Consider the following 93,770-nt stretch of genomic DNA (forward strand, 5'->3'; position numbering starts at 1 on the left):
GTACTGGCCCTGCCCGGGCTGGAGTCCATGCGCCTGCGCGCCGGCGCGGTCGGCCTCGGCAATCCGGTGCGCTGGCCCTATGTCGCGGAGAACAGCGGGATTGCCGAGTGGGTGCTCGGGGGCGAACTGGTGTTCGTCACCGGCATCAACCACCCACGGGATCAAGCCAACCTGTTGCAATTGCTGGACGAAGCCGTCGAGCGCCAGGTCGCCGGCCTGGTGATACTGACTGGCGCGGCCTATATCCAGGCGATCCCCGAGCGCCTGCTGGCCGCCGCCGACGCCGCCGGCATGCCGCTGATCGAGCAGCCCTACTCGTTGAAAATGGTGCTGGTGACCCAGGCCATCGGCTCGGCGCTAGTCCAGGCAGAGCAGGTCGGACGCTCGCGGCATGACGTGCTGGAGCGCCTGTTGAGCGGCGAGTACCAATCCCTGGAGCTGCTGCTGCATCGCGCGCGACAGCTGAGCATGCCCATGGACGGCCAGTGGCAGGTGGCCCAGTTGCAACTGGAAGGCGGCGAGCCGCTGTTTGCCCTGGGCCATGCGGAACAGGCCGAGGCCCAACTGGCGCAGCACCGCGACCGTATCGCCCTGGGCCTGCGCCAATTCGCCCGGGAGCATCCACCGGCCCTGCCGGTGCTGGGCCGTGCCGGACAATGGAGCCTGCTGCTGCCTGCCGTCGACGCAGCGGCAGCTCAGCTCAACCGGCAACGGCTGGCGACCTGGCTGAAAAACTTCAGCCCCAGCCTGCTGCCGCTGAAACTGTTTATCGGCCTCAGCGCTGCCGCCCACCCGCCGGCGCGCCTGGCCCGGGCCCAGGATGAGGCGCTTCAGGCCCTGGGCGCCGCGCGGCGTTTCAGCGAACGGGCCGGGCTCTGCGTTTATGACGAGCTGGGAGTGCTCAAACTGCTCAGCGGCGTGCGCGACCAGGCGTTGCTCGACCAGTTTCTGCATGAACGGCTCGGCCCCTTGCTGCACCATGACCAGCACCACGGTGCGTGCCTGATGCCGACCCTGGAGGCGTGGTTCCATGAAAATGCCAACCTGGTGGCCGCGGCCCAGCGCCTGGCGGTACACCGCAATACCCTGACCCATCGTGTGCAGCGCATCGAGGCCCTGTCCGGCCTGGCGCTGGACAACCCCAATGACCGTCTGGACATCGGCGTCGCGCTGATGATCTGGCGGCTGTCAGCCTGACTGCCTGATGAACCTGAACAAGGAAACTGCCCCCATGCTTATTACCAATGCCCGTCTGCGCCACCGTGAAGGCCTGCACGCACTGCACCTGGAAAACGGCCGCATCGCCCGCATCACCCCCCAAGCCGAAGCCCAGGGCCAGCCGGCCGGGCCGGATGACCTGGACGCCGGCGGCAACCTGGTGGTGCCGCCCTTTGTCGAACCGCACATTCACCTGGACGCCACCCTGACCGCCGGCGAGCCGCGCTGGAACATGAGCGGCACGCTGTTCGAAGGCATCGAATGCTGGGGCGAACGCAAGGCCACCATCACCCAGGAAGACACCAAGACCCGGGCCAAAAAAACCATCCGCACCCTGGCCGCCCACGGTATCCAGCATGTGCGGACCCACGTCGATGTCACCGACCCGGACCTCACTGCCCTCAAGGCACTGCTGGAAGTGCGTGCCGAAACCGCGCACCTGATCGACCTGCAGATCGTCGCCTTCCCCCAGGAAGGCATCGAAAGCTACCGCAACGGCCGCGAACTGATGACCGAGGCCATCGCCCTGGGCGCCGATGTGGTGGGCGGGATTCCGCATTTCGAGTACACCCGCGACCAGGGGGTGAGTTCGGTGAAGTTCCTGATGGACCTGGCCGAACGCACCGGTTGCCTGGTGGATGTGCACTGCGACGAAACCGACGACCCGCATTCGCGCTTTCTCGAAGTGCTGGCCGAAGAAGCCCGCAGCCGTGACATGGGCTCGCGGGTCACCGCCAGCCACACCACGGCCATGGGCTCTTATGACAATGCCTATTGCGCCAAGCTGTTCCGCCTGCTCGGGCATTCCGGGATCAGCTTTGTCTCCTGCCCCACCGAGAGCATCCACCTGCAAGGACGCTTTGACAGCTTCCCGAAACGCCGCGGCGTGACCCGGGTCAACGAGTTGCTGGAGGCCGGGATGAACGTGTGCTTTGGCCAGGACTCGATCGTCGACCCCTGGTACCCCCTGGGCAACGGCAACATCCTGCGCGTACTCGAAGCCGGCCTGCACATCTGCCACATGCTCGGTTACCGCAACCTGCAAAACGCCCTCGACCTGGTCACCGACAACAGCGCCAAGGCCCTGGCCCTCGGCGAGCGCTACGGCCTCGAACCCGGGCGCCCGGCCAACCTGCTGATCCTCTCCGCCGACAGCGACTACGAAATGATCCGCAGCCAGGGCCTGCCGCTGTACTCGATCCGCCACGGCCAGGTGCTGATGCAACGGCAAATGGCCCAGGTGCAGTTGGTGGGTGAATAACCCTAGCCGCTGCCGAGAGACGAGGCTGCGCTGGGCCTAAGCCGCGCCGTGCAAACACCTGACACCCCACGGCGCCTGTCCCGGCCAGCGTCCGAAGGCGGCCCGAGCCTAGCGGCAGCGGCTACAACGGGGCTTGCACTACTGCGGTGCCGAACAGGCTGACGCGGGTCAGTTCGCCGGCGGTTTCTTCCAGCAGCAGGGGCGCGGTGCCACCGGGCATGCTGACTTCGACGCGCCCGGCCTGGACCCAGCCGACCCGCCAGGCCGCGCTGGCCACGGCGCTGGCGCTGGTACCGGAAGACGCGGTGGGGCCTTCGCCGCGCTCGAAGACCCGGGCCGCAATGCGCCCTTCACCTTCGCGCGTGGCCCATTGCAGGTTGACCCCCGCCGGGCACGGCTCGCCGCTGCCGACGGGTGGGGCGAACGCGGTGCGGGTCAGGCCCTCGAACAGCGGCGGCTCAAGCATCTGCAAGTTGCTCGGCAAGGCGCTGGCGTCCTCCACCAGGGTCACGCAGTGGGGGTTGCCGATCCGCACAAACTGGCTATGCCCCCACAACGGGTTCAACCCGACCAGCGCCGGCACCCGGCTCAGTGGCCGCCCATTGATCTGCGTGCCTTCCACCCCCTGGGCCGCCACTACCTGGGGCCCGAACTCCGGTTGCCCCAGGTCCAGCCAAAAGCCCTGGACCCCATCGACCACCGCCGGCAGCACCGCCGTCGCCACTGGCGACACCCCGCCCTGATCGTGATGCACCCGCAGCACCGTCTCGCCCGCGCCAGGCAACAGACCTTGCTGGCTCAAGGCCTGGGAAAAAATCGTCAGGCCATTGCCGCTGCGCTCGGCCAGGGTGCCGTCGGTATTGACGATCAGCACATCAAACGGCGGCGCCGCCTGAAACGGCCCCACCAGCAAACCGTCGCTGCGATGCTCCTTGGCCCCCGTCGGACGCTGGCCCGGCGCCCAACTGCACAAGGCCTCGATGGCCGCGCCCGCCCACTCCTGGCGTGCCAGGGCGGCATCGGCCGCAGTGGCGGGCAAGGCAATGCCCCATTCAGCCAGGGCGGCGGGAGCCACCACGCCGTAGATATTGCCGCGCGCATCGAAGAAACAGGCCATCACAGGGATTCCAGAAAAAACCGGGGCGCTGACATTACTGTGAATGCAGCGCCCCGGCCAAGCGCTGTCGGCAGTCGCTCACGTGCTGCCGGGCAACGCCCAGTGCTCACTGATGCACGCAGCCCTTCAGTTCGCGAGGACCGCCGTCGCCTCGATCTCGAACAACATGCCGTCCAGGGCCAGGCGCGGCACCGGGATCAAGGTGCAGGCCGGCTTCGGCGCATCGCCCCACAGCCGATGCAAGGCCGCGCCGAAGATCTCCAGGCGCTCATGGCTGTGATCGACGATCAATACCGTGAGCTTGGCCACCTGGCTGACTTCGGCACCGCCCGCGCGCAGAGCGATCTGCAGATTCTCCAGGGCCTGGTTCACCTGCTCGGCGAAGTCGCTCGAGAGCTGACTGTCGGCGTTTTCGCCACCCTGCCCGGCGATGAACAGCAAGCGCGCGCCTGCAGCGACCCGGGCCACGTGGGAATAGCCATTGGCGGTGGGGTCGTACAGGCCGGCGGGGTTGGACAGTTCGAGCAAGGGTTGTTTCGCGGACATGGGGCGCTCCAGACAAGCCATCAAGGGGCGAGCAGTTGAGCACACAACAGCGAAGAGTTGCAGCGCCACGATGGACATGCCCATGGCATTGAGTGGTTTTTCAGGGATAATCGCGCCCTTGATTGCTCGATATTCAACCAGGGAGAAACAATATGGATGTGTTGGCAGCCATGCGTACCTTTCGCCGGGTGGTGCAGCGAGGCAGCTTCAACCTCGCCGCAGTCGACCTGCAACAGTCCACCGCCGCCGTGAGCAAGCAGGTGCGACAACTGGAAGAGCGCCTGGGCAACCTGCTGATCATCCGCACCACCCGCAGCATGAGCCTGTCGGAAGCCGGCCAGGCGTACTTTGTTGAATGCTGTCACCTACTCGATGAATTCGACGCCCTGGAACGCGCCACCCAGGTCGGGGCCAACGCCCCCAGCGGCCGCCTGCGGATCAATGCGCCGCTGTCGTTCGGGCTCAAGGTGCTGTCGCCGATCCTTGCCGGTTTTATGCAGCACTACCCGCAGTTGCAGGTTGAGCTGAGCCTGGGCGACCGGGTGCAGGAGGGGGTGGGCGAAGGCTTCGATGTGTCGCTGCGCATTCGCAGCCAGTGGGCCGACTCGGCGTTGATCGCCCGTCGCCTGGGGGAAGTCGGGCAGGTGATCTGCGCCGCCCCGGCCTACCTCCAGGCCCACGGCACCCCGCAAACCGTCGACGACCTGCGCCAACACGCCTGCCTGGCCTATCGCCAGGCCGAACACCCAGGCATCTGGCCACTTGAGGGCCAGGACGGCGCCACCCGCCTGGAACTGCCGGTACGCCTGGCGGTGGACAACAGCCTGCTGCTCGCCGACATGCTGCTGGCCGGCCTGGGCATCGGCGCCCTGCCCTCGTTTGTGGCCAAGCCCCTGCTGCACAGCGGGCAGTTGCTGCAAGTGCTGCCGGAACAGGCACTGGCCCGCACCCAGATCTACGCCCTGTTTGCCAGCAACCGCCATGTGCCGCAGAAAATCCGAGTCTTTGTCGACTACCTGGCCCAGGCGCTGGGCGGGGAAACGCAGGGGGAACTTCAAGTCGCAAGCGGCAAGCTTCAAGCTCAAGACTTGCTTGCCGGTGGCGAGGGAGTCTCCTCCCACTCGGTAACGAAGCGGCCGTAAACCTCAATCCGCATTGCAACAGCCTGCCCCTGCGCCGGCTTCTGCGCTTGCAACCTTCGGCGGCCTGTCGGGTCACAACTGCCATGCCCCTTCCTGGTGCTCGCCTGCCGGATGCGGTGTCGCCGCCCTCGCGGCAGCGCGTTCGATGTGCAAGGATGTGGCGGCTTTTCGGCGTGGGCCTGTTGCGCGCACGCTTTTTTCTGTTAACCCGCATCACAGGTGTATCGGCAATGGGTCGTGAATTCGGCGCATCGGCTAACCCGGCAGCAACGGCATCAGGTGCTGCCCCGGGTCACCGCCAAGGACTTTTATGACAGCCAGCAACCCCCATACCCAGGCCGCTCCCGGCCGCCTCGAACAGATGTCGACGCGCATCGCCTTTTTTATCGCCGGTTTCGGCATCGCCGCCTGGGCGCCGCTGGTGCCTTACGCCAAGGCCCGCGCCGGGCTGGATGAGGGCACGCTGGGCCTGTTGCTGCTGTGCCTGGGGGTAGGCTCGATCATTTCGATGCCAATCGCCGGCGCCCTGGCCTCGCGCTTCGGCTGCCGCCGAGTCATGGCCGGCGGCACGCTGTTGATCTGCCTGGCCCTGCCGCTGCTGGCCACGGTGACCTCGATCCCGCTGCTGGTGGGAGCGTTGTTTATGTTTGGCGCCGGCCTGGGCTGCGTCGATTCCACGGTCAACCTGCAAGCGGTGATCGTCGAGCGGGCCAGCGGCAAGACCATGATGTCGGGCTTCCACGGCCTGTTCAGCCTCGGCGGGATCGTCGGCGCCGCCGGGGTCAGCGCCTTGCTCGGCCTGGGCCTGGCGCCGCTGGGCGCCACCCTGGTGGTGGTGCTGTTGATGCTGGTCGCACTGTTCAAGGCCGCGCCGCACATGCTGCCCTACGGCAGCCAGAGCAGCGGCCCGGCCTTTGCCATCCCCCATGGCGTGGTGCTGTTTATCGGTTGCCTGTGCTTTATCGTGTTTCTCGCCGAGGGCGCGGTGCTGGACTGGAGCGCGGTGTTCCTCACCGCCGAGCGCAACCTCGATGCTGCCTATGCCGGCCTCGGTTATGCCGCCTTCGCCCTGACCATGACGGTCGGCCGCCTGACCGGCGACGCCATCGTGCACAAGCTGGGGGCCAGGCGGGTGATTGTGTTCGGCGGCCTGACCGCCGCGGCCGGCCTGCTGCTGGCCACCCTGGCCCCGGCCTGGGAAGCGGCGCTGGTGGGCTATGCCCTGGTCGGCGCCGGTTGCTCGAACATCGTGCCGGTGCTGTATACCGCCGTGGGCAAACAAACCGTCATGCCCGAAAGCATCGCGGTCCCGGCCATCACCACCCTGGGTTATGCCGGGATTCTCGCCGGCCCGGCCGTGATCGGTTTTATCGCCCACGGCAGCAGCCTCAGCATTGCCTTCGCCCTGATCGCGGTGATGCTGCTGGGGGTGGCGGCCAGCGGCAAAGTGCTGAAAGTGTGAACACCCCAACCGCTTGCCCTGCGGCGTGGCGCTGACCATGAAGCTCAACTTCGAGCTCGACACCCTGAAGATGCGCATCGCCGACCCCGCGTTGCACACCCTGGAGTTGCGCGTGCGGGTACAGCGCGCCTTGCGCCAGCTGATCCTGGACGGGGTGCTGCCTCCCGGCTGCCGCCTGCCCGCCACCCGCAGCCTGTCCAGCTCGCTGAACCTGTCCCGCGATACCGTGGAAATGGCCTACGTCCAATTGCAACTGGACGGCTACATCTGCCGGCGTCCGGGGTCGGGCAGTTACGTTTCGAGCAAGATCGGCCCCGACCTGCACGGCCAGCCACAGAAAAAACGCCACGCCGGCGCGCCTCGATCGACCCCGGCGGCGGTGGCCCCGGCACTCAGCCAGCGCGGCGCACAGATCCTCGCCAGCGGCGGCGTGACCGACCAGCAGAGGGTCCAGGCCTTTGTCACCGGGCTACCGGAAACCCGCAGCTTCCCGATGGCGCTCTGGGAGCGCCTGCAACGCCAGGCCCAGAAGGATTGCCGGCACAGCGGCATGCTGCATGGCGACCCCCAGGGCGCCGAGCCCCTGCGCCAGGCCATCGCCGGCTACCTGAACCTGGAACGCGGGGCGCGGGTCAGTGCCGACCAGGTGCTGGTGCTGAGCAGCACCCGCCAGGCCCTGTATCTCTGCGCCCAGGTGCTGGTGGATGCCGGGCAACCGATCCTGATGGAAGACCCGGGCTATTTCGGCGCGCGCAAGGCCTTCGAGATGGCCCAGCTCAAGGTGGTGCCGATTGCCGTGGATCGCCACGGCCTGAACACCGAGCAGTTGCAGGCTGATCGCAGCGGCGCCAACACCCTGTATGTGACGCCTTCGCACCAATACCCCACGGGCGTCACCCTGGCCCTGGAACGGCGCCTGGAACTCACCGCCTGGGCCGCCGAGCGCCAGGGCTGGATCATCGAAGACGACTACGACAGCCAGTTCCACTACGAAGGCCTGCCCACGGCCTGCGTCCAGGGCCTGGACCGCCACCAGCGCACCCTGTACGTGGGCACTTTCAGCAAGTCGCTGTACCCCGGCCTGCGCATGGGGTTCGTGGTATTGCCCCGGGAGCTGGTGGCGCCCATGACCTACGCCCGCAGCATCCTCGATGGCCACACGCCGCAGATCGCCCAGTTGACCCTGGCCCGGTTTATCGACGGCGGCCATTTCGGCGCCCATGTGCGGGCCATGCGCAAGATCTACGCCGTGCGCCGCGAGGCCATGGCCGCAGCCGTTGGCCGGCATCTGGCGGGTATCGTCCAGGCCCAGTTGCCCCCCGGCGGCCTGCAGATGCCCTGCCTGCTGGCCGAAGGCTGGAACGAGGCCGAGACCCTCACCCTGGCCGCCCGCGCCGGCCTCCAACTGCCCGGGCTGAGCCGCCTGTATGCCCGTCCGCCGGCCAATGGCGGCTGGCTGCTGGGGTTTTCCGCACTGACGCCCCACGAGATCGACAGCGCCATGCAGCGCCTGGCCAAGGCCCTGCAACGCTAGGGCCTAGCCCCGGCAAAGTGGTCTGCTGCACTTGGCGAAACCGGACTGATTGAAACCACCATTGCCCACCTAAGCTAGCGCTCTTCAACGCCAGGGCCGCAGCCGCCTGCTCACGCAAGCCCGCGGCCCCCTCAGCCAGGAACGAGCCCATGCCCCACACCGCCCTACGCCCCAGCGACTTGCTGGCCCCCATCCTTGCCGCGCTGATTTCCGTCATCGTCAATTACGGCGGAACCTTTGTCCTGGTGTTCCAGGCCGCGCAATTGGGCCACCTGAGCCCGGCCCAGACCGCCTCCTGGGTCTGGTCGGTGAGCATCGGCGTCGGCCTTACCGGCGCCTGGCTGAGCTACCGCTACCGCGAGCCGATCATCACCGCCTGGTCGACCCCGGGGGTGGCCTTCCTGGCGACGATCATGCCCTTTACCCCCTACGGCGAAGTCATCGGCGCCTACGTGATCAGCGCCATCGGCTTTATTCTGCTGGGCCTGTCGGGGGCCTTCGAGCGCCTGGTACGGCTGATCCCCAGGGGCATCGCCGCCGGGCTGCTGGCGGGGATCCTGCTGCAATTCGGGATCAATGCCTTTGGCGGCGCGAGCGCCGACCCGTTGCTGGTGATTGTGCTGGTTGTGGCCTACGCGCTGTTGCGGCGCTTCACCTCACGTTTTGCGGTGGTCGGGATCCTGGCGATCGGCATGGCCCTGTTGCTGCTTCAGGAGCGCGTCGACCTGCACAGCGTCCACCTGAGCCTGGCAGCGCCGGTGTTTGAACGGCCGCAGTTCTCCATGGGCGCATTCCTCGGGGTGGCCCTGCCGCTGTTCATCATCACCCTGACCGGCCAGTACATGCCCGGCATGCTGGTGCTGCGCAACGATGGCTTCAAGACCAGCGCCAACCCGATCCTCGGCATCACCGGCCTGGGGTCGCTGCTGATGGCGCCTTTCGGGGCCCATGCCTTCAACGTCGCCGCCATCACCGCTGCCATCTGCACCGGCCCGGACGCCCACCCGCAACCCGCCAAGCGTTACATCGCCGGCCTGGCCTGCGGCCTGTTCTATGTGCTGGTGGGGGTGTTCGGAGTGACCCTGGCGAGCCTGTTCATGATCCTGCCACGCACTTTTGTCACGACCCTGGCCGGCCTGGCACTGCTCGGCGCCATCGGTGGCAGCCTGGCCAACGCCATGGCCGAGGTGCGGACCCGGGAAACCGCGCTGATCACGTTCCTGGCCACCGCGGCCAATGTGACCTTGCTCGGTGTCGGCGGCGCCTTCTGGGGGTTGGTGGCCGGCCTGGTGGCGCACCTGCTGATGCACGGTGGGCGCCAGGCAGCGACGCCCGGCACTGCCACCCGCTGACAGAACAGCCCGGCACCCACCCGGGTGCCGGGCACGGGCATCAGAAGCCGACGCTGGCCTGGACGAAGAAGGTCCGTGGGGCGCCGACATAGAGCCCGGAGTTGTTGTCGCTGGAGCGGGTGTAGTACTGGCGGTCGAAGATGTTTTTCACCCCGGCGCCAAGCTTGAGGTTCGACAACTGCGAACCGAAGTCATAGCCGCCCCGCAGGTTCCAGGTCACGTAGCCGGGGATATCACCGTACCGCCCGTCCGCCGTGCCTTCGGTGATGTAGTTGCTGTTGAAGCTGCCATTGGTGTTGACCATGCTCCCCGGCGAACGCTGCCTGGACTGGGCGAACGCATCGACGTTATAGGTCCAGCGGTTGATGTCGTAGCGCAGGCCCAGGGTCGCCACCTGGCGCGAATAGAACGGCAGGTCGCGGTCCTTGAAGGCGTCGCTGCCGCCCTGGTACGTGGCCCGGGTGTAGGTGAAGCCGGCATTCGCGGTCAGGCCGTCCAGCCGTGGGTCGAGCGTCCCCAGCTCGTAATGCACCGAGGCTTCGAGGCCTTGGTGCTTGGTGGCCCCGAGGTTGGTCCAGCCCACGTCGTTGCTGATGTATTGCAGCTCGTCGGAGAAGTCGATGTAGAACGCCGTCAGCTCCCCGCCCCACACGTCATCGTTGTAGCGCGTACCGATTTCGTAGGTCTTGGCCTTCTCCGGGTTCAGGCCGTTGGCGGTCTGGTCGCCGACGCCGCCCTGGCCCAGCTGGAAATACTGCAGGCTGCCGAACGAGGTCTCGTAGTTGGCGAACAGCTTCCAGGCATCGGACAGGTGATACATCACGCTCAGGGCCGGCAGCGGCTCGTTGCTGTTGATCTCGCGGCGCTTCTCCGGCACTCGCGTGCCCGTGGTGCCCTGGTCGCCCAGGACCGGGCGGTCGTGCCATTCGGTACGGATGCTCTCGAAGCGAATGCCCGGGGTGACGGTCCAGTTGCCGACATCGATCTTGTCGTCGAGGTAGAACGCATTGGCCTCGGTGCCGCCGGTGCGGTCCTGGTACACATGGCCGTCAGCCTTGGCGGTGGCCACCGGCTGGTTGTTGATCAGCTCCAGGGCACTGGCCTGCTCATGCATGCCTTCCTTGAGGTAGCGATAACCGACGCTGGCTTCCTGGGTGGTCGGCCCCAGGTCGAACACATGGGACAGCCGTGGCTCGACGCCGAAGGTGTAGTAGGTGCGCGGGTAGGACACCAGGGTCTTCTGGTCGCGCGCGGCGATGTTGCTGCCACGGAAACTGTCGGAGTAGTAGGTCAGCACTTCGAACTGGGTGCGGTCGTCGATCTGGCGCAGGTACTTGAACGACACATCCTTGCGCCGGCCGCTGAAGGTGTCCCAGTCGCGGTCGGACTGGTAGGGATCGGCGTCGTACTGCTTCTGGGTCAGGCCCCCGGGCATGTCGGCGGTGGCGTCGTAGTAGTGGAAATTCAGCGAGAAATCGTCCTGATCGGTCGGCGCCCAGTGGGTCTTGAGGATCACATCGTCGATGTCGTTATCGTTATTGCTGCGCCGGTAGCCATTGCCGTTGACCCCGGAATACAGCAGCGCCACCCCCATGCCGTTGTCGGCGGTGCCGCCCAGGAAGGCGCTGTCGATGTGCTTCCAGCCACCACTGCGAGAGGTTTCCAGGGTGGTGCCGATTTCTCCGGTGGCGTGCTCGGGAATGGCGCGGGTCACGAAGTTGATCACCCCGCCGACGTTCTGCGGCCCATAGCGCACGGAACCGGCGCCCCGCACCACGTCGATGCTGTCGAGGTTGCCGGTCGAAATCGGCGCCATGGACAACTGCGGCTGGCCATAGGGCGCGAACGCTGCGGGCACGCCATCGATCAGCACCGTGGAGCGCGGCGACAGGCGCGAGGTCAGGCCGCGCACCCCGACGTTCAGGGAAATATCACTGCCGCCGGTGCCGTTGGCGTCCTGCACCTGGACCCCGGGCACCCGGCGCAACACATCGCCGACATTCATCGCCCCCTGCTCGACCATGGCTTCGCGGCGGATCACCGTGCGCGCCCCCGGGTGGTTTTGCACCACGGCGGCGTTGGCATCCCCCAGCCAGTCCCCCACCACCTTGATGTCGGTGACGCCCAGCTCCAGCGGAGCATTGGCCACAGGTGCCGGCCTCAGGGTCACCGAACTGCCGTCGACCTGGTAATCCAGGCCGCTGCCCTGGAGCAACTGGCGCAGGGCCTGCTCCGGCGACAGGCTGCCCTGCACCGCCGGGGCCTGTTTGCCGGCCACCAACTCGGGGCTGAAAAACACCTGCAGCGAAGTCTGCAAGCCCAACTGACTCAGGGCCTGGGCCAGGGGCTGGGCCTGGATGTGAATCGCACTCGGTGCCTGCTCGGCATGGGCCTGGGACAGCCCGGCGCTGACCGCCAGGGCCAGAGCCAGCGGCAGCCAGCGTGACGTCGGCAGGGCACGGTTGGGGTTCTTGAGATCGAGGTTATTCACGTCGCAGCTTGTCCTGTTGAGCGCAAAGAAGTGCGGCTGTTAATGCAAACCAGTTGCAGTTGGACAAGAAGACGAAGAACTCGAAAAAAACCTGAATCTAACGCGCAATTATTTCCTGGCTGCCATCGGCATGGGTCTGCACCGCCACTGGCAGGATGCTGGGCAAGGCCTTGAGCAGGGCGTCGGTGTCGTCACAGCGGAACACACTGGTCAAACGCAGATTGGCCACCGCCGGGTTGTCGACGCGCAGCGGTTGCTGGCGATAACGCGACACTTCAGCCGCCACGTCAGCCAGGCTCGCGTTGTTGAACACCAGCTTGCCGTTGCGCCAGGCCGTGAGTGCCTCGGGGTCGACCGCATGGGCCGCAGCCACCGTGCCGTTGCTGTCGATCCGCGTGCCGAGGCCGGCGGTGAGGCTGACAAAATCACCTTCGGCAGCGTCGCGGCCCTGCACCTTGACCGTGCCCTGCTCCACTGCAACCCGGGTCTGGCCGGCGTCGCGGCGCACATCGAAGCGGGTCCCGGTGACCGTGACCTTGCCCGGCCCGGCGGCCACCACAAAGGGCCGGCTGCTGTCGTGTTCGACGCTGAACATGGCCTCGCCTTCGCTCAATTCGATATGGCGCTGGCCTTTTTCGTAGCGCACCTGCAACCGGCTGCGGCTGTTGAGGTCGATCTGCGAACCGTCCGGCAGCGCCACATGGCGGCGCTCGCCCAGGGCGGTGGCAAACTCCGCGCTGTAGGAGGCCGGCTGGTTCAGGCCACTGAACAACCCCAACCCCACGGCCACCGCCAGCACGCTGGCCGCCAGGGCGTAATGCAACATCGGACGGCGCCGGGCAGGTGGCGCCGGGTCCTTGCACAAGGCCTGCAAACGTTCCCGTGGCAACAGGTCGGTGGCGCTCCACAGGGTCTGCAGCAGTTGAAATTCATCCCGGTGCTGCGGGTGCTCGGCCAGCCAGGCGTCGAACCCCTGCCGCTCTTCAGCGCTCAGCGCGGGCTCTTGCAGACGCACGAACCATAGCGCCGCCTCATCGCGCACCGTCACCGGTCCGCACGCGCAATCACGGCTATCCATCATGGAAGTTCCTGTTTGGCAGAGGGTGAAAAGTCTCGGCGGCTCATGGCATCGGCCCGTCCAGGCGGTCACGCAGATGCCGCAGGGTGCGGATCATATACTTTTCCACCATGTTTTTTGACAGGCCCAGGCGCTCGGCGATTTCCGCCTGGGTCAGGCCTTCAATCTTCTGCCAGACAAACGCCTTGCGGCAGTTCAGCGGCAACTCGGCAAGGGCCTGTTCAATGGAGTCAGCAAGCTGGATCGCGTGCATGAAATGCTCCGGGTCGCCGGTCGGCGGCGTGCTGTGATGAATCGCTTCCAGTTCCATGGCCCCGCGCCGGTCTTCGCGACGATAGCCGTCCACCGCAATGTTGCGTGCGGTCTGGTGCAGATAGGCCCGTGGCTGCTCGACCTTGTCCGGGTCCGACTCCAGCACCCGGACAAAGGTGTCGTGGGCCAGGTCTTCAGCCTGCTGACGGTTTTGCAGCCGACGCGTCCAGGTGCCGATCAACTCTTCGTAGTACTCGAAAAAGCCTGGTCTGCGGGGCGGCTGGGGAGTCATCGCGGTGTGCTGGGGGACTGGGGGCGTGAATAGTAATGCTTCTTATTAAACCCGGCAATTGATTAGAAGGGCGCCCATGCTGGAAGTACTGGCCAGCCCTCGGAACATCATCGATTTCGACGGACGCTGGATCACCGGGCACACCGCAGCAGATGAGGTGTTCGGCCTGCCAGGGAGTGCCGGCCATGCACGTCCGTCGCAAAGTCGTCTAAATCGCGGGACGAGGCCTAATCTAGAGCGTGATACATCTCGTTTCCGGGATGAGTCATTCCACTCGGCAGCAGGGACACTCGACCGCCGAGCTACGACCCCTTCAAGTACACAAGGAACAGGGAGTAAGGAATAACCCGGCAAGGCCGCAGGCTTTGCTATCGGAGCGCGTCACCATGAACAGCACCCGAGACAGCATGGTTCTCACCCTCAAGATCATTGCGATCTTTGTCATTCTGATCAGCAGCGCCCACCTGGTTCTGATCCCGCTGTTGGCCCCAGGCATGAGGAGCGGCTGCATCCTTATCGCCGGCGCCGCAGCCGCAGCCCTGTTCGGGGCCTCCATCGGCTATAGGGCGGTCGATGACATGCTGCTGGTCAAGCTCGGCTTGAGTGCCTGCTACGCCGCCATCACCACCCTGCTGGTGCTTTTACTGTCGGTATTTATAATGCGCCACGGCGTAACGGTCTGAGGGTTGCCAGGCGCGTTCAGCCAACCCGGGACTTGCCCCCATCACCGACTGTTCAAGCTCGATTTTCTACAAGGAACGTACCTGCATGCAGCGCATCCCTGGTCTGTGCGCCCTGCTCGGCCTGCTGCTGGCCAGCGCCAGCGTCGTGGCCGACAACGCCGCCGACGAACACCTGTATTACTCCATGGTTCCCGGCCATTACGCGCTGATCGGCCAGGCGCCCGACGGCGGCGCCGCCTACTCCGGCAGCGCTGAAATCACCTTCAGCAACGGCGCCCTGACCCTGGTCAAAACTATCAATGGCCAGACCACCACCGCCATTGGCAAGGTGGCGCGGGCGACCATGGCCGAGACCGATGTGCTGGCCTTCAGTTGGCCGGGGCACGGCGCAACGTGCCTGGTGCGCGGCGACCTGGATAACTACAGCCGCCTGAGCTGCTACTGGACCCGCAACGGCGTGGACCACCAGCAACCGGGCCTGGAGGCCTACTTCCCGACCGCGACCTGGCCCGCCAATCGCGACCGCTAGCCACTCGCGCTTTTTTGACCCACAACCCGAGCCCGCCCCATGAAAATCGAACTGCTGGACCAGCACATGATCGGCCACTGGGACGTCAGCCCGAGCATCACCCAGTGCGAGTTCCAGTTCGCCACCACCCTGATCTACGTCGAGCACGCCAAGGGCCAGTCGCCCGCTGCACGCATCGCCCTGGCCCAGCAAACGGTCCAGGCCACCTGGGATGACCTGCCCGCCGCCCTGACGTTTGCCGAGCAGGTCAGCCGGCCGCAGATGAGCGAGTTCTGGACGCTGTATGCCCACAACCAACTCCAGGGCTCACCGCTGATGGTGTATTCGATCCACTACACCCTCGCCAGCCCATCCCCCGAGTACAGCCTGTCGTACAACCCGGATTTCCCCTGGGAGCTTGAAGTATTCGCCCCGGACGACCTGTTGCACGAGCGGCCGATCCCCCTGGAGCGCTACGCCCCGGCGGATGATGTGTGGTTTTCGGTATGGCGCCTGGGAGCGGGGCATTTTTGCAGCCAGGCCTGAACCCGACGCCCCTTGCCTTCGACCGGCGAGCGCCGGTGGATAATCGGCGCTGGAAAAAAACCGCCACAAGGCCCATCCTCCGCGACTTTTTCAAACACGGCGTCGCCCTGGCGCCCCGACTTGCCAAGGATCATTGCCATGCCAGACCAACCCTTGAACGCCGCTGACTTCGACGTGATCGAGAACACCCTGCTGCAATACGGTGACGATCACTCGGTGCTCAACCCTTCGGAACTCGACGGCTACTTCACCGCCCTGGTTTCCAGCCCTGCTCGGGTCGACATCGCCGAGTGGTTCCCGGCCATCTGGGGTGGGCAGAACCCGGACTGGGACAGCCCGGAACAAGGCAAGCAGTTCATCGAACTCTGCGTGAGCCACATGAACACCCTGGCCAGCCAGCTGGCACTGGACGCCTCGGCCTTCAAGGCACGTTTTGAAACCACCGAACACCAGGGCCAGCCCCTGACCCTGGCCGAAGAATGGTGCTTCGGTTACCTGCGCGGCGTCGCCGTGGGCAACTGGCCGCAAATGCCGGCGCCCCAGGCCGCCCTGCTGCAATCGATCATCGAGTGCGCCGAACAGGACAACTTCGAACTGCCGGCCGACCTCAACGTGGCCCTGCACAATCAGCGCGTGGCAGCCATCGAACCGGCGGCGCGCAGCCTGCACAACTACTGGCTGGATCGGCGCTAAAAGCCTGTCCACGATCTAGCGAGCGACGCTCAGGCAAGGCAAACGTGGCTGAGAAAGCAGAGTTTAGGGCCCTAAATGAGCATTTCGAAGCTACTTTTGACGCGGCATGAGCTAAGCGCAGCAGACCGTGAACAGGCGCTAAGGCGCGTCCAGTGATGAGTGCCGGGTAAAATCAGCTCACCTGTGCGGTGATTTGCCCTGCACTTTCCCTATAGAATTCGACGTCCTCTTACAGCGAGTCATGAAATGGATGTTCACTCGGTTTTGACCTACACCCTGGTCGCGGCAATCTCCATCGCCAGCCCTGGCCCGGCCACCCTGGTGGCCTTGCACAACAGCGTGGCCTACGGCGCGAAATCGACCCTGTGGTCGTCGCTGGGCAATGTCAGCGGCCTGTTTTGCATGTCCGCGGCGGCGATGCTGGGCCTTGGGGCATTGATCGCCAGCTCCGAAATCATCTTCAACGCGGTGAAAATCGCCGGCGCCGGCTACCTGTTTTACCTGGGCGCCAAGCACCTGTTGAAGAAGGAACCGGTGCTTTCGGCCAGCAGCGACGGGAGCCCCGAGGGCCAGATGCCGCCGCGCTCGAAGCTGTTCAAGTCGGCGTTCCTGACCGCCGCCACCAACCCCAAGGCGACGATTTTCTTCACCGCGCTGTTCCCGCAATTCATCGATCAAAACGCAGCGCTGGTGCCGCAGTTTTTCATCCTGACCCTGATCTTCATGGCCTTGTCGCTGATCTCCCTCAGCATCTACGCGCTGCTGGCCTCGCGGGCCAAGGGCGTACTGACCCGGCCGGCGTTTTCCAAGTGGGTCAACCGCGTGGTGGGCTCCACGTTCATCTTCTTCGGCAGCGCCATCCTGACCATGCGCCGGCAAACGGCGTAATCCGTTCAAGGGCGGCCTGCCGTGCGCTCGTGGCGAGGGACCAAGCTCCTTCGCCACAGCTGAGCGAACATTGCCCCCTCCCAGACCGACCGTGTGTAGACCCCGCCCATGACTTTCTCCCTCGTCGCCAACGGCCACCTTATCCCTCCCACGCAACCCGACGCCGTCATTCCCTGGTGGAGTTTTACCAAGACCGTGCTCGCGGCGACCGCCCTGTCCCTGGTGCGTGACGGGTTGCTGACCCTCGACGAACCGCTGGCCGAAGGACCGTTCAGCCTGCGCCAATTGCTCCGCCACGAAGCCGGGTTGGCCGATTACAGCGAGCTGGCGGATTACCACGCCGCCGTGGCCCGGCATGACACGCCGTGGTCGGCCGAGGAGATGCTGCAACGCCTGGATGCCGGGCGCCTGCGCTATCCACCGGGCAGTGGCTGGCGGTACTCCAACGTCGGTTACCTGTGGCTCACCCGGGTGATCGAACGGGTCAGCGGCCTGGCGTTGCACCAGGCCCTGAGCCAGCGGGTACTGGCGCCCCTGAAGGTGTCGGATGTGCGCCTGGCCCGTACTCGCGCCGACCTGGCAACAGTAGCGATGGGCGACTGCCCGGACTACGACCCAGGCTGGGTGTATCACGGGCTGCTGGTCGGTCCCTTGGCGCAGGCGGCGCTGCTGCTGGAACGCCTGCTGAGCGGGGATCTGCTGCCCCCGGCGCTGTTGCAAGCGATGCAGACGCCACGCCTGCTCGGCGGGCCGATTGCCGGGCGCCCCTGGACCGCGCCGGGCTACGGCCTGGGTCTGATGTGCGGCGCGGTGGCCGGCGGCTTGAGCTTGAGCGGCCACACCGGCTCCGGTCCCGGCAGCGTGCTGGCGGTGTATCACGCGGTGCATGGCAGCCACAGCGCCAGTTGCGCGGTATGGCAGGCCGGGGGCGATCAGGGCGCAGTGGAGGCCGAAGTGGTCGCCCGTTTGCAGGCTGAGCTGGGGCTGATTTCAGGTTGATTCGGCAAACGCGCCAACACTCATCTGCTTGACAACAGAAATTCCAAACGTCTATTGTCTGACAACCTGACTACCAAGGTTGTCTTATGCTTGAGCTCCAGCGCCCCGACTCTCTCGTGATGCGTGTTGTCAGCGTTATCCGCGCCGAGATCGAATCCGGGAACCTCGCTCCCGAGTCGCGCCTGCCCACCGAACAGCAATTGGCCGAACAGCTGAGCGTCAGCCGTTCGGTGATTCGCGAGGCCATTGCCCAGCTCAAGGCCGACGGGGTATTGATCGCCCGTCGCGGCCTCGGTTCGTTCATTTCCCAGACCCCAGCCGGGACGGTGTTTCGCTTCCCGACCCAGAACACTCGCCGGCCACAGCTGACGCAGATGTTCGAGATGCGCCTGTGGATCGAAACCCAGGCCGCCTCGATTGCCGCCCAGCGCCGTGACGAGCAGGACCTGCAACGCATGCAGCAGGCCTTGCAGGAAATGCACGACAAACGCAGCGATTTCGAAGCCGCCGCCCTGGCCGACGTGGCCTTCCACCGCGCCATTGCCGAAGCCAGTAAAAACGAATACTTCGTGGCCTTTCATGACTTCCTCAGAAGCCAGTTGGCCACCGCACGCAAAACCGCCTGGGAAAACTCGGCGTCGCGCTTTGTCGGCGGTTCGGCCGATGCGACCCAGGAACACCAGGCCATGTACCAGGCCATCGCCGCTGGCGACCGACAAGCCGCAGCCGCCTGCGCCGATGCGCACTTGCGCGCCTCCGCCAAGCGCCTGCAACTTGAGTTGCCAGCCACCGACTGAGCCCATGAACCCCTGAATATTGAGCGCGTGCTGCGGCACGCCGACTTTTGCCAGATGCATTAGTCTGACAACCTGATAACTAGACCTGCTGATCCAAGGTAACCCCCACAATGATTTATGATTTTTGCATCATCGGCGGCGGCATCGTCGGCCTGGCCACCGCGATGGAACTGCTCAAGCGCCAGCCCGGCGCCTCCCTGGTGATCCTGGAAAAAGAAGGCACCCTGGCCAAACACCAGACCGGGCACAACAGCGGCGTGATCCATGCCGGCATCTACTACGCACCGGGCAGCCTCAAGGCCGACCTGTGCAAGCGCGGCGCCGAGGCCACCAAGCAGTTCTGCACCGAGCACGGGATCAAGTTCGAGGTCTGCGGCAAGCTGCTGGTGGCCTCCACGCCACTGGAGGTGGAGCGCATGCAGGCGCTGTACGCCCGCTCCCAACTCAATGGCATGAAGGTCGAACGCCTCGATGCCGATGAACTGCGCCAGCGCGAGCCGAATATCGTCGGCCTGGGCGGGTTGTTTCTCGACGCCACCGGCATCGTCGACTACCGCGAAGTCTGCCAGACCATGGCCCGGGTGATCCGTGCCGGCGGCGGGGAAATCTGTCTCGACCGCACCGTGACCGCCATCCAGGAAAGCCCCGACCACGTCAGTGTCAGCACCCATGACGGCACCTGGCAGGCGAAGAAACTGGTGGTCTGCGCCGGTTTGCAATCCGACCGCCTGGCGACAATGTCCGGGATCAGGATCGAGCACCAGATCATCCCGTTTCGCGGCGAATACTTCCGCCTGCCGGCGTCGAAAAACAACATCGTCAACCACCTGATCTACCCCATTCCCGACCCGGAGCTGCCGTTCCTCGGGGTGCACCTGACACGGATGATCGACGGCAGCGTCACGGTCGGGCCCAACGCGGTACTGGGCCTGGGCCGCGAGAACTACAAGAAGTTCTCGATCAACTGGCGCGATGTGGCGCAGTACGCGAGCTTCCCCGGGTTCTGGAAAACCATCTGGCAAAACCTCGGTTCCGGCAGCGTCGAGATGAAGAACTCGCTGTTCAAGTCCGGCTACCTGGAGCAATGCCGCAAGTATTGCCCGTCGCTGAACATCGACGACCTGCTGCCCTACGAAGCCGGTATCCGGGCCCAGGCGGTGATGCGTGACGGCAGCCTGGTGCATGATTTCCTGTTCGCCCAGACCTCGCGCATGCTCCATGTGTGCAATGCGCCCTCACCGGCCGCGACTTCGGCCATTCCCATCGGCGAGATGATTGCCGACCGCATGTTCCAGCACCCCTGATCCGCCCACGGCACTGCCCGAGTCACCACCCGGGCGGCCGCGTCGTGCTCGCACCACGGCTTCGGCCAGGTGCACGTACCCAGCCTGCGGGCCCGAACAGGGCCTGCGGAGCGCAATAAGTGTCCATTTGAAAATAAATATAATGATTCATGAGGAAGTCCGGAATGACCGCAGTTACCCCCCCAAGCCCTGCAGCGGAAACCCCGCAACAAACCAAAAAGCGCCTGCGCAAAGTCGCCGCTGCCACCATCTTCGGTTCGATGCTGGAGTGGTACGACTTTTACCTGTACGCGACCATGGCCGCGATCGTGTTTTCGAAAATCTTCTTCGATAACAGCGACCCGAAAACCGCGACCCTGATGGCTTTCTCGACCTTTGCCATCGGTTTTATCGCGCGCCCGTTCGGCGGCATCCTGTTCGGTTACCTGGGCGACAAGTTCGGCCGCAAGCAAGTGCTGGTGGTGACCTTCTGCATGATGGGCGTGTGCACCACGCTGATCGGCCTGATCCCCAGCTACGCCTCGATCGGCATCTGGGCCCCCATCGTGCTGGTAGCGGTGCGGATCATCCAGGGCCTGGGTGCCGGTGCCGAATTGTCCGGCGCGGCCGTGACTTCCTACGAACACGCCAGCGAAGGCAAGCGCGGCAGCCAGGGAGCCTGGCCGGCGCTGGGCCTGAATCTGGGCCTGCTGCTGTCGTCGCTGACCGTGTACTTGCTGACCATCAACGGCAACGAGTTCCTGCTGCAAGGCGGCTGGCGCATCCCGTTTATCTGCAGCATCGCCCTGGTCGGCGTCGGCCTGTGGGTGCGCAACAGCATCCCGGAAACCCCGGAATTCAACCAACTGAGCCAGGAGCCGGCAAAAGCCAAGGCGTCGCCGCTGAAGGCCCTGTTCAAAAACGACCTCAAAGGCCTGGCGGTGGTGTTCTTCGTCGCGGTTGGCTACAACGCCCTGAGCTACATCTTCAAGACCTTTTCCCTGGCCTACCTCACTCAGTTCAAGGGCGTGGACGTACACGTCACCTCGTTGTCGGTGACCATCGCCAGCCTGGTGGCCATCGTCGCCGTGCCGTTCTTCGGCTGGCTGTGCGACCGCTGGAGCAGTAAAACCGTGCTGATGCTCGGCGGGGTGTTCTCGCTGCTGTTCGCCTACCCGTTCCTGGCCCTGCTCAACACCGGTGAAAGCCTGATGATCTACATCGCCATCGGCGTCGGCACCGGGATCCTCGCGCCGATGATGTTCGCCCCCCAGGGTTCGTTCCTCAGCCGCCAGTTCCCGACCCAGACCCGCTCCTCGGGCTTCGGCACCGGCCGTGAAATCGGCACCGCCATCGCCGGCGGCCTGGCCCCGCTTGGCGCCCTGTCCCTGGTCTCGGCCTCGGCCACCCACTCCACCGACGGCGTGGTGATCATCCTCGGCATCGCCTCGCTGCTGGTGGTGGTGTTCGCCCTGCTCGACCAGGGGCGCAAGCACTCGACGTTCAAGAACTGAGGCCTGGCTCAGAGACTGATGAGGGTTGTGATGCGCCCCCATCAGTCTCTGCTGAACCTGCCTTCTGCAACAGCTAGCGGTCAGCTATTGGCCCTGAACCTCTGGGTCCCCATCCCTTCGTTGGCGCATATTGCTCGATTAATTTCCACAGCAGGCGCCCCATGGGCAGGCGATAGATATCACTGTGGGCACCACCGCCCGAGCCTGGAGAATTGAACTCCGTTATCCCGTCTGAGGCATTGATGTAAGCAACTTTTTTCACTGCCGGCTGGGTAGCAAACGGGTCGGTACACTCCTCCTGCCCGTTTTTGCAAATGGCGAACTTGCCGCAAGGAACCGCGGAAGTGTCGGAAGCTTTCATACAGTCGAAGATCCCCTTGTAATCCGGATTGGCACTATCACATGCCTTACGGTATGAACTCATGGCACCTGCGGGTGCGGTCCAGAGAATAAACGGCGAACCCGCCGCCTCATCATTGGACGATGCTGTCAGCACCAACTGGGTATTTTTCAACTTGGCATAGTCGCGGTAAGGCGCCCCTTCACTGCCCACCCCGGGCGCAAAGCGATTGATGCTGAAAGCCCCTTGAAGTCCCACGGCCAAGTCAACCGAACTGGTCACCATGGTCTGGTCTGGAAACTGACTTTCAAGAGGGGTCAAGACCGGTGCACTAAACACCGCACGGGTCATCGCCCGGGCACCAAAACTATGCCCAAGTGCAACCACCCGCGCCTGGCTACCGGAAGCCTTCAAACTGCGGGGAATGGTTTCATTGACAATCTTGTTAAGCCAGGACAGGCCTATTTCATCAGCATCATTGGCCTTGTTCGAGTAACTCAAAACGTTACCAAACGAGTTGGACCAATAAGAAGGCCATGTAATACCCACGACCAAAGGTCGGAAATTGCTACTGCGATTACTCAATGGCTGTATAGCGGCCGTTCTGTTGATCGGCTCCTCCTGTTGGCCTTTGACAGACTCCAGGGATGCAGCCATCAGGCTCCCGGTCAAATCATTAAAGTTGCGGATTGCCTCCTCCTGAGCGGTGTTCCAGCCCATGACAATAACCAGCACATGGGTATAACTGCCGGCCTTGAGGTCTTTGGTCAGATTTTCTTCCAATGAAACAAGTGCATATTTTCCGTAGTCATATAACTGATATGACTTGGCATCGACCTTATCCAGGTTGGTCGATATCTTGCAGGCGTGCCAATCACTGATTTTCGCCAAATCATAGTTCTGCTTAATCAGCGATACCGGTCTGGCGGCGTAGGCGTTATAAACAAAGCAATGGCTTTTTGAGTAATAAGGGGCGTCCCGAACTGAGTCATCTCCGACTATTGTATTTTTGATGATATGCGACACAAACATTGCCTTTGAATCACTGTTTTGAAAGCGCTCGATCTGATTGGCTGTTCGCCATGAACCGGCTTCTTCGGCATCGGTATAACTTCCACTTTTTACAAAGCTGACTTGTGGGTACGCCTTGGGACCACCAACGGTCGATTGCGGACTCTTTTCCAGGGCAACGACATAACCCGGATAGTGCAGCGCAGTACCAGATGGGAAATACAACATTGAGTGGAATTTTTTAGCGTTGGAACTGCCCAGATTCAAAGCTGATTCGTAAGGTTCCATAACCGAATCCGGAGTCGAACAGCCGAGTAGGCTCAAACAAAAAGCCAACGTGCTTGATCCCTTGAGTACCCGCATCGCGCGCTCCCTGGGCCGTTCATGGCCCTGCATATTGCTAGGTCGTACCTGCCAGCATTGCAAAAACAAGCGCAGACCAGACAGCTCCCGCGCCGACAATTTCACTATAGCCAGGAGATACCAAACTGCTATCACGCAAGGCTGCTTTCACCCTAAAAAACCGGCCCTTGCAGTAGTGCCTACGCTGTTAAGATCCCCCGCTTACTCAAGAGCCACAGGCCCACCCCCATGCCCTCTCGCCAACCGGACGGCGTCGATGCGGACGGTTTTATTCCGGCCGCTCCCAGCCAGCCTTTGCCTGCGCCTTTCCAGCCGTTGCTGGATGATCTGTGCCGCACCCTGACGGCCGAGGCCGGCGCCTTGCTCGATGGCATTTACCTGTATGGCAGCGTGGCCCGGGGCAGCGCCAAACCTGGCGTTTCGGACCTGGACGTGACCCTGGTCCTGCACCAGCCGCCGGATGCAGCAGCCCTCGCCACCCTTGAAGCCCTGCGCCTGGCTCTGGCCGCGCGGCACCCGGAGGTGGTGAAGATCGACTTCGATATCGGCAGCCGCCAGCAAGTGCTGGATCCGCAGCACCTGTACAGCTGGGGCTACTGGCTCAAGCACCACTGCCGCTGCCTATGGGGCACTGACCTGGCAGCACACTTCGCCCCGTTCAGGCCATCGCGCGCCATCGCCCTGGCACTCAATGGGGATTTCTACCCGGTGCTCAGCCGCTATGCCGATCAGATCGATCAGCCTGCGCAGCCGAGCGAGGTCAAACGCCTGCAACGCGAGGCCTCGCGCAAGCTGATCCGTGCGACCAACATCCTGCGCTCGGATCAGGCCCCTGGCTGGCCCCATACCCTGGAGGAGCACGTGGCGCAGTTCGTCCAGCGCTATCCGGCGCAACAGGCGCAGATCGAATTCTTCCTGCGTCATAGCCAGCAGCCCACGGCCTCGGCCGAGGAATTCACGGCGCGGCTACGGGATTTTTGCGAGTGGTGTCGGCAGGCATCCGGACAGTGATCCAGGGACGTTGAGGCGGATCTTGCACCAGCGAAGGAGGTCGCCATCACGACGCGTGCCGGCCACATATTCATCCATTCGAATAGGTGAATGTGTCGCCTTTGCTCATCTCCCCCGAGGCACCCTGACTGCTTCAAGCCTGTTCCAACCCCTGCCCCTTGGCGGCCTGGCGCTTAAAAACCGGAGCGCCCTGCCGTCCCTGACTCGCTCGCGCAGCTCGCGATCGGGCAATATCCCCAACGAGCTGATGGCCACCTATTACGGCAGCGGGCCGGTGCCGGGTTGCTGGCGGACCTGGATTGTGGAGTGCTGAGGGCCTGCATGCCCCTGGAACAACGCCATGACCCCGGTCGCCTGAATTTGAAATACCCGGCATTGCCCGCCACAATCGCGCCCCGATCTGGCCAACGCTGCCGGACGCTCGTGCTGAAAAGGGGTTGCCGTTGAACCAACAGACATTGTCCAAGCGCCTTGAGCGCGTGGCGGCGCATGTGCCCGCCGGAGCGCGCCTGGCCGATATCGGCTCGGATCACGGCTACCTGCCGGTGGCCTTGATGCGCCGTGGCGCGATCTCGGCGGCGGTGGCCGGCGAGGTGGCATTGACTCCCTTCCATGCTGCCGAACGTACGGTACGCGAGAACGATCTGACATCGCTCATCACTGTGCGCCTGGCCAACGGCCTGGCGGCGATCGAGGCGCGGGACGGGATCACCGCCATCAGCATCTGTGGCATGGGCGGCGAGACCATCCGCGACATCCTCGACTGCGGCAAGGCCCACCTCAACGGCCAGGAACGGCTGATCCTGCAACCCAACGGCGGCGAGCCGCCACTGCGCCAATGGCTGATGGACAATGGCTACTGCATCCTCGCTGAGGAGGTGCTGCAGGAAAACCGCTTCGACTACGAAATCATCGTCGCCGAGCGCGACAAGCCGGTGCGCTACAGCGCCCGGGAACTGTACTTCGGCCCGCTGCACATGCAGGCCCGCAGCCCGGCGTTCCTGCTCAAGTGGCAGCGCAGGTTGCGCCAGAAGCACAAGACCCTGGCCGACTTTGCCCGGGCGCAGCAGGCGGTGCCCGAGGAAAAGGTCCGGGACGTCGCCCGCCAGGCGCAGTGGATCACCGAACTGCTGGCGTGACATCTCTGGGGGTTGCGCGCAAGCGCGTCAGCAAGGTGAAGCCCTGCTCCATCTACACAGACTCGCTGTCGGCGGCCAGGTTTGCATCCTGATCGGCTTCAGCCGCCAGCTTCAGGCGGTCCGCCTTGCTGATGTATTTCGACTTGCTGGCAGGCGCCAATTTGGCACTGGCCTTTTTCGCGTGAGCTTTTAACAGCTGCTGGATTTTTTTACGACGATTCATAGGCTTCTACTCGGTCTTACAATTTTTGAATGAAATGGCCGCCCCGGCCTGGTCGCTCAAGCCGTGGGCACTGGCACCCAGTCAGCCGCTGGCGCCTGCCAGGGAAAATCCCCAGGCTCAAAGCGCTCACTCGTGTCCATCTGGATACTGCGCAGGCTCGCGGTCTGCTGATGTGAAGCGTAAAGCGACTGCGAAAAATAGCTGATCAACAGCGTACGGCGACGGGCACCGCTGATGTTCAGGCTGCCCGCATGCACCAGGTCGACGTCGAACAGCAGGACATCACCCGCGGAACCTGCAAGCTGCACCGAGCGGGACTCGTCATTGAAGTCAAAAGGCGGCGCTCCCGGCTCAGGCCGATGGCTGCCGGGGACAATCCGCGTTGCACCGTTGGCGGGCCCATAGTCGTCGAAATACACCAGGGCATTGGCAATGTCCCCTGGTCGTTGCGCCGACAGGTCGCGGTGCAGCAGCTGATGCCCGCCCCCTTTCAACGGCTCTCGCCCCTCCACCTGGGACAGGAAAAACCGCTCTCCAATCAACTCCCCCGCCACCGCCAGCATCGACGGCAGACGACACAGCGCCTGCACGCAGGCATCGGTGTCCAGCTGCGAATGGCGCCAGTCCCTGCCCCTGGGCACCGGCCATTGTTCCGAGGGCTTTACGCCCGCGTCGAACACGGCACGCAGCTGATCCAGCCACTGCGCCGGGATCGCTCGGCGAAGCAGCACATAACCTTCTCGGTGCAATTGCTCGCGGTCAGTCATCGCGTGCTCGACTCCCTTGCCGTAACCCGTCCTGCACAACGGCCCGGAGCACGGCAGGCGCCGCGGGCAATAGGCGCAGGATGATAAAGCAAAGGTTTTACCCGTGCACATAAGCACCGCGATTGATGGGGGTAATAACAACCGCCGGGGCGGCACGCAGAAAAGAGCCGCCCCGCTCACGGCCCTGGCTACTGGCAGTCGCTGATAAATGTTTGAATAGCGCCCCGACATTCAATGATCGACCAGAGGTCCTGCTATGGAGTGGCATGTATTTTCAGAAGCCCATGAACCCTTGACCGATGAGTTGGTTGACGGCATCGAAAAGGTCCTGCGCTTCACCCTGCCCCGCGACTACGTTGAATGCGTCAAGCGCTTTCACGGCGGGCAACCCAAGGACCGAACCCTGTCGATCAACGTCAACGGCGAGCCCTGGGGCATCGGCTTCGGCATGCTGCTGACCCTGGATCCGCTACAGAGCTCGGAAAACATCATCAACGCGCTGGTGGCATTGCGAACCCATCATCAGCTTCCCGAGCACTACCTGCCGATCGTGGTGGGCGGTGGTGGTGACTACCTGTGCCTTGATTATTCCGAGAACCCGCTGCTCCCCAAGGTGGTGTTCTATTTTCATGAACTGGGCCTGCCGGACGGCCTGTTTGAGGTGGCAGATTCATTCAGCAGCTTGCTGGGCATGCTGCAAGAGGAGCGCTGAAACCGAAGGTCACGCTGACGAAGAACTTGCCGCTTGAGGGAGGCTTGCTAGAGTCAAAAGCACTGCCCCCAAGCCTTTGGCGTTTTCAAGGATCGATCATGCCCCCCACTCTTCAGTTATTTGCGCCTGATGTATTCCCCTCTGCCCCTGCCGAGGTTCGCGCCTACACTGTCGCCGCCTTTCGAATTGCCCAGCGAAGTGATCAGCTCTCACTGATTGCCATGTCAAAACCCCTCTTGGAGTTTTTGCTGAAAAAGCGTGCGCTGGGCTACTGGATCCAGAAAAGCAGGCTGATCGAGGTGGATCTAGGCTATCGCCTCACTGACCAGGGGCTTGTCATTTGCCAATCGGCTTTGGCAGACCAACTCGCCACCCACAACACGACTGCGGACCGGGTGGCCTACTGGGAGAACGAGTTCCGCCGCAACAGCCAACTCCCGCGCGCGGAAACCTTTCGGATCTGAGGTGGTTGTTCCCCCGAGCGGACGGACCGCCCCGGTGCGCTTCCGCTCATGGCCAAACCCGCCTTATTGCTGCTGAAAAGCCACTTTCACCCCGAGCCCGACAAACAGCGTACCGATGATTTTGCCTTCCCAGCGACGCAGCCTTGAAAGGCCCTTGAGGCACTGGCTCAAGGGGCGAATGGCGATTGAAAGCAGGCTGGTATAAACCGCACTGAGCCCCGAAAAGATCAAGCCCAGCACCGCGAATTGACTCAGGGACGAACCCGATTCCGGGTGAATGAACTGCGGCAGGAATGCGAGGAAGAAAATCGCGGTTTTCGGGTTCAGGACCTCCGCGCCCACCGCCTGGAAAAAGGCCTGGCGCGAGGCCACATCCGCCAATGGCATGCTCCCAGTAGTGCTCGATCGAGCAAAAAAAGCACGCGCCCCCAGGTAGATCAGGTAACAGGCACCCGCCGTTTTCACCACATTGAACGCGAGCGCAGACGTCATCAGAATCGCCGACAGCCCCAGCGCAGCGCTCAGCGTATGGATCAGATCCCCCGTCGCGACGCCCAGCCCGGTGGCAATACCAACCTTGCGTCCGCCCTGCAAGGTGCGTGTGATCACCAACAGCACGGCGGGGCCGGGGATCAGGAAAAGACCGATAACGACGGCTACGTACGTCACGATAGAGGCCAGGTCAAACATCACGAGTCACCTAAAGGCAGGGCGGGACCACAGTTATCCTGAAGTGCAGTTCGAAAGCAAACGCTGTGTCCAGGTCAGAGGTGGGTCGGATGCGGTCATTGGTCAAAGGCCGTTAGCGGACAAAAGCGGTCATGCAGGTTTAAGGCTGTTGCGCGCCATCGTTCCAAAACAGAAGTTGCGGGGCGTGATTTTCCACCCGTCAAAAGGCAACCTCGCACCGTGCTTCAGCGGCTTGTACTCGTAGGGTCAGACCAGACTCGAAGCGCAGGACAAGATGATGATCTGGATGAATGGTATCGGTGAGGTAGCAGGTTTTTGTCTCTGCACCGGACTCCACCACGCCAATCGACTGAATAACTCGACTGTCGTCGCCCACCTGACTTTCATCTGCCCCACTCGCTGAAAAGTAGTCAACCTCATGGAAGCTGATGGTGATTTTCCGCGCTTCTTCCGTCGGCACCCAGGCTTCAGTTCGTCGAGTAAAGCCAAGTACAGCCAAACGATTCACGATGTCGTAATGGATGGCAGTGGCTTGGTAGAAGTTATGTAAATCGTACGCACGGCCGTGAATCTCGATCTCGATATGCCCGAACACGAAACCATGGAATTGCATGGATTAACCCTGATGATCTGCCGGTAGGCATGCATCGTACGGTATCACCGCAATGGTCGCCTCTGGCGGACAACAGCCGCTGCCGCCCGCCCCTGCTACCTCTCTGCGCTAAAACCCCTACTCCACCCCGTCTCCTTTAATCCCCTGCGCGAACTTGCTCATCAGCCGCACCAGATTCTCCACGTCCTGCTCCTCCCAGGTGGAGAAAATCGCCAGGCCGATCCGCTCCCGCGCCTCATCGACGCGGTCGGTCATGGCTTTGCCTTTGGCGGTGATGACGGACTCGCGCACGCGGCGGTCGGCGGCGCTGGCCTGGCGGTCGATCAGGCCCAGGCTTTCGAGCTTGGCGACCTGGCGGCTGACGGTGGTGTAGTCACGGCCTACGCGGTCGGCCAGTTCGACCACGCCAATCGGCCCCAGGCGCTCCACCAGCACCAGCAGCGGGAACAGCGCTCGGTCCAGGGAGATCCCGGCTTCGCGGACCATGGCCTCGTCGCGCTGGGGGCGGTTCATGACGCCGACGATTTCCACCAACGCGCCGTGAAGCTCGCGGAGCTGAGCACTAATATGTGTATTTTGCACTTTATTTGTTGACACGCTTTTGCCCTCGCTCAAATATGTGCATCTTGCACGCTTTGGAGCGGATTATGAAACAACCACTCGCTGTTCAGGTGTTGATTTGCGGCGCGGGCGCTGCCGGTTTGACGTTGGCGATTGATCTGGCGCGAAGGGGCATTTCCCTGCGCCTGATCGAAAAAGCCCCGCAGCCGTTCCATGGGTCACGCGGCAAGGGGTTGCAGCCCAGGACCCTGGAGGTCTTCGAGGATATCGGCATCCTCGAGCGGATTTGCGCCATCGCGGGCGCTTATCCGCCTGAGCGCCGCTATCACGACGATGGCCGCCATACCGATGCCGAGGTCATCCAGCACCAGGCCCCTACCCCTGCCGAACCCTATCAACAGCCGCTGATGTTGCCGCAATTCCTGACCGAACAGCTGCTGCGCGAGCGCCTGCTTGAACTGGGGCAGCAGCCGCAGTGGGGCTGCGAGTTGCTGGGTTTCGAGCAGGATGCCGACGGGGTCAGCGTGCGCCTGGCTGGCAAAAACGGTGAGGAGACCCTGCGCGTGGGTTGGCTGGTGGGCGCCGATGGCGGGCGCAGCCTGGTGCGCCATGAGCTGGGGATCGGCTTTCCGGGCAAGACCCTTGGCGTGCGCGCCGTGGTGGCCGATGTGCAGGTGTCGGGGCTGTCTCGCGACTACTGGCACCGTTTCGGCGATGGCGATATGACGCGGCAGATCTCGCTCTGCCCGCTGGCCGGGACCGATCAGTTGCAGATCCAGGGCCCGATCCCCCTGGAAGGCGAGATCGACCTCAGCGCCGACGGCCTGACGGCACTGGTGGCGCAGCGCACCGGGCGCGACGATATTCACGTGCACGCGGTGTCCTGGGCCTCGGCCTACACCATGCATGCGCGGCTGGCCGATCAGTACCGTGTGGGCCGGGTGTTTCTGGTGGGAGATGCGGCGCATATTCATCCGCCCACCGGTGGCCAGGGCCTGAATACCAGCGTGCAGGACGCCTACAACCTGGGCTGGAAACTGGCCGCGGTGATCCATGGCGCGCCGCAGTCGCTGCTGGATACTTATGAGGAAGAACGGCGCCCCATCGCCGCCTCGATGCTCGGCCTGGCGACCCACCTGCTGGAGGCCCAGAAGCGTGGCGATATACGGCGCGGCCGCGACGTGCAGCAGCTTGATATCGGTTACCCGCAGTCCACCCTCGCGCTGCAGCAGCCCAGTCGCACCCTGGGCGTGGCAGCCGGCGACCGCGCCCCCGATGCACCGATACGCAGCGCCTCCGGGCACCGCTCGCGGCTGTTCAACCTGTTCCAGGGCCCGCACTGGACCTTGCTTGGCCATGGCCTGGAGCGCAGCGCCGTGCGACCTCGGCCCGGGTTGCGTATCCACAGCGTCGGTCCGCGCGGCGACGTGCTGGACGATCAGGGGCACTGGCAACAGGCCTACGCCCCGGCCCTCGGCGACTGGCTACTGATACGTCCGGACGGCTACATCGGTGCAATCATCAACCACAACGCGGTCGAGGCCCTGGAAAACTACCTGCAGCAGGTCGGCCTCGGAGCGGCCACGGCCGGCAATGGCGAGGAGACCCAGGCCACAGACTGAGGACCGCGCAAGGCGATCCTGTGCTGCTAAAGGTCGAGCAGGCAGGAACGCAGGCCGCTGAATCGCTCCTAGCGCCTGATTTATTACATATGTATATTCGCATATACGTAAAAACGCATATTAGGTGACACACCCATGAACCTGCTGCCTCCCGCTGTCTTCAAGTGCCTCGGCGATGAAACCCGCTGCCGGATCATGCTGATGCTCTGCGCCCAGGGTGAGCTTTGTGTCTGTGAACTCATCTGGGCACTGGATGACAGCCAGCCGAAAGTCTCCCGCCATCTCGCGCAACTGCGTACATGCGGGCTGCTGGAAGACCGCCGTCAGGGCCAGTGGATTTACTACCGCCTGCACCCGCAGTTGCCGCAGTGGGTCAACGACGTGCTCAGCCTCACCCTCGAGGCCCATCGAGCCTGGGCCGACGGCGACAGCGAGCGCCTGGCGTCCATGCCCGGCCGCCCTGTGCGCGCAGCAACCTGTTGCTGACCCTTCGATCCGGGACTGTCCGATGTTGATCGCGGCTTCAATTTTCGCTCTCACGCTGCTACTCGGGCTGTTTGCCCTTGAGCCCCTGGGCATCCCCATCAGCGCGGTCGCGGCGGCTTGTGCACTGATCCTGTTGGTGATCGCGGGCCAAGGCCGGATCATCTCCATCCGCAGGGTGATCAAGCACGCGCCCTGGCAGATTGTGGTGGTTTCCCTCGCCATGTACCTGGTCGTCTACGGGCTGCGCAATGCGGGCCTGACCCATACGTTCGCGGCGCTTCTGGACAGCTTCGCCGCCCACGGCCTGTGGGCCGCCACCCTGGGCGCCGGGGTCACCGCGGCGCTGCTCTCCTCCATCATGAACAATATGCCCAGCGTGCTGATCGGCGCGCTGTACATCCAGGGCAGCGAGGCCGGCGGCCTGATCCGGCAGGCCATGATCTACGCCAACATTATCGGCGCTGACCTGGGGCCTAAGATCACGTCCATCGGCAGCATCCTCACCCTTCCCGTCCTGCTCGTGACCCTGGCCGCACTGGCCTTGCGCCTGAGCCTCCACGCCTAGGAAACGCTGATGAAAGTCCTGTTCATGTGTACCGCCAATAGCTGCCGCAGCGTGCTGTGCGAAGGCTTGTTCAACCTTATGGCCCCCCAAGGCCTGAGCGCCGCAAGCGCCGGCAGCATGCCGAGCGGGCGCCTCAACCCGCGCGCAGTGAGCACCTTGCAGGCCCTGGGCGCAGATACCTCGGCCCTCTTCAGCAAGGGTTCCGACAGCTTCGCCGAACACCCGCCCGAGGTGGTGATCACCGTGTGCGACCAGGCTGCCGGCGAACCCTGCCCGGTGTACTTCGGGCCCGCCCTGAAAAGCCATTGGGGCTTGGCCGACCCGTCCGAGGTTACGGGTAGCCCCGAGCAAATCCAGGCCGCTTTTGACGCCACCGTCATCCACATTCGCCAGCGCCTGACGGCGTTTTTTGCCCTCGATCTCAACGCCCTCGGCCCAGCGGAGCTGAAACTGGCGTTGAACCGCATCGGAGACCTGTAATGAAAGCGTTCACCCACGACACCCCAGACGACTGCCCCAGCCTGGACCTCGCGCTGCTCGACGTGCCCGGCCCTGAAAAGTTGGTGCCGCCCGAGCAGCCCCAGCACAAGCCGCGCATTCTTCTGCTGTACGGGTCGACTCGCGAGCGCTCCTTCAGTCGGCTGCTGACCCAGGAAGCGGCGCGCATTCTGCAATGGATGGGCGCAGAGACCGTGATCTTCGACCCCTCCGGCCTGCCACTGCCCGATGACGCCCCCGAGGATCACCCCAAGGTCCGGGAATTGCGCGACCTGGTGCTGTGGTCCGAAGGCCAGGTGTGGTGCTCTCCGGAACGCCACGGCTCGATATCGGCGGTGTTCAAGGCGCAAATCGACTGGATTCCCCTGACGCAGGGAGCCGTTCGCCCCTCACAGGGCAAGACCCTGGCCGTGATGCAGGTGTGCGGTGGCTCGCAGTCCTTCAACACGGTCAACCAGCTGCGGGTGCTCGGGCGCTGGATGCGCATGGTCACCATCCCCAACCAATCGTCGGTGCCCAAAGCCTTTCTGGAATTCGACGAGAGCGGGCGGATGAAGCCATCGCCCTACTACGACCGGGTGGTGGACGTGATGGAGGAGTTGATGAAGTTCACCTGGCTGGTGCGTGGCAAAGCCGCGTACCTGGTGGATCGTTACTCCGAACGCAAGGAAAGCGCCGAAGCGCTCTCCACGCGGGTCAACCAACGCGTCCTCTAAACCTGCCGGGCCGATTCAAGCCCTGCACTCAGCGCCCGCGCACCGCGTAAGATAGCCAGCGCCCTAATGCCGATCAGTTAAGCGATAGAGCGAGCACAAAATAACCTGTGGCGAGGGAGCTTGCTCCCGCTGGACTGCGTAGCAGTCCCATTTTTTGGGCCGCTTCGCGACCCAGCGGGAGCAAGCTCCCTCGCCACGAGTACAGCGATCGTCCTTAACTGACTGGCATTAGCCAGCCCCCCCTCTTTCAGGAGCCCTGAATGCATTGCCCTACCTGCGGTGAATACGGAGACCTGGTGCTGCTCAAGGTCAAACGCACCGGCGCCCAAGTCATCGCCTGCACCGAGTGCGATTCGCTGTGGAAAACCGTGGATGTGACCACCCTCGGCGAGCCGCTGCTGGATGTGGCCGACTATCTGCGCGAGCACCACCTGCCCCCGAAATGGAGCGAGCTGGAGCTGTTGCGCAGGGTCTGAGCCGTCCCCGGCTCCCTGCGCAACAGCCCACCCGGGCTAAGGCATAAAGCGCCAGTACACGCCATTGGCATCACTAACCTGCGCCAGCTTGCGCCGCTGCCCTGGGCGCTTGCCGGTGTTGATGATGTTGTAGATGTCGTAAATCAGCGTGGTCGAATCACCGTAGTACGAGTGGCTGAGAAAGTCGGTCGTGATCAGGCTGGCGTCGACCGTATCGATGCCCGGCACCACCAGCAGGTTGTCCGAGACAAAACCCGCACGCGGGTATTTGTGAAAGGTCTTGGAGGCCAGCAAGGCCAGGTCCTTGTCCGAGACGTACATGGTTACCGGCCATTTGGCAGGGCTGATGCCGGGGACGATTTCATCGGCAAACACATCGGAATCGATATCCGGCGCCGCCAGGATCACTTCCTTGATCTTGCTCCGCAGCTTGGGGTGCTTCAGGTTCAGCGTCACCAGGCTGCTGGCCACGGCGCGATTGCCCATGCTGTGGGCGATCAGGTAGACCTTTTTCACATGGGGCTGTTTCAGGTAGTCGACCAGGAAGCTGTAGAACTTGGTCTTGGCCGCCTCCACCGCGGCTTCGTCGGGCACGTACTCTTCGGTCCTGCCGGCCGAGGGCCAGCTGTAGAAGGCCGGCACACCTTTGAAGTCCAGGTCGTAGGCCATCTGCGCGGTGCGTTTCGCGGCGTCTTCAAATGCCACGTTGTAGCCGTGCACGTAGATGAAGCTGGAGCCGTTTTCCTTGAGGCGATGACTGATCAGTTGCTCAAACTCGGCCTTGGGCACAATGCCGCCGCCGAGGATCGAGACATGCTTATCCGGATTTTCCGACCACTCGAGCTTGAACCAGGACGGGGTCTCGACCACTCCGGTCTTGTGGTCGAACGGGATCTTCACATGACAGTAGCCGTAGACCAGGGCCTTGCCGCGCTTGGTGCCCAAGGCATCGACGCAACCGGTGGCGGACAGCACATTGCGGTTGCTGGCAAAAAACACGGTGACGATGCCGGTCATCTTGTCGACGAACTGATTGCGCGCCGGGTCCGCGTCCTTGGGCAAGGTGCCAGTGGCCGCCCCATCGACAGGGGGCTGCCGGTACGGATCATAAGTGCCCTCGCCGTCCTGCAGGCCTCTGCCCCCGCTGCCGCAGGCACTCAAAACAGCCAGCGCGGCCAGCAACAACATGCGCACGATCGCATCCATTCGTATCGGTTCCCGGGGTGTGGGCTGAGGAAAAACAGCCCGCGGATTTAATAGAAATACGCCACGGGTGTCCAATCAAGATCGTGTGGCAGCCGGACCTGCGGGCAATAAAAAACGCCGCTGGCCCGGACCCGGCCCAGCGGCGTTGCAGTTGCATCGATGCTCCGTATGCGTCGCCTACAACAGGCGGCGTTGCACGGCTTCTTCCAGGGTGCTGCGGGCCAGTTCCTGGACCACCTCACGGGTGTCCTGCTGGAACGGAATGGTCACGATCAGCAGCAAGTGCATCCAGGTGCGCACCGATTCGCTTTTGCGGATACGCCCCACTTCCTTGCCGTCCTTGTCCTTGAACACGGTTTCCAGGGTGAAGGTGTTTTTCGCCGTGCTCGGAATGATAAAGAAGGTCGCGCCGGTGATGATGGCCGAGGCCATGTTGAACTGCTCGTTGTTGTACAGGGTGGCTTCGGCATACAGGTCCGAATCGACCTTGTCGGTGCTGACCCGGCTAAAGCGCCCGGACTGGCGGAACGCATCGGCCACTGCTGCTTCCCAAGCCACGGCCGGGGTACCGCCAGCGGCATTGGCCGGTCCGCTGTTGACCTGATTCATGGCAGTGGTGCGGACAAAGGCGCTGGGCTTTTGCGCTGGCGCTTCAGCGGTCGGTGGCCAGGCCTTGACCGGGGTCAGTTCGTGTTGCGAATAGGATACGCAGCCGCTCAGTAAAACGGCCGCCAGCACCAGGACGTGCTTGATGGAACCCAACATAGGTTGCTCCTTGAACTTACTGTTTCGGCAAACGGGCGGTGGCGGTGTCGAGCAACTGCGAGACCAGTTCGGTCAGTTGCTTGGCGCCCATGGTCGGGGCCCAGTATTCACGCCCGTACAGGCCGACATTGCGCTCCAGCTTGAGCTGCTGCTTGCTGCTGGCCAACTCCTTGCCGTCGCGGTCGACCACGACCAGGTCGCCGGCTAGGTCGAAGCTGTCGACGTAGATCGGCCCGTTGACCCAAATCCAGATGGTCAGGGTCAGCAACGCCCCGGGGAAGTAACCCGGATGCGGCCCGCGGTGGCCCTTGAGGGAAGTCATGTTGAATTTCAGCACCACGTCGTTTTCACCAAGGCGCGTCGGGTATTCGCTGACCTGATTGAAATAGGCGCCGGCCTTCACGTACTGGTTGAGCTGGCTGGTGAGCGAGCGGCTGATGGCGGTGCGGGTGGCTTCATCGATACCGGGGGCGGATACCACCACATCGGCCAGTTGCGCGGTGCGCGGGCTGGTGACCGGGGCCTGGTGCGGCGGTGCGCCAACCGGCCCGGTGACGTTGTACGAAACACAGCCGGTCATCGACAACGTGGCGATAAGGGCCGCGGCCTTGAGCAAGGTTTTCAACACAAAACTTCCTTATTAATGGGCAAACAACATCAACGTCTCGACCCGGAGGCCGCGAACTTTAGGAAAAAACTCGGGAGAACGTGGCGCGGCCGGGCTGCGGCCGCATCGTTAATGGGTTGGGGCCTTGAACGGCGGCGCACCCAGGCGCGCCGCGTCGATGCCGCAAGCCATATTGCGCAATTCGCCCAGCAACGATTGACGGGGGAAGCCGGCCCATTGCGGGACCTCCTCCTTGCGCATGACCTCGACGCCCTGGGCAAAGGGCTCGGAAAAATACACCCGGCCAAACTGCGCCGTCTCGTCGCGCTCACAGTTGATCACCCGGATTGCGCGGGAACTGTTGATCGGCGGTTTACCACTGAGTTGCGCCGGCTTGGCGTAATTATTGACCAGATAGAACTGCCGCAACTGCGGGTTGTTCTGATACAGGCCCAAGGAATTGGCCGCAAAGTAAGTGGCCAGCTCCGGGCTCTCCACCACCTTGAACATGCCCAAAGGCGCAGCCGGCGGCGCTTGCGGTACCGGCGCCTGCTGCACACCGCCATGGCTGCAACCGCCCAGCAGCAGCACCGCGCTCAGGCACCAAAGCCGGTTCATTGGCCAGCCCCTTTCGCCATATCCGGTCGCTCCTGCTGCAGCAATCGTGCATCCACATTGCCCTGCAACGAGCAGAGCAACCGGGTCTTGCCCTCTTCAACGCTGAGCATCAGGATCTTCTCCGCCGAACCCGGTGCCGGGGCAATGCCCGAAGCCGCTGCCGGGTTGTCCTGCCATGGTGCATCGGCACTGAGCTTGATCTGCGGCCGAGAAATAAAGTACTCCCCCGCCTCCTGCCAACCCGCTTGGGGCAACGCGGCCATGATCGCCTCACGGCTGGCATCGACCTCAAAACCCCAGAAGTAGTAAGTGCCCATCTCCCCCAGATCAAACACCCGATCGTAATAGCCGGTCAGGCGCAGGCCCTGATCGTCGAGGGGCTTGGAGAACGACTGAAGCGCAGTTTGCGTCTCACGCCGGTCAGCCACCGGCACCCAGGCCAGGCCGCGCTTGTCGTCCTGGGCCAGTTTCACTACCCGCGCCAGTTCGCCGCGCTGGCTGTACAGCGTTTTGAAGAATGCAGACTGGCACTGGGTCAGGCTTTCAGTGAGGTTGGCGGCCATTGAGCTGTTGGCACAGAGGCCGAGCAGCAGCGCCAGCAATGGCTTGGCGGTGGCACGGGGAAAAAGGCGCGGCAGATCCATTGGGTGGAGGCTTCCTGATGGGGCGGAAAAATAGGCGACTTTAAACCGGTGATGGCGGCGGGACAAATTTGTGTGGGGGTGGGGGCTGTTTGCTGTACTACGAGGCTGATAACGGCAAGCGATGGATGTCCGAGCGAGGGGCTGCTTGACCAGCTCGGCCCTGCGGTTTTCGCGTTACCCGCTTCGGTGGCGTGTCGCCCATCGGGTCTGCATCACCAAAGCCGGCAGCAGATCACCTGGCCACAATGCTGTATTTCCCATGAGCAACAGCAATACCTGCTCGATCTTTGGCTGTGAATCAGTAAGTTCGCGGGCCAGGTCAGTAGCAACGTATCCATGCAATTCAACTTGACCGGTTTTAACTATCGGTGCTTTCAGTTCTCTGGCCAAAAACAGCGTCGTCGTAATTTGAAGCGATTTGATTTCGGCAATAAGCAGGCCGCAGACAGAGTATCCGCACAAATGAATCCGGACTTCGCGCTCAGCGCGATGTACAAACACCTGCGCCGCGTAGTTCCTCAAGATAACGCATTAGTACATCTGCCCTATTGCCTGGTGCTTTACATTGGGATCACATCTGCTCAGCTGTCACCCCGTCCTCGACGCCCAGCTTCTACGTTATTTAAACCCCTTGATGGAACTTGAAAAGGATCTGTTTTTTGAAAAGTTCAACCACTAGAAAAATGGTTTTAAGCTCGTTGATTGTTGCGGGCTCTACATGGACCGCCGCAGCGGTTGGCGCGACAGGTTCCTCGGCCCCGTGCACCAACGAAGCGGATTTCCAAACAGGCACCGTAGTGGAATATGAAAGTCGCGATAACGTGTCGCCGGTGACCAGTCGCAACAAGTCTGAAACCTTGGGTCGAAAAGACTTTGCAGGAACCAATCCGGTGGCGGTATCACACACCACGTTCATGAACAGTGCACCGGTGTTTCTCACCACTACTTTTTCGCAAATCAAGGACGGCAAGTTGATTCGTTATGGTGATCGGCACGGCGTCGGCGATTCATTGACCACGACACGTTACAACCCTCCCGCCGCCACCCCGGTAGATTTTCAACCTGGGCAGACAGTCACTATCAATTACAAGAACCAGGTCGTCAGCAGCGCCGCAACGATTGATTTCGACGTGACAGAAAAGCTGACATACAACGGGCGTGAAACGATCAAGACGCCGCTCGGGACCTTTGAGACCTGTCGCTTCACTAATGAAGTTTCCACAGGACCAATGTCCGGCGATCAACCGATACAGAAGGTCATCGTCCAAAACTGGTTTGCTGCCGAGGGGCCGTATCGCGGGCAGTCAATCAAGTCAGCCAGTCGCTCTGGCACCGATGGGCAGGAGCGGATCGTTGAAGTGATCAAAATGAGCTATGAGACTCGCGCCAACTAAACATCTCTCGTCCTGAAGCACGGAGAACAAGGACAATTCAGTTCTTCTGGATTACGGACGCACTGACGCTGTGTTTGCCACCGATACAGTGCCTGGTTGTTTGGGCAATGTCGGCAAGGGGACGCATCACTGGATGCCGTCCCCCTTGATATCGACAAGCGAACCGCTTGGTGTGCGTTGGCGTGTTCAGGCGTCAACCTACACCGCGTGTCTTATCTGAAGTGGGATGCATCAATAAAGTTTGTAGTTATCCACCACGTCATTCACGAAGTAAATAATCAACCTAGATCCCTTCGCCTGGCCTTGACCGTTTTGAGCGCTGGCCACACTGCCGACATCATTGGCGACACCCTGGGCTTTAGACACTTGCGCCGAAGCGTCGTACAACTTCGCCCTTGCATCGTTCGAGACATATTTGTTGGCCAAGGCCATATATTTATCCAGACCTTCTTCGCTTTTATTGTAGGTCCAATTGGAGCCGTTGCTGCGACTCGCCGAATCAAGTTGCTCTTCTGCCGGAGCCCCGAACAATTGCTGCACCTGAGTCTTGGTAGTTTTACCCGAAACAATGGTTTTCTTCAGGTAAACGGCGTCGTACTTTTGTGCCCCCGGGTTCAAGGAACTCATCAAGTCGCCGGTATTTGCACAGCCTCCCAATACCCCAGTCAGCAAACAGAGTGCGAATCCGACTCTGAGTTTATTCATATATTTTAAGCGCATAGACTCACCTTGAGGTGTGTTCAGAATTGTTCAAGTCCGACCGAGTTCACGGAAGCTCACCAGCAGAGTGCAATCAATCGACTTAATGGTTTTCACTACAGACAGACACGCAGGCGCACTTCAAATCTGACATTGGAGTATATTCCGCGTGCGTACTGGCTACTGTGTTGGGCTTATACAGCTTATGTGGGCGGGATGAATCGATGCTATAGCACAGATGTGCTATAGGCGGCCAATATCGAACTACCTAGTATGGCGCGGCATATAATGGAGACGTGTATAACTCAAAAACTTACTTGCGCCACTGTTTACAGTGGCATTATCGAATCAGCATAAACAAAATCAAAAACATGAAGTATGAGTCACCGTTTTATCTGTTGCGATACGGCATTGAGGCCCTGAAACCCCTAGTGAAGCATCGCCTTCATCAGCCCTGGCGCCGGAAGGAGAACACGCTACCGCTGCAGCCGTTGTCGTCCCGCAGGTAGACATCGAAGGTCTTGCCGACGACGGCGTAGCTGACCGTCACGACGCCCACTTCATTGGACAGATAATTGCCCGACATCGCCGGCGCGAAATCGATCGCGTCGCGGGCGAGCAGGTAGAGATGCTCGTTATAGACGGTTGTGGCGGGCGACAGCGTCTTCAGGTGATCCTCCATTACGCTGTTGGGGGGCTGGCTGATTTGGTACGCAATGCCAGCGTTGTGGGGCTGGCTGATCTCGTACTGCATGCCCGCGTCGCGGTACGGGATCGACAGCAGCACCTTGCCCTCGACGCTCAGGCGCGTGGCGAGCGAGGTGTCCAAAGTGACCGTCATGCTGTTGAGCCGGTGCAGGTCCTCGCGTGTCAGGCTCACGTCTGAGACCTCGATGTGCCCATCCTCAACCACCGAGAAGTTCGATTTCCATCGGCCCTTGTCTCGCCACGACTGCCACACGCCGCTGGGGCAGCCCGCGCCGCTGACGCTGTCGAGCACATAAGTGCCGATCGCCTGCGTGAGCATCTCGCGCTTCGAGCCCATGATGATTTCCGAGGTCTGATGCGCGTCAACGGGCAAGGGCCGGTCGCCATCGGCCGAGGCCCAGTTGCCGTCGAGCGTGTCACTGACCAGCTTGCCGGTGAAGGTGCCGGTGCGTTGGCCCGCACTCCCGAACGCGTTCATCGTCAAGGTCCCTGATGGGTCGATCTCGCCGCTCAGGTAGAGATCATTGCGCTTGCCGGCAGGGCGATAGCTTCCCGTCAGCCTGCCGTCGACATTCTTGAGATTCATCGTAAACCCATGGCGATCGCCGATGCGGCCGGCGAGGGTCTTGTGGAAGTACTGAGGGTCGGCCAGCGCCGCGGTGGCGGTCATCCAGGACACAAGCACGGCGACGATCTGCAGGGCTGGACGAAACATGGAGAGCGCTCGGAATTGAAGGGGGCGCAATTGTGACACTCCGTGCCAACCGGTGACACGCGACCACGCGCGGAAATCGCTTGGCTGGAAGAAATTCTCAGCCTAGTGATCGTCAGCATGTTCGGACCAGGCTGCCACGGACCGCTCCTGGCCGGAGCTGCCGTAGGGTGAACGTCAGCCAGTGGCCGAATGAAGCCAGTTAGATGCGCTCATGAAACAAGGGCACTTCAGTGTTCAGCAGCACTAAACAGAACCTGATTTAACCGCCACACCAAAGCTGACCATTACCAATAGCAGCCCAATCACGCTCCAGTGCACCACTGCCAGCTTGCGTTTAAGGGACGCTGGAAAGTGGGCTAAATCTTCGGAACTTAGCTCGCCCCTTTTCAAATAAAACGCAGGGAAGGTCACTATTCCCGCAATGCCACCTACGAGCAGAAGTTTTCCCCAAGGCCCAGCATGTCGAAGCGGAGCACGCGTCATGATGGCTGAGCAATTTTTCAGGTGTTCCAACATCAAATCCATCTTCGTATAAGCCAGGTACAAACAGCCCCCAATCCAAAGAAAAATCCCTGCCAGATCAATGAGGGCAACGGACAGGAGTAGCTTGTCGACAACGTTCAAACTCATTTGCCCGCCTCATGGATCTTCTCACCGGCCCATTCGCCTGTAGCCCTCAGGCTCTCCAGCGTAGGAGCCTGCACAGCGGGAACTGCGTGTTCCCGTATCTCTTCAGTGTCTCCGGCCCGAGCGCCAAGTGTTCAGCGATGGCGCCAGGGTAGTGTCGAGCCCCAAACCCAACAACCGACCAACCGTCGCAGCTTGTTTCCTTATCCCCCCTCATCGCCCACTGCCTGAGCGATGGGGCTGGGTACGCAACCCGGCTTACCAGCGCAACGATGGGCTTGCGTCCTTGCGTGTCTCGGCCAGGAACAGTGCTGGCAGAAACGCCGCAAGATAGCTGAACTCCGAGTAGCAATGTTGAAGCAGCCCCAGGCCCAGTTCATCCGGTACTTCGGCTCGCGGATCGCGGCAGGAGCGGCCAAGGATGAAGCGGCTGCGCAGCACACATCCGGTATCGGTATCGCGGACGAGGTGGATCATCTCGCCATCGGTCGGGTCGCCGTTCGGGTCAAGCTCCACATCCGCGCCAAAACCGATTCTGGCGCAGATGATTGCGGACACATGCTCGCGCCGGAAGGCCTCGCGCAGCGCCGGGTCGGCAAAGACATCACGGGGGTCATGGAACTTGAGGGTGGCCTCCACGGGCGGGATATCCCCCAGGGACTCCACGGCGCGAATGGTCGCCCCGATGTAATTGACCCCTCGGACCCACTGCTCGTCCCAGCCCTTGTGCTCGATATGGTCGTAGGGGTGCCACCATTTGATGTGCTCGGTGGTTTCAAAAAAGGTGAACCACCAATCGAGCATTTTGCCTTTGCAGCCGCGCAACTCATTGTGCACGCAGACCATCAGGCAGCCGTCGGGCAGCCGGGTAATGCCCATTTCAAGGTGCAGGGGCGTCGGCGACAGCATGGCCGAATGGTCGCTCCAGGGTGTCGCCAAGGTGGAAGATTTCATGCCGTGCTCCTTTTAGGTCAGGTCGCATTATTATAGAAACGCTTAGCGTTTCGCAATTACCCGGTGATAAAGTCCGCCCGCCACTTCAGGAGCCTTTATGAGCAATGACATCCAGCCGGCAAAACGCGGGCGGCCGGCCCGCTCACAGGAACAGACAGTCGAGCTAATCGTGAGCGGGGCAACGCGCCTGCTGCTGAGCCAGGGTTACAGCGCGACCACCATGGAAGCTGTCGCGGCTCACTGCGGCCTGGCGAAAAAAACCCTGTACCGCTTCGCGTCCAACCGAAGTGAGCTGGTGGGCTTGGTGATTGGGTCCTGGACCCAGGGGTTTGCCGATCTGTTCGACGAAGACCCGCTCGCGGCGGACGATTTGCTTGCCGTGTTGGGCCGACTGCTGGGCGCGGTGGCGGACAGGGCGCTCAGCGACGATGCGGTCGGGCTGTTCAAGCTGCTGACCCAGGACTTTGCGGAGCGTAGCTTGGCCCTCGAGGCCTACCAGGCCAATGGCATCGAGCATGCGACCCTGCTCCTCGCCAACTGGCTGAGCAGGCAGGCGGCCAGGGGCCTGGTGACAATCGCCCAACCCCAGATGCTGGCGCGCATGATTTTATCGCTGGTGATCGCCGAACCCTTGCGCAGAAGGGCCTTGGGCCTGGAGCTGGCGGATGACAGGGCTACCGTGGCCAGCCAGATCGAGGGCTGCATGCAGTTGCTGTCGGGGCAGGCGTTCAGCCTGAAAGCGGCGTGCCGCTAGCGCTGTTCAGCCACGGCCGATGCAGGTTCCAGCAATCAGGTAACGATCGATACCGTCACTGGCCGACTGCAATTGCGAATACGGCCGGCCAAAACGCTGGCTGAATCACAGATGGACCCGAGCCTGATCCCTGACCTCGAGAGTGGCATCCAGATCTTGCGGAGCTGTTGAGCCGAGTGGATGACTTCGTTTTCGACCTCCCATGACAGGTCGTCATCGAAGTAGAAGGTGATAGGCGCCGAGCGTTCCTGGCGAGTGAGGCCATACCGAGCAGATGCCTGCCTAGCCCCGGGGCTGGGCTTTACTTGGCTGTCTATGGCTTTTGGAAGCCACCTGTTGGTACTCGCCGCTGTCGGCGGTTTTCTCTGGGCGCAAGGTCACAGGCTTGTCGCGAAAGCGGTTATGCACTGACGTTTTTTTGGGCTTGGGCCGAATGCTTTCGGGATGAGCGGCCTTTCCCGAGGCGGCCGACAGGAAAGCCCCGGGTTCCATCGAAAACCGCTCTGCCAGCGCGTACGCCATCTTGTGACTGATGGGCCGCGCCCCAGCGAGCACCTTGGACACCGCTGTTTTATCGCCAATTTCAGGGAGGTCCGAGCCGGTGAGCCCGAGGCTTTCCATCAGGTCCTTGATCAACTGCACCGGGGTGCAAGTCGCCGCAAACGCGGCGTTCGATTCGCGAAACTGCTCGGCGTCGCGCTGGTAGGCCAGGATTTCGTCCTCAAGCTCGACCAGGATTTTTTCTTCGACTTTGCTCAGTTCACGCCCGTCGGTGAGTTCATCGAGCAGGTGAGTCGCCCGCTCATAGTCAGCGGGGGTCTTGATGCCGTGCACAAACTCACTGCGCAGGCGTTCCAGCACCGCGTGCAGCTCGCCCAGGGTTGCGATCACGGTTTGAAGGTCATTGCGGGCTGCGCTCATCGTTTTACCCCTTTGTTTCTGGCATACCAGGCGCTGGCAACGTCGTAGTCGGCATGCGTGTAGATGTGTTTGACGTAGAACTTCTGCCGGGTGTAGTTGACCCCGCCCAGCACCCTGAGGTTATTGCCGCCTACGTCGATCACGACCCAATTCATGGCCGCTCTTGGCTTGAACAGGTCGACCCCTTGCGGACCGAAAAGCGCTTGCAGGTCCGCGAATTCTTTCGGGCGTGCCATTCGTAAAAGGCGAAGGCAACGATCAAGCCCGGCTTTGTCGTTCGGATACAAAATCGCTGCATCGTCGAAGCGTGATGGTATGAGAATGTCCATAGGCTTCCCTGTCTATAAACCCAGGCTACACTGGTTGTGTTTTTTAACAACTGCTGTTCGTCGACTGCCTAAAGCGTAAAGGGCTTGTCCTGCGCGTGGGCCACTCGGGCTGTCGCCAGCTTTGACAAGCGTCAACAGCTGCGGTGGCGGCAGCGTAAGTGCCGTGGCTGGAGTGTACAACCGGCAAACCGTCGCAGCTTATTTCCTTATCGCCCCCTTCCCCTGCGGCACATCCCCACAGGCAATTGCACAGCCCCGGCCCTTTCATGCATCATCCACAAATGTTAAGCATTCTCATTTAAGCATCTGCCCACCATGACTCCTCATCTGCTGCTGGTCGAAGACGACGCCCGCCTGCGCAACGACCTGCACCTGCACTTTTGCCAGCGCGGTTTTTCCGTGACCGCCTGCGACAGCGGCACCCAGGGCCTGGCGGCGGCGCGTGCCGGGCATTTTGATCTGGTGTTGCTGGATATCATGCTGCCCGGCATGGACGGCCTGGCCTTGCTTGAAACCCTGCGCAGCGACCAGGACTTGCCGGTGATGCTGATGTCGGCCCTGGGGGCCGAGCAGGATCGGATCAGCGGGTTTACCCGGGGCGCCGACGATTACCTGCCCAAGCCCTTCAGCCTGGCCGAGCTGGATGCGCGGGCCGATGCCTTGTTGCGCCGCGCCGCGCGGTCCCAGCCCCAGGCGGCGCAGGCGCTGCCCCAGGCGCTGGGCAGCCTGGATTTTGACGAACTGGCGCGCGATGTGAGCCAGCAGGGCCAATACGCCGGGCTGACCGACTCCGAATACCGCTTGCTGGTGACCTTGCACGAGCACCCCGGCGAGGCGCTGAGCAAGGCCTTTCTGTACCAGAGCGTGCTGCACCGCATCTATACCCGGCTCGACCGGGGGCTGGACGTGCACGTGTGCAACCTGCGGCGCAAGTTGGCGGCGATTGGCGCCCAGCATTTGCAGATCCAGGCCGTGCGCGGCCAGGGTTATATCCTGGTGGACACGGAGCGCAGTTGATGCGGCGTCATCCGCTGTTATGGAAACTGGCGCTGCTGCAAATCAGCTTTTGCCTGCTGCTGACCTGGATTATCTGGATCTGGGGCCTGTCGGCGGAGCGTCGCACTTACTTCCTGGAGCCCGCAGACCGCCTGTACCTGGCGCAGTATGCGCAGCAGGCCGAGGCAATCTGGCGCGCCCAGGGCAGCGCCGGCGTCGAGGCGTTTCGCCAGCAGCTGGCGGACCGCGAGCACACCTGGGTCGCCGTGCTCGGCCCACGCCTGGAGAGCCTCGGCACCACGCCGCTGGACACCGAGGATTACCGCCACCTGACCTTTATGCGCAAGCTCGATTGGCCGATGAGCCGGCGCCTGCAGGATGAATTGCCCTACGTCAGCATCGCCTTCCCCGAGCAGCCGGCGCAGGGCCAACTGGTGCTGCAATTGCCGGAGCGCCTGCTGCCCCGTGGCCTTACGCCCTGGACCCACGTGCTGAGCCACGGGGTGATGCCGACCCTGCTCGCGGCCCTGCTCGGCCTGTTGCTGTACCGGCAGTTGGTGCTGCCGCTGAATCGCCTGCGGGACCGGGCCGACGCGCTGCGCGCCGATGACCTGGAGAGCGAGGGCCTGGGCACGCCGCTGGTCAATCGCCATGACGAGCTGGGCGAACTGGCCCAGGCCCTGGAGCATATGGCCGAGCGTCTGCGCCAGAGCCTGGGCCAGCAGCGCCTGCTGCTGCGTACCCTGTCCCATGAACTGCGCACGCCCCTGGCGCGGCTGCGGATTGCCCATGACAGCCCGCTGCCGCCGGAGCACCTGCGTCAGCGCCTGGACCGGGAAATCAACGACATGCAGCGCCTGCTGGAAGACACCCTGGACCTGGCCTGGCTCGACACCGAACGCCCGCAACGCCCCAGCGAACCGGTGCTGATGCTCTCGGTGTGGGAGGCCCTGCGCGAGGATGCCTGCTTTGAGAGCGGCTGGGCGCCGCAGCGTCTGCGCTGCCTGCTGGGCACCGACTGCTGCGTGCAGGTGCACCTGGACAGCGTGGCCCAGGCCCTGGAAAACCTGCTGCGCAACGCCATTCGCTATTCCCCCGAGGGCGGCCAGATCACCCTGCGGGGCTGGCGTGAAGGCGCGTATTGGCACCTGTGCCTGGAAGACCAGGGCCCGGGGGTCGCCGAAGCCGACTTGCAGCGTATGTTCCTGCCCTATCAGCGCCTGGAGTCGGCCAGCGGCGACGGTTTCGGCCTGGGACTGGCCATCGCCCGCCGCGCCATCGAGCTGCAACAGGGGCGCTTGTGGGCCAGCAATGGCACGCCGGGATTGTGCATGCACCTGCTGTTGCCGGCGGCGCCGGAGCCGAAGTGTTTAGAAAGTTAATGCGCTTTACTCTCAAATAGCAGTCATTATCATTCGTGACCTTCCTGTTTCAGGCTGACTTCCGGAGATCACCGATGTCGTTCCCTTCGCTGCGTCCTTTCGCCCCTTTCCTGCTGTCCAGTTGCTGCCTGCTGCCCTTGGCCGTGCACGCCGCGGTGGAGGCCGAGAACGTCCCGCAGCCGGGGCTGGAACTGCCGGTTCAGAGCATCGTCGCCACCGCCAAGGAGGAGACCAAGCAGGCACCCGGGGTGTCGGTGATTACCGCCGAAGACATCAAGAAGCGCCCGCCGGCCAACGACTTGTCGCAGATCATCCGCACCATGCCCGGGGTCAATCTGACCGGTAACTCCACCAGCGGCCAGCGCGGCAATAACCGACAGATCGACATTCGCGGCATGGGCCCGGAAAACACCCTGATCCTGGTCGACGGCAAGCCGGTGGGCAGCCGCAATTCGGTGCGCTACGGCTGGCGCGGCGAGCGTGACAGCCGGGGCGACACCAACTGGGTGCCGGCCGACCAGGTGGAGCGCATCGAGGTGATCCGTGGCCCGGCGGCGGCGCGTTATGGCAACGGCGCGGCAGGCGGGGTGATCAATATCGTGACCAAGCAGGCCGGTACCCAGACCCACGGCAATGCCACGGTCTACACCTCCTTTCCCCAGCACGGCAGCGAAGGCGCGACCAAGCGCATGAGCTTTGGCCTCAATGGCCCGCTGACCGACACCCTGAGCTACCGGGTCTACGGCAATGTGGCGAAGACCGATGAGGACGACACCGACATCAACGCCGGCCATGAGTCGGCGCGCACCGGCAACCAGGCCGGCACCCTGCCCGCCGGCCGCGAAGGGGTGCGCAACAAGGACCTCAACGGCCTGCTCAGCTGGCACCTGACTCCGGAGCAGACCCTGGACTTCGAAGCCGGCTTCAGCCGCCAGGGCAACCTCTACACCGGCGACACCCAGAACACCAACAGCAACGCCACGGTGAAGAGCCTGCTGGGCCACGAAACCAACCGCAGCTACCGCGAAAACTACTCGCTGACCCATCGCGGCGAGTGGGATTTCGGCAGCTCCATGGCCTACCTGCAATACGAAAAGACCCGCAACAGCCGGATCAACGAAGGCCTGGCCGGCGGCACCGAAGGCATCTTCAGCAACAGCGGTTTCTACACCGCGGTGCTGCGTGACCTGACCGCCCACGGCGAGGTCAACCTGCCGCTGCACGCGGGTGTCGACCAGACCCTGACTCTGGGCAGCGAGTGGGTCCAGCAAAAGCTCGACGACCCCAGCGCCAACACCCAGAGCACCAGCGAAGGCGGCAGCGTCAGCGGCCTGACCAGCAGCGGCCGCAGCACCGATTCCTCGGCGCAGATTTTCTCGCTGTTCGCCGAGGACAATATCGAGCTGCTGCCCGGCACCATGCTCACCCCGGGGCTGCGCTTCGATCACCACAGCGTGGTCGGCGACAACTGGAGCCCATCGCTGAACCTGTCCCACGCCCTGAGCGACAGCGTGACCCTCAAGGCCGGCATTGCCCGCGCCTACAAGGCGCCCAACCTCTACCAGTTGAACCCCGACTACCTGCTCTACAGCCGCGGCCAGGGCTGCTACGGGCAGACCACCAGTTGCTACCTGCAAGGCAACGCCAACCTCAAGGCCGAAACCAGCGTCAACAAAGAGCTGGGCCTGGAGTACAAGGCCGACGGCGTGGTGGCGGGCCTGACCTACTTCCGCAATGACTACAAGAACAAGGTGGAGTCGGGCCTGGGTTCCGTGGGCAGCGCCAGCGGTGGCACCGGGGCCTATGCCAACGCCGCGGTCTACCAGTGGGAAAACGTGCCCAAGGCCCTGGTCGAAGGCCTGGAAGGCACCCTGACCCTGCCCCTGGCCGAGCAACTGACCTGGAACAACAACTTCACCTACATGCTGCAATCGAAAAACAAGCAGACCGGCGACTACCTCTCGGTGACCCCGCGCTACACCCTGAATTCGATGCTCGACTGGCAGGCGACCCAGGACCTGTCGCTGCAATTGAGCGTGGCCTGGTATGGCAAGCAAACCCCGAAAAAATACGACTACCACGGCAACCCCGTGACCGGCACCTCGAGCAATCAGCTCTCGCCCTATGCCATCGCCGGCCTGAGCGGCACCTACGCCCTGACCCGCAACCTGAGCCTGACCGCCGGAGTCGACAACCTGCTGGACAAACGCCTGTACCGCGAAGGCAACGCCCAGGGCGTGACCAATATCGCCGGGGCCGGCGCCGCGACGTACAACGAACCGGGGCGCACGCTCTACACCAGCCTCACCGCGTCGTTCTGACCCGCTTGCGAGATCGCCTGATGAAACACTTTGCCCTTTGCCTCGCGCTGGCTTTGGCCCTGGCGGGCCCCACCGCCCAGGCGCAACCGGCGCCGGAACAGCCGATGGACACCCGGCTCTTGCAGCAACCAGGCCTGGCCTACAGCTTCAGCAGCCTGCTGCTGGATTCCGCCGACGGCCAGCGCCACTACCAGGTCTGGATCGGCCGCCCGCACCAGGCCGCGCCCAAGGATGGCTACCCGGTGCTGTGGATGCTCGATGGCAACGCCGCCCTCGGCGCGCTGGACGCCGGGCAGCTGCAAAAGCTCGCCGCCGGCCAGGCGCCGCTGCTGGTGGCCGTGGGTTACCAGACCCCGCTGCGCATCGAACGCACCGCACGCACCCGGGACTACACGCCCCAGTTGCCCGGAGCCGAGCAGAAAGACCCATTGACCGGCCAGCCCAGCGGTGGCGCCGAGGCTTTTCTTGAACTGCTGCGCCAACGCCTGCGCCCGGCGGTGGCGGCCCAGGCGCCCATCGACCTCCATCGGCAAACCCTGTGGGGCCACTCCTACGGCGGGCTGCTGGTGCTGCACGCGCTGTTCACCCGCCCCGGTGAATTCGCCCATTACGCGGCCGCCAGCCCGTCGTTGTGGTGGGGTGATGGCGCGATCCTCGGGCAACTCCCGGGCCTGGCCCAACGCCTGGACGGCCATCCCACGCAGTTGCTGCTGATGCGCGGCAGTGCCGAGCCCGCCACCCCCCGCGGCCCGTCGACCGAACCGGCGGATGCACGGGCCCGGCAGTTGGCCGGGGAGCTGCGCCAGATCCCGGGCCTGAGCCTGGACTACCACAGCTTCGACGGCCTGAGCCACGGCGAAACCCTGGGCGCGTCGCTGGCCTATGTGATGGAGCAGTTGTACCTGCGCTGATCGTTCAGACTGCGCGCCGGCAGCGACCTCGCTTTCGCCAGCCGGCGCCGCAGCCCCCCCCGTCAAGGCCGAAAAAAAAACCGTCGCCAATTTGCGTGCAGACCGCCTCCCTCCTGCAGGACTAGACTTTTCTCACACCCCACCCCGAGGAAGTCAGCATGTCCAAACCCACTCCGGCGAAATCCCGCCAGCAGCACAATGACCGCGCCAATACCCTGAACCCCAATCGTGGGACTTCCGGCAACAACCCGGAAAACGCCAAGTCCCACGGCAATCGCGGCAAGCAACTGAACCCCAACCAGGCCTGACGCGAACTGCGTATCAGCCTCCCACGACAAGGGACTGTCATGACCACGACTATCCGTTTTGCCGCACAAGGTGAACTGATCAGCCTGATGTTTGCCGCCTTTGGCATCCTGCCCCGTAGAGCAGCGCAGCGCAGCGAGGGCCTGGATGAGACCTGGAAAAAGTCTGTGCAAAAACAGCTGCAACGCTTGAATCGGGAAGAAGGCGCATTGACCTCGAACCTGGCCAGCGCCATCGACCTGTTCAGCCGCGAGCTGTACACCTACCTGCCTACCGATACCCGGGTGGTGGGCTGTACTGGCGAAGTCTTGAGCGACTTGTATGAGACCTACAACGAGCTGATCAAAAACGAGGGCACCTTTCTCGATCAGGCCCAGACCCTGCGCTACTTCATCACGGTCGAGGCGATTCCGGCCCTGGCCTTGTCCCTGACCAAGCACGGCATGACGTACCGCCTCGGCGACCTGAAGCTGTGCACCCCGGATGACGAGTGGTGGTATTTGCCGTCATGGAATGCCGAGGGCCAGATTTGCCTGCCCCTGGAAAAGGTCATGCGCTGGGCCTATCGCCTGTGTCGGCTGTCCCAGACGCGCTTTCATAACCCGCCCCAGCCACAGTTGGATAAACCTGCCGAGCAGCGCCTGAAAAGCGCCGTTCGCTGGGTACGGGGCGAGAACGTGCCGTCGCTGCCGGAGCTGCACAAGAACTTCAACGACTCATTCAACGAACTGGCACGCCACGGCCACGTCATCAGCCCGGCGGTACAACGCAGCATCCTCACGGCCCTGGTCTTCGCCCGTAGCAGCAGCTTCTTGACCAAGGCCCTGGTCGAGCAGTACGGCACGGAGTATGTGCAGCAGAGCTGTCATCAATACCAGTGCCACGTCACGCGGCTGGCCGAAGACCTCCAGGGTTTCAAGGCCCAGGCGAACGCCATGCTGGAGCAGGCGCCGGCGCCTTATGACCGGCGCCGGTTATGGGACGACGCCTGCGTCAACTATTGGCACGACGCCTACCAGAGGCTCAAAGGTGCCCAGCACGCCATCGGCCAGCGCCAGGAACAAGGCGGCCACGGTGCGCTGGCCGATGCCGAGTTGCAGGCCCTGGCCCGGGATTACGGAAAATTCAACGTCGGCATGGTCCTCGATCGCCTCGAACACCTGCGGCACTACTCGGCACCGGAACACTTCGCGCACATGCTGCATGCGGGGTTTGACCTCAAGCGCGCGCCGGACACCCGCTGGGCCGACATCGATGCCTACGCCAGCGAACTGCAGCGCCACGGTCTGAGCCGGCACCTGTGCTGGATGGAGCCCTGGCTGCGGGCCGCCTACCACTACCGGCGAGAGGACTACGCCGCCGCCCTGGGCTATTACCAGACAGCGTTCGACCTGGCCAAGTACCGCGCCGGCAAAAACCAGTACCCGCTGGTCAATCAATACATCGAGGTCGCGGCCAAACAGGACGCCGCCGTCAAGTTCAGGCAGGGCATCGAATGGGCCCAGTACCTGGGGCTCCAGGTCAGATGGCTGCGGGACGATGAACCGACCCCCGAAAAGCTGGAGTTCGTGCGCTACATGCACAAGATCGCCCGCTACGCCCAGCTGTAACCCATCCGCTGTATCGACCAAACCGGAGTTTGCCCATGGCTTATTACCTCTACCAATGCGCCCAGTGCTACACCACCCTGTATGGCGACGCCCTGCCCGCCGGCGCGGCCTATGCCTCCGTCGTCAATGGCGAGCTGTGCTCCAGTTGCCAGGCACAGCAGGATCAGGATGAATATGACGACGACTAAGGTCCGAGCGGCATTTGTGTTTAAAATGCCGCCCCCTGCCCTTTGCCGACCCCACCCGATGACCCCAGACGCCCTCGCCACCCTGCACGCCCATTTGCTCGACGCCTTGGCCACCCCGCCGACCGAGACCCGCCGCCTGTTCCATGGCCGCGGGCGCTGCTGGCCGGGGCTGGAGCAGGTGACGGTGGACTGGATGCAAGGGCTGGTGCTGGTGTCGCTGTTCAAGGAGCCCGAGCCTGGGCAACTGGACGCGCTGATTCAGTTGCTGCTGGGTATCAGCACCTCGCCGACGTGGCAGGCCTCGGGCGCCAGCCATCTGCTGCTGCAACATCGATACCTGCCGGACAGCAGCGCGCAATGGTTGCTGGGCGAGGCGCTGGATGAGCTGACACTGGAAGAAGAAGGCCTGCGCTATCGGGTGGACCTGGGGCGCAAGCAGAACAACGGGTTGTTCCTGGACATGCGCTACGGGCGCAACTGGGTCCGGGAAAACACCCAAGGCAAGCGCGTGCTCAACCTGTTCGCCTACACCTGCGGCTTTTCCGTGGCCGCCATCGAGGGCGGTGCCAGCCACGTGGTCAACCTCGACATGTCGCGCCCGGCCCTGAGCCGTGGCCGCGACAACCATCGGCTCAATGGCCACGACCTGAGCCGGGTGAGCTTTCTGGGGCATGACTTGTTCAAGTCCTGGGCCAAGGTCAAGAACGGCGGGCCCTATGACCTGGTGATCATCGACCCGCCGTCGTTTCAAAAAGGCAGCTTTCTGTTGAGCAAGGATTACCCAAGGGTGCTGCGACGGCTGCCGGAACTGCTGACAAGCCAGGGCACCCTGCTCGCGTGCATGAACGACCCGGCCTTCGGCCCTGAGTTCTTGATCGACGGCGTGACCCGCGAGGCGCCGGGACTGCATTTTCAACGGCGCCTGGACAACCCGCCGGAGTTCCCGGATATCGAGGCCGAAGCCGGCCTCAAGGCGCTGCTCTTTACCCTCGGGGATTAAACCCGACCGGCTTCAGCGGGCATCGCCGTCACGGGGTTTGTAGAAGCTGAATTTGCCGATCTTGGCCGTCTTCACGTATTCCCTGGCCCAGGCCGGCGAAGAGCTGCTGTCATGGAAGTACATGGCGCCGTGGGTGTGATCCGGCAGTTGCTGGTTCAGGGCCTTGCGCGCGATTTCCTTGGCGACGGCGTATGGCGCGTCTTCTTCGACCTGGTCCGAACGCCCGTCGCACCACCAGGAAAACTGGCAGGCGTGCTGCTCCGAACCCTGCTTGACCACCTCGCACACGGTGTCCGGAAAACCCTTGTGCCCCAGGCGATTGACCACCACATTGGCCACCGCTTCCATGTCGTCCGAGGTGCCGCCCTTGGCTTCCCAATAGATGCTGCGGGCGAGGCAGGTCAGGGCGTCGTCCAGCGGCGCCGCACCGGCCGGGTCCACCGCCTGGGCCTCACTCTGACTGATGGCCTCGACCTTGGCCGGTGGCGGTTCGCTGCCCTTGGCGGCGGCTTTCTGTTCCAGGACTTCGGCTTTGTCGACCGCGACCTGGGCGGCGGGTGCCTGATCGGCGGCAAAGACCTGGCTCGCGCAAAGCGTGAGGGCCAGGCAGGTGGCGACTAATAAGGGCTGCATGATCGAACCTTCCGGCTGCTATACAAGGGCCGCCGCGGCGGCGCAGTCTGCAGGCTGGTGGCCGTGGGTGGGCGGGCAATCGCCCGATGCTCGACCGGGCTCATAGAATCGACACTGGCGGCGCACGATCATTCCACCCTGCCCGAAAAAACCTTGGCCATCCGGTGCCGCAAACGCCCGGGAGCCGGGGGCTCAGGGCGCGCCGAACAGCGCGGTCCAGTAGATCCCCGCGTCGCTTTTCGGGTCCACGGCGTAGGCCGCGCCCAATTCGCGAAAGGCCGGGTTCATCAGGTTGGCGCAGTGCCCGGGGCTGGTCAGCCAGCCGTCGAGCACCTTGCGCGCCGAATCCTGGCCGGCGGCGATGTTCTCGCCGATCTGCCCGCCGGCATACCCGGCCAGCTCGGCCCGATCCCCCGGGGTGCGGCCGTCGCGGTCCTTATGATCAAAAAAGTTCTGGTTGGCCATGGCCCGGCTATGACCTTCGGCAGCAGCCCCCAGTTGCGCGTTCCAGGCCAGCGGCGCGCTGGCGGCAAAGGCCTGGGCCCCGCATTGGCGAGGCTGGGCGCGGGCCGCGTTGAGCAACTGCAACAGCTGTTGCCCTTCTGCCTGCCAGTCTCCGAGGCGCGCCGCCAGCAATGGCCGGGCAAGGACGATGCGCCATTCGCGGCCTTCGCGGCTGACGCCGATGTCGACAAACTGCGGGTCGAGCACCACCTGGCAGAAGCTTTCCTGCACCGCCTGCATCGCCGCGGCGGCATCCCGTGGCCCGGACAAGCTGATGGCCTGCACATTGACCATGGGGTACGCGGCCCGGGTCAGGGCCTGCTGCAAATCACCGACACTGCCGGCGGACAGCACCAGGCGCGGGTCGCTGGTCAGCGGCGGCAGCTCGTGGGACACCTGGCCGGCGCAGCGCTGGAGCTGGCCGCGGTAGCTGTTGATCGACTGCACCAACTGCGCCTCGTCAGCGGCCATGGCCGGGGCGGCCAGCAACAGGCCGATGGACACCAGGGCCAGGCGCCCGAGGGATGAGATGACGTGCATGAAAACCTCCGTGGGCTGAGTGCGCCCATGATGCGCGATCTCCCCCCGGGCGGTGCAAGGGCTTTTCAGCCCATGGCGCCAGTGCGCGGGGTCAGTGCGCGTGGGCAGCGGACGCTGGCGCCTGGACGAACAGCTCCAGCCCCAGGTTGCAGGCAAGATCCAGGTGCGGGCGGGGGTCGCGGCTTTCCGAGTCGAGCAGCAAGTGCGAGCTGGCGACGCGGGCGCCGCAGTAATCAAAGATGCCGTGGTCGATCTGGGTCTGCATCGCCTTGGCATAACCATGGCGCTCGAAGGTGCCGGCGTCGGCGCCGCCCAGGGCCAGCAGGTGCACGTTCAGGTGGCGCAGTTTTTTCAGCAGCTTGGCCTCGGGGCTGTAATCAAAGGCCCAGCCGTTGGCGAACACACGGTCGATCCAGCCCTTGAGCAGCCCCGGCATCGACCACCAGTACACCGGGTAGACCAGCACCAGGGCGTCGGCGCCGTCGATTCGGGCCTGCTCGGCGGCAACATCGGCCGGCGGCGCGACCTGCTGGCGGTGCACCGCGTGGTCACCGGGGTTGAACCTGGGGTCGAAACCCTGGGCCGACAGGTCGGCGATTTCCCAGGTATGTCCGGCTTCGGCCAGACCAGCGGCAACCTGCGCCGCCAGGCTGTGGGTCAGGGACATCGGGTCGTGATGGGCGACAACGATCAGGGCATGCATGGTTCAGGCTCCACGGAGGTTGAAAGGCAGATTGAGGGCGCGGGGTCGGCCCTATACACTGCACAAGCTACGATTAGTAAGTTAATCACCATAAGTTACTTTTGGTATATAAGACATGTCAAGCGACCTCAACCCGCCACCGTCCGAAACCGCCCCGCCTCGTCGCCGCCTGACGCGGGAAGATCGCCTGCGCCAGCTGCTCGACGTCGCCTGGCAACTGGTCCGCGAGGAAGGCACCGAAGCCCTGACCCTGGGCCGGCTGGCCGAGCAGGCCGGGGTGACCAAGCCGGTGGTGTATGACCACTTCAGCACCCGGCCGGGGCTGTTGGCGGCGCTGTACCAGGACTTCGATCAACGCCAGACCGCCGTGATGGACGCCGCCCTGGAGCGCAGCGAAGCCACCCTCGACAGCCGCGCCCGGGTGATCGCCGCGTCCTATGTGGCCTGTGTGTCGCTGCAGGGGCGGGAGATCCCCGGGGTGATCGCGGCCCTGGCCAGTTCGCCGGAGCTGGAGCAGATCAAGGGTGAATACGAGGCGATCTTCATCGAAAAATGCCGCCGCGCCCTGGCTCCGTTCGCCGCTGGCAACGGTATCGGCGACGCCCCGCTGCGGGCCATGCTCGGCGCCGCCGAGGCCCTGTCCCACGCGGCCGCGAACGGTGAGATCAGCGCCCTGCAAGCCGAAGACGAATTGTTTGAAATCATCCGCGCCCTGGTCCAGCGAAGCGCCGCTGGCAGCCAGTGACCCGCGCCCTTTTTCCAGCGGCGGAGCACGCCATGCATTTACTGTATCCAAGCGACCCGTTTGATCAGAAGCAGGTCGACGAGACCTATCAGGACGAATATGCCGCCGCCCGGGCCCTGGGCCTGAAGGCTTCGCTGTTCTGTTTCGAAGACTTCGAGGCCGGCCGGTTCAAGGCACACCCGGTCATTCCCGAGGGCAGCACGGTGCTGTATCGCGGCTGGATGCTGACGCCGCCGGTGTACATCAGCCTGGTCGAAGCCCTGCGCGTCCTGGGTGCCACGGCGTTGACCGACCCCGCCCAATACCGGCGTTGTCACCACCTGCCGGAGTGGTACCCGTTGCTGACCGAGCACACCAGCGAGACCCGGGTGCTGCCCGCCGACGCCGACGTCACCCAGGCCCTGCGTGGGCTGGACTGGCCAGGGTATTTCATCAAGGACTATGTGAAATCCCTCAACACCGCTGGCGGGTCACTGGTGGCGAACGTGGCGCAGATCGCCCCACTGGTGGAGCAGATGCGCCAGTACCGCGGGCAGATAGAAGGCGGCGTGTGCGTCAGAAAGCGCGAGGATTACCTTGAGCACACCGAGCGGCGCTACTTTGTCGCCAGAGGCCGGGCCTACGGCGCCGATGGCGAGGTGCCGGCGCTGGTGCAACGTTGCGCGCGGTTGATCGACAGCCCCTTTTTCTCGGTGGATGTGGTGCAGCGCGCTGACGGTGTACTGCGCCTCGTCGAGTTGGGCGATGGCCAGGTGTCGGATCGCAAGGAATGGACCGCCGAGGGTTTCGCCCAGGTGCTCAAGACGCTCGGCTGAGGCTCGGGTCAGCGACGCCAAGGGGTAGGACCAGACCGAAACCGACCTGGTCGCTACCGTTGGCGACCCGTGCGAACAACGCCTGGAGCAAATTCGTATACCATATCCCCCATCTCCTTTCGAACGACCGCCATTGTGAACTTACCTCGACTCAACGCCCCGGACCTGGGCAACACGCCCTCCACCTCAGAGATCATCACCCGGCATCTGCGCGACGCCATCGTCGCCGGACATTTCGACGAGGACGAGCCGATTCGCCAGGACGATATCGCCCGTCAGTTCAACGTCAGCAAGATCCCGGTGCGCGAGGCCCTCAAGCGCCTGGAAGCCGAGGGCCTGGTGATGTTCCAGCGCAACCGCGGGGCCATGGTCACGCGGATCTCGGAAGCGGAACTGGCGCAGATGTTCGAGGTGCGCATGCTGCTTGAAGACAAGGCACTGCGCTTGGCGATCCCCAACATGACCGAAGAGACCTTCGCCCGGGCCGAGCGGATCTGCCAGGAGTTCATCGGCGAAAACGACGTCGGGCGCTGGGCCGAACTCAACTGGGAGCTGCACGCCTGCCTGTATGAACCGGCGCAACGGCCGTTTCTGGTGAGCCTGATCCGCTCGGTCAACGACAAGCTGGAACGCTACCTGCGCATGCAGATGAGCCTCTCGGCCGGTAAGGACCGCGCCGACCACGAACACCGGGAAATCCTCCAGGCCTGCCGCGACGGCAACGTCGAACAGGCCGTGGCCCTGCTGGACGAACACATCGCCGGCGTCTGCAAGACCCTGTTCGAACACCTGCCTTGTGCGCATTGACGGCCAGCCGTTGCGGCACTGCGTAAAGACCTGGGATCCACGGCGCCCATGCCGGCCTCGTGCGCTCGGCAGCGGCTACAGCCCGATATCCCTGACACCCTGTAGCCGCTGCCGCCAGGCGGCGCTGGCCCGCAACATCGCCGCATAAATCCCCTGACACTCTGCGGCGTCCACCCCGGCCAGCGCCGCCTCGCGGGCTCGGCAGCGACTCCAGCTCGATGCCCCCCGCATCCCCCTGACACCCTGTAGCCGCTGCCGCTGCCGCTGCCGCCAGGCTGCACTCGCCCGCAATACCACCGCATAAATCCCCTGACACTCCACGGCGCCCAAGCCGGCCTCGCGCGCTCGGCAGCAGCTACGGGCGGTGTTCCTTTAATGGGCGTCGCGGGGAGTGGTTGCTCCCTTATGTAACACCACGGCTGCACCGACTTTAGACCGGTGGCGCCACTGAAGCGGGTCTGGCGGGGTGCAACGGCTCTCCGGCAAGGATCGGTGAATTAATTCCAGGTAACGGGGAAAAACAGGCACGCCCATTGCTAATAAAATATCGTATACGAAATTCACAATACGATTGCCCCCCACCTTTGCGCTAACGAGGCACCTATGAAAAACCCCGCTTTTGCCGTAGCCCTCACCGCCGTTCTCAGCAGTTCCTTTATCGCCACCGCCCAGGCCGACAAGCTCGATGACATCATCGGCTCCGGCAAGCTGCGCTGCGCGGTGACCCTGGACTTCCCGCCCATGGGTTTTCGCGATGAAAGCAACAAGCCCGCCGGCTTTGACGTCGATTACTGCAATGACCTGGCAAAAGTCCTCGGGGTGGATGCCGAGGTGGTGGAAACACCCTTCCCCGACCGGATCCCGGCCCTGGTCTCGGGCCGCGCCGATGTGATTGTCGCCTCGACCTCCGACACCCTGGAGCGCGCCAAGACCGTCGGCCTGACCGTGCCCTACTTCGCCTTCCAGATGGTGGTGCTGACCCGGGACAACACCGGTATCAACAGCTTCGACGACATCAAGGGCAAGGCCCTGGGCAACACCAGCGGCACCTATGAAGCCATTGCCCTGGAGAAAGACGTCAAGCAATGGGGCAGCGGCAGTTTCCGCGCCTATCAGTCGCAGAACGACACCATCCTCGCCGTCGCCCAAGGCCATATCGACGCCACCGTGGTCACCAACACCGTGGCCGCCGCCACCCTCAAATCCGGCAAGTACAAGAACCTGAAAATCGCCGGTAACGCACCCTATGTGGTGGATTACGTGTCCCTGGGTGCCAAGCGCAACGAGTACGGGCTGATCAACTACCTCAACCTGTTCGTCAACCAGCAGGTGCGCACCGGACGCTACAAGGAGCTGTTCGTGAAATGGGTCGGCAGCGAGATCCCGCCCACCGACCTGACCGTGCCAAAGGTCTACTACTAAGGTGACCGGCATGCCCAGCACGCCCACTGCCCTGAGCGGTCGCAGTCTGGTAGCGGGGGCCGCCCAAGGCCCCCTGCTGTTCGCCGAAGTCGGGCTGAGCTTCTGGGGCGGGGTCGACCCGGTCAGCGGCGAAGTCATCGACCGGCATCACCCCTTGAGCGGCGAGTGCCTGGCCGGCCGGGTGCTGGCCATCCCCAGCGGCCGCGGCTCGTGCACCGGCAGCAGCGTGCTGATGGAGCTGATCAGCAATGGCCATGCACCGGCCGCCCTGGTGCTGGCCGAGGCCGATGAGATCCTGACCCTGGGCGTGCTGGTGGCGCAGACCATTTTCCAGCGTTCCCTGCCGGTGCTGTGCATCGGCCGGGAGGCCTTCGCCACCTTGCGCGGTAGCGCGTTCGCCCGGGTTGAAGGCGATGCGCTGAGCCTGTTCGCGCAAGCACCGCCGGCCCTGGCCCCGTACCGCGACAGCCCGCAACCCGACACCCGGCCAACCTCGATCACACTCACCGCCCATGACCAGGCGCTGCTCGCCGGCACCCACGGCAAGGCCGCCCAGGTGGCGATGCAGATCGTGCTGCGCATGGCCGAGCTGCAAGGCGCGCGCAGCCTGGTGGATGTGACCCAGGCCCATATCGACGGTTGCATCTATACCGGGCCGGCCAGCCTGCGGTTCGCCGAACAACTGGTGCAATGGGGCGCCCAGGTGCGGGTCCCGACCACCCTCAATTCGATTTCCGTGGACCAGCGCCGCTGGCGCGAACTGGGCATCGACGCCGCCCTCGGCGAACCCGCCAGTGCCCTGGGCGATGCCTATATGGCCATGGGCGCGCAACTGAGTTTCACCTGCGCGCCCTACCTGCTGGACAGCGCCCCCAAGGCCGGCGAACAGATTGTCTGGGCCGAATCCAACGCCGTGGTGTACGCCAACAGCGTGCTCGGCGCACGCACCCTGAAATACCCGGATTACCTGGACATCTGCATTGCCCTCAGCGGCCGCGCGCCCCTGGTCGGCTGCCACCTGGACGCTCAGCGCAAGGCCCGCCTGCAGATCGAGCTGCCGCCATTGGCCGCCCTCGACGACGCCTTCTACCCGCTGCTGGGTTACCACATCGGCAACCTGGCCGGCAGCCGCATCCCCCTGGTGCTGGGGCTGGAACGGGCGCAGCCCAGTCTCGACGACCTCAAGGCTTTCGGCGCCGCCTTTGCCACCACGTCGGCGGCGCCACTGTTCCATATCGCCGGGGTCACCCCCGAGGCGTTGGACCCGGCCCAGGTGCTGGAACCGGGCGTGGCACTGCCGGTGGAGCGAATCCAGCTCGCCGACCTGCGCGCCAGTTGGGCCGAGCTCAACAGCGCCAGGAATCCCCAGGTGGACGTGGTGTCCCTGGGCAACCCGCACTTTTCCGCCAGCGAGTTCGCCACCCTGGCCCGGCTGTGCCAGGGCCGGCATAAACACCCCGGGGTGGTGCTGGCGATCACCTGCGGCCGGGCTGTGCTGGAACAGGCCCGCGCCGCCGGGGACATCGCAGCGCTGGAGGCATTTGGCGCGACCCTGATCACCGACACCTGCTGGTGCATGCTCGGCGAACCGGTGATCCCGCCCGGCGCCCGCACTCTGATGACCAACTCCGGCAAATACGCCCACTACGCCCCCGGGCTGGTAGGCCGCCCGGTGCATTTCGCGAGCCTGGCCGACTGTGTCGACAGCGCCTGCACCGGTAACGCCAGCGGCCGCCTGCCGGCCTGGCTCGAACCCGTCGCCCCCCTGGAGAGCCCCGCGCATGTTTGACTACACCTTCCAATGGCGCTCGGCGCTGCGGGCCCTGCCCGACATGCTGGCCGGTGCCCTGGTGACCTTCGAGACCGCCGCGCTGTCGATGATCTTCGGCGTGCTGATCGCCCTGGCCCTGACGGTGATGCGTGAAGCCCGGCAGCCGGTGCTGCGCGGCATCGGCAACGCCTGGGTGTCGATCGCCCGCAACACGCCGTCGCTGTTCCAGATCTACATCCTGTATTTCGGCCTCGGCTCCCTCGGGCTGCACGTCAGTTCCTGGTTCGCCCTGCTGGCCGGGATCACGTTCAACAATGCCGGTTACCTGGCCGAGAACTTTCGCGGCGGGCTCAAGGCCGTGCCCACGACCCAGGTCCGCGCGGCACGCTCCCTGGGCATGAGCGCGTTCCAGACCTACCGCATGATCATCGTCCCGCAGTTGCTGAGGGTGGTGTTCTACCCCCTGACCAACCAGATGGTGTGGGCGGTACTGATGACCTCGCTGGGGGTGATCGTCGGGCTCAACAACGACCTCACCGGCGTGACCCAGGACTACAACGTCAAGACGTTCCGCACCTTCGAGTACTTCGCCATCGCGGCGGTGCTCTATTACCTGATTTCCAAGCTGATCGTCGCGGTAGCCCGGCTGTTGGCCTGGCGCCTGTTCCGTTACTGAGGGCGCATCCATGTTTTCCACCAGTCTTACCAGCAACGATGTGCTGTTCCTGCTCAGCGGGGCCTGGGTCACGGTGCAACTGACCTTCTGGGCCATCATCCTCGGCTCGGTCACCGGGCTGTTTTTCGGTTTGCTACGGGCCCTGCTGCCGCGCGCCAGCCTGCCCCTGGCCTGGGTCCTGGACGTGTTTCGCAGCGTGCCGCTGTTGATCCAGTTCGTCCTGTTCAACTCGTTCAAAAGCATTGTCGGCCTCAACATCAGCGCCTTCAGCGTCGGCTGCATCGTGCTCGGGATCTACGCCGCCGCGTACTTCACCGAGATCGTGCGCAGCGGCGTGCTCGCGGTGCCGTTGACGGTGCGCCGCGCCAGTCGCTCCCTGGGCCTGAGCTACCTGCAGGACCTGCGCTGGATCGTGTTGCCGATGGCCTCGCGCGTGGCCTTCCCCGGCTGGCTGAACCTGGTCCTGAGCGTGATGAAAGACACCGCGCTGGTGATGTGGATCGGCATCGTCGAGCTGCTGCGCGCCTCGCAAACCATCGTCACCCGCATTCAGGAACCGCTGCTGGTGCTGTGCATCGCGGGCCTTATCTACTACGTCATGAGCCTGGTGGTCGCTCGCCTGGGCGCTCGTCTGGAAAGAAGGTGGCAAGAAAATGATTGAGATCGACAACGTATACAAATCCTTCGGCGACCTCGAAGTGGTCAAGGGCGTGAGCCTGACCGTGCAAAAAGGCGAAGTGGTGTCGATCATCGGTGGCTCCGGCTCCGGCAAGTCGACCCTGTTGATGTGCATCAATGGCCTGGAGCCGATCCAGAAAGGCAGCATCCGCGTCGACGGGGTCGAGGTGCATAACCGCGCCACCGACCTCAATCGCCTGCGTCAGCGCATCGGCATCGTGTTCCAGCAATGGAACGCCTTCCCCCACCTGACGGTGCTGGAGAACGTCATGCTCGCCCCGCGCAAGGTGCTCGGCAAAAGCCGTCAGGAAGCCGAGGCGCTGGCGGTCCAGCAATTGACCCATGTGGGCCTGGGAGACAAGCTCAAGACCTTCCCCGGCAAGCTGTCCGGCGGCCAGCAGCAACGCATGGCGATCGCCCGGGCCCTGGCCATGTCACCGGACTACATGCTGTTCGACGAAGCCACCTCGGCCCTCGACCCGCAACTGGTGGGCGAGGTGCTGGACACCATGCGCATGCTCGCCGAAGACGGCATGACCATGGTCCTGGTGACCCACGAAATCCGCTTCGCCCGCGATGTGTCCGACCGCGTGGCGTTCTTCCGCAATGGCCTGGTGCATGAGATCGGTTCCCCCGACCAGGTCATCGGCAACCCCCAGCAGCCGGAAACGGCGGCCTTCCTCAAATCGGTCAAGTAGGAGCAGGCAATGCGTTCATCGAAAGTCATTCATGTGGTCAGCTGCCACGCCGAAGGCGAAGTCGGCGATGTGATCGTCGGCGGCGTCGCACCGCCCCCGGGGGCCACGGTGTGGGAGCAATCGCGCTGGATCGCCCAGGACCAGACCCTGCGCAACTTCGTGCTCAACGAACCGCGCGGCGGGGTGTTCCGCCACGTCAATCTGCTGGTACCGGCCAAGGACCCACGGGCGCAGATGGGCTGGATCATCATGGAGCCGGCCGACACTCCGCCGATGTCCGGCTCCAACTCGCTGTGCGTGGCCACGGTGCTGCTCGACAGCGGCATCCTGCCGATGACCGAACCGCAGACGCACCTGGTGCTCGAAGCCCCCGGCGGTTTGATCGAAGTCGTGGCCGAGTGCCGCGATGGCAAGGTGCAGCGGGTGGAGGTGAAGAACGTGCCGTCATTCGCCGACCGTCTGGACGCCTGGATCGAGGTCGAGGGCCTGGGTTCGCTGCAGGTCGACACGGCCTATGGCGGCGACAGCTTTGTGATCGCCGATGCCCAGCGCCTGGGCTTTGCCATCCGCCCGGACGAGGCCCGGGAGCTGGTGGAGATCGGCTTGAAAATCACCCGCGCGGCCAACGAACAACTGGGTTTTGTGCACCCGCTGAACCCTGAGTGGTCGCATATTTCGTTCTGCCAGATCGCCGCGCCCATCGTCAATGAGAACGGCGTGGCCACCGGCGCCAACGCGGTGGTGATCCAACCCGGCAAGATCGACCGCTCCCCCACCGGCACCGGGTGTTCGGCGCGCATGGCGATGCTCCAGGCCAAGGGCTTGATGCAGGTGGGCGAGCGCTTTATCGGGCGCTCGATCCTCGGTTCCGAGTTCCATTGCCGCATCGATTCCCTGACCGAAGTGGCCGGGCACCCGGCCATTTACCCGTGCATTTCCGGGCGCGCCTGGATCACCGGCACCCATCAATTGCTGCTCGACCCCAGCGATCCGTGGCCTGAAGGCTACCGGTTGTCGGACACCTGGCCCGGCGCCTGATTTCCAACCCTTTGATTTAACGCGAGAAAGCCCGAAACCACGGGCCATTTGCAAAATACTGCTGGCCGACCTTAGGCCTTTCAAATATCGTATACGAAATACAATTAACAACCGGAGACTACTATGAGCAAGCGCATCAACTGGAGTGGCGTTTTCCCCGCGGTGACCACTCAATTCAATGACGACTTCTCCATCAACCTGGAGAAAACCCACCAGGTGATTTCCAACGTGATCCGCGACGGCGTCTCGGGCCTGGTGGTGTGTGGTTCGGTGGGCGAAAACACCTCGCTGACCGCCGAAGAAAAAATCGCCGTGACCGAAGTCGCGGTGGATGCCTCCCGCGGCCGGGTCCCGGTGATCTGCGGCGTGGCCGAATTCACCAGCGTGCAGGCGGCCAAGGTGGCCAACGCCGTGCGCAAGGTCGGGGTGGACGGGGTGATGCTGATGCCGGCCCTGGTCTACGGCTCCAAGCCATTCGAGACCGCCGAGCACTACCGCTACGTGGCCAAGAATGCCGACGTGCCACTGATGGTCTACAACAACCCGCCGATCTACAAAAACGACGTGACCCCGGACATCCTGATTTCCCTGGCCGACTGCGACAACGTGGTGTGCTTCAAGGATTCTTCCGGCGACACCCGGCGTTTTATCGACGTGCGCAATGAAGTCGGCGACCGCTTCGTGCTGTTCGCCGGCCTCGACGACGTGGTCCTGGAAAGCCTGGCGGTGGGTGCCGAGGGCTGGGTCTCGGGCATGTCCAACGTGTTCCCCAAGGAAGGCGAAACCATCTTCCGCCTGGCCAAGGCCGGCCGTTACGAAGAAGCCATGCCGATCTACGAATGGCTGATGCCGATCCTGCACCTCGATGCCCGCCCGGACCTGGTGCAGTGCATCAAACTGTGTGAAGCCATCGCCGGTCGCGGCAGCGCCCTGACCCGTCCGCCACGCCTGGCCTTGCCGCAAGCCGATCGCGAGTTCGTCGAGCGCATCATGGCCAAGGCCCTGGCCAACCGTCCGCATCTGCCGGACGTCGGTCTCTGAGTGGGTGCCGGGCCGGCCTATACGGCCCGGCCCGGCTTGCCCGTTACTGCGCCCCCCACAGGAAACGCCAGCATGTCCACTCTTCCAGCCTCCCCCGCTTCCTCGAACCACACCACTCCATCGGGCCTGAAACGGGTCGTGGCCGCCGCCATGGCCGGTACAGTCGCCGAATGGTATGAATTCTTCCTGTATGGCACCGCCTCGGCCCTGGTCTTCGGCCAGTTGTTCTTCCGCCAGACCGACAGCCCCATCGACGGCATCATCGCCGCCTTCGCCCTCTACGCCGTGGGCTTTCTTGCACGCCCCCTGGGCGGCCTGGTGTTCGGTCACTACGGTGACAAATTCGGACGCAAGCGCCTGCTGCAACTGAGTTTGGTGGTGGTCGGCATCACCACCTTCCTCATGGGCTGCCTGCCCGGTTTCGACAGTATCGGCTACGCCGCGCCAGTGTTACTGGTGCTGCTGCGGCTGATCCAGGGCTTCGCCTTTGGCGGTGAATGGGGCGGCGCGATTCTGCTGGTCTCCGAACACTGTCCGGACAACCGTCGCGGCTTCTGGGCCAGTTGGCCCCAGGCCGGGGTTCCGGCCGGCAACCTGGTGGCCACCGTGGCGCTGTTGCTGCTGTCGTCGAACCTGTCCGAAGAACAGTTCCTGTCCTGGGGCTGGCGCGTGGCGTTCTGGTTCTCGGCGGTGGTGGTGCTGATCGGCTACTGGATCCGCACCAGTGTGGATGACGCGCCAATCTTCAAGGAAACCCAGGCCCGCCAGGCCAAAAACAAGGTCCAGCAGCTGGGGGTGGTCGAAGTCCTGCGCCACCACTGGCGGTCGGTGCTGGTGGGGATTGGCGCGCGCTTTGCGGAAAACATCCTGTATTACACCGTGGTCACCTTCTCCATCACCTACCTCAAGCTGGTGGTGCACAAGGACACCACCGAGATCCTGCTGCTGATGTTCGGCGCGCACCTGCTGCACTTTTTCATGATCCCGCTGATGGGCTACCTGTCGGATCTGGTGGGGCGCAAACCGGTGTACCTGACCGGTGCCGTGCTCACCGCGTTCTGGGGCTTTGTCGGCTTTCCGATGATGGACACCGGCAACAACTGGCTGATCATGGCCGCCATCACCCTGGGCCTGGCCATCGAGTCCATGACCTATGCGCCCTACTCGGCGCTGATGGCCGAGCTGTTCCCGACCCACGTGCGCTACACCGCGTTGTCGCTGTGCTACCAGGTGGCGCCGATCTTCGCCGGCTCCCTGGCGCCGCTGATCGCCATCACCCTGCTGAACAAGTACCACAGCTCCACACCCATCGCCTGGTACCTGGTGGGCGCCGCGCTGATCTCCATCGTCGCCGTCGGCCTGACCCGCGAGACCCGGGGCAAGTCGCTGCATCAGGTGGATGCCGAAGCGGCCGTGCGGGTTGCCGCACACGATGCTGCGCAAACCGCCCCGGGCCGGGGTAATTCGCTGGCCTGAGCCATGAACCCACCACTCAAGGAGCCTTGCATGACCCAGATCATCGGCCACAACTACATCGGCGGCGCCCGCAGCGCCGCCGGCAACCGCACCCTGCACAGCCATGACGCCAGCAGTGGCGAAGCCCTGCCCTACCGCTTTACCCAGGCCACCGAGGCCGAAGTCGATGCCGCAGCCCGCGCCGCAGCAGCGGCCTACCCGGCATTTCGCAGCCTGGCGGCCAGCCGCCGAGCGCAATTTCTGGACGCCATCGCCGAGCAACTGGATGCCCTGGGCGATGATTTCGTGGCCCTGGTGGGTCGCGAAACCGCGCTGCCGGCCGGGCGGATCCAGGGCGAGCGCGGGCGCACCAGCGGCCAGATGCGGCTGTTTGCCGAAGTGCTGCGCCGGGGTGATTTTTACGCCGCGCGGATCGACCGCGCCCTGCCCGAACGCCAGCCGCTGCCCCGGGTCGACCTGCGCCAATGCCGCATGGGCGTCGGCCCAGTGGCGGTGTTTGGCGCCAGCAACTTCCCCCTCGCTTTCTCCACCGCCGGCGGCGATACCGCTGCCGCGCTCGCCGCGGGCTGCCCGGTGGTGTTCAAGGCCCACAGCGGCCATATGGCCACGGCCGAGTGGGTGGCCGATGCGATCCTGCGCGCCGCCGAACAGACCGGCATGCCGCCGGGGGCATTCAACATGATCTATGGCGCCGGGGTCGGCGAGGCCCTGGTCAAGCACCCGGCGATCCAGGCCGTGGGCTTTACCGGTTCGCTCAAGGGTGGAAGGGCCCTGTGCGACATGGCCGCCGCCCGGCCGCAGCCGATCCCGGTGTTTGCCGAGATGAGCAGCATCAACCCGGTACTGGTACTGCCGGAAGCGTTGCGGGTGCGCGGTGAGAAAATCGCCGCCGAACTGACGGCTTCAGTGGTCCAGGGCTGTGGTCAGTTCTGTACCAACCCGGGGTTGGTGCTGGGCCTGCGCAGCGCGCAGTTCAGCGCATTCAGCGAACGCCTCGCGGCGCTGCTGGGGGAACAGCCGGCGCAGACCATGCTCAACGCCGGAACCCTGGCCAGTTACGCCAAAGGCGTGGCAGCGCTGCATGAGCATCCGCGCATCCAGCACTTGTCCGGGCGTGAGCAACAGGGGCCACAGGCGCAGCCGCAGTTGTTCAAGGCCGATGTCAGCCTGTTGCTGGAGGGTGACCCGTTGTTGCAGGAAGAGGTGTTCGGCCCGGCCACGGTGCTGGTGGAAGTGGCGGACATGGCGCAACTGCAACAGGCCTTGCAGGCCCTGCACGGGCAACTGACGGCGACCCTGATTGGCGAGGCCGATGAGTTGCAGGGCCATGGCGAGCTGCTGGCGCTGCTGGAACAGAAGGTCGGCCGGGTGCTGTTCAACGGCTACCCGACCGGGGTCGAAGTCTGTGATGCGATGGTCCATGGCGGCCCTTACCCGGCCACCTCGGATGCCCGCGGAACCTCGGTCGGCAGCCTGGCCATCGAGCGCTTCCTGCGCCCGGTGTGCTACCAGAACTGCCCCGACGCCCTGCTCCCCGAAGCCCTGCAAAACGCCAACCCCTTGCACCTCAACCGCCTGATCGACGGCCAAAACAGCCGCAGCGCCGTGTAACCGCAGCCTGGCGGCAGCGGCTACAGCGTTCGGCTTCCGCCTGTAGCCTCTGCCGCCAGGCTCGGCTACAGGTGCTGTTCCTTCTCTCAACGGTGGTAGCCATACCCATAACGCCAGCAGCATGGATGAGGGTGGCCGTAGAAGACGCAGCCGTTGAGGGTCAACAGCACCGCGACACAGGCGAGCAATTTAAGACAGCGGGACATGGAAAATTCCTCATGGGTTCAATGGCGGTAGCCGTGCAGCAAGCCAGGAACGGCAACAACGCTCTCTGCCCTGGTAACCCTTGAACGGGGGCAGTGCCCGGGATCCGTCGGCCACTGCCGAGATTTTTCCTGCCGCCGAGGGCCCGCCATGCAATGGGCGGCTTGGTGAAAAAAAACAGCGTGGCTCGCGACGGATCTTTTCCCTATCTATCGTTCAACCCATCAGCTGCGTTCATTGGCGAACGCAGGCCTGAAGGAGTTGCCATGAAGCTTGCCCGCCCCCTGCTTGCGTTACGCCATGCCTTGCTGATTCCGCTGGCACTCATGGCCCTGGCGAGTGCCCCGTCCTATGCCCAGACCGAGGTCATCATTCGCCAGGCGCCGCCGCCCATGCAGTACGAGCGCATGCCCGGGCCACGCCCCGGCTACGCCTGGGATCGCGGGCATTGGCGCTGGAGCGGTCGCGGTTATGTCTGGGCTCCCGGCTATTGGCAGCCGATGCGCGGCGCGCGCTGGATACCCGGCCACTGGCAGGCCCGCGGGCCGAACTGGTACTGGAAAGAAGGCCATTGGGTGCGCTGAGCCTGTGACCGGCGCCTGGCCCCCGTGCCCGGCGCCAGCCCCTGCTACCCGGCCAACGCACCGAGAACCGCCGATTTGAACGAACCTGATCCGGACATCGAGTTGTTGACCCGCATCGGCAACAACGAACCCCAGGCTGTCGATGAAATGGTGTCGCGCAAGCTGCCGCGCCTGCTGGCCCTGGCCGGGCGCCTGCTGGGTGACGCCGATGAAGCCCGGGACGTGGCCCAGGAAAGCTTTCTACGGATCTGGAAACACGCTGCCAGCTGGCGCGCCGGCCAGGCACGTTTCGACACCTGGCTGCACCGGGTGGCCTTGAACCTGTGCTACGACCACCTGCGGCGGCGTAAGGAGCGGCCCTGGGCCGACGCCGACGAACTGCTCGAAGTGATCGACCCGGCGCCGCGCCCCGAGGAGCAACTGGAGGCCAGCGCCCGCAGCGCGCAAATGGAAGCGGCCCTGGCTGCGCTGCCCGAGCGCCAGCGCGAAGCCATCGTGCTGCAGTACTACCAGGAGCTTTCGAACATCGAGGCCGCGGCGCTGATGAACATCAGCGTCGATGCCCTGGAAAGCCTGCTCTCGCGGGCCCGGCGCAACCTGCGCAGCTACCTTGCCGAACCATCCGGTACTGCCGACCTAGGAAGGGGAAAACCATGACGCCCGAACGCTTTGGTCACTTAGCCGACGCCTACGGTGCCGACTTGCGACGCTGGCCCGTCGCCGAACAAGCCGCAGCCCAGGCCCTGCTTGCCAGCGGCGTAGGCCCGGTGCAGGACGCCTTGCGCCAGGCCCGCGAGCTCGACCAGTGGCTCGACAGCCATCAACTGGCGCCCTCCCCTGCGGGCCTGGCCCACCAGATCGCGGCCAGTGCGCCCTGGCCTCGACCGCGCTCGTTCTGGCAGCGCTATGCAGGCTGGCTGTCGCCGGCGGGATTTGTCGGGGTCGGCCTGGCGGGGATCGGCGCCGGGATGCTGGTGGTGTCCCTGAGCCTGCCATTGCACAGCTCGCCCGAAGCCCTGCCGAGCATCTTCGAACAGAGCGATGCCGAGATCATTCTGAGTACCCCAGCCGAGGAGATCGAACAGTGACCCAGCCCAACAAGCCCCTGAAAACCCTGCTGGTGGTGTCGCTGCTGCTCAACGTATTCCTGGTGGGCGGCCTGGCCGGTGGCCTCTACCAATGGCTGGGGCACAACCGGGCGCAACCCCTGGCCGTGGCGGAGCCCCAGCACGGCCTGCGCAAGGCCCTGGTGCAACTGCCGGATGTCAGCCGCCAGCAACTGCGCCAATTGCTGCGCCAGACCCGCATCGACAGCCAACCGTTGCTCCTGGCCGGGCGCCAGGCGCGGCTGGATGTGGTCGAGCGCCTGCAGCAACCGACCCTCGACCGCAATGCCCTGGACGCCGACCTGGGGCGCGCCCGGGAAGCCGACAGCGCGCTGCGGGCCCGGGTCGAAACCGCCCTCGCCGACTTTGCCGGCAGCCTCAGCCTGGAAGACCGGCAGAAGCTCGCCGACTCGCTGTACGTGCGCGGCCAGGGCAAGGCTCGTCCAGGCAACAAGCACTAAGGCACCGGCGTTTGATCCAGGCCCGACCGTTTATGGGGTCGCCGTGGTCGAGAGTCAGTCATACGACCTCATGACTGATTTGCACGACAGCGGTCGCCCGAGACGTTCTCCCGAACACCTCCTTACTCCCCCCGTACTGCAATCCCATGGCGACTGCAGGGTTGTCTCCCCTGGACGATTGCGGTACAAAGCCCAAGCCAAGTTGTACGACAACATAATAAAAAACCCACTCCGTCCGGCTTCAGCCCTGACCCGGCTCCCCGCGTTCGAGACTCACTGCCATGTCCCTGCCCACTGCCTCTCCTGCTGCTCCCGTCGCCTTTTCCCGTCCACTCGCGGTGCTGATCCTGCTGTGCATGGGCTGTGCCTTCGCCGGCAACCATGTGGCAGCGCGGGTCGCCTTCGACGATGGGGCCGGGGTGCTGCTGGCGATTCTGCTGCGCTCGGGCGGGACCTTGCTGGTGCTGGCCGGCCTGGTGCTGTGGCAGCGCCAGAGCATTCGCCTGGCCCCAGGCGCCTGGCGCTGGCAATTGCTGCTGGGGCTGCTGATCGCGGCCCAGAGCCTGTGCCTGTATTCGGCGGTGGCACGGGTGCCGGTGGCCCTGGCGCTGCTGGTGGCCAACGTCTTCCCGATCCTGCTGGCGCTGCTCACCTGGGCCCTCGGCGGCCCGCGCCCTACCGCGCGCACGGCGGCGCTGATGGCGATGATCCTGGTGGGGCTGGTGCTGGTGCTCGACGTGCCGGGGCGCCTGGCGGCCAGCACCGAGGTCGGCCCGCAATGGCTGCTGGGGGTGGGCCTGGCGTTCTGCGCCGCCAGCGTCTTTGCCTGCGCGCTGTGGATCACCGATCACCGGCTGTCCCAGGTGCGCGGCTCGGTGCGCAGCCTGCTGACGATCCTGGTGGTGTTCAGCAGCGTCAACCTGGCCGGCCTCAGCGGCGCCCTGCCCGGCGGCCTCGACCTGCCGCAAAGCAGCACCGGCTGGCTGGCACTGGCGACCCTGGTGGTGCTGTATGGCACCGGTTTTATCGTGCTGTTCATGTCGGTGCCGCGCCTGGACATGCCGCGCAATGCCCCGGTGATGAACATCGAACCCCTGGCCACCTTGCTGATGGGCTGGCTGGTGCTGGACCAGATGCTCAATGCCGGGCAGATCCTGGGCGGCGCCATCGTGGTCGGCGGCATTGTGCTGCTGACCTGGCGCAAGGCCCAGCCGGCCCCCGCCGTTGCCCCTCAGCCACGCGCCGGTGCGGTGTGCAACGAGGTGGCGCAGGGCGACTGACGGCCACGGAGCATGGCGGCTGCAGGGTGTTGCCCAGGGACGGTGCAGGTTATGCTCGTCGCCCGACCCGCCACAGGGGCCTGGCGCGCATTGCGGTCACCCCCTCGAACATCACGGAAAAACAGCAATCATGGGCGAAAAAACCCGAATCACCCTGGCCGCCCTCGGCACCTGCGTCGCCCTGCTGGGCACTGGCCACTGCCTGGCCGCCGCCCCCGACGCGCATCAGCTCAAGGCCTTGGTCGATGCCACGATCAAACCGGTGATGCAGGCCCAGGACATCCCTGGCATGGCAGTCGCCATCAGCATCGACGGCCAGGCCCACTACTTCAATTACGGCGTGGCCTCCAGGGAGAACCGGCAGGCGGTGAGCAACAGCACCCTGTTCGAGATCGGCTCCCTGAGCAAGACCTTCACCGCAACACTCGGCGCCTACGCCCAGGCCACTGGCAAACTGACCCTGAGCGACGCCGCCAGCCAGTACCTGCCGGCGTTGCGCGGCAGCGCGCTGGAGCACATCAGTCTGTTGCAACTGGCGACCTACAGTGCCGGCGGCCTGCCGTTGCAGTTCCCGGACGACGTCAAAAGCGCCGAGCAGACCCTGGACTACTACAACACCTGGAAACCGACCTATCCCCCCGGCAGCCAGCGCCTGTATTCCAACCCGAGCATCGGCCTGTTCGGCTACCTGGCGGCACGCAGCCTGGGCCAGCCGTTCGAGACCCTGATGAGCAATACCCTGCTGCCCAAGCTCGGGCTCAAGCACAGCTACCTCCAGGTTCCGCAGGACCAGCAGCACCTGTACGCCCAGGGCTACACCCAGGCCAACCAGCCGATCCGGGTCGGCGCCGGCCCGCTGGACGCCGAAGCCTACGGCATGAAGACCAGCTCCAGCGATCTGCTGAGCTTCGTCCAGAGCAACCTGCAACCCGAACCCCTGGAACCGGCGTTGCAGCAGGCGATCGCCCTCACCCACAGCGGCTACTACCGGGTCGCTGACATGACCCAGGGCCTGGGCTGGGAGATGTACGCCTACCCGATCAGCGAGCAGAAGCTGGTGGAAGGCAATTCATCAGCGATGGCCCTGCAACCCCACGCCGTCAAATGGTTGAACCCGGTGCAAGCACCCCAGGCACAGATGCTGCTCAACAAGACCGGTTCCACCAACGGTTTCGGGGCCTACGCGGCCTTCGTTCCCGGGCAGCACATCGGCATCGTGATGCTGGCCAATAAAAACTACCCCAACGCCGAACGGGTCAAGGCTGCGCGCACCATTCTTCAAGCGTTGCAGGCCAAACCCTAGGCCACCACTAAGTCCTGTAGCCGCTGCCGAGGCACAAGGCTGCGCTGGCCGGCATGGGCGCCGTGTTTTATCGGATGTACCGGGCGTCGGTGAGGGCCAGCGTCCGAACGCGGCCCTAGCCTTCGGCAGCGGCTACGGAGATTCGGGCAGGCCCTCGCCACGAGGGAACGGGATGCGCGGCTTTGGCCTATCAAAAGTCGTTCACCGCGCACGGCGATTTCTCACTAAACTGCGCTGAACCTTATCGTCCAATGTCCGGTCGATAGTTGCACCCTGGCCTGGGCCGTGGCGACCTTGTCGACGAGGATCGTTGGCCTGCACTACTTCCTGGAGAACCTCCCGTGATATCGACTCTACACATCGCCAGGCTCAAAGCATGGGGCGCCCATGGGTTCACCGCGACCGGCGTGGTAACGGCCTTTCTCGCCACCCTCGCGCTGTTCGACAACCAGCCCAAAGCCTGCCTGATCTGGCTGGGCGTGGCGCTGCTGGTGGACGGGGTCGACGGCTCGCTGGCGCGCAAGGTCAACACCCAGTCGGTGCTGCCCAATATCGACGGTTCGGTACTGGACCTGGTGATCGACTACCTGACCTATGTGTTTATCCCCGCGCTGTTTATCTACCGCTACATCGCCCTGCCCGACTACACGCCGCTGCTGGCCACCTCGCTGATCCTGGTGTCGTCACTGTTCTGCTTCTGCAACGTCAACATGAAAAGCAAGGACAACTACTTCCAGGGCTTTCCCGCCGCCTGGAACGTGGTCGCGCTGTGCCTGTACATCATCGCCCCACCGGCCTGGCTGACGCTGCTGAGCATCATCGGCCTGGCCCTGCTGACGTTGTCGCGAATGAAGTTCCTGCACCCGTTCCGCGTGCGGCGCTTTATGCCGATCAATATCGCCGTGACCTTTATCTGGCTGTTGTGCAGCCTGCTGCTGGTACTGCGCCACCCGGATGAAAGCCCGGCGGTGATGGTGGTGTGGCTGGCGATGTCGGCGTACTTCCTGGGTATTTGCCTGTGGCGCAGCTCGGTGGAATGGCTGGACCGCTCCCGTAGCTAAACCTTCCCGCCTCCCCCTGGCGCTCGCTGCAATCGTGCAGCGGGCGCGGTTGAATCTTGCCAAACCATTGCACCTGCAAGAAAATGAGATGCATTATCAAATGCCTCCGCAATGGTCCCGCCCATGTCGCCCCCCGATCTCTCGCAGCAACACGCCGTGCACACGCTTTACCAGGAGCACCATTCATGGCTGTGCGGCTGGCTGCGCAAGAAGCTTGGCTGCGTGGAGAACGCCGCCGACCTGGCCCAGGACACGTTCGTGCGCGTCATGACCCAGCGCAAGGCGCCGGAGTTGCGCGAGCCGCGGGCCTACCTGAGCACCGTCGCACGCAGCCTGATGATCGACATGTTCCGCCGCCGAGGCCTGGAGCAGGCCTACCTCGAAGCGTTGATGGCGCTGCCCGAGCCGGTGGATATCTCGCCGGAAACCCGGGCCTTGATCATCGAGACCCTGGTGCGCATCGACACCCTGCTCGACGGCCTGGGCGGGCGCACCCGAGAGATCTTCCTGCTGGCCCAGCTCGACGGCCTGAGCTATGTGGAGATCGGCCGCCGCCTGCAGGTTTCGGTCAACACCGTGAAAAAACACGCGGTCCGCGCCCTGACCCACTGCCTGCTGGCACTGGAGGACTGAGCCATGGCGCAGCCGCAAGCACTCGACTACGCCACCCTGGAAGCCGCCGCCCGCTGGTACGTCGACCTGCGCTGTGAAGCCCGCAGCGAGGCCCTGCACGAAGCCCACCGGCGCTGGCTGGAACATGACCCGCGCCACGTGCTGGCCTGGGAGCGCATGGGCCGTTTGCAGGCCACCTTCGACCAGGCACCCGCGGGCCTGGCGCGCCCGGCCCTGAACGGTGCCCGGGCCAAACGCCGCGAAGTGCTCAAGCTGCTGTCGCTGCTGCTGGCCAGCGGCTGCGTGGGCACTCTGGCCTGGCGCACCACGCCCCTGCCGACCCTGGTGGCCGACCAGCGCACCGCCACCGGCGAGCGCCGACGGGTACGCCTGGACGATGGCAGCCAACTGCAACTGAACACCGCCACCGCACTGAATATCCGCTACAGCGCCAACCTGCGGGAACTGCAGTTGCTCAGCGGGGAAATCCTCATCGAGACCGCCCGCGACGCACTGGCGCGGCCGTTTGTGGTGCACACCGCCCAGGGCAGCGTGCGCGCCCTGGGCACGCGTTTTATCGTGCGCAGCGAGGCCGGGACCAGCTCGGTGAGCGTGCAGCAGCATGCAGTGGAGGTACGCCCCGCCGACCTGCCGGGCGCCGTGCTGCGGGTCGAGGCCGGGCAGCAGTTGAGCTTTGCCGATGACCGCCTGGGCACGCTGCAACCGGCGGCGCCCTATGCCGATGCCTGGACCCGCGACATGCTGCTGGTCAGCGACCGCAGCCTCGGCGAATTCATTGCCGAACTGCAACGCTACCGCCCGGGCCACCTGGGCTGCGACCCGGCCGTGGCGGCACTGCGGATTTCCGGGACCTTCCAGTTGCGCGATCTCGACACCGTGCTCGATAACCTGACCACCACCCTGCCAGTGCGCATCAGTCGCTTCAGCCGCTACTGGACCCAGGTCGAACCGGCCTGAAGCGGCCCGTCTACCGCGCCCCTCTACCCCCGGACAAAAAAGCCGAAAGTTTTTTCGGCTCAGGGGTTGTTGATTTTTATTCTCATGCGACTTGCTAGGTAGAGGCGCACAGACGCCGCCATCCACTGCCAATGGGCGAAAGGAAACCGCATGTCCCCTAGCAAGCCGACTCCCTCGTGTCACCCCCACCCCCACAGCCAGCGCTCTGCCCTTGATCTTCCGGCGCGCGCCCTGCGCCGCAGCCTGCTGGGCCTGGCCCTGAGCACCCCGCTGGCGATGCTGGCGCTGACCACCAGTGCCTGGGCGCAAACCACGGGCGAGTTGGAGTTCGATATTCCCGCAGGAGCCCTGGATGTGGCCCTGGCCAAGTTCGCCGCCACGGCAGGGGTGACGGTGTCCTTCGAACCGGCCTCGGCCCAGGGTCGGCAGACGGCTGGCCTGCACGGGCGCTTCGCCTCGGACGCGGCCCTGCAACAGCTGCTGGCCGGCAGCCGGTTGCAGGCGGTGCGCCAGGCCAATGGCAGCTACTCCTTGCTGCCGGTGAGCCAGGACGGCAGCCCTCTGCAACTGGACGTCACCAGTATTTCCGGCAAGGCCGCCGAATCGGCCTGGGGCCCGGTGGACGGTTATGTTGCCACCCGCAGCGCCACCGGGACCAAGACCGACACCCCGCTGCTGGAAATCCCCCAGGCCATCAACGTGGTCACCGCCGACCAGGTCCAGACCCAGGGCGCGCGCAACCTGACCCAGGCCCTGCGCTATACCCCGGGCCTGGCGGTGAACGGTTTTACCGACCGCAACAACATTGCCGACGAGATCACCAGCCGTGGTTTCGCCCCGACCCCGCTGTACCTCGACGGCGCCTACCTGCCCTACGCCGGCAGCCTCGGCGGTGCGCCGCAGATCGACCCCTATACCCTGGAACGGATCGAAGTGCTCAAGGGCCCGTCATCGGTGCTCTATGGGCAGAACCAGCCCGGCGGCCTGATCAACATGGTGTCCAAGCGCCCCACCAGCGAGCAGCGCAACCAGGTCAAGCTGGGCGTCGGCAGCTACCACCGGGTCAATGGTGCGTTCGACCTCAGCGGCCCGCTGGATGAACAGAAACAGTTTTCCTATCGCCTGGTCGGTCTGAGCAAGAAAGGCAACGACCAACTGGACCACACCAACAGCCAACGCAGCCTGCTGGCGCCGAGCCTGACCTGGAACCCCAACGACGCCACCAGCCTTACGCTGTATGCCCAGGCCCAGCGCGATGACGGCCTGGCCGACTACCAGGCGCTGCCGGCCATCGGCTCGCTGACGCGAGGGCCCAACGGCAAAAAAATCGACCGTGACCTGTTTCTCGGCGACTCCCATTACAACAACTACAAGCGCGACCAGTACGTGCTCGGCTATGACTTCAGCCACGCGTTCAGCGACGACCTGAAATACCGCCAGACCGCGCGCTATATCGACACTCGCGACGCTTACCGGGGCTTCTACCTCAGCCGTTTCGTGGTCAACGGCGGCGTCACCGACTACACCCAGGCCACCCGCACCAAACTCGACTGGCAACAGCACAACAGTGCCTACACCCTCGATAACAACCTGGAGTACCACTTCAATACCGGCCCCCTGGAACACACCACGCTGGTGGGCCTGGACTACCGCAACTTCAACCGCAAGTACACCGGCTACAACGCCTACGGTGTGCTGCCGATCAACCTCTACGGACAGAACAACAACTACAACACCGACAGTGTGACCCCAAGCCTGACCACCCAGTGGGACAACACCATCCGCCAGACCGGCCTCTACGCCCAGGACCAGATCAAGCTCGATCAGTGGATCCTCACCGTGGGTGGGCGCAAGGACTGGGCCGAAGTGGAAAACAAGGACCTGCTGGCCCACTCCATCGTCGAGCAGAAGGACCAGAAGTTCACCGGCCGCGTCGGCCTGACCTACCTCACCGACTTTGGCCTGGCGCCCTACGTCAGCTACTCGCAGTCGTTCCTGCCGACCATCGGCACCAGCGCCCCGGACCGCGGCGGCCAGCCCTTCAAGCCGACCGAGGGCGAACAGTATGAAGTCGGGGTGAAATACCAGCCGAACGACAAGACCCTGATGACCGCCTCGGTGTTCCAGATCACCCAGAAAAACGTCAAGACCGGCGACCTCGACTACCCCGAGTACGAGATCCAGGACGGCGAAGTGCGCTCGCGCGGGGTGGAGCTGGAGCTCAAGTCCAGCATCGACAACATCGACATCCTGGCCGCCGCGACCTACATCGACGCGTTCTACACCAAGACCAATTACCCCTCCGACAAGGGCAACCGCAGCGAGGCCCAGGCCCCGGTCTCGGCCACCTTGTGGGGCAACTACCACTTCACCCGGGCGTTGCTCAACGGCCTGACTGTGGGCCTGGGTGCGCGCTACACCGGGAAGAAACCCGCCGACTCGGCCAACAGCTTCACCACCCCGTCCTTCGTGGTCTACGACAGCACCATCAGCTACGACATGGGCAAGCTGACGCCAAGCCTGCGCGGCTTGCAGACCAGCCTTAACGTGCAGAACCTGTTCGACCGCGAGTACATCTCGGACTGCAACTACTCGTTTGGCTGCTACTACGGCCAGGAACGCGTGGCCTCCCTGGAAATGACCTACGACTGGTAAACCCCGGGTTTCAACGACGCGGCAAGGGTGTCAGCATGGCCCCCTTGCCTAATGCCAGTCAGTTAAGGGCAAGCACTGTCATTGTGGCGAGGGAGCTTGCTCCCGCTGGGCCGTGTAGCGGCCCCAAAAATGGGACTGCTACGCCCCGGAGCCCCCGCCGGCACCACGGGAGCAAGCTCCCTCGCCACAGGTCATGTTTCGTTCGCTCTAGCGCTTAACCGATCGGCATTAGCCCCCTTGCCGCTGTCATTTCAGGAGAAGCCCCATGCTGTCCCATGTATTTATCGGCGTGAACCAGTTCGAAAGCGCCCTGGCGTTTTATCAGCCACTGATGGCGGCGCTGGGCCTGGAAGTGAAGTTTCTCGATCACCAACACCCCTGGGCCGGCTGGAAACACCCCGAGCACGAGCGGCCACTGTTCGTTATCGGCCGGCCGTTCGACGGTGAACCGGCTGCTCCCGGCAACGGCCAGATGTTTGCCCTGCTGGCCGCCGACCGCGCCACCGTCGACCGCGCACACGCCCTGGCCCTGAGTCTCGGCGCCCACTGCGAAGGCCCGCCGGGCCTGCGCCCGCACTACCACGCCGAGTACTACGGCAGCTATTTGCGCGACCCCGAGGGCAACAAGCTGTGCCTGGTGTGCCACCACGACCGCTGAGGGTTGGCGGCTACTGTGGGAACAACTCGATATGGCCTTCGACCAGGGCCAGCAGCGCCGCGTCCAGGCTTGACCGCAGGCGCTGGTAGGTCTGCTCGCAGGCGGCGAACAGCGGGTCCTGGCTGATGTTTGATACGGGATCAGACTGCTGCTCCCGTCGCTGGCGCTGGCGCAGGTCGGCCTGTTCCAGGGCAGTCGCCAGCTCATCGAGTTGCAACCGACGCAGCTCGGCCAGCACCAGGGGCAGATGGAAGTACAGGGCACAGTCGAAGCCTTCCCACTCTTCGTAACTGAGCCATTCATGCAGGGTCATAAAGCTGCGCAAGGGCGCTGGCAACGCCTGCAACTGATCCAGGCACAACCAGTACTCGCGCTTGAGGCCATGCACCGTTTCGACGGCGCCGGCGATCAGGCCCAGGGCCCGATCCGGGTCGCGGTGATGGGTCCGCAGCATGCGCTGGGTCAGGCTGAAACGCGCTTCCTCCAGGGCCACCAGGGCCCGCGGCAACTCGTAGCCAGCCGCACGCAGGTACGCCTCGGCTTGTGCGGCAGGCAAGCCTGACTGAGCCACCAGATGTTGCACGGTCTCGGCCCGGAAGCGCTCGGCGGCCAAGGCCACATCGCCGGCACAATGTTGCAGCAGGGTCCGTGCATGGCGCACGCCCACCGGCACCGCCTGGCGCAGTTGCTGCAATGCCTGGAGTTGGGTGCTGTCCATCGCTCTGTCGGCCTCGTTATCGGATGCAGTCATGGGCCCGCCCTAGCCCGCCAGTTGCCAGGCCTGGGCCAGGAAGTCGGCCAGCCGTGAGTCCCGGGCGTCATCCAGGGTGCGCACCTTGCGATGCCGGCGAAACTTGCCGCCGCCCTCCAGCAACTGTTCCGGGTCTTGCAACAGATAGCCCTGGCTGAACTCCAGCGTCACATGCTCGCGGTAGGCATAAATGCCGCAGAACGGCTGCGCCTGGCTGAACAGGATGCCGCCGTACTTCACCGTTTCACTGGCCATCGGGCACACCTTCAGCACCTGTTCCCGCAGGCATTCCACCAGGGCCAGCAGCTCGGGCTGGGCCAGGCGCAAGTCATGCAGCAGGGCCTGCAGCGGATCCTGGGGCAAGTCGGTGTCCTTGTTCATCGAGCCCCCGGCTCCACAAAAAGCGGCGCGCCGTAGCGCTTGAACGAGCGCGTGGAAGATTCCCCGACCTGGTGCCACCAACTGAGTTCCATGGCACCCCGGGCGTCCATGCGCGTGGCGATTCTTTCGGCAATCAGCGGCTCGCCGTCGAACTGCCGGACCACCGTCAGCGGCGGGCTCCAGCTCTGCTTGTCGGCGCTGAAGCGGGTGACTTGCACCTCATCCATCGGTGCGCTGCCAGGCCGTGAGCCCGAGGCGTTCCAATACCCGATCAGGTTCCAGACCAGCATGATATTGCCCGCTGCATCGACCTCGGGCGTGGTGAAAAACGGGGTCTGCCAGCGCTGCAGAGACGCCAGGGTCAGGGGCGCGCTCCAGGCCTGGCGCGCCGACTCATAGCGGGTGACCTGGATGCCCGCTTCCGGGCTGTTCCAGAGCGTCACCGCATTGCCCGCCGGGTCCATGGCCAGGGGTGGAAAACCGTCGAGGTTGCTGCGCTCGCGCTGTGGGTCATCGAGCTGGGTCTGCTGCCATTTGTCCGTACGCGGGGTGTAGTGGGCAGAAAACAGGCCGTCGGTCTGATACCACAGCACCGCCACATCGCCACGCCGGGCGCCCGCCACTACCGGTCGGCCCACCATGTAGTCGGACGTCGCGAGCGATCGCGGGCGGCTCCATTGCTTGGCTTGCGGGTCGTAGCGCGCCACCAGCAACGATGCCTCGAACGAGCGGGAAAACAGAAACGACTTCACACTTTGCTGACGCCAGGCGAGCGTGGCGAAACCGGAATCATCCACCACCAGCCGCTGCGCATCGACGCCGTAGGAGCGACTGCCGATATCGCGATTGACCTTTTGCGGTTCGCTCCAGGTCTGCTGCCGGGCGTCATAGCGGGTACTGCGCAGCTCATGGGGGATGGGCGAACCCGGGGTCGCTGAGCCTCGGGGCTGCTGGTCCCAGGCCACGAACACATTGCCCTGGGCGTCGATGCCGGTCACCGGGCCGATGGACTTGTTGGTCGTGTCCCCCGGGTAGTTTCGATCCAGGCGCAACGGCGCGCCCCAACGCCCGCTGTCGGCCTGGTAGCGCACGCTGAGCACGGTATTGCCGATCTCGCTCTCGGGGCTCCAGACCACGGTCAGGTTGCCTTGCCCGTCGGCCACCAGCGAAGGCGCGAACACATGGAAGCGTTCGTTGCCCTGGGCCAGGATGGTCTGCTCATCGCTCAAGCGGCGGCTGCCGGCCTCATAGCGCGCGGTCTTGAGCAGAAAACGCGCACCGCTTTCAGGGAACTCGAACCAGACCACCATGACCTTGCCATCGCCACCGAGCGGCGACTGGTACTGGAACTGACGCGAATAGTCGCCGTGGCCGACCTGCTCGCTCCAGCCTTGGCCGGCTGTCTGTGCCTGCATGGACACCGGGGTCGGGCGCGGCGCGGGGGGCGACTGTTCACTGGCCTGGAGCGCCGCCGGCAAACAACAGCTCAACAGGCCCAGCAACATCGGCAGGGCGGCTCTGGCCGAGGCCCGGTAGGGTGCGATTCCTTTCACTTGAACATCCTGTCTGAGGGGGGGCACCGATAACGACCGTCATCCGCGCGCCGAGGGATTCTCCTGAAGTCGGGGGCAAGAGGCAACCCGGGACTGTCGACAGCGCAACGCTATAGACGGGCCGAGGGTGCAGCGGCGAGTATTGGCCCTTTCGCCGCACACACCTGGATTGATCCCTTATGAGCAAACTCGCCTGCTGCTGTGGACATGTGATCGTCGACCAGACCGACGACCTGCCGTACAAGGCCAGCCTGCTGCGGGACCAGGAAGAATCCATATTCCAGGAGCGTACCCAGGACAGCGTCAAGCGCTTGCTGAAGGCGGTCGGCAACAATGGACTCGACCAACTGGTCGTCGAGCAGTACGGCAACACGCCCTGGAGGCCCCGACCCGATGAGCTGTTCCAGGATCAATTCACCAGCATCCAGGTCGCCTCGATGACCAGCCTGTATGAGTGCCAGAACTGTGGCCGCCTGTGGGTCCAGCGACCGGGCAGCCAGCAGTTCGCCTCCTTCACCCCCGACAGCGGCCAGTACCTGGCCGTGTTGGCCAACCCCGTGCCCGAGACACCTGAATGAACACCGCCACGCTGCTGCTCTACACCACCAGTTGCCTGATCGGCGCACTGATTCCCGGCCCCACTTCCTTGCTGGCCATGGCCAACGGCACCTCGCGCAATGGCCGGCTGGTGGCGGTGGGCATGGCCGGCGCGGCGCTCTCGGATATCTTGATCATCGCCGCCGTCGGCCTGGGCCTGGGGGCGATGTTGATGGCTTCGCAGAACCTGTTCCTGGCCCTGAAATGGCTTGGCGTGGCGTACCTGGCCTGGCTCGGCATTCAGTTGTGGCGCAGCCAGCCCCGGGCCCTCGACCCCGCGGCCATGGCCGGCGGCAGCCGCGGCGGCGAGGTGTTCTGGCGCAGTTTTTCAGTGGCCCTGACCAACCCCAAGGTGCTGCTGTTTTTCACCGCCTTCCTGCCGCAGTTCATCGACCCCAGCCAACCGCCCCTGATGCAGTACGCGCTGCTGGCGCTGGTCTCGGCAGTGGTGGATATCCTGGTGATGGGGCTCTACGCCGCAGGCGGGGTGCAGGCGGCGAAGGTCCTCACGCAAACCGGCATGCGCCGACTCAACCGCTGCTGCGGCGCGACCATGCTTTCGCTGGCGGCGTTCCTGGCGGTCTACCGCAGGAGCTGAAAACGCCTGACGGGCCCCTGCGCCTCAGGCGTCCTGGCGCGCCCCGCCGGACTGGATCGCCACGCTCAGCGCCTGGGCCAGGGCGTCCACCGAGTAGGGTTTCTGCAAGAACACGAACTCCCGCGACCCGCCCTGGGCCAGGGCCGGGCTGTAGCCACTGGTGAGGATCACCGGCAGCCCGGGGTACAGCCGGCGAATTTCCTCGGCCAGCTCGATGCCGCTCATGCCGGGCATCAATACATCGGAAAACACCGCTTGGAACGGCGTGGTGCCCTGGGCCAGCAGCTTCAGGGCCTCGGCGGCGCTGGTGGCCCATTGCGCGCGATAGCCCAGTTCAACCAACGCCTGGGCCAGCAAGCCGCCGACCTCGGTATTGTCCTCGACCATCAGCAGGGTCGCGCCCTGGCCGTCGATCCGCTCCGGGCTGGCTGCCCTCGGTAGCGCGGCTTCCGGCGCCTGCAGCGAACGCGGCAGGTACAGGGTAAAACGCGTACCCTGCCCCGGCTGGCTGTCGACCAGCAACTCGCCACCGGACTGCTTGGCGAAACCGAACACCTGGGACAAGCCCAACCCCGTGCCCTTGCCCACTTCCTTGGTGGTGAAAAACGGCTCGAAAATACGCTCGATCTGCGCCGGGTCGATGCCCGAACCGGTGTCGGCCAAGGACACCGCGACAAACTCCCCCACCACCCCGGCATACAACCCCTTGGCCGGGGTGCAGTGCGCCCGCTCGACAGTGATCACCAGCAAGCCCTCACCCTGCATCGCGTCGCGGGCGTTGACCGCCATATTGATCAGCGCGGTATCGAACTGCCCGGCATCGGCATGAATGAAGCACGGCTCGGCGGGCAGCTCGATCCGCAGCTCGATGCAGGCCCCCAGCAACGGGTTGAGCATATCGGCCACGGCTTGCACGCTGTGACCGACGTCAAATGTGTGAGGTCGCAGGTTCTGCTGCCGGGCATAAGCCAGTAACTGCCCGGTGAGCTTGCTGGCCCGCTCGACGGTGTCGGAGATCGCCTCGATGTAGCTCAGCCGCCGCTGCTCGCTGAGGGTGCGCCGCAGCAGGTCAGTGGAAGACTTGATCACCGTCAGCAGGTTGTTGAAGTCATGGGCCACACCACCGGTGAGCTGCCCCATGGCTTCCATCTTCTGCGCCTGGCGCAGCACGTCTTCGGTCTTGCGCAAGGCTTCGGCGGCTTCGCGCTCGCCCTGGACGTCACGGCCCACGGCATGAATATGGGTGCGGTCCGGCACGGCCGACCAGGACACGCTGCGGTAGGAGCCGTCCTTGTGCCGGTAACGCCCCTCATAGCTGGAAAAACTCACCCCGCGCGCCAGCTCGGCCACCACCTGGGCCGCAGCCACCCGGTCCTCCGGGTGCAGCAGTTCGTAGGCGCTTTGCCCCAGCAACTCGGCCTCGCTCCAGCCCAACAACTGGGTCCAGGCCGGGTTGGCGGCGACAATCGTGCCGTTGAAATCGGCAACGATCATCAGGTCGGCAGACAGGCGCCAGATCCGGTCGCGCTCCTGGGTGCGCTGCTGCACCCGTTGCTCCAGGGAATCGTTGAGTTGCCGCAACTGCTCCTCGGCCTCGCGCGTGGCGCTGATGTCGCGGGAGATGCACAGGATCTTCTCCGGCCGGCCCTCGGCATCGAGCATCGGCGTGACTTGCACGTCCCACCATTTGCGAGTCCCCAACAGGGTTTCGGCCACGCCCTGGAAGCGCGCCGCGCGGCCTTCCTGGGCCGCCGCAATCGCTGACCGCGCATCGGTGTTGCCCTGGTTCTGCCAGAAATCGGGCCACGGGCAGCCCCGGATCGCATTGAAGTCACTGACCTCCATGACCCGCATCCCGCCTTCGCTCATAAAGGACAGCTTGCCGTCCAGGTCCAGGACCTTGATGCAGTCATTGCTGCTGGCCAGGACGCGGGTATTGAGTTCACGGGTCTCGCGCAGCGAGGACTCGGTCAGCCGGGCATGCTCGGCCAGCAGCACCTGATCGCTGGTTTCCACGGTGCAGCACAACAGGCCGACCACCGTGTGTTGCTGTTCGTCGTAGACCGGGCTCATGGAGAACGACCACCAGGTCTGATCTTCTCCGGGAAAGCGCTGCATGCGGATCGGCATGTCTTGCAAGCGACAGGACTGGCCGCGATAAACCTGCTCCACCAATGGCTGGACCTGAGGCCAGGCATCGGCCCACAGGGTCTCGATGGTTTGCCCCAGTGCGGTGTCCAGGCGCGGGCCGAGCACCGGTTCATAGGCGTCATTGAACAGGAACATTTTTTCCGGCCCCCAGAGCAGGTACATGCTCTCGGGCGACTCCAGCATCAAACTCAAGGTGCTGCGCAACAGGCTCGGCCACTGCTCGATAGGCCCCAGGGGCGAGGTCGACCAGTCGTGGGCACGGATCGCAGCGCCCGCCTTGCCGCCGCGAGGGACTGGGTTGCTGGGGATGGCGGGAGAAGACTCATTCATGGACGGAACACTGCAAAGAAGGAGGTATGGACGCTGTGGGCCGCTGGTGCAGCGCAGAATACCCGAGCCGTAGGGCCGACGATAGTTAATGCCGCCGCCTGATGGCCATTGGCCTCGCCATAGCGCCCGCAGCAGATTGCGTCGCGATGTTATGCAAAGGCGACCCGGGCATTGAGTGGCCCGCCCGCTTGCTATAGAACCCATTGGCGGCCCGCGCCGCGCCTGCGCTCATTTGCCCTGAAGGTTCGCCCATGACACTCAATAACAAGAAGATCCTGCCCCTGGCCCTCTCACTCCTGCTGCTTCAAGGCGGTGCCGCATTCGCCGCCGAGGCACCGGCCTCGAACCTGCTGACCGCCGCCGTGGCCTGGAAGCAGACCGCCGCCGAGTTCCAGGCCCTGTACTACCAGGGTTTCAACATCGCCCGCCTGCGCCTGGACCAGGCGTTGCAAGCGCACAAGGCCGGCGACAAACCCCTGGCCATCATCAGCGACATGGACGACACCGTGCTCAGCAGCAACAGCTACTGGGGCTACATGATCAACGCCGACCAGGAGTTTTTCGACGATGCGGCCTGGGATAAATGGGTCGCCGAAAACGGCCCGGTGGCCACCCCGGGCGCCGTGGAGTTTCTCGATTACGCCAAGTCCAAGGGCGTCGAAGTGTTTTACGTCACCAGCCGCGACCAAGGCGAAAAAACCTACGAATACGCCCTGGCCAACCTGCGCAAGAACGGCCTGCCCTTCGCCGACGAGCAGCACCTGACGGTGTACCGCGACAGCTCGAACAAAGAGCCGCGCCAGCAGGAAATCGCCAAGGACCATCAAGTGGTGGTGATGCTCGGCGACAACCTCAACGACTTCAAACGCAAATACTACGTGGCCGACGTCGAACAACGCCGCGCCCTGATGACCGCCGACAAGGCCCAGTTCGGACAGCAATTCATCCTGTTCCCCAACCCCACCGACGGCCATTGGCTGAAAGCGATCTTCGGCGACTCCGAGCCCCCGGCCAGCGCCGAAAACCGCGCCAAGTTCAAGGCCGCGGCGGCGTCTACGGCGTGGAAGCCGTGAGGGGTTAAGCAGCGGCTCTTGGCCAATGCGCCCGTGCGTGGCTCAGGATGACGAAGGGCTGAACAGCAGAGAGTCAGACTAAATATCGCGCGATTTAAGCGACATTTCTCTGTGCTTTTCAGTGACTTCTGATATCCACGAGCCCCGTAAAACCTGCACGCTCCTGCCCGCTAAACCCAAGCACGTCCACTTTGAGTGACGTGCAGTCAAGCACCGATTGTTCTTTCGCTTGATGTGGGTGACAAGTTGCCGGGAGCACACCATGCCAAGCCAATCCGATCTGCGTTTTACCTTCAGCGTTGGCAACGAGTCTTTTGACGTTGTTGAGTTCACGTTGCATGAAGCACTGTGCGAGACCTTTCATCTTTACGTCGAACTGAGCAGCGCCAAACCCGCCATCGACTTTGGACAGGTGCTGGATCGGTCCGCGCTGCTGACCCTCTGGCACGGCGAGACTCCCGTGCGCTATGTGCATGGCGCCGTGTCCTCCTTCGTGCAGCACGACAGTGGTTTCAGGCGTACGCGCTATTCGGCGGTGGTCGAACCGCGTCTGGCGCGACTTAAACTCAGCTCCGACTGGCGCATTTTCCAGACCCTTACCGTGCCGCAGATTACCGAGGCGGTGCTCAAGGCTCACGGGCTGACTCGAGACTACGAACAACGGGTCACCAACGAGCATCTGTCACGTGAGTACTGCGTGCAGGCGGGCGATACGGACTACCACTTTGTCGAACGCATCATGCGCGAAGAAGGATTTTTCTACTCCTTTAGGCACAGTGCCGAAGGCCACCAGCTGGTTCACAGCGACCGTCTGTTTATCCATGGTCGGGTGGGTGATCAGCCGGTGCATTACAACCCCATACCGGGTGGCGACCAACCCCAGCCCGCGTTGCGGCGTTTTGCCTATAGCGAAAACGTACGCACGGCGCGCCAGACCCAGCGCGACTACACCTTCCACCATCCGCGCTACAGCCACCAGCACAGCCGCGATGGCGTCGATCTCGACCATCAAGGTCGCCAATACGAACGCTACGATTACCCGGCCCGAGCCAAGTTTGACGAGGCCGGCAAACCCTTCGCTGAAAACCGCCTACGTGGTCATCGGCGCGATGCGCGCATGGCCCTGGTGGAGGGCGATGATCCGCGCCTGCAACCGGGCATTTCCTTCACTCTTGCGGGCCACCCACGGGAAGACATGAACCGAGGCTGGCGCCCGGTGAGCATCGTTCACCATGGCAAACAGCACACCAGCCAGGCTGAAGAAAGTGCCGAGGCGCAGCTGGGCACCCATTACAGCTACCAGGCCGAACTGGTGCCGGACGATGCCGAATGGCGCGCCGAGCCGCTGCCCAAACCCCGTATCGACGGCCCGCAGAACGCCACGGTAGTCGGCCCAAAAAATGAGGAGATATTTACCGACGAATACGGCCGAGTGAAGGTTCAATTCCCCTGGGATCGCGAGGGCAAGCAGGACGAATACAGTTCCTGCTGGATCCGTGTTTCGCAGAACATTTCGGGCGCCACCTGGGGCCATATGGCCATCCCGCGTATCGGCCAGGAGGTTATCGTCGACCATTTCGACGGCGACCCGGACCAACCGATCATCACCGGCCGCACCTACAACCGCCTGCAACTGCCGCCCTACGAACTGCCCCGGCACAAGACCCGGATGACCCTCAAAAGCAAAACCCACAAGGGCGAAGGTTTCAACGAACTGCGCTTCGAGGATGAAAAGGACCAGGAAGAAATCTACGTCCACGGGCAGAAAGACCAGAACATCCACATCAAGCACGACGAAACCACCTTCGTTGGCCATGATGGCAGCGAACAAGTCGAACACGACGAAAGCATCAGCATCGGTCACGACCGCAAAGAGACGGTCGGCAATGACGAACAAGTGAACATCGGCCAAGACCGCCGCCACGAAATCGGCCAGGACGACACCCTGAGCATCGGCCGCAACCACAGCATCCGCACCGGCAAAGACCGTACCGAAGAAGTCGGCAATCACCGCCGCGACAAGACCACCGCCAACCACTGGGTCAGCATCGGCGGGCATCAGGAACTCACCATCGAAGGCCGATCCGAACTGCAAGCAGGCCAGGCGATTCGGCACCGAACCAAGGACTACGAGTTACAGGCCGCAGATGAACTGCTGATCAGGGGGCCGGGGGGCAGCATCCGTATCGACGGCTCCGGCATCACGTTCAATGGCATCAACATCGTGGTCAAGGGGCCGCTAAATCTACAGGGCGGCGCTGGCAGCAACAGCCTGTCCCTGATCAATCAGGTGCTCGATGGGCTCGAAGCCGATTGCGTGGAGCGCAATCGATGACCGCGCGCCCTGTCATACACTTCGCCGAGCAGTATCGAGCGCCCGGTGACTACCTCTATGTGCTGGTCGATGGTTTGGCCGAGTGCGATCAGGAGCACCCGCTCAGCATTCCGTCACTGACTCAGGCGCTGGGTGAGTCGGCTATTGCCCGGGTCCTGCGGCCGGACCTGGCACACTCTCCCGAAGCCTGCCCTGCACTGGTCCAGTTGGCGGCACCGGGTGAAACCCCAGCAGCGCGCTACCTGGAACTGGGCGCCCATTACGCCCTGGACGATCTGACGCGCAACAAGCGCTATGTCTGCGGTTGGTTGCTCAGCCCACAACCGCTGGCGGCGGTCGCCGATCACCTTGTCGCCCAATGCCACGCCACTGCTCCCGGTCGAGGCCGGACGCTGTCGCCGTGGTATGAGCCCATCCGGCTGGAACTCCTGATCGCAGCGTTGCGCAGCCAAATAGCTGAAGTGCTCGGCCCCATCAGTGCCTGGCTCTGCCCCACAAGCTGGGGCAGCTTTACCGTGTTGCGCGGCAGTACCGTTCCTCAGCAAGGGGAGCTGCCCCCGTTAGTTCGCGACACCCAGCACCTCGCCCCTTTGATCAGCGACTTTCTGGGCGTGTGGCGCCATGCCCTGAAGCGGCCACCGCGCTACGCCCCCTGGCGCTGGAAAGGCACCAGCCTGCTGCCACCACAAGCGGGCACCCACGCCTTCCGGTTGGTCCGCGACGCCAGGGACCGAAAACTCAGCGACAGCCACGACATCATCAGCCTCTGCCTGCACCGGGTATTCATCCATCCCCACCTGCCGCAGCACCCCGACATCCAGCGCGACATCGCCCAAGCCGCCGCCGGCAACCTATCCCTGCAGGCACGCTTCGACGCCTATGACGACGCGGTCTGGACCCACATCGCGACCTCCCTGCCCCGCGCGGAGAACTACTCATGAGCACCAGCACCGCCCTCGGCATTGCCATCAACGAGGCCGCGCCCAACCCCACCGGGGCCTGCAATGCCTGCCAGCGCACTGGCCTGCCGATCCTGCCGCTGCGGGCGGCCTATGCGCCAACGCGTTTCGCCATGCACAAGAAGACGCCCGTGTCCGGCTCGAGGCCGGCGTCGATCCCGATGATCCTCGACCAGCCGCGGATACTTCGCCAAGGCTACCTCTACGTGCTGCTGGACCAAAAAGAATGGCAGGCCTACCAGGTGACGCCCGAAGGTGCGTTGCGCCAGTTCCGCCCTTACCAGGTCCCGCGCGAACAACCGAGGTCGCTGAGCCCTTCCTGCATCGCCCAGGACCACGACTTCAGTGCGTCCTTTATCAATATCGACGCCGACACCTACTCGACTGCGTGGATTGCGTTCGCCAACGATCCATGGCCAGAGAGCGTGCTGGATCAGTACCGGCGTGGCACGGCGGATGACGGTACGGCGCTGGACGGCCGATTCCACAAGCTCGATCTGAAGGCGGCGCGCGACAACCCGAGCAGCGTCGGCACCGTGATGACCGAGCAACACCTCGAGATCACTCAAGTGCTGGAGTACTCGGAGGCCAACCCCGGGGACTTCGTCAGCGTCCACGGCTTCTACAGCCGCCATCACCGAGGTGGGCTCTTTTTACGCCATGTGCGGAACTTGGTTCAGCGGGAAAACCTGCAGGAGGGGGGAGTGCTGGCGGTGGTGCTGCCCGACCCGATTGGCCGGGTGCAGGAATGCAATGCCCAGCGGGTAAGCGGGGTCAGGGCCCTGCAGGAGTGGCGCGCCGAGCCGAAGCGGCGTTTCGAGTTCTTCACCTCCCAGGCACTGCTCGGCATCAAGGAGCTGCGCGATGCCTGGGCGGTTGCCGAGGCCAGCGAAGAGGCCAAGGCCCTGGACGAACACCATCGCCGTTGGAACAACAGCGCGGCAGGGCTCAGGGCACCGCTGCCGCCCATCGATGTCGAGGCCGAAACCCAACGCGGGACCCGACTCAAGCAGACCGAGGCCCGCGAGCGGCTCGAAGAGCGGTACGACGAAGCCCAACGGGCGAGTTTCGAACGGGCCTACCTGGCCGAGCAAAAGGCCTGGCAGCAGGCCATCGACCGCGAGGGCGAGCTGTACGCCCGGGAATACCAGGCCGCGCCATTCCAGCTCGCCGCCCGGTATGACTACAGCGTGACCTCCACACGCTCCGTAGAAGGTTTTATTCGCATGATGAGCCTGTGCCTGGTGGGCGGCCCCAGCGAAGTCATCCATCCAGACACCGAGACCCTGGGCGCGACCCAGCGCCTCTGGAAAACCCTGCTCGAAGACCGCCAGAGCCTGCTTTATCAGGCCTTGCTGGCCAAGGACCAGGCACTGTTCGACCAATTGGAAACAGCGCTGGCGGGCGATGATCTGGGCAAGCTCTACGACACCCTGAAAAGCATCATTGCCACCCACGAAGGCAAGGAGCTGATGATCGCGCCGGTCAAGCACGCCATCGGCCAGATACTGGCGGCCACCACCAATGCCAGTAACGCCCTGACGCAACAGCTGTCGGCACAGACCCAGACGCTGATTGGCCATGTGCACAGCGCGGCCTTTCTGCGCTACGCCGGCCAGCAGGTGACCCAGGTTGTGGTGTCCCTGAGGCTTGGCGAATACCTATCCCTGCTCAACGAGGCGATGCAAGAGCGCACCGATCAATTCATCACCCAACTCGACCAGAAATTTCGCAAACCCGCAGAGCGAAAGATCCGCGCCATGGTGGTGAGCGGCGCCATTGCCATCGCCGTCTCCGGCAACCACGGCAAATTGGTCGACGTCATGCTCTGGTCCCTGGAAAGCGCCCAAGACCTGCAAGCCCGCCTGGAAAAACTGCGGGCCAATGCCAGCACCAACGTTACAGAGGCGCTGCGCAGCATCAGCATCGGCGCCGCCACGCTCCACAGCGGCAGCACCCGGCTGCTGCATACGCTGGCTATCAGCATGGACGACGCCCAAGCGCTGGCCAGAGGCGCCATGCAACGGATGCGCAATACCGCTATCTCCGCAGCCCCTGCCGGCGCCGACCTGCTGCTGGGCCTGGGCAGCCTCTGGTTCCAGCAAGACAGCCTGCGCAAAAACTTTGAAACCTTCCTCAACACCCCGGGCAGCGGCAATCCCGAGGCGCTGGCGGCGGTGTGGTCGTCGTCCATCGGGGTGATGGGGGTGGGGGTCGAGATTGCGGGTGTAGGGACCCAGCTATTGCGGCCGGGGCTGACGACCACGGTGCGGGTGGCAGGGCAGGTGCAGACGGTGATGATGGGGGTGCGAATTGCGCAGTATGGGGGGGCGATTGCTGCGGTCGCGGGGGTGATGGATGGAGTTCAGTACACTCTTGCTGAACGCCGTGTATCTAAGCAAGGTGACTCAATATCAGCGGATAGATATAACACGGCAAAACTATTGTCATTTGGAGCTGCGGGACTCGGAGTAATCGGTGCACTTGCGGTACAAGCTGTTTTTCTCGGTCCTTTGGGTATAGCTCTGGTTCTTAGTCTCGCGGCCTATGGAATTGCAATGATGGCAAAGAAAGCTGAATCGAGCTCTCTTGAACTCTGGGCCCGTCATAGTCGCTGGGGATTACCAAGTCAATACCGTCGTTGGGTAACTGAGCAGAACGTCGACGACTCCGTCGGAGCCCTTAACGCGGCAATACTCGGAATGACTGCGGAGCTAGAAATAACCACAGGCTTTGATACAAATAGTGATATGCCGTATGAGCCAGCAGTTATTGTCATCAGTGATGGAAGTTCGGTGCCTGCAGCCAACTTTCTAGAATATAGAATTGTTCTTCCCGGATACCTATCCCAGACATCTCGCTACCAATGGCTGGGCGGCCGCAAAAACTGAGTGCAACACCTCACCCTCCGGTAAGGTGCCGCCATGTCCTATACAGAACTCAGCGTCGAAGAACGCGCCACGATCCAGGTCGGGCAATATCAAGGTCTTAGTCAGCGCGAGATAGCTCGAATGCTTGGCCGAAGCCCCTCTACGATCAGCCGCGAGTTGCGTCGCAATCGATCCCTCAATGGGAGATACGTTGCCCACGTTGCACAGGCTCACACTCGCGAGCGCCGTAAAGTTTGCCGCCCTGCCAGAAAATTGGTTCTGGGCAATGAACGCTTCGAGCTGGTGCTTCATTTGCTTCGAGAACGCTTTTCCCCAGAGCAAATCGCGGGCAAGCTGCGTGTCATGAAAATCAATTTCGAAGAAGCCTACGTTTGCCGGGAAACCATCTACAAAGCGATCTATGCGATGCCCGTCGGGGAGTTGCGCAAGGAGCTGGTGCAGTGTCTGCGACAAGGCAAGAGCACACGTAGACCGCGCGCTGGGGGCGTTGATCGTCGCGGCCAGATTCCGGATATGGTCAGTA

The 93,770-nt window shown here is 63.8% G+C and carries 94 protein-coding genes and 2 pseudogenes (1 of these 96 cut by a window edge); 65 read left to right on the plus strand and 31 right to left on the minus strand.

What is annotated here, in order from left to right:
* Positions 1 to 1,197 carry the 3' portion of a PucR family transcriptional regulator gene (locus tag AC19YX_RS27580; RefSeq protein WP_500607489.1) on the plus strand. 21 nt of this gene lie to the left of the window's left edge, so the window shows 1,197 of its 1,218 coding nt (coding positions 22–1,218); the start codon falls outside the window, past its left edge; the stop codon is at positions 1,195 to 1,197.
* 34 nt (positions 1,198 to 1,231) lie between these two features.
* Positions 1,232 to 2,479 carry a cytosine deaminase gene (codA, locus tag AC19YX_RS27585; RefSeq protein ID WP_201131696.1) on the plus strand — a complete coding sequence of 416 codons (1,248 nt, stop codon included), beginning with the start codon at positions 1,232 to 1,234 and terminating at the stop codon, positions 2,477 to 2,479.
* A 121-nt stretch (positions 2,480 to 2,600) separates the two neighbouring features.
* Here codA and AC19YX_RS27590 read toward each other — a convergent pair whose 3' ends face one another.
* Both AC19YX_RS27590 and AC19YX_RS27595 read right to left on the minus strand, forming a co-directional pair.
* Positions 2,601 to 3,596: a diaminopimelate epimerase gene (locus tag AC19YX_RS27590; RefSeq protein ID WP_500607490.1), complete on the minus strand. Its 996-nt coding sequence runs from the start codon at positions 3,594 to 3,596 to the stop codon at positions 2,601 to 2,603.
* A gap of 126 nt (positions 3,597 to 3,722) precedes the next feature.
* Entirely contained in the window at positions 3,723 to 4,142 is a 420-nt protein-coding gene (locus AC19YX_RS27595; protein ID WP_078473291.1) for a RidA family protein, read from the minus strand.
* 152 nt (positions 4,143 to 4,294) lie between these two features.
* Between AC19YX_RS27595 and AC19YX_RS27600 the strand changes: the two genes are divergently transcribed.
* From AC19YX_RS27600 to AC19YX_RS27615, 4 genes are all read left to right on the plus strand, one after another.
* Positions 4,295 to 5,284, plus strand: coding sequence for a LysR family transcriptional regulator (locus AC19YX_RS27600; protein ID WP_078473292.1), 990 nt, complete (start codon positions 4,295 to 4,297; stop codon positions 5,282 to 5,284).
* A 310-nt stretch (positions 5,285 to 5,594) separates the two neighbouring features.
* A complete protein-coding gene (locus AC19YX_RS27605) occupies positions 5,595 to 6,746 on the plus strand; it encodes an MFS transporter (protein WP_078473293.1) in 1,152 nt (383 codons plus the stop codon).
* A 37-nt stretch (positions 6,747 to 6,783) separates the two neighbouring features.
* Positions 6,784 to 8,280 carry a MocR-like pyridoxine biosynthesis transcription factor PdxR gene (gene pdxR, locus AC19YX_RS27610; protein ID WP_500607491.1) on the plus strand — a complete coding sequence of 499 codons (1,497 nt, stop codon included), beginning with the start codon at positions 6,784 to 6,786 and terminating at the stop codon, positions 8,278 to 8,280.
* 149 nt (positions 8,281 to 8,429) lie between these two features.
* Positions 8,430 to 9,632, plus strand: a complete 1,203-nt coding sequence (locus AC19YX_RS27615) for a benzoate/H(+) symporter BenE family transporter (protein ID WP_500607492.1) — start codon at positions 8,430 to 8,432, stop codon at positions 9,630 to 9,632.
* 40 nt (positions 9,633 to 9,672) lie between these two features.
* On the opposite strand, the gene AC19YX_RS27620 is transcribed toward AC19YX_RS27615, so the two are convergent.
* The 3 genes from AC19YX_RS27620 to AC19YX_RS27630 all read right to left on the minus strand — a co-directional run bounded on the left by AC19YX_RS27620 (position 9,673) and on the right by AC19YX_RS27630 (position 13,745).
* On the minus strand, positions 9,673 to 12,123 hold the full coding sequence (locus AC19YX_RS27620) for a TonB-dependent siderophore receptor (RefSeq protein ID WP_500607493.1): 2,451 nt from the start codon (positions 12,121 to 12,123) through the stop codon (positions 9,673 to 9,675).
* Positions 12,124 to 12,220: 97 nt separating this feature from the next.
* Positions 12,221 to 13,204 carry a FecR family protein gene (locus AC19YX_RS27625; RefSeq protein ID WP_500607494.1) on the minus strand — a complete coding sequence of 328 codons (984 nt, stop codon included), beginning with the start codon at positions 13,202 to 13,204 and terminating at the stop codon, positions 12,221 to 12,223.
* Positions 13,205 to 13,244: 40 nt separating this feature from the next.
* Positions 13,245 to 13,745 (minus strand): sigma-70 family RNA polymerase sigma factor, encoded by a 501-nt coding sequence (locus tag AC19YX_RS27630; RefSeq protein ID WP_500607495.1) that lies wholly within the window; start codon positions 13,743 to 13,745, stop codon positions 13,245 to 13,247.
* Positions 13,746 to 14,131: 386 nt separating this feature from the next.
* On the opposite strand from AC19YX_RS27630, the gene AC19YX_RS27635 reads away from it, so the two are divergent.
* The 9 genes from AC19YX_RS27635 (at position 14,132) to AC19YX_RS27675 (ending at position 21,656) form a co-directional block, all read left to right on the plus strand.
* Positions 14,132 to 14,428, plus strand: coding sequence for a hypothetical protein (locus AC19YX_RS27635; protein ID WP_078473303.1), 297 nt, complete (start codon positions 14,132 to 14,134; stop codon positions 14,426 to 14,428).
* Positions 14,429 to 14,513: 85 nt separating this feature from the next.
* A complete protein-coding gene (locus AC19YX_RS27640; RefSeq protein WP_500607496.1) occupies positions 14,514 to 14,957 on the plus strand; it encodes a hypothetical protein in 444 nt (147 codons plus the stop codon).
* A 39-nt stretch (positions 14,958 to 14,996) separates the two neighbouring features.
* Entirely contained in the window at positions 14,997 to 15,482 is a 486-nt protein-coding gene (locus AC19YX_RS27645) for a hypothetical protein (protein WP_500607497.1), read from the plus strand.
* Positions 15,483 to 15,620: 138 nt separating this feature from the next.
* A complete protein-coding gene (locus AC19YX_RS27650; protein ID WP_500607498.1) occupies positions 15,621 to 16,175 on the plus strand; it encodes a UPF0149 family protein in 555 nt (184 codons plus the stop codon).
* 246 nt (positions 16,176 to 16,421) lie between these two features.
* Positions 16,422 to 17,063, plus strand: a complete 642-nt coding sequence (locus AC19YX_RS27655) for a LysE family translocator (protein ID WP_078473307.1) — start codon at positions 16,422 to 16,424, stop codon at positions 17,061 to 17,063.
* A gap of 108 nt (positions 17,064 to 17,171) precedes the next feature.
* Complete coding sequence (locus AC19YX_RS27660) at positions 17,172 to 18,062, plus strand: serine hydrolase domain-containing protein (RefSeq protein WP_500607499.1); 891 nt, start codon at positions 17,172 to 17,174, stop codon at positions 18,060 to 18,062.
* 86 nt (positions 18,063 to 18,148) lie between these two features.
* Entirely contained in the window at positions 18,149 to 18,859 is a 711-nt protein-coding gene (locus AC19YX_RS27665) for a FadR/GntR family transcriptional regulator (protein WP_020296139.1), read from the plus strand.
* 110 nt (positions 18,860 to 18,969) lie between these two features.
* Positions 18,970 to 20,163, plus strand: coding sequence for an L-2-hydroxyglutarate dehydrogenase (gene lhgD / locus AC19YX_RS27670; RefSeq protein ID WP_421549251.1), 1,194 nt, complete (start codon positions 18,970 to 18,972; stop codon positions 20,161 to 20,163).
* Between the two features lie 164 nt (positions 20,164 to 20,327).
* Positions 20,328 to 21,656 (plus strand): MFS transporter, encoded by a 1,329-nt coding sequence (locus tag AC19YX_RS27675; protein WP_020296141.1) that lies wholly within the window; start codon positions 20,328 to 20,330, stop codon positions 21,654 to 21,656.
* 73 nt (positions 21,657 to 21,729) lie between these two features.
* On the opposite strand, the gene AC19YX_RS27680 is transcribed toward AC19YX_RS27675, so the two are convergent.
* Positions 21,730 to 23,370, minus strand: coding sequence for an alpha/beta hydrolase (locus AC19YX_RS27680; RefSeq protein WP_500607500.1), 1,641 nt, complete (start codon positions 23,368 to 23,370; stop codon positions 21,730 to 21,732).
* A gap of 228 nt (positions 23,371 to 23,598) precedes the next feature.
* On the opposite strand from AC19YX_RS27680, the gene AC19YX_RS27685 reads away from it, so the two are divergent.
* Positions 23,599 to 24,381, plus strand: a complete 783-nt coding sequence (locus AC19YX_RS27685) for a nucleotidyltransferase domain-containing protein (protein WP_500607501.1) — start codon at positions 23,599 to 23,601, stop codon at positions 24,379 to 24,381.
* 443 nt (positions 24,382 to 24,824) lie between these two features.
* Positions 24,825 to 25,520 (plus strand): tRNA (adenine(22)-N(1))-methyltransferase, encoded by a 696-nt coding sequence (locus AC19YX_RS27690; RefSeq protein ID WP_500607502.1) that lies wholly within the window; start codon positions 24,825 to 24,827, stop codon positions 25,518 to 25,520.
* 52 nt (positions 25,521 to 25,572) lie between these two features.
* On the opposite strand, the gene AC19YX_RS27695 is transcribed toward AC19YX_RS27690, so the two are convergent.
* Complete coding sequence (locus AC19YX_RS27695; protein WP_078473313.1) at positions 25,573 to 25,743, minus strand: DUF2986 domain-containing protein; 171 nt, start codon at positions 25,741 to 25,743, stop codon at positions 25,573 to 25,575.
* Between the two features lie 56 nt (positions 25,744 to 25,799).
* Positions 25,800 to 26,510 (minus strand): phytanoyl-CoA dioxygenase family protein, encoded by a 711-nt coding sequence (locus tag AC19YX_RS27700; RefSeq protein ID WP_078473314.1) that lies wholly within the window; start codon positions 26,508 to 26,510, stop codon positions 25,800 to 25,802.
* A 256-nt stretch (positions 26,511 to 26,766) separates the two neighbouring features.
* On the opposite strand from AC19YX_RS27700, the gene AC19YX_RS27705 reads away from it, so the two are divergent.
* Complete coding sequence (locus AC19YX_RS27705) at positions 26,767 to 27,222, plus strand: SMI1/KNR4 family protein (RefSeq protein WP_500607503.1); 456 nt, start codon at positions 26,767 to 26,769, stop codon at positions 27,220 to 27,222.
* A 98-nt stretch (positions 27,223 to 27,320) separates the two neighbouring features.
* Positions 27,321 to 27,686: a hypothetical protein gene (locus tag AC19YX_RS27710; protein ID WP_500607504.1), complete on the plus strand. Its 366-nt coding sequence runs from the start codon at positions 27,321 to 27,323 to the stop codon at positions 27,684 to 27,686.
* Positions 27,687 to 27,749: 63 nt separating this feature from the next.
* Here the strand turns inward: AC19YX_RS27710 and AC19YX_RS27715 are convergent, their stop codons facing one another.
* From AC19YX_RS27715 to AC19YX_RS27725, 3 genes are all read right to left on the minus strand, one after another.
* The gene (locus tag AC19YX_RS27715) at positions 27,750 to 28,376 is read right to left on the minus strand and encodes a LysE family translocator (RefSeq protein ID WP_201131710.1); all 627 of its coding nucleotides are present in this window, start codon (positions 28,374 to 28,376) and stop codon (positions 27,750 to 27,752) included.
* Between the two features lie 199 nt (positions 28,377 to 28,575).
* Positions 28,576 to 28,989 (minus strand): hypothetical protein, encoded by a 414-nt coding sequence (locus AC19YX_RS27720; RefSeq protein WP_500607505.1) that lies wholly within the window; start codon positions 28,987 to 28,989, stop codon positions 28,576 to 28,578.
* 117 nt (positions 28,990 to 29,106) lie between these two features.
* Complete coding sequence (locus AC19YX_RS27725; protein WP_201131712.1) at positions 29,107 to 29,502, minus strand: MarR family winged helix-turn-helix transcriptional regulator; 396 nt, start codon at positions 29,500 to 29,502, stop codon at positions 29,107 to 29,109.
* A gap of 134 nt (positions 29,503 to 29,636) precedes the next feature.
* Between AC19YX_RS27725 and AC19YX_RS27730 the strand changes: the two genes are divergently transcribed.
* The 6 genes and pseudogenes from AC19YX_RS27730 (at position 29,637) to AC19YX_RS27755 (ending at position 33,913) form a co-directional block, all read left to right on the plus strand.
* Complete coding sequence (locus tag AC19YX_RS27730; protein WP_500607506.1) at positions 29,637 to 31,172, plus strand: FAD-dependent oxidoreductase; 1,536 nt, start codon at positions 29,637 to 29,639, stop codon at positions 31,170 to 31,172.
* 135 nt (positions 31,173 to 31,307) lie between these two features.
* Entirely contained in the window at positions 31,308 to 31,658 is a 351-nt protein-coding gene (locus tag AC19YX_RS27735) for a metalloregulator ArsR/SmtB family transcription factor (RefSeq protein WP_078473320.1), read from the plus strand.
* A 4-nt stretch (positions 31,659 to 31,662) separates the two neighbouring features.
* Positions 31,663 to 32,223 (plus strand): annotated as a pseudogene (locus tag AC19YX_RS27740) (ArsB/NhaD family transporter); the annotation flags it as partial.
* 9 nt (positions 32,224 to 32,232) lie between these two features.
* Positions 32,233 to 32,703, plus strand: a complete 471-nt coding sequence (locus AC19YX_RS27745) for an arsenate reductase ArsC (RefSeq protein ID WP_078473321.1) — start codon at positions 32,233 to 32,235, stop codon at positions 32,701 to 32,703.
* Positions 32,703 to 33,437, plus strand: a complete 735-nt coding sequence (gene arsH / locus AC19YX_RS27750) for an arsenical resistance protein ArsH (RefSeq protein WP_078473322.1) — start codon at positions 32,703 to 32,705, stop codon at positions 33,435 to 33,437. The genes AC19YX_RS27745 and arsH overlap by 1 nt, the downstream gene beginning before the upstream one ends.
* A 260-nt stretch (positions 33,438 to 33,697) precedes the next feature.
* A complete protein-coding gene (locus AC19YX_RS27755; protein WP_078473323.1) occupies positions 33,698 to 33,913 on the plus strand; it encodes a hypothetical protein in 216 nt (71 codons plus the stop codon).
* A 36-nt stretch (positions 33,914 to 33,949) separates the two neighbouring features.
* Here AC19YX_RS27755 and AC19YX_RS27760 read toward each other — a convergent pair whose 3' ends face one another.
* The 6 genes from AC19YX_RS27760 to AC19YX_RS27785 form a co-directional block, all read right to left on the minus strand.
* Positions 33,950 to 35,119 carry an alpha/beta hydrolase gene (locus AC19YX_RS27760; RefSeq protein WP_078473324.1) on the minus strand — a complete coding sequence of 390 codons (1,170 nt, stop codon included), beginning with the start codon at positions 35,117 to 35,119 and terminating at the stop codon, positions 33,950 to 33,952.
* 177 nt (positions 35,120 to 35,296) lie between these two features.
* Positions 35,297 to 35,884 (minus strand): hypothetical protein, encoded by a 588-nt coding sequence (locus tag AC19YX_RS27765; RefSeq protein ID WP_500607507.1) that lies wholly within the window; start codon positions 35,882 to 35,884, stop codon positions 35,297 to 35,299.
* Positions 35,885 to 35,900: 16 nt separating this feature from the next.
* On the minus strand, positions 35,901 to 36,512 hold the full coding sequence (locus AC19YX_RS27770; protein WP_500607508.1) for a hypothetical protein: 612 nt from the start codon (positions 36,510 to 36,512) through the stop codon (positions 35,901 to 35,903).
* Positions 36,513 to 36,620: 108 nt separating this feature from the next.
* Positions 36,621 to 37,109, minus strand: a complete 489-nt coding sequence (locus AC19YX_RS27775) for a surface-adhesin E family protein (RefSeq protein WP_500607509.1) — start codon at positions 37,107 to 37,109, stop codon at positions 36,621 to 36,623.
* Positions 37,106 to 37,753 (minus strand): hypothetical protein, encoded by a 648-nt coding sequence (locus tag AC19YX_RS27780; protein ID WP_500607510.1) that lies wholly within the window; start codon positions 37,751 to 37,753, stop codon positions 37,106 to 37,108. The genes AC19YX_RS27775 and AC19YX_RS27780 overlap by 4 nt, the downstream gene beginning before the upstream one ends.
* Positions 37,754 to 37,927: 174 nt before the next feature.
* Positions 37,928 to 38,275: a hypothetical protein gene (locus AC19YX_RS27785; RefSeq protein ID WP_500607511.1), complete on the minus strand. Its 348-nt coding sequence runs from the start codon at positions 38,273 to 38,275 to the stop codon at positions 37,928 to 37,930.
* A gap of 161 nt (positions 38,276 to 38,436) precedes the next feature.
* Here AC19YX_RS27785 and AC19YX_RS27790 point away from each other — a divergent pair, with 161 nt between their 5' ends.
* Positions 38,437 to 39,147 (plus strand): hypothetical protein, encoded by a 711-nt coding sequence (locus AC19YX_RS27790; RefSeq protein WP_500607545.1) that lies wholly within the window; start codon positions 38,437 to 38,439, stop codon positions 39,145 to 39,147.
* A gap of 231 nt (positions 39,148 to 39,378) precedes the next feature.
* Here AC19YX_RS27790 and AC19YX_RS27795 read toward each other — a convergent pair whose 3' ends face one another.
* The 4 genes from AC19YX_RS27795 to AC19YX_RS27810 form a co-directional block, all read right to left on the minus strand.
* Positions 39,379 to 39,867: a hypothetical protein gene (locus AC19YX_RS27795; RefSeq protein ID WP_201131720.1), complete on the minus strand. Its 489-nt coding sequence runs from the start codon at positions 39,865 to 39,867 to the stop codon at positions 39,379 to 39,381.
* A gap of 427 nt (positions 39,868 to 40,294) precedes the next feature.
* The gene (locus tag AC19YX_RS27800) at positions 40,295 to 41,269 is read right to left on the minus strand and encodes a hypothetical protein (RefSeq protein WP_500607512.1); all 975 of its coding nucleotides are present in this window, start codon (positions 41,267 to 41,269) and stop codon (positions 40,295 to 40,297) included.
* A gap of 243 nt (positions 41,270 to 41,512) precedes the next feature.
* Positions 41,513 to 41,899 (minus strand): hypothetical protein, encoded by a 387-nt coding sequence (locus tag AC19YX_RS27805; protein WP_500607513.1) that lies wholly within the window; start codon positions 41,897 to 41,899, stop codon positions 41,513 to 41,515.
* A 255-nt stretch (positions 41,900 to 42,154) separates the two neighbouring features.
* Positions 42,155 to 42,850 carry a DAPG hydrolase family protein gene (locus AC19YX_RS27810; protein WP_020296166.1) on the minus strand — a complete coding sequence of 232 codons (696 nt, stop codon included), beginning with the start codon at positions 42,848 to 42,850 and terminating at the stop codon, positions 42,155 to 42,157.
* A gap of 97 nt (positions 42,851 to 42,947) precedes the next feature.
* Here AC19YX_RS27810 and AC19YX_RS27815 point away from each other — a divergent pair, with 97 nt between their 5' ends.
* Positions 42,948 to 43,604 (plus strand): TetR/AcrR family transcriptional regulator, encoded by a 657-nt coding sequence (locus AC19YX_RS27815; protein WP_500607514.1) that lies wholly within the window; start codon positions 42,948 to 42,950, stop codon positions 43,602 to 43,604.
* 15 nt (positions 43,605 to 43,619) lie between these two features.
* Here AC19YX_RS27815 and AC19YX_RS27820 read toward each other — a convergent pair.
* The 3 genes and pseudogenes from AC19YX_RS27820 to AC19YX_RS27830 form a co-directional block, all read right to left on the minus strand.
* Positions 43,620 to 43,831: pseudogene (locus AC19YX_RS27820) on the minus strand (nucleotidyltransferase family protein); the annotation flags it as partial.
* A gap of 55 nt (positions 43,832 to 43,886) precedes the next feature.
* Positions 43,887 to 44,525, minus strand: coding sequence for a helix-turn-helix domain-containing protein (locus tag AC19YX_RS27825; RefSeq protein ID WP_078473334.1), 639 nt, complete (start codon positions 44,523 to 44,525; stop codon positions 43,887 to 43,889).
* Positions 44,522 to 44,854 (minus strand): type II toxin-antitoxin system HigB family toxin, encoded by a 333-nt coding sequence (locus AC19YX_RS27830; protein ID WP_500607515.1) that lies wholly within the window; start codon positions 44,852 to 44,854, stop codon positions 44,522 to 44,524. The genes AC19YX_RS27825 and AC19YX_RS27830 overlap by 4 nt, the downstream gene beginning before the upstream one ends.
* A gap of 315 nt (positions 44,855 to 45,169) precedes the next feature.
* On the opposite strand from AC19YX_RS27830, the gene AC19YX_RS27835 reads away from it, so the two are divergent.
* The 8 genes from AC19YX_RS27835 (at position 45,170) to AC19YX_RS27870 (ending at position 53,568) form a co-directional block, all read left to right on the plus strand.
* Positions 45,170 to 45,871: a response regulator transcription factor gene (locus tag AC19YX_RS27835; RefSeq protein ID WP_500607516.1), complete on the plus strand. Its 702-nt coding sequence runs from the start codon at positions 45,170 to 45,172 to the stop codon at positions 45,869 to 45,871.
* A complete protein-coding gene (locus tag AC19YX_RS27840; RefSeq protein ID WP_500607517.1) occupies positions 45,871 to 47,232 on the plus strand; it encodes a HAMP domain-containing sensor histidine kinase in 1,362 nt (453 codons plus the stop codon). Before AC19YX_RS27835 ends, AC19YX_RS27840 begins: the two co-directional genes overlap by 1 nt.
* Positions 47,233 to 47,306: 74 nt before the next feature.
* Entirely contained in the window at positions 47,307 to 49,553 is a 2,247-nt protein-coding gene (locus AC19YX_RS27845) for a TonB-dependent siderophore receptor (protein WP_500607518.1), read from the plus strand.
* A 20-nt stretch (positions 49,554 to 49,573) separates the two neighbouring features.
* Complete coding sequence (locus AC19YX_RS27850; protein WP_500607519.1) at positions 49,574 to 50,464, plus strand: alpha/beta hydrolase; 891 nt, start codon at positions 49,574 to 49,576, stop codon at positions 50,462 to 50,464.
* A gap of 158 nt (positions 50,465 to 50,622) precedes the next feature.
* Positions 50,623 to 50,772, plus strand: a complete 150-nt coding sequence (locus AC19YX_RS27855) for a hypothetical protein (protein WP_421549275.1) — start codon at positions 50,623 to 50,625, stop codon at positions 50,770 to 50,772.
* A gap of 39 nt (positions 50,773 to 50,811) precedes the next feature.
* Positions 50,812 to 52,380, plus strand: a complete 1,569-nt coding sequence (locus AC19YX_RS27860) for a hypothetical protein (protein ID WP_500607520.1) — start codon at positions 50,812 to 50,814, stop codon at positions 52,378 to 52,380.
* A gap of 35 nt (positions 52,381 to 52,415) precedes the next feature.
* Complete coding sequence (locus tag AC19YX_RS27865; RefSeq protein ID WP_500607521.1) at positions 52,416 to 52,568, plus strand: hypothetical protein; 153 nt, start codon at positions 52,416 to 52,418, stop codon at positions 52,566 to 52,568.
* Between the two features lie 58 nt (positions 52,569 to 52,626).
* Positions 52,627 to 53,568 (plus strand): class I SAM-dependent methyltransferase, encoded by a 942-nt coding sequence (locus AC19YX_RS27870; RefSeq protein WP_078473341.1) that lies wholly within the window; start codon positions 52,627 to 52,629, stop codon positions 53,566 to 53,568.
* Between the two features lie 12 nt (positions 53,569 to 53,580).
* Here the strand turns inward: AC19YX_RS27870 and AC19YX_RS27875 are convergent, their stop codons facing one another.
* The 3 genes from AC19YX_RS27875 to AC19YX_RS27885 form a co-directional block, all read right to left on the minus strand.
* Positions 53,581 to 54,201: a cell wall hydrolase gene (locus AC19YX_RS27875; protein WP_500607522.1), complete on the minus strand. Its 621-nt coding sequence runs from the start codon at positions 54,199 to 54,201 to the stop codon at positions 53,581 to 53,583.
* Between the two features lie 192 nt (positions 54,202 to 54,393).
* A complete protein-coding gene (locus tag AC19YX_RS27880) occupies positions 54,394 to 55,245 on the minus strand; it encodes a CAP domain-containing protein (RefSeq protein WP_078473343.1) in 852 nt (283 codons plus the stop codon).
* Between the two features lie 91 nt (positions 55,246 to 55,336).
* The gene (locus tag AC19YX_RS27885) at positions 55,337 to 55,948 is read right to left on the minus strand and encodes an NAD(P)H-dependent oxidoreductase (RefSeq protein ID WP_500607523.1); all 612 of its coding nucleotides are present in this window, start codon (positions 55,946 to 55,948) and stop codon (positions 55,337 to 55,339) included.
* 115 nt (positions 55,949 to 56,063) lie between these two features.
* Between AC19YX_RS27885 and AC19YX_RS27890 the strand changes: the two genes are divergently transcribed.
* From AC19YX_RS27890 to AC19YX_RS28000, 23 genes are all read left to right on the plus strand, one after another.
* On the plus strand, positions 56,064 to 56,693 hold the full coding sequence (locus tag AC19YX_RS27890) for a TetR/AcrR family transcriptional regulator (RefSeq protein ID WP_078473345.1): 630 nt from the start codon (positions 56,064 to 56,066) through the stop codon (positions 56,691 to 56,693).
* A gap of 32 nt (positions 56,694 to 56,725) precedes the next feature.
* Complete coding sequence (locus AC19YX_RS27895) at positions 56,726 to 57,508, plus strand: ATP-grasp domain-containing protein (RefSeq protein WP_500607524.1); 783 nt, start codon at positions 56,726 to 56,728, stop codon at positions 57,506 to 57,508.
* Positions 57,509 to 57,643: 135 nt separating this feature from the next.
* On the plus strand, positions 57,644 to 58,315 hold the full coding sequence (locus tag AC19YX_RS27900) for a GntR family transcriptional regulator (RefSeq protein ID WP_043228938.1): 672 nt from the start codon (positions 57,644 to 57,646) through the stop codon (positions 58,313 to 58,315).
* Between the two features lie 603 nt (positions 58,316 to 58,918).
* Positions 58,919 to 59,737, plus strand: coding sequence for an ABC transporter substrate-binding protein (locus AC19YX_RS27905; RefSeq protein ID WP_078473348.1), 819 nt, complete (start codon positions 58,919 to 58,921; stop codon positions 59,735 to 59,737).
* Between the two features lie 10 nt (positions 59,738 to 59,747).
* On the plus strand, positions 59,748 to 61,526 hold the full coding sequence (gene lhpI / locus AC19YX_RS27910) for a cis-3-hydroxy-L-proline dehydratase (RefSeq protein ID WP_078473349.1): 1,779 nt from the start codon (positions 59,748 to 59,750) through the stop codon (positions 61,524 to 61,526).
* Entirely contained in the window at positions 61,519 to 62,184 is a 666-nt protein-coding gene (locus AC19YX_RS27915; RefSeq protein ID WP_020296187.1) for an amino acid ABC transporter permease, read from the plus strand. Before lhpI ends, AC19YX_RS27915 begins: the two co-directional genes overlap by 8 nt.
* Before the next feature lie 10 nt (positions 62,185 to 62,194).
* Entirely contained in the window at positions 62,195 to 62,845 is a 651-nt protein-coding gene (locus AC19YX_RS27920) for an amino acid ABC transporter permease (RefSeq protein ID WP_500607525.1), read from the plus strand.
* The gene (locus AC19YX_RS27925) at positions 62,838 to 63,560 is read left to right on the plus strand and encodes an amino acid ABC transporter ATP-binding protein (protein ID WP_078473350.1); all 723 of its coding nucleotides are present in this window, start codon (positions 62,838 to 62,840) and stop codon (positions 63,558 to 63,560) included. Before AC19YX_RS27920 ends, AC19YX_RS27925 begins: the two co-directional genes overlap by 8 nt.
* Positions 63,561 to 63,569: 9 nt before the next feature.
* Positions 63,570 to 64,598 (plus strand): trans-3-hydroxy-L-proline dehydratase, encoded by a 1,029-nt coding sequence (locus AC19YX_RS27930; protein ID WP_500607526.1) that lies wholly within the window; start codon positions 63,570 to 63,572, stop codon positions 64,596 to 64,598.
* Between the two features lie 123 nt (positions 64,599 to 64,721).
* Positions 64,722 to 65,639 carry a dihydrodipicolinate synthase family protein gene (locus AC19YX_RS27935; protein WP_020296191.1) on the plus strand — a complete coding sequence of 306 codons (918 nt, stop codon included), beginning with the start codon at positions 64,722 to 64,724 and terminating at the stop codon, positions 65,637 to 65,639.
* Positions 65,640 to 65,711: 72 nt separating this feature from the next.
* Complete coding sequence (gene abaF, locus AC19YX_RS27940; RefSeq protein ID WP_201131738.1) at positions 65,712 to 67,115, plus strand: fosfomycin efflux MFS transporter AbaF; 1,404 nt, start codon at positions 65,712 to 65,714, stop codon at positions 67,113 to 67,115.
* A 30-nt stretch (positions 67,116 to 67,145) separates the two neighbouring features.
* Positions 67,146 to 68,726 carry an aldehyde dehydrogenase (NADP(+)) gene (locus AC19YX_RS27945; RefSeq protein WP_500607527.1) on the plus strand — a complete coding sequence of 527 codons (1,581 nt, stop codon included), beginning with the start codon at positions 67,146 to 67,148 and terminating at the stop codon, positions 68,724 to 68,726.
* 470 nt (positions 68,727 to 69,196) lie between these two features.
* A complete protein-coding gene (locus AC19YX_RS27950; protein WP_201131739.1) occupies positions 69,197 to 69,514 on the plus strand; it encodes a YXWGXW repeat-containing protein in 318 nt (105 codons plus the stop codon).
* A gap of 75 nt (positions 69,515 to 69,589) precedes the next feature.
* The gene (locus AC19YX_RS27955) at positions 69,590 to 70,171 is read left to right on the plus strand and encodes an RNA polymerase sigma factor (RefSeq protein ID WP_500607528.1); all 582 of its coding nucleotides are present in this window, start codon (positions 69,590 to 69,592) and stop codon (positions 70,169 to 70,171) included.
* Positions 70,168 to 70,602: a hypothetical protein gene (locus AC19YX_RS27960; RefSeq protein ID WP_500607529.1), complete on the plus strand. Its 435-nt coding sequence runs from the start codon at positions 70,168 to 70,170 to the stop codon at positions 70,600 to 70,602. The genes AC19YX_RS27955 and AC19YX_RS27960 overlap by 4 nt, the downstream gene beginning before the upstream one ends.
* Positions 70,599 to 71,081, plus strand: a complete 483-nt coding sequence (locus AC19YX_RS27965; RefSeq protein WP_201131742.1) for a periplasmic heavy metal sensor — start codon at positions 70,599 to 70,601, stop codon at positions 71,079 to 71,081. The genes AC19YX_RS27960 and AC19YX_RS27965 overlap by 4 nt, the downstream gene beginning before the upstream one ends.
* Before the next feature lie 281 nt (positions 71,082 to 71,362).
* Positions 71,363 to 72,361 (plus strand): EamA family transporter, encoded by a 999-nt coding sequence (locus AC19YX_RS27970; protein ID WP_500607530.1) that lies wholly within the window; start codon positions 71,363 to 71,365, stop codon positions 72,359 to 72,361.
* Positions 72,362 to 72,491: 130 nt separating this feature from the next.
* Positions 72,492 to 73,664, plus strand: a complete 1,173-nt coding sequence (gene ampC / locus AC19YX_RS27975; protein WP_078473359.1) for a class C beta-lactamase — start codon at positions 72,492 to 72,494, stop codon at positions 73,662 to 73,664.
* Between the two features lie 341 nt (positions 73,665 to 74,005).
* The gene (pcsA, locus tag AC19YX_RS27980) at positions 74,006 to 74,725 is read left to right on the plus strand and encodes a phosphatidylcholine synthase (protein ID WP_078473360.1); all 720 of its coding nucleotides are present in this window, start codon (positions 74,006 to 74,008) and stop codon (positions 74,723 to 74,725) included.
* A 123-nt stretch (positions 74,726 to 74,848) separates the two neighbouring features.
* Entirely contained in the window at positions 74,849 to 75,358 is a 510-nt protein-coding gene (locus AC19YX_RS27985) for a sigma-70 family RNA polymerase sigma factor (protein ID WP_020296863.1), read from the plus strand.
* Positions 75,359 to 75,361: 3 nt separating this feature from the next.
* Positions 75,362 to 76,315, plus strand: coding sequence for a FecR domain-containing protein (locus AC19YX_RS27990; RefSeq protein ID WP_500607531.1), 954 nt, complete (start codon positions 75,362 to 75,364; stop codon positions 76,313 to 76,315).
* 276 nt (positions 76,316 to 76,591) lie between these two features.
* Positions 76,592 to 78,970, plus strand: coding sequence for a TonB-dependent siderophore receptor (locus tag AC19YX_RS27995; protein WP_500607546.1), 2,379 nt, complete (start codon positions 76,592 to 76,594; stop codon positions 78,968 to 78,970).
* A gap of 265 nt (positions 78,971 to 79,235) precedes the next feature.
* Positions 79,236 to 79,628 carry a VOC family protein gene (locus AC19YX_RS28000; RefSeq protein ID WP_078473363.1) on the plus strand — a complete coding sequence of 131 codons (393 nt, stop codon included), beginning with the start codon at positions 79,236 to 79,238 and terminating at the stop codon, positions 79,626 to 79,628.
* Between the two features lie 10 nt (positions 79,629 to 79,638).
* Here AC19YX_RS28000 and AC19YX_RS28005 read toward each other — a convergent pair whose 3' ends face one another.
* The 3 genes from AC19YX_RS28005 to AC19YX_RS28015 are packed head-to-tail and all read right to left on the minus strand — an operon-like array spanning position 79,639 to position 82,313.
* Positions 79,639 to 80,379, minus strand: coding sequence for a hypothetical protein (locus AC19YX_RS28005; RefSeq protein ID WP_500607532.1), 741 nt, complete (start codon positions 80,377 to 80,379; stop codon positions 79,639 to 79,641).
* Between the two features lie 9 nt (positions 80,380 to 80,388).
* Positions 80,389 to 80,760, minus strand: a complete 372-nt coding sequence (locus AC19YX_RS28010) for a DUF1801 domain-containing protein (RefSeq protein ID WP_201131747.1) — start codon at positions 80,758 to 80,760, stop codon at positions 80,389 to 80,391.
* Positions 80,757 to 82,313 carry a hypothetical protein gene (locus AC19YX_RS28015; RefSeq protein ID WP_500607533.1) on the minus strand — a complete coding sequence of 519 codons (1,557 nt, stop codon included), beginning with the start codon at positions 82,311 to 82,313 and terminating at the stop codon, positions 80,757 to 80,759. Before AC19YX_RS28015 ends, AC19YX_RS28010 begins: the two co-directional genes overlap by 4 nt.
* Positions 82,314 to 82,492: 179 nt before the next feature.
* On the opposite strand from AC19YX_RS28015, the gene AC19YX_RS28020 reads away from it, so the two are divergent.
* Together AC19YX_RS28020 and AC19YX_RS28025 are read left to right on the plus strand one after the other, a co-directional pair.
* The gene (locus AC19YX_RS28020) at positions 82,493 to 82,891 is read left to right on the plus strand and encodes a DUF8617 domain-containing protein (RefSeq protein WP_078473367.1); all 399 of its coding nucleotides are present in this window, start codon (positions 82,493 to 82,495) and stop codon (positions 82,889 to 82,891) included.
* Positions 82,888 to 83,508 (plus strand): LysE family translocator, encoded by a 621-nt coding sequence (locus AC19YX_RS28025; protein WP_500607534.1) that lies wholly within the window; start codon positions 82,888 to 82,890, stop codon positions 83,506 to 83,508. Before AC19YX_RS28020 ends, AC19YX_RS28025 begins: the two co-directional genes overlap by 4 nt.
* Positions 83,509 to 83,532: 24 nt before the next feature.
* Here the strand turns inward: AC19YX_RS28025 and AC19YX_RS28030 are convergent, their stop codons facing one another.
* Positions 83,533 to 85,989: a hybrid sensor histidine kinase/response regulator gene (locus AC19YX_RS28030; RefSeq protein WP_500607535.1), complete on the minus strand. Its 2,457-nt coding sequence runs from the start codon at positions 85,987 to 85,989 to the stop codon at positions 83,533 to 83,535.
* Between the two features lie 251 nt (positions 85,990 to 86,240).
* On the opposite strand from AC19YX_RS28030, the gene AC19YX_RS28035 reads away from it, so the two are divergent.
* The 5 genes from AC19YX_RS28035 to AC19YX_RS28055 all read left to right on the plus strand — a co-directional run.
* Positions 86,241 to 87,062: a 5'-nucleotidase, lipoprotein e(P4) family gene (locus AC19YX_RS28035; RefSeq protein ID WP_500607536.1), complete on the plus strand. Its 822-nt coding sequence runs from the start codon at positions 86,241 to 86,243 to the stop codon at positions 87,060 to 87,062.
* A gap of 262 nt (positions 87,063 to 87,324) precedes the next feature.
* Entirely contained in the window at positions 87,325 to 89,397 is a 2,073-nt protein-coding gene (locus AC19YX_RS28040) for a type VI secretion system Vgr family protein (RefSeq protein ID WP_500607537.1), read from the plus strand.
* Positions 89,394 to 90,338: a hypothetical protein gene (locus AC19YX_RS28045; RefSeq protein WP_500607538.1), complete on the plus strand. Its 945-nt coding sequence runs from the start codon at positions 89,394 to 89,396 to the stop codon at positions 90,336 to 90,338. Before AC19YX_RS28040 ends, AC19YX_RS28045 begins: the two co-directional genes overlap by 4 nt.
* Entirely contained in the window at positions 90,335 to 93,247 is a 2,913-nt protein-coding gene (locus AC19YX_RS28050; RefSeq protein ID WP_500607539.1) for a T6SS effector BTH_I2691 family protein, read from the plus strand. Before AC19YX_RS28045 ends, AC19YX_RS28050 begins: the two co-directional genes overlap by 4 nt.
* Positions 93,248 to 93,280: 33 nt before the next feature.
* Positions 93,281 to 93,770 (plus strand): IS30 family transposase (locus tag AC19YX_RS28055; RefSeq protein WP_500607540.1); only part of this gene is annotated, 490 nt, incomplete at its 3' end.

The organism is Pseudomonas sp. MF09150 (assembly GCF_059862355.1).

Bases quoted from the DNA above. Each gene is read 5' to 3' on its own strand.
- AC19YX_RS28045 (WP_500607538.1), top strand. From the start codon at position 89,394: ATGACCGCGCGCCCTGTCATACACTTCGCCGAGCAGTATCGAGCGCCC.
- AC19YX_RS27915 (WP_020296187.1), top strand. From the start codon at position 61,519: ATGTTTGACTACACCTTCCAATGGCGCTCGGCGCTGCGGGCCCTGCCC.
- AC19YX_RS28010 (WP_201131747.1), bottom strand. From the start codon at position 80,760: ATGAACAAGGACACCGACTTGCCCCAGGATCCGCTGCAGGCCCTGCTG.
- AC19YX_RS27895 (WP_500607524.1), top strand. From the start codon at position 56,726: ATGCATTTACTGTATCCAAGCGACCCGTTTGATCAGAAGCAGGTCGAC.
- AC19YX_RS27665 (WP_020296139.1), top strand. From the start codon at position 18,149: ATGCTTGAGCTCCAGCGCCCCGACTCTCTCGTGATGCGTGTTGTCAGC.
- AC19YX_RS27870 (WP_078473341.1), top strand. From the start codon at position 52,627: ATGACCCCAGACGCCCTCGCCACCCTGCACGCCCATTTGCTCGACGCC.
- AC19YX_RS27640 (WP_500607496.1), top strand. From the start codon at position 14,514: ATGCAGCGCATCCCTGGTCTGTGCGCCCTGCTCGGCCTGCTGCTGGCC.
- AC19YX_RS27635 (WP_078473303.1), top strand. From the start codon at position 14,132: ATGAACAGCACCCGAGACAGCATGGTTCTCACCCTCAAGATCATTGCG.
- AC19YX_RS27675 (WP_020296141.1), top strand. From the start codon at position 20,328: ATGACCGCAGTTACCCCCCCAAGCCCTGCAGCGGAAACCCCGCAACAA.
- AC19YX_RS27850 (WP_500607519.1), top strand. From the start codon at position 49,574: ATGAAACACTTTGCCCTTTGCCTCGCGCTGGCTTTGGCCCTGGCGGGC.
- AC19YX_RS27985 (WP_020296863.1), top strand. From the start codon at position 74,849: ATGTCGCCCCCCGATCTCTCGCAGCAACACGCCGTGCACACGCTTTAC.
- AC19YX_RS27845 (WP_500607518.1), top strand. From the start codon at position 47,307: ATGTCGTTCCCTTCGCTGCGTCCTTTCGCCCCTTTCCTGCTGTCCAGT.
- AC19YX_RS28050 (WP_500607539.1), top strand. From the start codon at position 90,335: ATGAGCACCAGCACCGCCCTCGGCATTGCCATCAACGAGGCCGCGCCC.
- AC19YX_RS27930 (WP_500607526.1), top strand. From the start codon at position 63,570: ATGCGTTCATCGAAAGTCATTCATGTGGTCAGCTGCCACGCCGAAGGC.
- AC19YX_RS27935 (WP_020296191.1), top strand. From the start codon at position 64,722: ATGAGCAAGCGCATCAACTGGAGTGGCGTTTTCCCCGCGGTGACCACT.
- AC19YX_RS27945 (WP_500607527.1), top strand. From the start codon at position 67,146: ATGACCCAGATCATCGGCCACAACTACATCGGCGGCGCCCGCAGCGCC.
- AC19YX_RS28020 (WP_078473367.1), top strand. From the start codon at position 82,493: ATGAGCAAACTCGCCTGCTGCTGTGGACATGTGATCGTCGACCAGACC.
- abaF (WP_201131738.1), top strand. From the start codon at position 65,712: ATGTCCACTCTTCCAGCCTCCCCCGCTTCCTCGAACCACACCACTCCA.
- AC19YX_RS27970 (WP_500607530.1), top strand. From the start codon at position 71,363: ATGTCCCTGCCCACTGCCTCTCCTGCTGCTCCCGTCGCCTTTTCCCGT.
- AC19YX_RS27760 (WP_078473324.1), bottom strand. From the start codon at position 35,119: ATGGATGCGATCGTGCGCATGTTGTTGCTGGCCGCGCTGGCTGTTTTG.
- AC19YX_RS27815 (WP_500607514.1), top strand. From the start codon at position 42,948: ATGAGCAATGACATCCAGCCGGCAAAACGCGGGCGGCCGGCCCGCTCA.
- AC19YX_RS27990 (WP_500607531.1), top strand. From the start codon at position 75,362: ATGGCGCAGCCGCAAGCACTCGACTACGCCACCCTGGAAGCCGCCGCC.
- lhpI (WP_078473349.1), top strand. From the start codon at position 59,748: ATGCCCAGCACGCCCACTGCCCTGAGCGGTCGCAGTCTGGTAGCGGGG.
- AC19YX_RS28040 (WP_500607537.1), top strand. From the start codon at position 87,325: ATGCCAAGCCAATCCGATCTGCGTTTTACCTTCAGCGTTGGCAACGAG.
- AC19YX_RS27775 (WP_500607509.1), bottom strand. From the start codon at position 37,109: ATGAACCGGCTTTGGTGCCTGAGCGCGGTGCTGCTGCTGGGCGGTTGC.
- lhgD (WP_421549251.1), top strand. From the start codon at position 18,970: ATGATTTATGATTTTTGCATCATCGGCGGCGGCATCGTCGGCCTGGCC.
- AC19YX_RS27595 (WP_078473291.1), bottom strand. From the start codon at position 4,142: ATGTCCGCGAAACAACCCTTGCTCGAACTGTCCAACCCCGCCGGCCTG.
- AC19YX_RS27865 (WP_500607521.1), top strand. From the start codon at position 52,416: ATGGCTTATTACCTCTACCAATGCGCCCAGTGCTACACCACCCTGTAT.
- AC19YX_RS27905 (WP_078473348.1), top strand. From the start codon at position 58,919: ATGAAAAACCCCGCTTTTGCCGTAGCCCTCACCGCCGTTCTCAGCAGT.
- AC19YX_RS27730 (WP_500607506.1), top strand. From the start codon at position 29,637: ATGAAACAACCACTCGCTGTTCAGGTGTTGATTTGCGGCGCGGGCGCT.
- AC19YX_RS27920 (WP_500607525.1), top strand. From the start codon at position 62,195: ATGTTTTCCACCAGTCTTACCAGCAACGATGTGCTGTTCCTGCTCAGC.
- AC19YX_RS27725 (WP_201131712.1), bottom strand. From the start codon at position 29,502: ATGAACCGCCCCCAGCGCGACGAGGCCATGGTCCGCGAAGCCGGGATC.
- AC19YX_RS27875 (WP_500607522.1), bottom strand. From the start codon at position 54,201: ATGCAGCCCTTATTAGTCGCCACCTGCCTGGCCCTCACGCTTTGCGCG.
- AC19YX_RS27600 (WP_078473292.1), top strand. From the start codon at position 4,295: ATGGATGTGTTGGCAGCCATGCGTACCTTTCGCCGGGTGGTGCAGCGA.
- AC19YX_RS27810 (WP_020296166.1), bottom strand. From the start codon at position 42,850: ATGAAATCTTCCACCTTGGCGACACCCTGGAGCGACCATTCGGCCATG.
- pdxR (WP_500607491.1), top strand. From the start codon at position 6,784: ATGAAGCTCAACTTCGAGCTCGACACCCTGAAGATGCGCATCGCCGAC.
- ampC (WP_078473359.1), top strand. From the start codon at position 72,492: ATGGGCGAAAAAACCCGAATCACCCTGGCCGCCCTCGGCACCTGCGTC.
- AC19YX_RS28030 (WP_500607535.1), bottom strand. From the start codon at position 85,989: ATGAATGAGTCTTCTCCCGCCATCCCCAGCAACCCAGTCCCTCGCGGC.
- AC19YX_RS27950 (WP_201131739.1), top strand. From the start codon at position 69,197: ATGAAGCTTGCCCGCCCCCTGCTTGCGTTACGCCATGCCTTGCTGATT.
- AC19YX_RS27960 (WP_500607529.1), top strand. From the start codon at position 70,168: ATGACGCCCGAACGCTTTGGTCACTTAGCCGACGCCTACGGTGCCGAC.
- AC19YX_RS27630 (WP_500607495.1), bottom strand. From the start codon at position 13,745: ATGACTCCCCAGCCGCCCCGCAGACCAGGCTTTTTCGAGTACTACGAA.
- AC19YX_RS27655 (WP_078473307.1), top strand. From the start codon at position 16,422: ATGGATGTTCACTCGGTTTTGACCTACACCCTGGTCGCGGCAATCTCC.
- AC19YX_RS27855 (WP_421549275.1), top strand. From the start codon at position 50,623: ATGTCCAAACCCACTCCGGCGAAATCCCGCCAGCAGCACAATGACCGC.
- AC19YX_RS27830 (WP_500607515.1), bottom strand. From the start codon at position 44,854: ATGGACATTCTCATACCATCACGCTTCGACGATGCAGCGATTTTGTAT.
- AC19YX_RS27840 (WP_500607517.1), top strand. From the start codon at position 45,871: ATGCGGCGTCATCCGCTGTTATGGAAACTGGCGCTGCTGCAAATCAGC.
- AC19YX_RS27715 (WP_201131710.1), bottom strand. From the start codon at position 28,376: ATGTTTGACCTGGCCTCTATCGTGACGTACGTAGCCGTCGTTATCGGT.
- AC19YX_RS27825 (WP_078473334.1), bottom strand. From the start codon at position 44,525: ATGAGCGCAGCCCGCAATGACCTTCAAACCGTGATCGCAACCCTGGGC.
- AC19YX_RS27890 (WP_078473345.1), top strand. From the start codon at position 56,064: ATGTCAAGCGACCTCAACCCGCCACCGTCCGAAACCGCCCCGCCTCGT.
- AC19YX_RS27880 (WP_078473343.1), bottom strand. From the start codon at position 55,245: ATGCACGTCATCTCATCCCTCGGGCGCCTGGCCCTGGTGTCCATCGGC.
- AC19YX_RS27805 (WP_500607513.1), bottom strand. From the start codon at position 41,899: ATGAGTTTGAACGTTGTCGACAAGCTACTCCTGTCCGTTGCCCTCATT.
- AC19YX_RS27625 (WP_500607494.1), bottom strand. From the start codon at position 13,204: ATGATGGATAGCCGTGATTGCGCGTGCGGACCGGTGACGGTGCGCGAT.
- AC19YX_RS27645 (WP_500607497.1), top strand. From the start codon at position 14,997: ATGAAAATCGAACTGCTGGACCAGCACATGATCGGCCACTGGGACGTC.
- AC19YX_RS27650 (WP_500607498.1), top strand. From the start codon at position 15,621: ATGCCAGACCAACCCTTGAACGCCGCTGACTTCGACGTGATCGAGAAC.
- AC19YX_RS28000 (WP_078473363.1), top strand. From the start codon at position 79,236: ATGCTGTCCCATGTATTTATCGGCGTGAACCAGTTCGAAAGCGCCCTG.
- AC19YX_RS28005 (WP_500607532.1), bottom strand. From the start codon at position 80,379: ATGACTGCATCCGATAACGAGGCCGACAGAGCGATGGACAGCACCCAA.
- AC19YX_RS27615 (WP_500607492.1), top strand. From the start codon at position 8,430: ATGCCCCACACCGCCCTACGCCCCAGCGACTTGCTGGCCCCCATCCTT.
- AC19YX_RS27680 (WP_500607500.1), bottom strand. From the start codon at position 23,370: ATGCGGGTACTCAAGGGATCAAGCACGTTGGCTTTTTGTTTGAGCCTA.
- AC19YX_RS27605 (WP_078473293.1), top strand. From the start codon at position 5,595: ATGACAGCCAGCAACCCCCATACCCAGGCCGCTCCCGGCCGCCTCGAA.
- AC19YX_RS27720 (WP_500607505.1), bottom strand. From the start codon at position 28,989: ATGCAATTCCATGGTTTCGTGTTCGGGCATATCGAGATCGAGATTCAC.
- AC19YX_RS27695 (WP_078473313.1), bottom strand. From the start codon at position 25,743: ATGAATCGTCGTAAAAAAATCCAGCAGCTGTTAAAAGCTCACGCGAAA.
- AC19YX_RS27995 (WP_500607546.1), top strand. From the start codon at position 76,592: ATGCTGGCGCTGACCACCAGTGCCTGGGCGCAAACCACGGGCGAGTTG.
- AC19YX_RS27780 (WP_500607510.1), bottom strand. From the start codon at position 37,753: ATGGATCTGCCGCGCCTTTTTCCCCGTGCCACCGCCAAGCCATTGCTG.
- AC19YX_RS27755 (WP_078473323.1), top strand. From the start codon at position 33,698: ATGCATTGCCCTACCTGCGGTGAATACGGAGACCTGGTGCTGCTCAAG.
- AC19YX_RS27705 (WP_500607503.1), top strand. From the start codon at position 26,767: ATGGAGTGGCATGTATTTTCAGAAGCCCATGAACCCTTGACCGATGAG.
- AC19YX_RS27790 (WP_500607545.1), top strand. From the start codon at position 38,437: ATGGTTTTAAGCTCGTTGATTGTTGCGGGCTCTACATGGACCGCCGCA.
- AC19YX_RS27795 (WP_201131720.1), bottom strand. From the start codon at position 39,867: ATGCGCTTAAAATATATGAATAAACTCAGAGTCGGATTCGCACTCTGT.
- AC19YX_RS27860 (WP_500607520.1), top strand. From the start codon at position 50,812: ATGACCACGACTATCCGTTTTGCCGCACAAGGTGAACTGATCAGCCTG.
- AC19YX_RS27700 (WP_078473314.1), bottom strand. From the start codon at position 26,510: ATGACTGACCGCGAGCAATTGCACCGAGAAGGTTATGTGCTGCTTCGC.
- AC19YX_RS27735 (WP_078473320.1), top strand. From the start codon at position 31,308: ATGAACCTGCTGCCTCCCGCTGTCTTCAAGTGCCTCGGCGATGAAACC.
- arsH (WP_078473322.1), top strand. From the start codon at position 32,703: ATGAAAGCGTTCACCCACGACACCCCAGACGACTGCCCCAGCCTGGAC.
- codA (WP_201131696.1), top strand. From the start codon at position 1,232: ATGCTTATTACCAATGCCCGTCTGCGCCACCGTGAAGGCCTGCACGCA.
- AC19YX_RS28025 (WP_500607534.1), top strand. From the start codon at position 82,888: ATGAACACCGCCACGCTGCTGCTCTACACCACCAGTTGCCTGATCGGC.
- AC19YX_RS27835 (WP_500607516.1), top strand. From the start codon at position 45,170: ATGACTCCTCATCTGCTGCTGGTCGAAGACGACGCCCGCCTGCGCAAC.
- AC19YX_RS27800 (WP_500607512.1), bottom strand. From the start codon at position 41,269: ATGTTTCGTCCAGCCCTGCAGATCGTCGCCGTGCTTGTGTCCTGGATG.
- AC19YX_RS27925 (WP_078473350.1), top strand. From the start codon at position 62,838: ATGATTGAGATCGACAACGTATACAAATCCTTCGGCGACCTCGAAGTG.
- AC19YX_RS27660 (WP_500607499.1), top strand. From the start codon at position 17,172: ATGACTTTCTCCCTCGTCGCCAACGGCCACCTTATCCCTCCCACGCAA.
- AC19YX_RS27710 (WP_500607504.1), top strand. From the start codon at position 27,321: ATGCCCCCCACTCTTCAGTTATTTGCGCCTGATGTATTCCCCTCTGCC.
- AC19YX_RS27885 (WP_500607523.1), bottom strand. From the start codon at position 55,948: ATGCATGCCCTGATCGTTGTCGCCCATCACGACCCGATGTCCCTGACC.
- AC19YX_RS27765 (WP_500607507.1), bottom strand. From the start codon at position 35,884: ATGTTGGGTTCCATCAAGCACGTCCTGGTGCTGGCGGCCGTTTTACTG.
- AC19YX_RS27590 (WP_500607490.1), bottom strand. From the start codon at position 3,596: ATGGCCTGTTTCTTCGATGCGCGCGGCAATATCTACGGCGTGGTGGCT.
- AC19YX_RS27685 (WP_500607501.1), top strand. From the start codon at position 23,599: ATGCCCTCTCGCCAACCGGACGGCGTCGATGCGGACGGTTTTATTCCG.
- AC19YX_RS27745 (WP_078473321.1), top strand. From the start codon at position 32,233: ATGAAAGTCCTGTTCATGTGTACCGCCAATAGCTGCCGCAGCGTGCTG.
- AC19YX_RS28035 (WP_500607536.1), top strand. From the start codon at position 86,241: ATGACACTCAATAACAAGAAGATCCTGCCCCTGGCCCTCTCACTCCTG.